At 39.6% G+C, this 115,343-nt stretch carries 114 protein-coding genes and 1 pseudogene (2 of these 115 cut by a window edge); 106 read left to right on the forward strand and 9 right to left on the reverse strand.

The annotated features are described in order from the left end of the window. The 57 genes and pseudogenes from HZR21_RS02930 to HZR21_RS03210 all read left to right on the forward strand — a co-directional run. Positions 1-98 carry the end of a bacteriocin-associated integral membrane family protein gene (locus HZR21_RS02930; RefSeq protein ID WP_180746242.1) on the forward strand. Its footprint begins 1,576 nt before the window's first position, so the window shows 98 of its 1,674 coding nt (coding positions 1,577-1,674); its start codon lies off the left edge, out of view; its stop codon occupies positions 96-98. 3 nt (positions 99-101) lie between these two features. Beyond that, positions 102-395, forward strand: coding sequence for a hypothetical protein (locus tag HZR21_RS02935; RefSeq protein WP_180746244.1), 294 nt, complete (start codon positions 102-104; stop codon positions 393-395). Further along, positions 392-1,003 carry an ATP-binding cassette domain-containing protein gene (locus tag HZR21_RS02940; RefSeq protein ID WP_180746246.1) on the forward strand — a complete coding sequence of 204 codons (612 nt, stop codon included), beginning with the start codon at positions 392-394 and terminating at the stop codon, positions 1,001-1,003. The genes HZR21_RS02935 and HZR21_RS02940 overlap by 4 nt, the downstream gene beginning before the upstream one ends. A 14-nt stretch (positions 1,004-1,017) precedes the next feature. Further along, positions 1,018-1,626, forward strand: coding sequence for a hypothetical protein (locus HZR21_RS02945; protein ID WP_180746248.1), 609 nt, complete (start codon positions 1,018-1,020; stop codon positions 1,624-1,626). A 420-nt stretch (positions 1,627-2,046) separates the two neighbouring features. Further along, positions 2,047-3,423: an anthranilate synthase component I gene (gene trpE, locus HZR21_RS02950; RefSeq protein WP_180746250.1), complete on the forward strand. Its 1,377-nt coding sequence runs from the start codon at positions 2,047-2,049 to the stop codon at positions 3,421-3,423. Then, positions 3,407-3,973, forward strand: a complete 567-nt coding sequence (locus HZR21_RS02955; RefSeq protein ID WP_180746252.1) for an aminodeoxychorismate/anthranilate synthase component II — start codon at positions 3,407-3,409, stop codon at positions 3,971-3,973. Before trpE ends, HZR21_RS02955 begins: the two co-directional genes overlap by 17 nt. After that, on the forward strand, positions 3,970-4,440 hold the full coding sequence (locus HZR21_RS02960) for a GIY-YIG nuclease family protein (protein ID WP_180746254.1): 471 nt from the start codon (positions 3,970-3,972) through the stop codon (positions 4,438-4,440). The genes HZR21_RS02955 and HZR21_RS02960 overlap by 4 nt, the downstream gene beginning before the upstream one ends. A 29-nt stretch (positions 4,441-4,469) precedes the next feature. Continuing rightward, positions 4,470-5,474, forward strand: coding sequence for an anthranilate phosphoribosyltransferase (gene trpD, locus HZR21_RS02965; protein WP_180746256.1), 1,005 nt, complete (start codon positions 4,470-4,472; stop codon positions 5,472-5,474). Then, positions 5,474-5,761, forward strand: a complete 288-nt coding sequence (locus HZR21_RS02970) for a chorismate mutase (protein ID WP_219605562.1) — start codon at positions 5,474-5,476, stop codon at positions 5,759-5,761. The genes trpD and HZR21_RS02970 overlap by 1 nt, the downstream gene beginning before the upstream one ends. A gap of 29 nt (positions 5,762-5,790) precedes the next feature. Further along, positions 5,791-6,561 carry an indole-3-glycerol phosphate synthase TrpC gene (gene trpC / locus HZR21_RS02975; RefSeq protein ID WP_180746260.1) on the forward strand — a complete coding sequence of 257 codons (771 nt, stop codon included), beginning with the start codon at positions 5,791-5,793 and terminating at the stop codon, positions 6,559-6,561. After that, positions 6,551-7,168 (forward strand): phosphoribosylanthranilate isomerase, encoded by a 618-nt coding sequence (locus HZR21_RS02980; protein WP_180746262.1) that lies wholly within the window; start codon positions 6,551-6,553, stop codon positions 7,166-7,168. Before trpC ends, HZR21_RS02980 begins: the two co-directional genes overlap by 11 nt. A gap of 37 nt (positions 7,169-7,205) precedes the next feature. Beyond that, positions 7,206-8,444, forward strand: a pseudogene (gene trpB / locus HZR21_RS02985) (tryptophan synthase subunit beta). Between the two features lie 90 nt (positions 8,445-8,534). Next, positions 8,535-9,308 (forward strand): tryptophan synthase subunit alpha, encoded by a 774-nt coding sequence (gene trpA / locus HZR21_RS02990; RefSeq protein ID WP_180746264.1) that lies wholly within the window; start codon positions 8,535-8,537, stop codon positions 9,306-9,308. A gap of 128 nt (positions 9,309-9,436) precedes the next feature. Beyond that, complete coding sequence (gene rpsA / locus HZR21_RS02995; RefSeq protein ID WP_003139086.1) at positions 9,437-10,678, forward strand: 30S ribosomal protein S1; 1,242 nt, start codon at positions 9,437-9,439, stop codon at positions 10,676-10,678. Between the two features lie 54 nt (positions 10,679-10,732). Then, positions 10,733-12,520 carry an excinuclease ABC subunit UvrC gene (gene uvrC, locus HZR21_RS03000; protein ID WP_180746266.1) on the forward strand — a complete coding sequence of 596 codons (1,788 nt, stop codon included), beginning with the start codon at positions 10,733-10,735 and terminating at the stop codon, positions 12,518-12,520. 119 nt (positions 12,521-12,639) lie between these two features. Further along, complete coding sequence (locus HZR21_RS03005; protein ID WP_180746268.1) at positions 12,640-13,338, forward strand: hypothetical protein; 699 nt, start codon at positions 12,640-12,642, stop codon at positions 13,336-13,338. Beyond that, entirely contained in the window at positions 13,335-14,753 is a 1,419-nt protein-coding gene (gene pepV, locus HZR21_RS03010; RefSeq protein WP_180746270.1) for a dipeptidase PepV, read from the forward strand. Before HZR21_RS03005 ends, pepV begins: the two co-directional genes overlap by 4 nt. 165 nt (positions 14,754-14,918) lie before the next feature. Further along, positions 14,919-16,262 carry an L-cystine transporter gene (locus tag HZR21_RS03015; protein WP_180746272.1) on the forward strand — a complete coding sequence of 448 codons (1,344 nt, stop codon included), beginning with the start codon at positions 14,919-14,921 and terminating at the stop codon, positions 16,260-16,262. A gap of 58 nt (positions 16,263-16,320) precedes the next feature. Continuing rightward, complete coding sequence (gene acpS, locus HZR21_RS03020; protein ID WP_003139078.1) at positions 16,321-16,686, forward strand: holo-ACP synthase; 366 nt, start codon at positions 16,321-16,323, stop codon at positions 16,684-16,686. Positions 16,687-16,689: 3 nt separating this feature from the next. Then, a complete protein-coding gene (alr, locus tag HZR21_RS03025; RefSeq protein WP_180746274.1) occupies positions 16,690-17,805 on the forward strand; it encodes an alanine racemase in 1,116 nt (371 codons plus the stop codon). Beyond that, the gene (locus tag HZR21_RS03030) at positions 17,798-18,145 is read left to right on the forward strand and encodes a type II toxin-antitoxin system PemK/MazF family toxin (RefSeq protein WP_031365832.1); all 348 of its coding nucleotides are present in this window, start codon (positions 17,798-17,800) and stop codon (positions 18,143-18,145) included. The genes alr and HZR21_RS03030 overlap by 8 nt, the downstream gene beginning before the upstream one ends. Positions 18,146-18,313: 168 nt before the next feature. Next, positions 18,314-18,736 (forward strand): transcriptional regulator Spx, encoded by a 423-nt coding sequence (gene spx, locus HZR21_RS03035; RefSeq protein WP_180746276.1) that lies wholly within the window; start codon positions 18,314-18,316, stop codon positions 18,734-18,736. Between the two features lie 163 nt (positions 18,737-18,899). Then, positions 18,900-19,748, forward strand: a complete 849-nt coding sequence (locus tag HZR21_RS03040; RefSeq protein WP_180746277.1) for a bifunctional methylenetetrahydrofolate dehydrogenase/methenyltetrahydrofolate cyclohydrolase — start codon at positions 18,900-18,902, stop codon at positions 19,746-19,748. 51 nt (positions 19,749-19,799) lie between these two features. Then, positions 19,800-21,128: an exodeoxyribonuclease VII large subunit gene (gene xseA / locus HZR21_RS03045; protein WP_180746279.1), complete on the forward strand. Its 1,329-nt coding sequence runs from the start codon at positions 19,800-19,802 to the stop codon at positions 21,126-21,128. Continuing rightward, the gene (locus tag HZR21_RS03050; protein WP_180746281.1) at positions 21,121-21,339 is read left to right on the forward strand and encodes an exodeoxyribonuclease VII small subunit; all 219 of its coding nucleotides are present in this window, start codon (positions 21,121-21,123) and stop codon (positions 21,337-21,339) included. Before xseA ends, HZR21_RS03050 begins: the two co-directional genes overlap by 8 nt. After that, complete coding sequence (locus HZR21_RS03055; protein WP_246307790.1) at positions 21,329-22,201, forward strand: polyprenyl synthetase family protein; 873 nt, start codon at positions 21,329-21,331, stop codon at positions 22,199-22,201. Before HZR21_RS03050 ends, HZR21_RS03055 begins: the two co-directional genes overlap by 11 nt. After that, entirely contained in the window at positions 22,194-23,015 is an 822-nt protein-coding gene (locus HZR21_RS03060) for a TlyA family RNA methyltransferase (RefSeq protein WP_180746283.1), read from the forward strand. Before HZR21_RS03055 ends, HZR21_RS03060 begins: the two co-directional genes overlap by 8 nt. Beyond that, positions 23,002-23,436, forward strand: a complete 435-nt coding sequence (locus HZR21_RS03065; RefSeq protein ID WP_180746285.1) for an arginine repressor — start codon at positions 23,002-23,004, stop codon at positions 23,434-23,436. Before HZR21_RS03060 ends, HZR21_RS03065 begins: the two co-directional genes overlap by 14 nt. 45 nt (positions 23,437-23,481) lie before the next feature. Next, positions 23,482-25,152 carry a DNA repair protein RecN gene (recN, locus tag HZR21_RS03070; RefSeq protein ID WP_180746287.1) on the forward strand — a complete coding sequence of 557 codons (1,671 nt, stop codon included), beginning with the start codon at positions 23,482-23,484 and terminating at the stop codon, positions 25,150-25,152. 4 nt (positions 25,153-25,156) lie between these two features. After that, a complete protein-coding gene (gene proB, locus HZR21_RS03075; protein WP_180746289.1) occupies positions 25,157-25,957 on the forward strand; it encodes a glutamate 5-kinase in 801 nt (266 codons plus the stop codon). Next, complete coding sequence (locus HZR21_RS03080) at positions 25,947-27,164, forward strand: peptidoglycan bridge formation glycyltransferase FemA/FemB family protein (protein WP_180746291.1); 1,218 nt, start codon at positions 25,947-25,949, stop codon at positions 27,162-27,164. The genes proB and HZR21_RS03080 overlap by 11 nt, the downstream gene beginning before the upstream one ends. 14 nt (positions 27,165-27,178) lie before the next feature. Beyond that, positions 27,179-28,393 carry a peptidoglycan bridge formation glycyltransferase FemA/FemB family protein gene (locus HZR21_RS03085; RefSeq protein ID WP_374940014.1) on the forward strand — a complete coding sequence of 405 codons (1,215 nt, stop codon included), beginning with the start codon at positions 27,179-27,181 and terminating at the stop codon, positions 28,391-28,393. Positions 28,394-28,407: 14 nt separating this feature from the next. After that, entirely contained in the window at positions 28,408-29,649 is a 1,242-nt protein-coding gene (locus HZR21_RS03090; protein WP_180746295.1) for a glutamate-5-semialdehyde dehydrogenase, read from the forward strand. A 233-nt stretch (positions 29,650-29,882) separates the two neighbouring features. Beyond that, positions 29,883-30,830, forward strand: a complete 948-nt coding sequence (rsmH, locus tag HZR21_RS03095) for a 16S rRNA (cytosine(1402)-N(4))-methyltransferase RsmH (protein WP_180746297.1) — start codon at positions 29,883-29,885, stop codon at positions 30,828-30,830. Positions 30,831-30,958: 128 nt separating this feature from the next. Next, entirely contained in the window at positions 30,959-31,339 is a 381-nt protein-coding gene (locus tag HZR21_RS03100; protein WP_180746299.1) for a septum formation initiator family protein, read from the forward strand. 12 nt (positions 31,340-31,351) lie between these two features. After that, a complete protein-coding gene (locus HZR21_RS03105) occupies positions 31,352-33,646 on the forward strand; it encodes a penicillin-binding transpeptidase domain-containing protein (RefSeq protein WP_180746301.1) in 2,295 nt (764 codons plus the stop codon). Positions 33,647-33,787: 141 nt separating this feature from the next. Then, positions 33,788-34,777, forward strand: a complete 990-nt coding sequence (gene mraY / locus HZR21_RS03110; protein ID WP_180746438.1) for a phospho-N-acetylmuramoyl-pentapeptide-transferase — start codon at positions 33,788-33,790, stop codon at positions 34,775-34,777. Positions 34,778-34,960: 183 nt separating this feature from the next. Beyond that, entirely contained in the window at positions 34,961-36,751 is a 1,791-nt protein-coding gene (spxB, locus tag HZR21_RS03115; protein WP_180746303.1) for a pyruvate oxidase, read from the forward strand. A gap of 81 nt (positions 36,752-36,832) precedes the next feature. Then, entirely contained in the window at positions 36,833-37,366 is a 534-nt protein-coding gene (locus HZR21_RS03120; RefSeq protein ID WP_180746305.1) for a hypothetical protein, read from the forward strand. Positions 37,367-37,403: 37 nt separating this feature from the next. Then, the gene (locus HZR21_RS03125) at positions 37,404-38,201 is read left to right on the forward strand and encodes an HAD family hydrolase (RefSeq protein ID WP_180746307.1); all 798 of its coding nucleotides are present in this window, start codon (positions 37,404-37,406) and stop codon (positions 38,199-38,201) included. Next, positions 38,201-39,505: an FAD-binding oxidoreductase gene (locus HZR21_RS03130; RefSeq protein WP_180746309.1), complete on the forward strand. Its 1,305-nt coding sequence runs from the start codon at positions 38,201-38,203 to the stop codon at positions 39,503-39,505. The genes HZR21_RS03125 and HZR21_RS03130 overlap by 1 nt, the downstream gene beginning before the upstream one ends. Positions 39,506-39,669: 164 nt before the next feature. Beyond that, on the forward strand, positions 39,670-40,017 hold the full coding sequence (gene rplS / locus HZR21_RS03135) for a 50S ribosomal protein L19 (RefSeq protein ID WP_003136991.1): 348 nt from the start codon (positions 39,670-39,672) through the stop codon (positions 40,015-40,017). Positions 40,018-40,356: 339 nt separating this feature from the next. Further along, positions 40,357-40,569: a hypothetical protein gene (locus HZR21_RS03140; protein ID WP_180746311.1), complete on the forward strand. Its 213-nt coding sequence runs from the start codon at positions 40,357-40,359 to the stop codon at positions 40,567-40,569. A 127-nt stretch (positions 40,570-40,696) separates the two neighbouring features. Beyond that, on the forward strand, positions 40,697-41,428 hold the full coding sequence (locus tag HZR21_RS03145; RefSeq protein WP_180746313.1) for an epoxyqueuosine reductase QueH: 732 nt from the start codon (positions 40,697-40,699) through the stop codon (positions 41,426-41,428). A gap of 257 nt (positions 41,429-41,685) precedes the next feature. Continuing rightward, positions 41,686-46,188, forward strand: coding sequence for a glutamate synthase large subunit (gltB, locus tag HZR21_RS03150; RefSeq protein ID WP_180746315.1), 4,503 nt, complete (start codon positions 41,686-41,688; stop codon positions 46,186-46,188). A 1-nt stretch (position 46,189) separates the two neighbouring features. Then, complete coding sequence (locus HZR21_RS03155) at positions 46,190-47,629, forward strand: glutamate synthase subunit beta (protein ID WP_180746317.1); 1,440 nt, start codon at positions 46,190-46,192, stop codon at positions 47,627-47,629. 110 nt (positions 47,630-47,739) lie between these two features. After that, entirely contained in the window at positions 47,740-48,426 is a 687-nt protein-coding gene (locus HZR21_RS03160; protein ID WP_180746319.1) for a hypothetical protein, read from the forward strand. Positions 48,427-48,681: 255 nt separating this feature from the next. Beyond that, positions 48,682-49,011 (forward strand): metal-sulfur cluster assembly factor, encoded by a 330-nt coding sequence (locus HZR21_RS03165; RefSeq protein WP_003136980.1) that lies wholly within the window; start codon positions 48,682-48,684, stop codon positions 49,009-49,011. 164 nt (positions 49,012-49,175) lie between these two features. Continuing rightward, on the forward strand, positions 49,176-49,457 hold the full coding sequence (locus tag HZR21_RS03170; RefSeq protein ID WP_180746322.1) for a putative quinol monooxygenase: 282 nt from the start codon (positions 49,176-49,178) through the stop codon (positions 49,455-49,457). Positions 49,458-49,643: 186 nt separating this feature from the next. After that, a complete protein-coding gene (locus HZR21_RS03175; RefSeq protein ID WP_180746324.1) occupies positions 49,644-49,817 on the forward strand; it encodes a hypothetical protein in 174 nt (57 codons plus the stop codon). A gap of 56 nt (positions 49,818-49,873) precedes the next feature. Further along, entirely contained in the window at positions 49,874-50,548 is a 675-nt protein-coding gene (gene liaF / locus HZR21_RS03180) for a cell wall-active antibiotics response protein LiaF (RefSeq protein ID WP_180746326.1), read from the forward strand. A 9-nt stretch (positions 50,549-50,557) separates the two neighbouring features. Further along, positions 50,558-51,502, forward strand: coding sequence for a sensor histidine kinase (locus HZR21_RS03185; RefSeq protein WP_180746328.1), 945 nt, complete (start codon positions 50,558-50,560; stop codon positions 51,500-51,502). Between the two features lie 13 nt (positions 51,503-51,515). Next, complete coding sequence (locus HZR21_RS03190; RefSeq protein ID WP_180746330.1) at positions 51,516-52,145, forward strand: response regulator; 630 nt, start codon at positions 51,516-51,518, stop codon at positions 52,143-52,145. A gap of 18 nt (positions 52,146-52,163) precedes the next feature. Further along, positions 52,164-52,964 (forward strand): Cof-type HAD-IIB family hydrolase, encoded by an 801-nt coding sequence (locus tag HZR21_RS03195; protein ID WP_180746332.1) that lies wholly within the window; start codon positions 52,164-52,166, stop codon positions 52,962-52,964. 35 nt (positions 52,965-52,999) lie between these two features. Then, positions 53,000-53,590, forward strand: a complete 591-nt coding sequence (locus HZR21_RS03200; protein ID WP_310592545.1) for a peptidylprolyl isomerase — start codon at positions 53,000-53,002, stop codon at positions 53,588-53,590. A 3-nt stretch (positions 53,591-53,593) separates the two neighbouring features. Further along, positions 53,594-53,986 carry a CvfD/Ygs/GSP13 family RNA-binding post-transcriptional regulator gene (locus tag HZR21_RS03205; protein ID WP_180746336.1) on the forward strand — a complete coding sequence of 131 codons (393 nt, stop codon included), beginning with the start codon at positions 53,594-53,596 and terminating at the stop codon, positions 53,984-53,986. Between the two features lie 150 nt (positions 53,987-54,136). Then, positions 54,137-54,745 carry a TVP38/TMEM64 family protein gene (locus HZR21_RS03210; RefSeq protein ID WP_003136969.1) on the forward strand — a complete coding sequence of 203 codons (609 nt, stop codon included), beginning with the start codon at positions 54,137-54,139 and terminating at the stop codon, positions 54,743-54,745. 23 nt (positions 54,746-54,768) lie between these two features. Here HZR21_RS03210 and HZR21_RS03215 read toward each other — a convergent pair whose 3' ends face one another. Then, positions 54,769-57,336 (reverse strand): YfhO family protein, encoded by a 2,568-nt coding sequence (locus HZR21_RS03215; RefSeq protein ID WP_180746338.1) that lies wholly within the window; start codon positions 57,334-57,336, stop codon positions 54,769-54,771. Between the two features lie 104 nt (positions 57,337-57,440). Between HZR21_RS03215 and HZR21_RS03220 the strand changes: the two genes are divergently transcribed. Next, positions 57,441-57,683: a hypothetical protein gene (locus HZR21_RS03220; protein WP_180746340.1), complete on the forward strand. Its 243-nt coding sequence runs from the start codon at positions 57,441-57,443 to the stop codon at positions 57,681-57,683. Between the two features lie 202 nt (positions 57,684-57,885). Further along, the gene (locus HZR21_RS03225; RefSeq protein WP_180746342.1) at positions 57,886-58,977 is read left to right on the forward strand and encodes a DUF871 domain-containing protein; all 1,092 of its coding nucleotides are present in this window, start codon (positions 57,886-57,888) and stop codon (positions 58,975-58,977) included. 68 nt (positions 58,978-59,045) lie between these two features. On the opposite strand, the gene HZR21_RS03230 is transcribed toward HZR21_RS03225, so the two are convergent. Both HZR21_RS03230 and HZR21_RS03235 read right to left on the reverse strand, forming a co-directional pair. After that, on the reverse strand, positions 59,046-59,687 hold the full coding sequence (locus HZR21_RS03230) for a response regulator transcription factor (protein ID WP_180746344.1): 642 nt from the start codon (positions 59,685-59,687) through the stop codon (positions 59,046-59,048). Positions 59,688-59,734: 47 nt separating this feature from the next. Beyond that, entirely contained in the window at positions 59,735-60,838 is a 1,104-nt protein-coding gene (locus HZR21_RS03235) for a sensor histidine kinase (protein WP_180746346.1), read from the reverse strand. A gap of 206 nt (positions 60,839-61,044) precedes the next feature. Here HZR21_RS03235 and HZR21_RS03240 point away from each other — a divergent pair, with 206 nt between their 5' ends. The 30 genes from HZR21_RS03240 to HZR21_RS03385 all read left to right on the forward strand — a co-directional run bounded on the left by HZR21_RS03240 (position 61,045) and on the right by HZR21_RS03385 (position 89,042). Then, on the forward strand, positions 61,045-61,974 hold the full coding sequence (locus tag HZR21_RS03240; RefSeq protein WP_180746348.1) for an ABC transporter ATP-binding protein: 930 nt from the start codon (positions 61,045-61,047) through the stop codon (positions 61,972-61,974). A gap of 75 nt (positions 61,975-62,049) precedes the next feature. Continuing rightward, on the forward strand, positions 62,050-63,183 hold the full coding sequence (locus tag HZR21_RS03245) for an ABC transporter permease (RefSeq protein WP_180746350.1): 1,134 nt from the start codon (positions 62,050-62,052) through the stop codon (positions 63,181-63,183). Then, the gene (locus HZR21_RS03250; protein WP_180746352.1) at positions 63,170-64,156 is read left to right on the forward strand and encodes an ABC transporter permease; all 987 of its coding nucleotides are present in this window, start codon (positions 63,170-63,172) and stop codon (positions 64,154-64,156) included. The genes HZR21_RS03245 and HZR21_RS03250 overlap by 14 nt, the downstream gene beginning before the upstream one ends. 29 nt (positions 64,157-64,185) lie before the next feature. Further along, positions 64,186-64,335: a hypothetical protein gene (locus tag HZR21_RS03255; RefSeq protein ID WP_180746354.1), complete on the forward strand. Its 150-nt coding sequence runs from the start codon at positions 64,186-64,188 to the stop codon at positions 64,333-64,335. 140 nt (positions 64,336-64,475) lie between these two features. Beyond that, the gene (locus HZR21_RS03260; RefSeq protein ID WP_180746356.1) at positions 64,476-65,336 is read left to right on the forward strand and encodes a transporter substrate-binding domain-containing protein; all 861 of its coding nucleotides are present in this window, start codon (positions 64,476-64,478) and stop codon (positions 65,334-65,336) included. 65 nt (positions 65,337-65,401) lie between these two features. Further along, the gene (locus HZR21_RS03265) at positions 65,402-66,304 is read left to right on the forward strand and encodes an amino acid ABC transporter permease (RefSeq protein WP_180746359.1); all 903 of its coding nucleotides are present in this window, start codon (positions 65,402-65,404) and stop codon (positions 66,302-66,304) included. Further along, entirely contained in the window at positions 66,301-67,062 is a 762-nt protein-coding gene (locus HZR21_RS03270; RefSeq protein ID WP_180746361.1) for an amino acid ABC transporter ATP-binding protein, read from the forward strand. The genes HZR21_RS03265 and HZR21_RS03270 overlap by 4 nt, the downstream gene beginning before the upstream one ends. Beyond that, on the forward strand, positions 67,062-67,286 hold the full coding sequence (locus HZR21_RS03275) for a DUF4059 family protein (RefSeq protein ID WP_003139600.1): 225 nt from the start codon (positions 67,062-67,064) through the stop codon (positions 67,284-67,286). The genes HZR21_RS03270 and HZR21_RS03275 overlap by 1 nt, the downstream gene beginning before the upstream one ends. 249 nt (positions 67,287-67,535) lie before the next feature. Then, entirely contained in the window at positions 67,536-68,459 is a 924-nt protein-coding gene (gene trxB / locus HZR21_RS03280; RefSeq protein ID WP_040526150.1) for a thioredoxin-disulfide reductase, read from the forward strand. Between the two features lie 196 nt (positions 68,460-68,655). After that, on the forward strand, positions 68,656-68,892 hold the full coding sequence (secG, locus tag HZR21_RS03285; protein WP_031365773.1) for a preprotein translocase subunit SecG: 237 nt from the start codon (positions 68,656-68,658) through the stop codon (positions 68,890-68,892). 207 nt (positions 68,893-69,099) lie between these two features. Then, positions 69,100-71,403 (forward strand): ribonuclease R, encoded by a 2,304-nt coding sequence (gene rnr, locus HZR21_RS03290; protein WP_180746363.1) that lies wholly within the window; start codon positions 69,100-69,102, stop codon positions 71,401-71,403. A 13-nt stretch (positions 71,404-71,416) separates the two neighbouring features. Then, positions 71,417-71,887, forward strand: coding sequence for an SsrA-binding protein SmpB (smpB, locus tag HZR21_RS03295; RefSeq protein WP_061774454.1), 471 nt, complete (start codon positions 71,417-71,419; stop codon positions 71,885-71,887). Between the two features lie 443 nt (positions 71,888-72,330). Then, positions 72,331-73,500 carry a nucleotide sugar dehydrogenase gene (locus HZR21_RS03300; protein ID WP_180746365.1) on the forward strand — a complete coding sequence of 390 codons (1,170 nt, stop codon included), beginning with the start codon at positions 72,331-72,333 and terminating at the stop codon, positions 73,498-73,500. Between the two features lie 36 nt (positions 73,501-73,536). Continuing rightward, entirely contained in the window at positions 73,537-74,730 is a 1,194-nt protein-coding gene (locus HZR21_RS03305; RefSeq protein WP_180746367.1) for a glycosyltransferase, read from the forward strand. Positions 74,731-74,996: 266 nt separating this feature from the next. After that, positions 74,997-76,064 (forward strand): FecCD family ABC transporter permease, encoded by a 1,068-nt coding sequence (locus tag HZR21_RS03310; RefSeq protein ID WP_180746369.1) that lies wholly within the window; start codon positions 74,997-74,999, stop codon positions 76,062-76,064. 2 nt (positions 76,065-76,066) lie between these two features. Then, positions 76,067-76,828 carry an ABC transporter ATP-binding protein gene (locus HZR21_RS03315; RefSeq protein ID WP_003137769.1) on the forward strand — a complete coding sequence of 254 codons (762 nt, stop codon included), beginning with the start codon at positions 76,067-76,069 and terminating at the stop codon, positions 76,826-76,828. A 109-nt stretch (positions 76,829-76,937) separates the two neighbouring features. After that, positions 76,938-77,978: an ABC transporter substrate-binding protein gene (locus tag HZR21_RS03320; RefSeq protein ID WP_003137771.1), complete on the forward strand. Its 1,041-nt coding sequence runs from the start codon at positions 76,938-76,940 to the stop codon at positions 77,976-77,978. A gap of 13 nt (positions 77,979-77,991) precedes the next feature. Further along, entirely contained in the window at positions 77,992-79,005 is a 1,014-nt protein-coding gene (locus HZR21_RS03325; protein WP_180746371.1) for an NAD(P)/FAD-dependent oxidoreductase, read from the forward strand. 252 nt (positions 79,006-79,257) lie between these two features. Further along, positions 79,258-80,133, forward strand: a complete 876-nt coding sequence (locus HZR21_RS03330) for a phosphate ABC transporter substrate-binding protein (protein WP_180746373.1) — start codon at positions 79,258-79,260, stop codon at positions 80,131-80,133. A gap of 178 nt (positions 80,134-80,311) precedes the next feature. Beyond that, the gene (locus HZR21_RS03335) at positions 80,312-81,172 is read left to right on the forward strand and encodes a phosphate ABC transporter substrate-binding protein PstS (protein WP_040525630.1); all 861 of its coding nucleotides are present in this window, start codon (positions 80,312-80,314) and stop codon (positions 81,170-81,172) included. Positions 81,173-81,255: 83 nt separating this feature from the next. Continuing rightward, the gene (gene pstC / locus HZR21_RS03340; protein ID WP_003137777.1) at positions 81,256-82,179 is read left to right on the forward strand and encodes a phosphate ABC transporter permease subunit PstC; all 924 of its coding nucleotides are present in this window, start codon (positions 81,256-81,258) and stop codon (positions 82,177-82,179) included. Further along, the gene (gene pstA, locus HZR21_RS03345) at positions 82,179-83,066 is read left to right on the forward strand and encodes a phosphate ABC transporter permease PstA (RefSeq protein WP_003137778.1); all 888 of its coding nucleotides are present in this window, start codon (positions 82,179-82,181) and stop codon (positions 83,064-83,066) included. Before pstC ends, pstA begins: the two co-directional genes overlap by 1 nt. 40 nt (positions 83,067-83,106) lie before the next feature. Next, on the forward strand, positions 83,107-83,910 hold the full coding sequence (gene pstB, locus HZR21_RS03350; protein WP_180746375.1) for a phosphate ABC transporter ATP-binding protein PstB: 804 nt from the start codon (positions 83,107-83,109) through the stop codon (positions 83,908-83,910). A gap of 80 nt (positions 83,911-83,990) precedes the next feature. Continuing rightward, positions 83,991-84,749, forward strand: coding sequence for a phosphate ABC transporter ATP-binding protein PstB (gene pstB, locus HZR21_RS03355; RefSeq protein ID WP_180746377.1), 759 nt, complete (start codon positions 83,991-83,993; stop codon positions 84,747-84,749). Positions 84,750-84,812: 63 nt separating this feature from the next. Continuing rightward, positions 84,813-85,466 (forward strand): phosphate signaling complex protein PhoU, encoded by a 654-nt coding sequence (phoU, locus tag HZR21_RS03360; RefSeq protein ID WP_180746379.1) that lies wholly within the window; start codon positions 84,813-84,815, stop codon positions 85,464-85,466. A 184-nt stretch (positions 85,467-85,650) separates the two neighbouring features. After that, positions 85,651-86,757 (forward strand): SLC13 family permease, encoded by a 1,107-nt coding sequence (locus tag HZR21_RS03365; RefSeq protein WP_180746381.1) that lies wholly within the window; start codon positions 85,651-85,653, stop codon positions 86,755-86,757. A gap of 100 nt (positions 86,758-86,857) precedes the next feature. Then, the gene (locus HZR21_RS03370) at positions 86,858-87,265 is read left to right on the forward strand and encodes a MarR family winged helix-turn-helix transcriptional regulator (protein ID WP_003137783.1); all 408 of its coding nucleotides are present in this window, start codon (positions 86,858-86,860) and stop codon (positions 87,263-87,265) included. A 13-nt stretch (positions 87,266-87,278) separates the two neighbouring features. Next, positions 87,279-87,914, forward strand: a complete 636-nt coding sequence (locus HZR21_RS03375) for a nitroreductase family protein (RefSeq protein ID WP_180746383.1) — start codon at positions 87,279-87,281, stop codon at positions 87,912-87,914. Between the two features lie 28 nt (positions 87,915-87,942). Continuing rightward, entirely contained in the window at positions 87,943-88,308 is a 366-nt protein-coding gene (locus HZR21_RS03380) for a DUF1304 domain-containing protein (protein ID WP_180746384.1), read from the forward strand. 137 nt (positions 88,309-88,445) lie between these two features. After that, positions 88,446-89,042 (forward strand): 3'-5' exonuclease, encoded by a 597-nt coding sequence (locus HZR21_RS03385; protein WP_180746386.1) that lies wholly within the window; start codon positions 88,446-88,448, stop codon positions 89,040-89,042. Here the strand turns inward: HZR21_RS03385 and HZR21_RS03390 are convergent. After that, positions 89,039-89,578 carry a TetR/AcrR family transcriptional regulator gene (locus HZR21_RS03390; protein WP_180746440.1) on the reverse strand — a complete coding sequence of 180 codons (540 nt, stop codon included), beginning with the start codon at positions 89,576-89,578 and terminating at the stop codon, positions 89,039-89,041. The two genes, HZR21_RS03385 and HZR21_RS03390, sit on opposite strands and share 4 nt — an antisense overlap. A gap of 225 nt (positions 89,579-89,803) precedes the next feature. Here HZR21_RS03390 and HZR21_RS03395 point away from each other — a divergent pair, with 225 nt between their 5' ends. Next, positions 89,804-92,173, forward strand: a complete 2,370-nt coding sequence (locus HZR21_RS03395; protein WP_180746388.1) for a YhgE/Pip domain-containing protein — start codon at positions 89,804-89,806, stop codon at positions 92,171-92,173. Between the two features lie 17 nt (positions 92,174-92,190). Here the strand turns inward: HZR21_RS03395 and HZR21_RS03400 are convergent, their stop codons facing one another. Beyond that, positions 92,191-93,003 (reverse strand): HAD family hydrolase, encoded by an 813-nt coding sequence (locus HZR21_RS03400; protein ID WP_180746390.1) that lies wholly within the window; start codon positions 93,001-93,003, stop codon positions 92,191-92,193. Positions 93,004-93,264: 261 nt separating this feature from the next. On the opposite strand from HZR21_RS03400, the gene HZR21_RS03405 reads away from it, so the two are divergent. The 5 genes from HZR21_RS03405 to HZR21_RS03425 all read left to right on the forward strand — a co-directional run bounded on the left by HZR21_RS03405 (position 93,265) and on the right by HZR21_RS03425 (position 99,822). Continuing rightward, complete coding sequence (locus tag HZR21_RS03405; protein WP_180746392.1) at positions 93,265-94,704, forward strand: NCS2 family permease; 1,440 nt, start codon at positions 93,265-93,267, stop codon at positions 94,702-94,704. Positions 94,705-94,846: 142 nt separating this feature from the next. Beyond that, the gene (gene ispG, locus HZR21_RS03410; RefSeq protein ID WP_003137796.1) at positions 94,847-95,983 is read left to right on the forward strand and encodes a flavodoxin-dependent (E)-4-hydroxy-3-methylbut-2-enyl-diphosphate synthase; all 1,137 of its coding nucleotides are present in this window, start codon (positions 94,847-94,849) and stop codon (positions 95,981-95,983) included. Between the two features lie 383 nt (positions 95,984-96,366). Then, the gene (gene purF / locus HZR21_RS03415; RefSeq protein WP_180746394.1) at positions 96,367-97,794 is read left to right on the forward strand and encodes an amidophosphoribosyltransferase; all 1,428 of its coding nucleotides are present in this window, start codon (positions 96,367-96,369) and stop codon (positions 97,792-97,794) included. Between the two features lie 127 nt (positions 97,795-97,921). Continuing rightward, the gene (locus HZR21_RS03420) at positions 97,922-98,908 is read left to right on the forward strand and encodes an aromatic acid exporter family protein (RefSeq protein ID WP_180746396.1); all 987 of its coding nucleotides are present in this window, start codon (positions 97,922-97,924) and stop codon (positions 98,906-98,908) included. 5 nt (positions 98,909-98,913) lie between these two features. After that, entirely contained in the window at positions 98,914-99,822 is a 909-nt protein-coding gene (locus tag HZR21_RS03425) for a DMT family transporter (RefSeq protein WP_180746398.1), read from the forward strand. A gap of 87 nt (positions 99,823-99,909) precedes the next feature. Here the strand turns inward: HZR21_RS03425 and queA are convergent, their stop codons facing one another. Next, a complete protein-coding gene (gene queA, locus HZR21_RS03430; protein WP_180746400.1) occupies positions 99,910-100,941 on the reverse strand; it encodes a tRNA preQ1(34) S-adenosylmethionine ribosyltransferase-isomerase QueA in 1,032 nt (343 codons plus the stop codon). Positions 100,942-101,049: 108 nt separating this feature from the next. Here queA and HZR21_RS03435 point away from each other — a divergent pair, with 108 nt between their 5' ends. Continuing rightward, positions 101,050-101,754 carry a glucosamine-6-phosphate deaminase gene (locus HZR21_RS03435; RefSeq protein WP_003137801.1) on the forward strand — a complete coding sequence of 235 codons (705 nt, stop codon included), beginning with the start codon at positions 101,050-101,052 and terminating at the stop codon, positions 101,752-101,754. 347 nt (positions 101,755-102,101) lie between these two features. Here the strand turns inward: HZR21_RS03435 and HZR21_RS03440 are convergent, their stop codons facing one another. From HZR21_RS03440 to HZR21_RS03450, 3 genes are all read right to left on the reverse strand, one after another. Then, entirely contained in the window at positions 102,102-102,842 is a 741-nt protein-coding gene (locus tag HZR21_RS03440; protein WP_180746402.1) for an amino acid ABC transporter ATP-binding protein, read from the reverse strand. Next, positions 102,842-104,977 (reverse strand): ABC transporter substrate-binding protein/permease, encoded by a 2,136-nt coding sequence (locus tag HZR21_RS03445; protein ID WP_180746404.1) that lies wholly within the window; start codon positions 104,975-104,977, stop codon positions 102,842-102,844. The genes HZR21_RS03440 and HZR21_RS03445 overlap by 1 nt, the downstream gene beginning before the upstream one ends. A gap of 205 nt (positions 104,978-105,182) precedes the next feature. Then, a complete protein-coding gene (locus HZR21_RS03450) occupies positions 105,183-106,271 on the reverse strand; it encodes a M24 family metallopeptidase (RefSeq protein WP_180746406.1) in 1,089 nt (362 codons plus the stop codon). 157 nt (positions 106,272-106,428) lie between these two features. On the opposite strand from HZR21_RS03450, the gene gdhA reads away from it, so the two are divergent. The 10 genes from gdhA to gltA form a co-directional block, all read left to right on the forward strand. Beyond that, positions 106,429-107,778 (forward strand): NADP-specific glutamate dehydrogenase, encoded by a 1,350-nt coding sequence (gene gdhA, locus HZR21_RS03455; protein ID WP_180746407.1) that lies wholly within the window; start codon positions 106,429-106,431, stop codon positions 107,776-107,778. Positions 107,779-108,076: 298 nt separating this feature from the next. Beyond that, a complete protein-coding gene (gene ccpA, locus HZR21_RS03460) occupies positions 108,077-109,075 on the forward strand; it encodes a catabolite control protein A (protein ID WP_180746409.1) in 999 nt (332 codons plus the stop codon). Positions 109,076-109,226: 151 nt separating this feature from the next. Then, positions 109,227-110,390 carry an MFS transporter gene (locus HZR21_RS03465; protein WP_180746411.1) on the forward strand — a complete coding sequence of 388 codons (1,164 nt, stop codon included), beginning with the start codon at positions 109,227-109,229 and terminating at the stop codon, positions 110,388-110,390. A 101-nt stretch (positions 110,391-110,491) separates the two neighbouring features. Further along, positions 110,492-110,761 (forward strand): autorepressor SdpR family transcription factor, encoded by a 270-nt coding sequence (locus HZR21_RS03470; protein ID WP_180746413.1) that lies wholly within the window; start codon positions 110,492-110,494, stop codon positions 110,759-110,761. A 42-nt stretch (positions 110,762-110,803) separates the two neighbouring features. Then, positions 110,804-111,433: an SdpI family protein gene (locus tag HZR21_RS03475; protein WP_180746415.1), complete on the forward strand. Its 630-nt coding sequence runs from the start codon at positions 110,804-110,806 to the stop codon at positions 111,431-111,433. 258 nt (positions 111,434-111,691) lie between these two features. Continuing rightward, the gene (locus HZR21_RS03480) at positions 111,692-112,003 is read left to right on the forward strand and encodes a PadR family transcriptional regulator (protein WP_003137818.1); all 312 of its coding nucleotides are present in this window, start codon (positions 111,692-111,694) and stop codon (positions 112,001-112,003) included. Then, positions 112,000-112,596 (forward strand): DUF1700 domain-containing protein, encoded by a 597-nt coding sequence (locus tag HZR21_RS03485; protein ID WP_180746417.1) that lies wholly within the window; start codon positions 112,000-112,002, stop codon positions 112,594-112,596. The genes HZR21_RS03480 and HZR21_RS03485 overlap by 4 nt, the downstream gene beginning before the upstream one ends. Continuing rightward, complete coding sequence (locus tag HZR21_RS03490; RefSeq protein ID WP_180746419.1) at positions 112,586-113,365, forward strand: DUF4097 family beta strand repeat-containing protein; 780 nt, start codon at positions 112,586-112,588, stop codon at positions 113,363-113,365. The genes HZR21_RS03485 and HZR21_RS03490 overlap by 11 nt, the downstream gene beginning before the upstream one ends. Before the next feature lie 322 nt (positions 113,366-113,687). Further along, positions 113,688-114,533 (forward strand): sulfide/dihydroorotate dehydrogenase-like FAD/NAD-binding protein, encoded by an 846-nt coding sequence (locus tag HZR21_RS03495; protein ID WP_180746421.1) that lies wholly within the window; start codon positions 113,688-113,690, stop codon positions 114,531-114,533. Next, positions 114,526-115,343, forward strand: the 5' portion of a protein-coding gene (gltA, locus tag HZR21_RS03500; RefSeq protein ID WP_180746423.1) for an NADPH-dependent glutamate synthase. It continues 607 nt past the right edge of the window; the window shows 818 of its 1,425 coding nt (coding positions 1-818); the start codon lies at positions 114,526-114,528; the stop codon falls past the right edge of the window. Before HZR21_RS03495 ends, gltA begins: the two co-directional genes overlap by 8 nt.

Consider the following 115,343-nt stretch of genomic DNA (forward strand, 5'->3'; position numbering starts at 1 on the left):
CGACAAACGTTTATCAACGTATGTCAACTTATGTGACTGAGTTGTTTAATAGTTTATTAGCGAATGCTATCTCACTTGTTCTATTGTTCATTTTTTAAATTATGATTTTTTACAAATTCATCAGTTTAGCTATTAGATTAAAAGCGAAACAAATTGCGATTACAGCCCTATATCGTCCGAAATCGAAAAAAATATTCCTCTCTATTTTAGCCTTGGCTATTGGGATAAATAACGTCTCAAGCATCGGTGTCTGGCTATTGACAAAAGAACTGGTATTTACCTTAATGATGCTGAGTTTTCTGATTCTTGAAATGTTGATATTAATGACAGTTTCAGCCATTAAATTAAAAAAATATAGGGTACAGATTTTGAAGGGAGAAGTTGAGGTTGTATGATTGAAGTCAAAAATTTAAAGAAAACGTTTGGTCAAAAAATAATTTATGACGGCATTGATTATCAGTTTGAGTTTGGTAAATCTTATGCGATTATAGGTGAATCAGGTGGTGGCAAAACCACTTTTCTCAATGCGCTTGCAAGGCTTGATAAGCCAACATCTGGGACGATTGAATTAAAAAATCAGGATATTTGGAAAATGAAAGAAACGGCTTATTTCCATCATCACCTAGGCTATATTTTTCAAAATTATGCCTTCATAGATGATGAGACCGTTTCGCAAAATTTAGGACTTGTTACTAAAAATAAAGCGAGACAATTTGAAGTTTTAGAACAAGTTGGTCTTGATGAAAGCTATCTGAAAGCAAAAATTTATGAATTATCTGGTGGGCAGGCGCAGAGGATTGCGATAGCAAGATTATTGCTGAAAGAATCGGACATCATCTTAGCTGATGAGCCGACAGGTGCCTTGGATGAAAAAACAGCCGAGGAAGTCGAGCATTTACTATTATCCTTGGTTAAACCAGAACGTGTCTTGATTGTTGCAACGCATGATGAGCGCTTGGCAAATAAAATGGACGCTATCATTGATATGGCGTCATTTAAATAAGAAGGTTGGAAAATATGAAAAAAATAATCGTTGCGCTTGTATCACTTGTTGCTATCTTTGCTTTGGGTTTTGCCTTCATGTCTTGGAAAAATCCAAGAAATCATCCAGAAAAAGTTTCAGGCAAGGCAGAAACGCTTGTCAATGAAACTTCTGGAGAGAAAAAAATAAAAATTAAGACAGCTGGCTACTATGATTTGACAGCGATTAAGTCAGATGATCTGGTAGCAGGCAGAGAATTTCCGCTAGTAGGTCAGACAAATGTTGGGCAATTCTTTAAAAAAAATCAAGAAGTCACTTTGAGTCCGAATAGTGAGGTTGAGATGGTGCCAAGTAAATTTGAGAAGATTGAAGTAGAAGATGGTGGCATCAAGTTACAAAATTCAGGTGCTTATCTAATCGGGAAACAATTTCCAGAAGGTGATTATGAGGTATCGTTTTCTGGTGTGGCGACAGATGCAAGTGGCGTGCAAATTATCATTGAAACATTAGGCGGTAAAGTTAAGCAAGAAGTTAGTCTATCAAATGATGCTGATAAAATCAATCTGATAGTCTCAAAAAATACTTTCTTAAGATTGAAAAAGGGATTAAATAAGGAGCTGATTCTTATTTTAAAAGAAAAATAGAATCGTTTGTTTTTCAATATTTTAGTATTTTTGTATTTTCGAACGAAGAAATGAAACTAAATCTTTTTTTCGCTTGACAACTTGTCAGAATAATCGTAAAATTAAAACAATAGCAGAAGAAGTAGCGAGATAATAGGACTTTCAGGGACTTGTCGGTGATTGCGAGACAAGAGTTCGATCACGTGAATGGGCTGCAATGTGTGAACTAATGTCAGATTAGTTCAATCTTGATTCGAAACGATAAGAATCACGTGGGTGCCCGATATCGCCCAATCCCTTGCTTGAGGGAGATGAGATGTAAAGAAATGCTATTTCAAATAGGTTTTTTCGCTACAAATTGAGGTGGCACCGCGTGTGATAACGTCCTCGACGAAAGTTAAGTCTTTCGTCGAGGACTTTTTGTATAGAAAGAGCAAGTTTATGACTTTAAGAAAAACGATTAACGCAGACATTATCACACCAATTCTAGCTTATTTGAGATTGGAGTTGAAACACAAGCTGATCTTGGAATCCATTCCACGTGAAAAGGAAAATTCACGCTACTCCATGATTGCTTACAACCCTGTGCATGAAATTAAGTTTGAAAATGGCGTGCTGACGGATAATGGTCAGGTCAAAACAGGTGATCCACTCGATTATCTGGGTGAGTTGACTATTAAAAATACTGAGGCTTCAAGCCTACCATTTACGGGCGGAGCCATTGGTTTTGTGAGTTATGACACCATTTCCTTCTATGAAAATATCGGGGAGATTCCTGAGGATGTGATTGGGACGCCGGATTTGCATTTTTTCCTATATGAGTCATATCTGATTTTCGACCATAAAAAGGAGCAGATTACGATCGTTGAATCGGATATATATAGTGGGCGCTCGGAACTTGATCAGGAATTGGCCATGGCCTTGGTGCTGTCAAACCTGACGCGACCGCATAAAAATGAATTTGAAACGGTTAAGCTCAATCCTTTATCATTTACAAGTAATACGGCAAAGGCAGAGTTTATGGGGATGGTTGAGCAGGCGCAGACTTATATCAAAAATGGCGATATGTTCCAGATCGTTCTCAGCCAGCGTTTGACGAGCCAGATTACGGGCAATCCCTTTGATTACTATCGCAATCTACGCCTGACCAATCCGTCAAATTACCTGTATTTCCTAGATTTTGGTGATTATCAAATCATGGGTGCCAGTCCTGAAAGTCTCGTATCTGTCAAAAATGGCGTGGTGACAACTAATCCGATTGCGGGAACACGACCGCGCGGTGCTGATGAAGCAGAAGATGATGCCTTATCCAAAGATTTGCTAGGGGATCAAAAAGAAGTCGCGGAGCATCGGATGCTAGTCGACCTAGGCCGTAATGACATCGGGAAGATTTCTAAAGTTGGTACGGTCAAAGTGACTAAATACATGGAGGTTGAGTATTTCCGCTATGTTATGCACCTGACCAGTGTTGTCAAAGGGGAGCTTTTAGATAGCGTTTCTAGCCTAGATGCCCTCAAGTCAACCTTGCCGGCAGGTACCGTATCAGGCGCACCGAAAATCCGCGCCATGCAACGGATTTACGAGTTAGAAAAAACAAAACGCGGCATTTATGCAGGTGCCATCGGCTATCTGTCAAGTAATTCGGATATGGATTTCGCCATCGCCCTGAGAACCATGGTCTTAAAAGATGGCAAAGCACACGCCCAAGCAGGCGCCGGCATCGTCTTTGACAGCGTCCCAGAAAACGAATATCAGGAAACCCTGAACAAGGCCAAAGCCATGACCAAGATTGGAGAAAGTAATGATTTTATTAGTTGATAACTACGATAGTTTTACCTATAATTTAGCCCAATACATCGGCGAATTTGCCGAAGTTAAGGTTTTGCGAAATGATGACCGAGACCTCTACGACGTGGCCGAGGCGGCAGATAAAATCGTCTTTTCACCAGGACCTGGTTGGCCTGCTGACGCTGGCAGGATGGAAGAGATGATTCGTGACTTTGCCGGCAAGAAACCAATCCTAGGTATCTGTCTCGGACATCAAGCCATTGCTGAAGTATTTGGTGGCAAATTAGATTTGGCGCAACGTATCATGCACGGCAAAACTTCCATGGCTGAAAGGTTGCAAGATACACCATTATTGGCAGACATTCCCCAAACGCATGAAATCATGCGCTATCATTCCATCGTGATTTCAGACATGCCAGCAGATTTTGACATCTTGTCGAAAACAACTGATGACCACGAAATTATGGCGATACAACATAAAACCCTACCGATTTTTGGGATGCAATATCATCCAGAAAGTATTGGCACGCCTGATGGGCTTAAGATGATTGAGAATTTTGTGGGAGGAGAAACGAAATGACAGTAATTATTTTTGATAATCCTGGTGAGCTTTCGCCTAAACAAAAAGGTAAAGATAAATTATTGAAAGACTTTAAAAAAGATCAAATCAATAAAAAATTGGATTATCTAATCAATAGAAAAGGTGTTTATCTTATCGATGTAGATGGTAAAAAATATGTCGGTTCTGCTTATGGAATGAAAGGTATATATGGTAGATGGAATCAGTATATTAATTACTTTAACCCAGATAGTGAATCAAAAAGAGATAGTAATAATTCTCAAAGGAGAATAGGCGAAAAATTACGAGATTTTCACCAAGGAAAAAATTTTCAAAAAATTTCCTTTGAAGTGCTTGAATATTTTGAAGAAAGTACATCTGATGAGGAAATTATAGATTTCGAAACTAAAAGTAAAAAAAATTATAAATCTTATCATATTCAAACCGGTAATAAAGATGCATCGGCTAATGGTTTGAATATGAACTAATTTTGAAGTGCATAGAAAGTATATAAATTATGAAAGAAAATCTAGTTAAACTCATGAACCGTGAGAATCTCTCACGTTACGAAGTCAATCAAATGGCAAATGCTATGTTTAATGGTGAGCTGACGGATTCACAACTTTCAGCAATTCTCATCGCCCTTGCGATGAAAGGCGAAACTGTTGATGAAATGGCGGGGATTGTCGATGTTGTCCGGGACAAAGCCTTGCATATTCCAACGACTGTGACAACTGCCATGGATAACTGTGGCACGGGCGGTGATTTGTCCTTTTCATTTAATGTGTCAACGACATCAGCTTTTGTCTTAGCCGCCGGTGGTGTGAAAATGGCAAAGCATGGCAATCGCTCGATTTCTTCAAAATCTGGTTCGGCTGATGTGCTAGAAGCACTCGGTATCAATCTTTATCACACGCCAGATGAGCTGGCTGAGATTTTTGATCAGACGGGGCTTGTCTTTCTTTTCGCCCAACACGTCCATCCCAATATGCGCTATGTCATGCCAGTTCGGCGTGAGCTGGAGGTTCGCACGGTGCTCAATCTCATCGGCCCTTTCACAAATCCAGTCGATCTCGATACCCAGTTACTCGGTACCTCTCGTCCCGACCTTCTAACAACGACGGCTGAAGTCCTGAAATCATTGGGACGGCGACGTGCTGTGGTCGTGAGTGGGCCAAATAATATGGATGAGGCGAGTCTGGATGGCGTGAATCGCTATGCGCTGCTGGATGAGACCGGTGAGATTACGGTGCATGAGTTCGATCATGAGAGTCTGGGCATGCCGCGCGTGACCCTGCAGGAGATTCGCGGTGGCGAGGGCAAGGAAAATGCGGTGATTCTCAAGTCCGTGCTCAATAACGAGCCGAGTCCTTTCTTGGAAGTGACGGTTTTGAATGCTGGTCTTGGTTTTTTTGCCAATGGTTGTGTGGAGTCAGTAGCGGAAGGCGTTGCCAAAGCGCGTGATGTGATTGCGAGCGGTGCCGCAATGGCTAAGTTAGTCGAAATGCGGGAGTTGAAATGATGGCTGAAAGTCTGAGTCAAGTTCGTGCTGAAATTGATAAAATCGACGATGCTCTGATTGGTTTGATTGCGAAACGTGGTGAGTTCGTCAAGCAAGCTGCGACTTTTAAAAAGACAATAGCGCAAGTAGCAGCGCCTGAACGCGTGCAGCAAGTGATTGATAAAGTGACCAAACTTGCGATTGAAAAGGGCGCTGATACACAGCTTGTCGAAAATCTCTATCGTCAAATGATAGCGGATTTTATTAGGATTGAACATCAGGCGTTTAAGGTTAATCTTAAAGATTAGTTTACCGTGCAGTAAAGGAAAAACAAGTAATGGAAAATTTTCTCGAAAAAATATTAGCAGAAAAGCAAATCGAAGTGGCAGAGATGGTTATGGAAAGGCCTGGAAAAGTCCGGAAAGTCAAGGGTTTTATCGAGCGACTGCGTGATAATTCTGAGACCTTGCAAGTGATTGGCGAAGTCAAACGTGCCTCACCGTCACTTGGTGCCATCAATATGACTGTCGATGTCTTAGAGCAAGCGACGAGTTATGCAGCGGCGGGTGTTTCAGCTATTTCAATTTTAACAGACCCTGTTTTTTTCAAGGGATCGATTGACGATTTGCGCTTGGTTGCCCAAAACGTTGATGTACCGGTGTTGAACAAGGATTTTATCATTGATAAAAAGCAGATTGCGCGTGCGGTCAACAGTGGGGCAACGATTGTCTTGTTGATCGTTGCTTGCCTGACTGAAAAAGACTTGCAAGACTTGTATGACTATGCCATTTCGCTCGGCTTAGAAGTCTTGGTTGAAGTGCACAATGCTGAAGAATTGGCTGTTGCGCACCGGATCAATGCTGAGTTGATTGGCGTTAATAATCGCAATCTTAAAACATTCGAAGTCAGTCTTCAGAATAGTCTTGACTTGGTCGCCTTACAAGAACCTGGTCGCTTTTATATCTCAGAGTCTGGGATTAAGTCACCAGTTGAGGCTGAAATCGTAGCTCATGATTTCCGTGCAGTCCTCGTTGGCGAAGCCTTGATGAAGGATGGGAACCCAAAAGCAGCGGCGAAAGGACTTCAGGTCAAGCGCCATGTGGATTAAAATTTGCGGTTTATCAACACACGCAGCTGTTGAAACGGCGGTGACCTCTGGTGCGACGCATATCGGGTTTGTATTCGCCGAAAGCAAGCGCCAAGTCACGCCAGAATACGCCAAATATTTGGCAAAAGATGTGCCGAAAACAGTCAAAAAAGTCGGCTTATTTGTGAATGAAGACTTGGCAGTTGTCCAAGAAGTGGTAGCCAAAGTCGGGCTCGACATGGTACAACTTCACGGGCAAGAAAAGGCGGACTATGCGGCGCAAGTCGGTGTACCCGTTATTAAGGTTTTTGGCATCAAAGATGGTAAAATACCAGCTGCCATAGCCGATTTTAAAGCACACACAATCCTATTAGATGCCCCACCAACGCAATTTGCGGGTGGCAGTGGTCAATCCTTTGATTGGGAAAAGGTCGATTTGACCACTTTAGACGGCTACCGATTTTTTGTAGCCGGAGGCTTGAATCCCGAGAACGTCAGTCGAGCCATTGCTATTTTCAATCCGACTGGGGTTGATGTCTCTAGTGGGGTTGAGAGTGATGGACAGAAAGATTTGGCTAAAATAGAACATTTTATCTCATCTGCACAAACTAAATGTCATAAACGATAAGCTATCTCAAGCATATTATAACGTATAAGGAGACACCATGACCTACCAAAACCCAGACCAAGCCGGTTTCTTCGGCACTTACGGCGGCACCTTTGTACCCGAAACATTGATGTACGCTGTCAAAGAACTCAAAGCTGCCTATGAGGCTAGTAAAACGGATGCAGCTTTCCAAGCCGAATTATCAGACCTCCTCAAAAACTATGTCGGTCGTGAAAATCCCCTTTACTTCGCGAAAAATCTGACTGAAAAATGTGGTGGCGCCAAAATCTACCTCAAACGTGAAGACCTCAACCATACAGGTGCTCACAAAATTAATAATGCCCTAGCACAAGTCATGCTCGCTAAAAAAATGGGTAAAAATAAAATCATCGCAGAAACAGGTGCCGGACAACATGGTGTCGCAACGGCAACTGCTGCCGCGCTTTTTGGCATGGACTGTAAAATCTACATGGGCGCTATCGACGTGCAACGCCAAGAACTAAACGTTTTCCGCATGCAACTTTTAGGTGCAGAAGTTGTGCCTGTAACTGATGGCTCTAGTGTCCTCAAAGATGCGGTCAATGCCGCCCTTCGTGCTTGGGTTGAAAGTGTTGAAGACACCCACTACATCTTAGGTACAGCTGCTGGTCCAGCTCCTTTCCCAGAAATGGTGCGTGATTTCCAAGCCATCATTGGACGAGAAGCGCGGGCGCAAATCCTCGAAAAAGAAGGCCAACTTCCTTCCGCTGTTGTGGCTTGTGTTGGCGGTGGGTCAAACGCAGCTGGACTTTTCTATCCTTTTGTCAATGATGCATCAGTTGCGATGATCGGGGTTGAAGCGGCTGGTCGTGGTCTTGATAGCGGTGAAACGGCTGCCTCTATCAATCGCGGCACAGATGGCGTTCTCCATGGCAACATCATGCGCCTGCTCCAAGATGAAAATGGTCAGGTGCAATAGGCTTATAGTATTTCAGCTGGTTTGGACTACCCAGGCCTTGGGCCTGAGCACTGTCACTGGAACGAAACAGGTCGAGCAGAGTACATCTCAGCTACTGATGATGAAGCATTAGCAGGGTTCAAAATGCTATGCGTTACTGAAGGTATCATCCCCGCGCTAGAAAGTTCACACGCCATTTCCCAGCTGCCAAGCTTGGCGAAACGATACAGCAAAGATGAGAGCATCATCGTCTGCCTCAGCGGCCGCGGTGACAAGGATGTCGCGCAGATCAAAGCCCGCGCTGAAAATCATGATACTGAAAGCGGTGCGACATCGTCGCAAACTTCTGTAGAAAATTAGGAATTTGCTGGTTCTGCGCTTGCGCAGGTTCATAAATTGTCTATTTTCTACAGAAGTTAGCTTGAAGTTCAAATAAAGGAGAATTTTAAGATGAAAACCTTACGACAACACTTAGAAACACTCAAATCAGCTGGCAAAACCCTGGTCGTGCCCTATATCATGGCGGGCGATCACGCAAATAGCATCGCGGGACTCCCTGAAACCATCGACTTTTTGGTGGCAAATGGTGCCAGCACCATTGAAGTCGGTATCCCTTTTTCAGATCCAGTAGCAGACGGCCCTGTGATTGAATTAGCGGGGATTCGCGCTTTGAAAAATGGGACGACTTTGACGAAGGTCATCGAAACCCTGAAAACCATCAAAACAGATGTACCACTGGTCATCATGTCCTATTTCAATCCAATCTATAAATATGGCATCGAAAAATTTGTCAACGACCTCAAAGACACACCAGTAAAAGGACTGATTTTGCCTGATGTCCCACGTGAACATGAAAATATGATTGCACCGTTTTTAACAGATACTGATATTGCTTTGGTACCACTTGTGACTTTGACCAGTATTCCAGAACGCCAAGCTGAATTAGTGAAAGATGCCCAAGGATTTATTTATGCTGTGACGGTCAATGGTGTCACAGGAGCTGGCCACGATTACCGAGCGGATTTGAATCAACACTTGGCAAAATTAGCTGAGATTTCTGATGCGCCTGTCTTAGCTGGTTTTGGTGTGTCATCCATCGCTCATGTTGAAAATTTCCGTAAAGCAGTCGACGGTGTCATTGTTGGCTCTTACATTGTGAAAGGATTACACGAAGGCAAAACAGCTGAAATTGCTGAATTTTTACAAAAATCAAGTCAAATATAAAATAAAAAGCGATTTCTATACAAAAATCACTTTCTTTTTAGGAATAATTATGGTAAGATAAACATTAGGACTGTATATATCGTAAAAGATGTGTGCCAGTCAAATTGTTGGAGGAAACTTTTTAAAAAATGAACGAATTTGAAGAACTATTGAACAGCGTCGGTGACGTTAAAGTCGGTGACGTCGTAAGCGGTGAAATCCTCACTGTCGAAGGCGACCAAGCTACTGTAGCTATCGTTGGTACAGGTGTTGAAGGTGTTTTGACACTTCGCGAACTCACTAACGAACGTGACGCTGATATAAATGACTTCGTCAAAGCTGGTGAAGTTAAGGAACTCTTGGTTGTTAAACAAATCGTGGGTAAAGAATCAGAAGGTGCTAATGTTTACTTGCTTTCTGAAAAACGTCTTGCTGCACGTAAAGCTTTTGCTGACCTTGAAGGTAAAGAAGGCGAAGTTGTCACTGTTAAAGTCTTAAAAGACGTTAAAGGTGGCTTGTCAGTAGACTTCAACGGTGTTCGTGGTTTCATCCCAGCATCTATGATTGACACTTACTTTGTACGCGATACTAAGAAATTTGTCGGTGAAGAATTTGATGCTAAAATCATCGAAGTTAACGCTGCTGAAAAACGTTTCATCTTGAGCCGTCGTGCGGTTATCGAAGAAGAATCTAAATCACAACGTGCTGAAGCATTTGCTAACTTGCACGAAGGTGATATCGTTGAAGGTACTGTTGCACGTACAACTGATTTTGGTGCTTTCATCAATCTTGGTGGTGTTGACGGACTTGTTCACGTGACTGAATTGGCTCACGGACGCGTTAAAAAACCTAGCGATGTCGTTAAAGTTGGCGAAACTGTTCAAGTTAAAGTCTTGAAAGTTGATGAAGAAGCTGGTCGTGTATCACTTTCTCTTAAAGCTACACAGCCTGGCCCTTGGGATGACATCGATGAAAAAGCACCAGTTGGTTCTGTTCTCGATGGTACTGTTAAACGTATCACTGACTTCGGTGCTTTCGTTGAAATCTTCCCAGGTGTTGAAGGTTTGGTTCACATTTCTCAAATCTCTTGGGAACGTGTTGAAAACGCTAAAGATGTCTTGTCAGTAGGTCAAGCCGTTCAAGTTAAAGTACTTGACGTGAAACCAGCTGAAGAACGTATCTCATTGTCTATCAAAGCATTGACTGAAGCGCCTGCACGTAAAGAACGTTCAAACGATTCAGGTAACGCTGCACAAGGTGGACAACGTCGTGATGCTAAACCACGTGCGCCACGTCGTAACACTAAACCAGAATACACATTACCAGAAACACAAGAAGGATTCTCACTTGCTGACTTCTTAGGTGATGATTTCGATATCAACAACTTTTAATTAAAGGTTGTGAAAACGTCCGAAAGGGCGTTTTTTTGATATAATAAAGATACTATGAATGAGACAATCAAGGCAAAACTAGCCATACTGCCAGACAATCCTGGCTGTTATTTGCATAAAGATAAAAATGGGACGATTATCTATGTCGGTAAAGCCAAAAATCTAAAAAATCGGGTACGCTCATATTTTCGTGGCTCACATGATACTAAGACTGAATTATTAGTATCAGAAATTGTTGATTTTGAATTTATTGTCACAGAGTCGAATATCGAGGCGTTACTCTTGGAAATTAATCTTATTCAAGAGAATATGCCTAAATATAATATCATGCTCAAGGATGATAAGTCCTACCCTTTTATTAAAATCACACGCGAGAAGTACCCACGTCTTTTGATTACGCGGCAAGTTAAAAAGGATCAGGCTCATTATTTTGGCCCTTATCCGGATGTTGGGGCGGCTAATGAAATCAAGCATCTGCTCGACCGAATTTTTCCTTTGCGTAAGTGTAATGTCTTGCCTAATCAAGTTTGTTTGTATTATCATATGCACCAGTGTCTGGCGCCATGTGTTTTTGATGTTGACCCTAAAGTTTATGAAGGAATGACTGAGGAAATCACTAAGTTTCTCAATGGTGGTGAGGACAAGATTGTCAAAGAGTTAGAGTCAAAAATGCATGAGGCTGCAGCTGGTTTTGAATTTGAAAAAGCTGCTGAATACCGTGATTTAGTTAAGAGCATCGGAACACTTAGAACTAAGCAGCGGGTTATGAATCATGATTTACAAGACCGAGATGTGTTTGGTTATGCGGTAGATAAGGGGTGGATGTGTGTGCAAGTTTTCTTTGTGCGTCAAGGAAAACTTATTCAACGCGATGTGAATTTATTTCCCTACTATAATGATGCAGATGAAGACTTTCTGACTTACGTTGGTCAATTTTATAAAGGGGCTGACCATTTTATTCCCAAGGAAATTTTTATTCCGTCGGATATTGACTTGGCATCAGTTCAAGCTTTGACGCAAACGAAAGTGATTCAACCGTCTCGTGGTGAAAAGAAACAGTTGGTAAATCTCGCAACGAAAAATGCACGTGTTAGCCTACAGCAAAAATTTGAATTGGCTGAGAAAAATATCGAAAAAACACACGGCGCGATTGAAAATCTAGGAACTATCATGAATATTCCGACGCCACGTCGGATTGAGAGTTTTGATAACTCTAACATCATGGGGACAAGTCCAGTTAGTGCTATGGTTGTCTTTGTTGACGGGAAACCTTCTAAAAAGGATTATCGTAAATTTAAAATCAAGACTGTCGTTGGACCGGATGATTATGCTAGTATGCGAGAAGTTATCTTGCGGCGTTATAGTCGTGCCATTAAAGAAGATGGTATTTTACCAGATTTAATCATCATGGATGGTGGTGTTGGTCAGATTAATGCAGCCAAGGAAATTCTTGATAGTTTAGGGCTCGATATTCCAATAGCAGGTTTGGCGAAAAATGATAAGCACCAAACGCAAGAGTTACTATTCGGAGACCCTTTGGAAGTTGTACCATTGAGTCGACAAAGTCAGGAATTCTTCTTGTTGCAGCGAATTCAAGATGAAGTTCACAGATTTGCCATTACCTTTCACCGACAAGTTCGCTCGAAAAATTCATTTTCTAGCAAATTGGATGGTATTGACGGCTTAGGGCCGAAACGTAAACAGAAATTGATGCGCACGTTTAAATCTCTGACTAACATCCAGGCAGCAACGCCTGAAGCGATTCATGAAGCAGGCATCCCTTATGAAGTCGCACGTCGTATCAAAGAAACCCTATCACCAACAGAAGGTGAGCAAGAATAGGCAGGTCATCAAATCGCAAAAATATGCATCAAAATCGCAATTTTGCTTGTTTTTTTGATAAAATAGTGATTACGGGAAACAAAGTTATAAGGATACGACGATATGAAAAGAGGTGACAGATGACAAACAAAGCCCAGCTCTGGACGGCAGATGATATGTATCGCTTTGCGCGAGAAAATAAACTTGGTTTTAACATTTGGGGCGCATGGTTGCAGAAATTACATTTTAAGGTTGTAGCAGAAAGTTTGTTAGATGATGAATACGCTGTTTCTAGTTTTATTGGTAGACATACAGACTACGATGATGACGAAGGCGAGGAAAACGAAGGTGCGCAAGCAGACCCGAAATTTTTTAACACGCAAGGTTATTATGCCTACATCATTACGAATGAGAATCGGCTAGTTTATGCTCGTTGGCGCCCCTTTTTTCACAAAGTATCCTCAATTCCGCTCAACTATATTAAAAATATCGAGCCGATCACTCACATTATTTGGGGGCATGTTCGAGTGGAGTCTTTAGGTGATAATTTTTCAGTCTTTTGGACGAAAAGTGTCGTTAGAAGAATTGCCAAACGAATCCAAGAAGGTGTGAGTGACATCAAAAATAGTCACATGTATGGTGGATATCAAACAAATGCACCTATGCAAGAACCACCACAACAACAGCCTATGCCTGAAAAAACGGCAGAGCCAAAAGTTGTCTATGACACATCCACAATGTATGAAAAATTGTCATCTGCTAAGCTTTCAATGGAAGAAGGTTTAATTACAGCAGAGGAATATGACGAGTATAAAGAAAGGTTATTAGGAAGAAAATGACACATATTGATTTTAAAGCAGAGGTTGCTGCACGAAAAGAAGACTTATTAGCAGACTTATTTTCACTTTTGAAAATTAACTCAGAACGTGATGATAGCCAAGTGACACCGGAAACACCGTTTGGACCGGGTCCAGTTGCTGCACTCCAACAATTTTTGAGTTTAGCTGAGCGTGACGGATATGCGACGAAAAACGTTGACAACTATGCTGGTCACTTTACTTATGGTGACGACCTACCTGAAGATGCAGAAGTTCTTGGTATTTTTGCACACATGGACGTTGTCCCCGCAGGAACTGGCTGGGATAGCAATCCTTATGAACCTGAAATCCGCGACGGGAAGATTTATGCCCGTGGCGCATCAGATGATAAAGGTCCTACAATGGCGTGTTACTATGGTTTAAAAATCTTAAAAGAATTGAATGTACCATTGACTAAAAAAATCCGCTTTATCGCAGGAACTGATGAAGAATCAGGTTGGGGTGACATGGATTACTATTTCGCACATGTAGGATTACCTGAGCCTGACTTTGGTTTCTCACCAGATGCGGAATTTCCAATTATCAATGGTGAAAAAGGTAATATCACTGAGTATCTACATATCTCGGGTGACAATTCAGGTGCTGTTCACTTGCATAGCTTTACAGGTGGTTTGCGTGAAAACATGGTACCAGAATCAGCAACTGCCGTGATTTCCGGTAATGTAGCAGATTTAAACACCAAACTTGAAGCATTTGTTAGTGCACATGCAGATAAAAATCTTAGATTTGAGACTGAAGTTAATTCAGATGGTCGAGTAACGGTTATTCTTCATGGTCGTTCAGCTCACGGTGCCATGCCAGAAAAAGGTGTTAATGGTGCCACTTACCTTGCTAAATTCCTTGATGAAATCGGCGTTGTGTCTCCATTCACTAAAATTGCGGGAACGATGTTAATTGAAGATCATGCTGGTGACAAAACAGGTGTTGCCTTCGAAGATCCTAAAATGGGTGCTTTGTCTATGAATGCGGGTGTCTTTAACTTTGACGATAAGTCATCTGACAATACCATTGCCTTGAATTTCCGTTACCCGCAAGGAACAGATTCTGATGCGATTTATCAAGTACTCGCAGCACTTGAAGGTGTTGAAAAAGTCACTAAATCAGCGCATGAGCACACACCGCACTATGTGCCAATGGATGATGAATTGGTGAGCACTTTGCTTTCCGTTTATGAAAAACAAACAGGTCTTAAAGGTCATGAGCAAATTATTGGTGGTGGGACTTTTGGTCGCTTACTTAAACGCGGCGTAGCCTTCGGTGCTATGTTCCCTGGTGACATTGACACGATGCACCAAGCCAATGAATTTATTCCAGTCGATGTCTTATTACGTGCGGCGGCAATTTATGCTGAGGCAATTTATGAATTAGCGAAATAAGATAGTTAAATGTAAAAAAACATCTCTGAATTGGAGGTGTTTTTTTATGATTGAGCTTGTGGCTATTGGTGTTTTGTATATCTTTATCACGGGCATAAATTTTTGATATGTCAAATGATAAAATAGCATGAGAAAATAGGTCTATATTAATTTAAAGGGGAATTCATGACTATCTTATCATTACTTATTATACTATCAGGTTTTATTGGTAGTTTACTATGGCTTTTTCGGTTGCAGTTAAAGCATATTAGCTTTAACAAGCGGGTGCTTTTTGGCTTATTTGGCGGTATTATTTTCGGTTTAGTGATTCGACTTTTGTTCGAAAAAGTTTCTAACTTTTCTACGAGTCTATCGTGGATTTCTTTGGTGGCGGATGCTTATGTGGCTCTGTTGCAAATGCTAGTCATGCCGCTTGTTTTTATCTCTATTGTTGGGGCTTTTACAAAGTTAGAGGTATCGAAAAATTTGGGTAAAATGGCGCGTAATGTTCTAGCTATTTTATTGGGAACAACTGCGATATCAGCTGCTGTTGGTTATTTATCAGCTATCGCTTTTGGTCTGAATGGTGCCGTTTTTTCTGAAGGAGCGGCTGAAAAAGAAAGAATTGCTGCGCTTTCAGAAAAACAACTCCAGGTTAAGGGGGTACCAATCACTGAGCAGTTGCTTAATTTGATTCCTCGTAATGTATTTGCAGATTTTGCTGGAACACGCCCGACAAGCACGATTGCCGTGGTTATCTTTGCTAGTTTTTTGGGAATTGCTTTTCTAGGCATTCAAAGAAAGTACGCAAAGGAATCTCAAACCTTTGCTGATTTGATTCAGTCGCTTGAAAAAATTATCTTGCGTGTGACGACTTTAGTCTTGAGACTCACACCTTTTGGTATATTTGCTTTAATGGCACGTGTTATGGCGACGAGTGATTTTGAGGCGCTTGTTAATCTTGGACGATTTATCATCGCAAGTTATGCGGCAATTATTGTGATGTTTGTCGTTCACTTTGTTCTTTTACTTTGGGTGAAAGTATCACCGAGTGAGTTTTTGAGTAAAGCGTGGTCAACGTTACTCTTTGCCTTTACCTCAAGGACGAGTGCGGGGACACTGACGATGAATGTTGAAACGCAAATTCAAAAATTTAGTGTGAACGAGGCAATTGCTAACTTTTCAGCAAGTTTTGGTTTATCAATTGGTCAAAATGGTTGTGCTGGTATCTATCCAGCCATGCTTGCAACGATTGTTGCACCGACGGTTGGGGTTAACATTTTCTCAATTGAATTTATCTTCTCACTTATTGCGATTGTGACGATTTCGTCGCTCGGTGTGGCGGGTGTAGGTGGTGGTGCAACGTTTGCATCCTTAATCGTTCTATCTTCTATGAATTTACCGATTGCTATTGTAGGGCTTGTCATTAGTGTTGAGCCTCTAATTGATATGGCAAGAACGGCACTTAATGTCAGTGATGCTATGGTAGCAGGAATTGTGACTGATAGATTAATAAAAAAACAAGCTTAAATCAGCATCAAAATGATTAAATCCCCAATCAAGGGGATTTTTTTGTTATAATTAGAATATGATTTATGGTAATGGTGTTGATAATATTGAACTTTCTCGGATTGAAAAGGCCTTAACTCGAAATCCAAAATTTGCGCAACGCGTGCTCACAGAAAATGAATTGGCAAAATTTATGTCGCTATCGGGGCAACGCCAAATCGAGTTTTTAGGTGGCCGTTGGGCAGCTAAAGAGGCCTACTCCAAAGCCTATGGTACCGGTATTGGCGGTCAACTATCCTTTCAAGATATGACCATTTTACCAGATGAGTTAGGTGCACCAAAGTTTATTCAGCATCCTTTTTCTGAACAAGGAATGGCGCATGTATCCATTAGTCATAGTCATTTGGAAGCTATTGCTTTCGTCATTTTAGAAAGTCGTGAATAAAAAATGAAACCAAGTACACATCGGCCAACGCAAGCAATCATTAATCTTGCAGCGATTCAGGCTAATATAGAGAACTTCAAGAAGTATACAGGCAATCACACCAATATTTGGGCAGTTGTTAAAGCCAATGGTTACGGACATGGTGCCAATGATGTGGCGCAAAGCGCCAATGACTTAGTGTCAGGCTTTTGTGTCTCTAACCTTGATGAGGCAATTGAACTTAGAAGTCATGGCATTGTCAAACCGATTTTAGTCTTGAGTGGCATTGTGCCAGAAGACATCCATATTGCTGTTAACTTACGTATTGCTGTAACTGTTCCTTCATTGGATTGGCTTAAACTCGTCGTACAACATCTTGAAGATGTCGAAACTGAGCATTTGAAATACCATATCAAGGTAGATTCTGGTATGGGAAGGATTGGTGTGACGACAGCTCGAGAAGCAAATGAGATTATTGCACTAGCAGACCAGTCCGGCATGGTATTTGATGGTATCTTTACACATTTTGCCACAGCAGATGAAGTTGCACAAGAAAAATTTGAGTCACAATGGACGAAATTTGAATCGATTGTATCAGATTTAAGTCGTCGCCCACAGTATGTTCACTCTAGTAATTCGGCTGCTGGTATTTGGCATAAGGAAACAATTCAAGATATTGAACGCTTAGGAGATGCTATGTATGGCTTAAATCCAAGTGGTCAAACGCTTGAAATGACTTATGAAATAACGCCAGCGCTTGAGTTAAAATCAGAATTGACACATATCAAGACCATTGAAAAAGGGGCGACGGTTGGTTATGGTGCGGCATTCGTCGCAGAAAAACCAACAATTGTAGGTACCGTACCAATTGGTTATGCGGATGGTTGGACGCGTGATATGACTGGGTTCTACGTTTTAGTCAATGGAAAAAAATGTCCGATTATCGGTCGGATTTCTATGGACCAGATGACAATTGCTTTAAATGAAACATTACCAATTGGAACAAAAGTAACTTTGATTGGACAAGATGGAGATGAAAAAATAACAGTAGACGATATTGCAGTACATCGTGGGACTATTAATTATGAAGTTGTTTGTTTGTTAAGTGATAGGATAAAACGGATATATATAAATGGGTAGAGAAATATTAAGGGGAGATGTCTTTTTTGCCGATTTGTCACCAGTGACAGGAAGTGAACAAGGGGGAGTTAGGCCTGTTTTGGTGATTCAAAACGATGCAGGTAATACTTTTGCACCAACGACAATCGTTGCGGCTATTACAGCGAAAAAGACAAAAAGAGCTTTACCGACTCATGTTGCGATTTGTAAAGAGGCGGCAGGAGTTGGCTCAGATTCAGTTATACTGTGTGAGCAAATGAGAACAATTGATAAGTGCCGTTTACGAGAAAAAACGGGACATCTCAGTAGTGAGATTATGGCACAGGTCGATGTTGCAATCAAAAAAAGCTTATCTTGCTAAAAGATAAGCTTTTTTGTTATATAATTGTAACAAAAAATAACATTAAAATATAGTTAAAACCATTTAGAAAAGCATTTAGTTACGATATAATAATTTTATAAACGAATTAAATAACAAATTTGTTTAAGTTTTCGTAATTTTTTAATATTATTTAAAGATAAGAGGGTTATGATTAAAATATACACAGTTGCCCACAGTTCGTCTTGTGATAAGGCTAAAGCGTGGTTGAACGAACACAATTTAGAATATGAAGAAATTAATTTGATGAAAGCAGAGCTGACAGATGAAGAAATTCTGCACCTCCTAACATTAACTGAGAACGGAACTGAAGAGATTATCTCTAAACGTGGTAAGGCTTATAAAAAATTAAATGTTGATTTGGAAGATTTATCCATGAGTCGCTTGATTGAAGTGATTGAAAAAAATAGAAGCTTATTGAGACGACCATTAATCGTTGATGAAAAAAGACTTCAAGTTGGCTATAATGAAGATGACATCAGAAAATTTTTACCACGTTCTGTTCGAAAGATTGCCTTTCAAACAGCAGAAAGTAGCATAAAGCGTGACTTGCTGTTGCAAGGCATCATTTGAACTGACACATAGTAATACCGAACATTTTACATATTCAGCACCAAAAACAGCAGAGAAACAGCGGTAAATTCGCTGTTTTTTTGTTAAAATAGTGTCATACCTCGTTTTTTTGCTAACAATAAAAGTGATAACGCTAAGGTAAAAAAGAAAGACGGAGAACAACATGACCTTAATTGACGGCAAAGCATTAGCCGATAAAATGGCAATTGAATTGAAAACAAAAGTTGATGACTTAAAGTCTGCCGGTGTCACACCAGGTCTGGTCGTGATTTTAGTTGGCGAAAACCCAGCAAGTCAAGTCTATGTCAGAAATAAAGAGCGTCGCGCCTCTGCAGCAGGCTTTCATTCGGAAGTCATTCGTTTGCCAGAAGAAACGACAGAAATAGCACTACTCAACTTGATTGCACAACTCAATCAAGACGATAGATGGCATGGCATACTAGTGCAACTCCCCTTGCCAGCACATATTTCCGAAGAAAAAATCCTACTCGCTATTGACCCAGATAAGGACGTTGACGGTTTTCACCCAACCAACATGGGACGCCTCTGGTCAGGTAATCCTGTCATGATCCCCTCAACACCAGCGGGCATCATGGTCATGCTAGAGACTTATGGTGTTGAGGTGGCAGGCAAGAACGCGTTAGTGATTGGACGCTCTAATATTGTAGGGAAACCAATGGCACAGATGTTGCTAGACAGACACGCAACGGTTACAATCGCCCACTCGAGAACAAAAAATCTACCAACAATAGCCAAACAAGCGGATATTTTAGTGGTAGCAATTGGGCGTGGCAATTTTGTCACGGCAGATTTCGTCAAACCAGGAGCTGTTGTCATCGACGTCGGTATGAACCGAGATGAAAATGGCAAGTTAATCGGTGACGTCAAATTTGATGAGGTTGAACCAATTGCTAGCCTCATTACACCAGTACCAGGTGGTGTTGGCCCAATGACAATCACCATGTTAATGGAGCAAACCTATGAGGCAGCCAAACGGACTTTGGACAAATAAGCACTAAATTCAGACGGGGAAAATTTCCCGTTTTTTTGGTACAATAGTATCATGACAGAATATTTGAGTGTGTCAACATTAACTAAATATTTAAAGACTAAATTTGACCGTGACCCTTATTTGGAGCGGGTTTTTCTGACGGGCGAAATTTCCAATTTTAGACGCCGTCCCAAACACCAATACTTTGCAATCAAGGATGAGAAATCCGTGATTCAAGCGACCATGTGGGCGGGCGCTTTCTCTAAGCTCAACTTTGAACTAGAAGAAGGCATGAAAGTCAACCTTGTTGGCCGCGTGCAGCTCTATGAACCGGGTGGCTCTTACTCGATTATCATCGAAAAAATGATGCCTGACGGTATTGGCGCCCTTGCGGTTCAGCTCGAGCAACTCAAGAAAAAATTATCCGCCGAAGGTCTCTTCAATCCTGACTTCAAGCAAGCTATCCCAGCCTTTTCGCGAAAAATCGGTGTCGTTACAAGCCCTAGTGGTGCAGTCATTCGTGACATTATTACTACCGTCAATCGCCGCTTTCCGATGACAGAAATCTTGTTATTTCCTGCTAAAGTACAGGGCAATGGTGCAGCCGAAGAAGTTGCCAGTCGCATACGCGAAGCCAATGAACGTTTAGACTTGGATGTCCTAATCATCGGTCGAGGTGGTGGGTCAATTGAGGACCTATGGGCTTTTAATGAAGAAATCGTTGTACGTGCGATTTTTGAATCAAGAATTCCAGTCATTTCCTCAGTTGGACATGAAACGGATACGACATTAGCGGATTATGTTGCGGATAGACGGGCTGCAACTCCTACCGCCGCAGCAGAGCTTGCAACACCAAACACGAAATTAGATATTTTACAGTATTTGACAAACAGTGAAATGCGACTTAGCACCAGTGTACAACGCAGTGTCAATCAAGGACAAGAAAGTCTCATTAGACTTCAAAATTCAGTGATTTTTCGGCAGCCTGAACGTTTATATGATGGTTATCTGCAAAAATTAGACCAGTTAACAAGTACATTAACCCAGAACTTACAACAGCATTATCAAAAAAAACAGCAAGCCCAAGCACTTTTGACAAGCCGCTTGACAAGTTTACGATTGTCGCAAAAAATCACAGAATCCAGTCGATATTTAGACCGTGAAATAGCGAGTTTAAAAATTAATTTTACTAACTTTTTTGAGCAACAAAAAACACGAGCAGAAAAAGCTTATGATAGTTTGAGCTTGATTGACCCAGAAAAAATTGTCAAACGCGGTTTTGCAATTGCAAGAACGGCAGAACAAAAAGTAGTTAAGTCTACTCAAGATGTTAAAATAGGTGATTATCTAAGCTTAGAGGTTTCAGATGGTCAGATAAATGTAGAGGTGAAAAATGGTTAAAGCAGTAACTTTTGAAGAAAATTTAGCAGCATTAGAAGATATCGTCAAGCGCTTAGAAAATGGTGATGTTCCTTTGGAAGAGGCAATCGCGGAATTTCAAAAAGGCATGAAGTTATCTAAAGCCCTACAAAAAACCTTGAAAGATGCTGAGGCAACCTTGGTAAAAGTGATGGCAGATGACGGGACAGAGCAAGTATTCGATGGACAATAAAGCACTTTTGACAGCATTGACAAGTATTTTTGATGACTTTTATGATGCGGATGATTTAGTAGCCCACCTGACGCAGAGTATTCAATACTCGATTCAAGCAGGTGGCAAGCGGATTCGACCCTTGTTTCTACTTGAAACCTTGCAGGCCTTTGGCGTGAGCATCACGACAGAACATCTCAAAGTAGCTGGTGCTGTGGAGCTGATCCATACTAGTTCGCTCATTCACGATGACTTACCGGCCATGGATAATGACGATTTTCGTCGTGGCAAACCGACCAATCACAAAGTTTTCGGAGAGGCACAGGCGATTTTGGCAGGAGATGCCCTCTTACTTGACCCCTATCTTTTACTGGCAAATGCCGACCTACCTTCAGGAGTCGTTGTTGCATTAGTAAAAGAATTAGCGCTAGCCTCAGGCAGTCACGGGATGGTTGCAGGTCAAGTCTTGGATATGGATGGAGAGACGCAAGCCCTCACTTTTGAGGAGCTGAAACAAATTCATGCTCTGAAAACAGGTAAAATGCTAACGTTTCCTTTCGTTGCCGCAGGCCTTATCGCGCAGCAGTCAGATGAAGTCATCTTATCACTCCGCAATCTAGGGGAAAAAGTCGGTCAAGCCTTCCAAATCCGAGATGACATTTTAGATGTCACTGCAACATTTGACCAAATCGGGAAAACACCTGGTAAAGATGAAGTTGCAGATAAGTCGACCTATGTTAAATTATTAGGTTTAGCAGGTGCCAAGGCAGAATTGTCAGCCAATCTGGCGGCAGCTGAAAGTATTTTGGCGGAGCTTTCGCACACAACGCAGCTAGTACCTGACAACATTTTGAAACAAATTGAAAGATTAAAAATTGACTAAAGAACGAGTAGATGTCCTAGCCTATAATCAAGGACTATTTGACACACGCGAACAGGCAAAACGTGGTGTCATGGCAGGTATTGTCATCAATGCCCTCAACGGAGAGCGCTTTGATAAGCCAGGTGAGAAAGTTTCCGATGATTTAGAGTTGATGATTAAGGGTGAAAAGTTACCTTATGTCAGCCGAGGTGGTTTGAAACTGGCGAGAGCGCTTGACATATTTAAAATTTCGGTTTTAGATCAAACTGCTATTGATATTGGTTCATCAACAGGTGGTTTTACTGATGTTATGTTACAAAACGGGGCTAAGTTAGTCTATGCTGTTGATGTTGGAACGAATCAGCTAGCCTGGAAAATTCGACAAGACGACCGTGTTGTTGTCATGGAGCAGTTTAATTTTCGCTATGCCAAACCAGAGGACTTTAACCATGACTTGCCGACTTTTGCATCAATTGATGTTTCTTTTATCAGTCTGGCTTTGATTTTACCAGCTTTATTCGATATTTTACTTGAAGGTGGTCATGTTGTCGCGTTGATTAAGCCACAATTTGAGGCAGGGCGTGAACAAATCGGTAAAAATGGCATTATTAAAGATGCCAAAATTCATGAAACAGTGATTGAAACGGTTGTCAATATGGCAAATGGTCTAGGCTTTTCGACTATTGGCTTGACGAGTTCACCTATAAAAGGTGGTCATGGCAATATTGAATTTCTATTGCATTTGACAAAAAATGCAGAAGTGATCGATCAAGTGACGCCACAGATTAAAACGGTTGTTGCAGATGCACATGGAGAATTAGATGAAAAAAAGTGAACGGATTGATTTAATCAAAAAAATATTGGTTGAGCAAGACATCATGACACAAGATGACTTAGTAAACGCCCTTTTAGATTTAAATATTGAAGTCACACAGGCTACTGTTTCACGTGATATGCGAGAACTGCGTTTGGTAAAAGTACCGGCTAAAACTGGTGGTTATCTTTATGCCTTGCCTGAAAGCAATCGGCTCAATACAGATGCAGAGTTTTTTAAATCAGTTGTTGAAGAAATAAAAAAACAGGGTAATCAATTGGCGATTAGAACAAGTCCAGGGTCAGCTATGCTACTTAAACATCGCTTGTTGACACGCTTTGAACCGTTGATTTTTACAGTGCTGTCAGATGATGATACGATTTTATTAATCGCCACTACGGATGCAACTGCTGAAAAAATCTACACAAGTTTATCAAATTGATGGTGTGATAAAGGAAAGCCTTGGCACCTTGATGGAGGGAAATTGATGTTACAAGAAATATCTATCAAAAATTTTGCCATTATCGATACAATTGCCATGCAGTTCGACCAAGGCATGTCGATTTTGACAGGCGAAACAGGTGCTGGGAAATCGATTATTATTGATGCCATGAACCTGTTATTAGGCTCGCGGGCACAGACGTCATTTGTCCGACATGGTGCTGATAAAGCGGAAATAGAAGGTTTATTTTTCTATCAGCAAGATAACCCTGAAATTGCCCAGCAACTTGAGAAACTTGGCTTTGAGAATACAGGCGAGCTGATTTTACGTCGGGAGATTTTTGCCAATGGTAGGTCTTCTTGTCGGATTAATGGTGTTTTAACACCTTTGTCAAATCTTCAAGCGATTAGTAGCTTTTTGGTTGATATTCATGGTCAACATGACCACCAGGAGCTGATGAGTCCTACTCATCATTTAGCGATGCTAGATGAGTTTGGTGATAAAAAATTCTTAAAAATCAAACAAGACTATGCGCAGAAGTTTTCAGATTATAAAACATTACGCCAAAAATTGCTCACACTTAAAAAAAATCAAGCTGAATTTGCGCAACGTATTGATATTTTGAGGTTTCAAATTGATGAAATCACCTCAGCAGAGATTGATATCAAAACAGACGAGGATATCTACCAGAGACGCGAGCAACTCACGCATGCTAACCACATTGCAGAACACTTGAATGCAGCTTTATATTCATTAGATGATGATGCGTCAGATTATTCAAGTCTTTCTATGGTAAGAAATGCTATGAATGAGCTGGAGTCAGCGAGTCAGTTTGATGCCCCAAGTTATGCCAAATTGTCTGAAAAAATTGCAGATGCCTACTATCTATTAGAAGATGCTGCGGCAGATTTAGAAAAGCGAATTGACGATTTGGAATTCAATCCGTCAGAGTTGGCTATGATTGAAGACCGAATTTCTGTTTTGACAACCCTCAAGAAAAAATACGGTCCTGAATTAACAGACGTACTAGCTTATTTAGCAAATTGTCAAAAGGAACTAGACGCACTAACTGGGGATGAGAATTCTTCAGAAAATCTGGAAACATCATTTAAAGCGGCTGAAAAATCACTATTAATCAGTGCACAGGCCCTTTCAGATGCCAGAGCAACCATTGCTGAAAGACTTGCTAAAGATGTCAAAGGCGAATTGGCAGATCTCTACATGGCTAAGGCAGATTTTAAAGTTCAGTTTGAGCCTGCGAAGTTTTCAGTAAATGGTAATCAGCACGTCGAGTTTTTCATTCAAACTAATCCGGGTGAAGGTTTCAAGCCTCTTGCTAAGACAGCATCGGGTGGGGAAATGAGTCGGATTATGCTTGCGATTAAGTCAAGTTTTGCTAGACGTGAAAATAAAACAGCGATTGTTTTTGATGAAGTTGATACTGGTGTTTCAGGACGTGTCGCCCAAGCGATCGCTAATAAAATATATAAAATTTCTCAAAGTGGTCAGGTCTTGTGTATCTCGCATTTACCGCAAGTTGTTGCGATTGCGGATACCCAATACCATATAGAGAAAATTCAATTGACTGATAGTACCACATCAACAGTTAGAAAATTAACATTTGAAGAACGGGAAATCGAAATTGCTAAAATGCTTGCTGGCGATGATTTAACACCTGAAGCATTAGCACAAGCCAAAAAATTACTGGAAAAATAAGAAGATGAATCGAGAAAAACTAAAAACTGCTAAAAGAATCGTTGTTAAAATTGGGACCTCAAGTCTGATTTTGTCAAATGGTCAAATCAATTTAAAAAATATGGATGACTTGGCTTTTACCCTGTCAAGTTTGAGGCACGAAGGCTATGACATTATTTTGGTGACATCTGGTGCCATTGGTGTTGGCTTAAATGTCTTAGGTCTAGATAAACGACCCTCAGAAATTGCACAACAGCAAGCTTTGGCATCAATTGGGCAGGTTGAGTTAATGAGTCTTTACAATCATATTTTTGCACGCTACCAACAAAAAGTGTCGCAGCTTTTGTTGACCAATGATGTGATTGAGTATCCTGAGAGTCATCAAAATGCGTCTATGTCTCTACAAGCGATTTTAAGTCTCGGTATTATTCCAATTATTAATGAAAATGATGCAGTCAGTGTCGATGAGATGGATCATAAGACGAAATTTGGTGATAATGATAGATTAGGTGCCATTGTGACGAACTTGGCTGATGCAGATTTGTTAATCATGCTGTCTGATATTGATGGTCTATATGACAAAAATCCCAATATTTTTGACGATGCCAAACTCATTGACACTGTCTCTGAAATTACAGACGAGTTGATGAAAGTAGCAGGTGGTGCTGGTAGTCGTTTTGGTACAGGTGGCATGACTAGCAAATTAGAGGCAGCCAAGCTGATTTTTGATAATGATAAACAAATGGTGTTGACGAATGGTGCTCGAATTCGTGAGATTCGGGATATCATTGCCGGCAAAAAGAAGGGGACATATTTTGGACAGTAGTCAATTTACAGTCATCACAGCAGCCAAATTTGCGGATTTTGTGGCGACACGTGATGACATTCATTTCCAACAAACTAAGGCATTTGGTGATTTACAAGCTGCTTTAGGACATCAGCCATTTTATTTGGCAGTAAAAACAGACCAAACAATCGTGGCTGCTATGCTTGTGACACTTGCAAAAGTTAGGTTTGGGTATTTGGCAGAGGCACATGGTAATCCTTACTTTTCAACAGTAGCAAACGATAATCAAGTGCTCATTTCAGGTGCCAAAGCTTTACTTAAAAAGCAAGGTGTCTTGAAACTCATCATCCATTCTAATCAGATGATTGAAAAGTATGATGATAACTGGGAAAAAATAGGTGAGTTTAACCAAGGGTTAGATGCTTTTTATCAAGATTTAGGCTTTTCACAAGGTCATTTGAGCGATTTTGAAAAAGGCTTTAACTACAATTATAGTAAAGCCTTGACGGGTTTTGAAAATTTTGCTAAACTTGAAAAATCATATAAAAAAAATGGTCTTCAAACAATTAAAAAGGCGCGTAAACTAGGCATTCAAGTCTATGAGGCGAGCTATGATGAATTGGCTGATTTTAAAAAAGTAGTCGATGAAGCAGGGGAGCGTAGGAATTTCTCAACTCGAGAATTGTCTTACTATCAGGCTGTCTATCGCGCTTTTGGTGAACGTGTTAAGTTTGTCTTGGCTAAGCTTAATTTCCAAAAGGAATTGGTAGCGAATCAGTTGGAGCTGGTTGGTATTTATCAGGAAATCGAGCAGGCTGAGGCACAAAATAAGAAAAAAAGTCTTGATACACTTCATCAGAGAGCATCACGACTTGAAAAATTCCAAGCGGAACTTCAAAAGTTGGCGGAGATGCATGGCGACCAAGATGTTATCTTAGCTGCGTCACAATTCTTTATCATGCCCAATGATATCCTCTATATGTTTAGTGGGATGTATGATGCGTATAGAGAATTTTCTGCCCCTTTCTTGATTCAAGATTACATGTTACAATTTGCTTTTGAGCATCACATTGAGCACTACCATTTTATGGGAGTCAATGCGCCTGATAATCCAGATCAGGGTGTTTTGAAATTCAAACAAAACTTTAAGGGCTACATTTGGCAGTCCTCAGGTAACTATGAGTTAGTTGTAAAACCAATCTTAAACAAGATGACAGAAATTTTAAAAGCTGTCATAAAACGTTAGAAAGCAGTCGTCATATCATGAAATTTAATACAGCAGTCGATGCGAAAGCACACGATGAATTTGTTAAACAAAGCCCACTCAATCATTTATTACAATCCAGCACATGGGCTGAAGTCAAAGATAATTGGGCATCTCAAATTGTTGGGGTGACAGATGATGCTGGAAATCTCATTGCAACTTCTCTGGTCTTGATTAAAAAATTACCACTTGGCTTTACCATGTTTTACACACCACGTGGGCCAATCATGGATTATGAAAATGCTGAGTTGGTGTCTTTCTTTTTCGACCAATTGAAGAGAATGGCTAAAAAGCAGAGAGCACTATTTATAAAAATAGATCCTGCAATCCTTTACAGGACATCAAAGTTTGGTCAAAAAGAAGCCACCGACATTTTCCCAGAGGCTGTCACAATGTTGGAAAATATTAAAGCAGCTGGTGCTGAACATCTTGGCTTTAATCAAGTTATGAGTGAGACGATTCAACCACGTTATCAAGCCAATGAGCCGTTGGTCAGCGACATGACGACGATTTATCCAAAACACGCTAAGCGGATTATGAAAGATGCGATTAACCGTGGTGTGACTGGTCGTCGTGTAGGTATGGACAGTTTAGATGAGTTTAGTACGGTTGTCAGTATGACTGAGAGTCGTAAGGGTGTAGCGCTTAGAAATCGCGATTACTTTGAGCAGCTTATGACCTTGTATGGAGAGGATGCTTACTTGCATTTGGCAGAAGTCAATCTCAAAGAAAAGTATGCTGAGTTGCAGGCGCAACTAGCACAGATTGAAAAAGATATTGCTGAAACGCCAGAAAATCAGAAAAAACGTTTCAATCGATTGAATGATCAAAAAAGATCGGTCGAAAAATACCTGAAAGAGTTTGCAGACTATGATACAGCGTCTGATGCCTCAACTGTCATTGCGGGGATTTTGTCTATTAAATTCGGAGATACGATGGAGATGCTTTATGCTGGGATGAATGATGCTTTTAAAAAATTCTATCCGCAATATCTTTTGTATCCACAAGCTTTTGATGATGCCTTTGCTGCTGGTGCCAAATGGGCAAATATGGGTGGTGTAGAAGGCGATCTCAATGATGGTCTATCTAAATTCAAGAGTAATTTTAACCCCGATATTCAAGAGTTGGTTGGTGAATTTAATATCCCAGTCAATGGTTTGCTCTATTCTTTAAGTAATCTTGCCTACAAATTCCGTAAAAAAATGAAATAAAGTGAGGAAAACAGATGATTGAGACGCTTGGTAAACATGCTAAAACCGCTGCCTTCGAGTTGGCAAAATATGCTACTCTTGAAAAAAATCAATTTCTCCAACAACTAGCGCAAGTCCTTGTTGACAATACCGATAGCATCATCGCTGAAAATGCCAAAGATTTAGCCCTTGCAGAGGCTAATGGGATTAATCGGATTATGTTGGATCGCCTTCGTTTGACGCCGGAGCGAATCGTTGACATCGCTGAAGGTGTTCGCCAAGTGGCTGCATTGCCTGATCCAGTAGGGCAAGTGATTAACGGCTATACCAATATTGATGGTTTAAGAATCCTTCAAAAACGAGTACCTTTAGGTGTCGTTGGGATGATTTTTGAAAGTCGTCCAAATGTTGGAGTAGACGCTTTTGCCCTATGTTTCAAAACAAATAATGCGGTTATCTTGCGCGGTGGCAAAGATGCTATTCACTCTAACCAGGCGCTCGTTCAAGTCATCAAAACGGCATTAACAGCTGCAGGTATCACGGAACATGCGGTAGGACTCGTGACGGACACAAGCCATGAAGTAGCAAGAGAAATGATGCAGGCTACTCAATATTTGGATGTACTGATTCCACGAGGTGGTGCAGGACTTATCAAGACAGTCAAGGAACAATCTCGCGTCCCAATTATTGAGACTGGAACTGGTAATGTCAGTATATATGTTGATGAATTTGCTAATTTAGATATGGCAACAAAAATTGTCATCAACGCTAAAACGCAACGACCAAGTGTCTGTAATGCAGCTGAAAGTTTGGTTGTCCATGAAAAAATTGCAGCTGAATTTTTACCAAAACTTCAGGTTGCGATTAATGCGGTACAGGAGATTGACTTTAAAGTTGATGAGTTAGCTGCTACCTTGATGACGGGCGAACCTGCAACGGAAGCGGACTTCGGAACTGAATATTTAGATTACAAGATGTCAGTTAAGGTTGTCTCAAACATTGATCAAGCGATTGCGCATATTAATCGGTACAGTACTAAACATTCAGAGAGTATCATTACTGATAATTTGGTACATGCCGATCAATTCCAAGCACAAATTGACTCAGCTGCGGTTTATGTCAATGCCTCTACAAGGTTTACAGACGGTTTTGTTTTTGGTTTAGGTGCCGAAATTGGCATTTCAACTCAAAAACTACATGCCCGAGGTCCAATGGGACTTGAAGCACTCACGTCTTATAAATATTTAATTAATGGAAATGGTCAAACAAGAGGCTAACGGTTAGGCTGCCATTGACAGAATGTTTTATGGCACTGATAAACACAAATCTGATGAAGTGATTTAGATATTCGTCACGATTTCATGACTAAAATATGACAATTCAGTAAAAATCTAGATATTGCTAGATTTTTTTGGTATAATAAGATTTGTTTAGGAGATGCGTCAATGCGTCAACTGATTTTGAAGTCATAACATCAAAATCAGCTCTAAACACTAGAAAGTGAGTATACATGTCAGACCAGACAACTTTTAAGCATGATACCGTTCTGCTACACGAAACCGTTGATATGCTTGAAGTCAAGCCTGATGGCATCTACATTGACGCCACACTAGGTGGTGCAGGCCATAGCGAGTATTTGCTGAGCCAACTCACTACAGGGCACCTGTATGCTTTTGACCAGGATGAAACTGCCCACCAAAATGCTAAAATAAAACTAAAAACACAGCTTGAAGCTGGACGTGTGACGTTGATTAAAAATAATTTTCAACATCTTAAGGCGGCACTTGCAGAATATGGTGTCACTGAATTTGATGGGATTCTCTATGACTTGGGAGTCTCAAGTCCTCAGTTCGATGACAGTCAACGCGGTTTCTCTTATAAAAAAGAGGCTAGATTAGACATGCGTATGGATCAATCACAGGCATTGACCGCGCACGATGTTGTCAATACTTATGCCTTTAACGATTTGATGCGGATTTTTAGCCGTTATGGTGAAGAAAAATTCTCTAAACAAATTGCGCGTAAAATTGAAAAAGCAAGAGAAATTGCACCAATAGATACGACATTGCAGTTAGCAGATATCATTAAATCTGCTTTACCTCAAAAAGAATTGAAGAAAAAAGGTCATCCGGCTAAACGAATCTTTCAAGCTATTCGCATTGAAGTGAACGATGAACTGGGTGCGGCTGCTGAATCAATTGAAACAGCAATTCATATGCTTAAAAAAGATGGCAGAATATCTGTTATTACTTTCCATTCTTTAGAAGATAAGCTAACAAAGTCACTCTTTAAAGAATATGCAACGGTTGATATCCCTCGGGGGTTACCTATGGTACCTGATGATATGAAACCTCTTTTAACGGTAGTTAACCGTAAACCAATTCTCGCATCTGAGGATGAATTGGCTTATAATAATCGTGCACATTCCGCTAAATTGAGGGTTGCACAAAAAAATTAGTGATATTTTCATCAAGTGTCTGAGAAGATTTTGAGTGGTCTGATATTGGTGAATGACCTATCTTTTTTCAATGAGGTGTAAGCTAAGTTTTAAACGTTCAGACAGATAAATTTTAGAAAGGTAAAATCATGGCAGCTAAACCAAAAGAATATTTTGATATTAAAATCGCCAACCAAAATGGTAGCTATAATATTTCTGCGGATTCAATTGCGCCAGAGCTTTTGACGCGAAAATTTAAAAAACTGTCAAATGTTGAAAAAGTATTTTACCTTTCAGTGATTGTGACAGCGATTGTACTTGCGATTGGCATGGTGTTCGTCAGAACTAAAATTATTGAAGTTGAGCAAAACACTTTGACAATTCAAGCAGAAGTTTCAACAAAAGAAGACCAACTCAAGGCTTATGATCAACAAATCAATGAGTTGATGGGTGATGATAGAGTTATGAAACAAGCAAGAGACAGTGGTCTTAAACAGAATAATGACAATGTGATAAAGGCAACGAAATAAATGATAAATTTTTTGAAAAAACTTGTACTCTTTCCATTTAGAAAAGTAGCAAAAAATGCCGCTAAAACGCATTTAAGCCCACAAGCCAACCGTAAACGGATTGCGCAGGACATCTTGATTCTCGCTATCTTTGTGTTTACGGTTTTTATCGTTAGATTTTCTTGGATTATCGTGACAGATTCTAGTAATGGTGTGAAATTATCCACACGCGCTAAAGCGAATTATTCAGAAACGACGACAATTTATGCGAAACGTGGCACGATTTTTGACCGAAATGGGACACCAATTGCGACGGATTCAAGTGACTATTCTATTTACGTGATCCTTGATACGACTTATGTGTCAGGTGAAGGTAAGAAACTCTATGCTGCACCAAAAGATTTTCCAGTGATTGCACAATTGTTCAAGGAAAAATTAGGCATAGATGAAAAATATACCTTAGAACAACTTCAGCGTAAAGGCGCGAGTCAAGTTGAGTTTGGGACTGCAGGTAAGCACATCTCATTCACGAAAAAAGAAGAAATTGAAAATGCAGCCAAGGAAAAAGGGCTTGCTGGTATTGGCTTTACTTCTCATTTAGCACGTTCTTACCCGAATGGTAATTTTGCATCAAACTTTATCGGACTTGCGGGTCTTAAAGATGGGGATGATGATACTAAAGGACTTGTCGGTCAATTTGGTTTAGAAGCCTCATTAAATGGCATTTTATCAGGTAAAAATGGCGTTGAAACCTTAGAAAAAGACAAAAATGGTCAAGCACTTCAAGGTGTCGCTAAGTCAGTGACACCATCTAAAGATGGTCAAGATGTTTATACGACAATTGAGGGTAATTTACAAGGTTATTTAGAAACCTTGGTTGATACAACCGGTATCAAAGATGCTGGTGCGCAAAATGTTGTGGCTACCCTCGTCAAGGCTAATACGGGTGAAATTTTAGCGACAACGCAACGTCCAACCTTCAATCCAGCTACTCAAACTGTTATTGGTCCTAAAGATGATAAAAAATCTGATAAAGAAAATCTTTTTGGACAGAATAACCTGCTTTATCAAGCGGCCTATGAACCAGGGTCGACCTTTAAACTATTTACTGTGGCGGCTGGGATTGAAACTAAAACTTTTAATCCTAATGCATCCTATGTTTCATCACCTTTAGAAGTCGCAGATACTATAGTTAGTGACTGGGATGTTAAAGATTTTCCTGATGGTCGTGGCATGAACTTTGCTCAAGGATTTGCGCATTCCTCAAACGTAGGGATGTCTAAACTTCAAATTGCTATGGGTGATAAATCTTGGGATGACTACTTGAAACGCTTTAGATTTGGTGTGCCAACCCGTATGGGTGTAGGTGGTGAAAGTTTCGGTAATCTACCTGATGAAAATGTCGTCTCACAAGTCAATTCATCCTTTGGTCAAGGGATTGGTGTGACAGAAGTTCAGATGTTACGGGGATATACCGCCTTCGCAAATGGTGGTAAGATGTTAGAGCCACACTTTATTTCTAAAATTGCGGATATTGATGCAGGCACTGAACGCGTGAGTCAGCCAGAAATTGTAGGGAAACCAATTGAGAAATCAACGGCAGATGATGTACTTAAATATATGGTAAATGTTGGTACAGACCCTACTTTTGGTACAGCCTATGACTGGAAAAATAACCAACCTTATTTCCGTGTAGACGGTAAAGACGTCTCAATCAAGACAGGTACAGCCCAAGTTGCGAAAACGACAGGTGGTTACTATGAGGGAACAACATCTTACCTCTATTCCGCAGTTGCTATGGTACCGTCAGAAAATCCAGATTTCATTTTCTATATGACGGTGACATTACCAGAACATTGGACCCTATCTTATATCTCAGATGTTGCTAATCCATTATTGGAGCGCGCTTATGAGCTAAAATCAACGATTGATGAAACATCAATGGCAACAACAAACAATGAAAATGTTAAAGAAGCCAAAGTCACTTTGAAAGATTATAAAGGTGAAAATCCTGGAAGCACACTGGATCAGTTGCGCCAACAAATCTTACAACCAGTCGTTGTGGGCAGTGGTTCTGTCATTACCAAACAATCAGTTGAGGCAGGGACTAAACTTGGTGCCAATGCCCGTGTCTTATTATTGACAGATGGTGACGTGGATATGCCAGATATCTATGATTGGTCTAAGGAAGATGTTGAAACCTTAGCTAAATGGACTGGTATGACAGTCACTTATAATGGCTCTGAGACTGGAAAAGTAACAGAACAAAGTATTAAGATGAATTCGAGCTTGAAAAAAGGTCAAAAATTAACAGTGACACTTAATTAACTCGTGACAAAAATGGATGCGCTAGAGAGAATGAGTTACCTTCCTTTCAAGCTAACGTTTTTGTTTTGTCAAATTCAAGACAAGCATCATCTATAAATGATGCATCATTTAATTCTCTAGAAAATTACGGAAATGAATATGATTTTAAATTCTATTATTGCTGGACTTGTGGCGTTTATCGTGACAGTTCTTACAATTCCCGCCTTTATACGCTTTTACCATAAAGCAAAAATTGGTGGACAACAAATGCACGAAGATGTTAAACAACATGCTGCAAAAGCGGGGACACCTACTATGGGTGGCTTTGTTTTTGTTGTGGTAAGTTTGATCGTTTCGCTCGTATTTGCGCTTATTTTTGTTAAACTGACTGCTGCCTTTATGGTCATTTGGTTTGTCTTTACTATCTATGCTGTTGTCGGTTTCCTAGATGACTTCTTGAAAATTTTTAAACAAATTAATCAGGGATTGACAAGCTGGCAAAAACTGATAGCTCAAATCGCAACGGGTATTATTGCCTACCTTGTTTATACACACGAAACTGCGGCTAATTTTTTAAATATTTTTGGTTTTCGCGTTAATCTTGGTGTTTTCTTTGTTGTCTTTCTTGTCTTTTGGTTAGTTGGTTTTTCAAATGCTGTCAATCTAACGGATGGTATTGACGGTTTGGCATCTATTTCAGTCGTGATTTCTCTTCTTGCCTATGCAGTGATTGCAGTACACCAAAGTCGTTTTGATGTTTTAATTTTAATCGTTGCTGTTATTGGTAGCTTACTTGGCTTTTTCATCTTCAACCATAAACCAGCTAAGATTTTTATGGGGGATGTCGGGAGTTTAGCACTTGGTGGTTTACTCGGTATTATCTCGATTATTTTAAATGTTGAGTGGACTTTGCTTTTGATAGGGATTGTCTATGTATTTGAGACTGTTAGTGTGATGATGCAGGTGACTTACTTTAAAATGACACATGGTAAACGCATCTTCCGAATGACGCCTGTTCATCATCATTTTGAACTTGGTGGGATTTCGGGGCATGGTAAACCTTGGTCAGAGTGGCGTGTTGATTTCTTTTTCTGGAGTATTTCCTTGATAGGGTCAATTTTGGCGCTTGTTATCTATTTTATTGAAAATTAAGTTTGACGATATGATATTAGAAAAGGTTCGGATTTCCGGACCTTTTTTCTTTATCTCATAAATAAGAAGGTGTATAATAAAAGTGTAGAAAAGTTAAGCGCTTTCACATTTTTGGATGTCGTGTTGACTTAGATAATGAGTTGTTAGTTTTGATTAGTAACTCAGTAAGAAGGAGCTAGGATAATGGATAAAATTAACGCAGGTGTTGCAGCTGTAAAAGTTTTGGAAGAATGGGGTGTGAAACATATCTATGGGATTCCTGGTGGCTCTATCAATTCTTTGATGGATGCTTTATTGCATGAAAAGGATAAGATTAACTATATTCAAGTGCGTCATGAAGAAGTTGGCGCACTAGCAGCAGCTATGCATGCTAAATATACGGGTCATATTGGTGTTGCTTTTGGTTCAGCTGGACCTGGTGGTACGTACTTGCTGAATGGTTTGTATGATGCGCGTGAGGATCATGTACCTGTCTTAGCAATTGTCGGACAATTTGCGACTAATGGGATGAATATGGATACCTTCCAAGAAATGAACGAAAATCCAATTTATGCAGACGTTGCCATTTATAATCGAACAATTACAACCGCAGAACAAATCCCTCATGTCATTGATGAGGCTATTCGCCAAGCCTACGCCAAAAATGGTGTCGCTGTTGTGCAATTACCAGTCAATCTAGGGACCTTTGATATTCTAGCCAAACCGTTTTATTCTGCAGCAAATGCGCACCGAACATTTCCGAATCCTACCCTCCATTTCGGAGATATAGAGGCGGCAGCTAAGATACTAGATGCGTCTGAAAAAACGATTATCTACGCTGGTATTGGTACACGAGGTGCAGGTCAAGATGTCGTTGATTTATCCCGTAAAATTAAAGCACCAGTAGCAGTGACAGGCATCAATTTTGATGAATTTGATGCTGATTTTGAAGCCTTGCTAGGTTCTGCCAATCGCGTGGCAACTAAGCCAGCCAATGAAGCTTTTCCAAATGCTGATACGGTCGTTTTTGTTGGCAATAATTATCCCTTTGCAGAAGTCACGAATCTTTTTGAAAATGTCAAAAATTTCATCCAGATTGACATCAATCCAGCCAATCTCGGCAAACGAAACTATAATGATGTGACGATTTTAGGAGATGCTGGTGAAGCCATTCGTGAGCTGACAAAACTTGTCCAAGAAAAACCAGAAACAGGCTGGTGGCGTGCCAATCTCGCTAACATTAAAAATTGGAATGCTTACGTTCACAAACTTGAGACTAAAACAGAAGGTGACTTGCAACTTTATCAAGTCTATCATCAAATCAATACCCACGCCGAAGATGATGCCATTTTCTCAATCGATGTGGGTGATGTGACGCAAACTTCAGTTCGCCATTTGCACCTTAATCCTAAACAAATGTGGCGGACATCTAACCTCTTTGCGACCATGGGTATTGGCATTCCGGGTGCTTTGACTGCCAAACTTGATTTTCCAACACGTCAAGTCTGGAACTTAGCGGGTGATGGTGGCTTTAACATGGTCATGCAAGACCTAGCCACAGAAGTACAGTACAAGCTACCGATTATCAACGTTGTTTTCAGCAACAACCAGTTTGGTTTTATTAAAGATGAGCAAGAAGAAACAAACTCTGGCTACATCGGTGTTGAATTCATGGGGGTAGATTTTGCGAAAATTGCGGAAGGCATGGGGGCAAAAGGTTACACTTTAACAAATATAGGGGATGCGAAATCTGTCTTTGATGCAGCGTTAGCAGATATTGCCAAAGGTGAGACTGTCCTGATAGATGCCAAAATCTCTGGCGACAGACCAATTCCAGTTGAAGCGCTTGTTTTAGATGAAAAAATTCATGATAAGGGTGCAATTGCAGCTTATCGTGAACGGTATGAAGCAGAGGACTTAGTGTCATTGGCAGTCTACTTGAAGGCAGAGGGTATTGAGCCTGAGTACAAGGCAATTGATTTAGGTGGTTTCTGATAAAAATACAAGTTTATGATATAATAATCTCGTTGGTAACAATGGGGTTATTTTTATTTGAAACAAGAGAGAAGGGAAACAATGAAGAAAAAAAGTTTTATTTATCAGACTTGGTGGATTGGCTTGATACCTATGCTAGTTGGCTTTATTTTTATGATTGTAGCGACGGTTATACAACTTGTCCCAATGGATGGTGTTGACATTAATAGTGTTTATACTGAAAATGCATCGGCAATCCGTGACTTTCGTTTCATTTTTTTAGCGGCTTTTGGTGGTACTGGTCTCTTTATTTTCATGATAGGACTACTTCTTATTGGTTACCCTAAGTACCAAAAAGTTAAAAATCAACGGTTAAAAGAACAAGGCATTAAAATTAGTGCTGAGGTGATTGATTTTCAGGGAACAGCGCTCACCGTTAATAACAATAGGTTGACGAGACTAACGTGCACAGCTAAAATCAATGGTACAGATTACATTTTTAAAAGTCAGCCCCTGCGCCTAAATCCTGTCCCATTTTTAAAAAATGATTTGGTCGATGTTTATTATGATTTAGGGAATATGAAGCGCTATTTTGTCGATGTGGACGGTAGTGTACGTGATGTTGTAGAGCTTTGAATTAAGTCGGTAGTATAGTAAGTTCAATGGAGATAAGATGACGGTTAAAACAATTTTTTTCGATTTAGATGACACTTTATTGTCAGATGAGCAGGCGGTTCAATTAGCGATTGATAGGACGACTGCTTTTTTGGTAAGTAAATACCCAAGGGTTCAGGCACAAGAGTTTGAGGCAGCCCTTAAAAATCGCGCAGTAACGCTTTTTGATACTTATGCGATTTATGATTTTACGGTACAGATTGGTATCAGCCCTTTTGAAGCTTTATGGGGAGAGTTTACAGATGAGACCTTACGGTTCCCTGAGTTATCTGAAGTCGTCAGGGCTTATCGTCAGCAAGTTTGGACCATGGCATTGGCGGACGTGGGGATTTCGGATAACCGATTGGCCAAGTTAATTTCTTTGATGTTTATCGTCATTAGAACTGAAAATTCGGTGCCTTTTGAGGATACTTACACTGCATTGGATGCTTTGTATGAGCGTTATCAATTAGTCCTTTTGACTAATGGTGCGCCTTCTTTGCAGAAACTGAAATTAGATAAAGCGCCGAAACTAGGAAAATACTTCAAGAAAATTATTATTTCTGGGGATTTCGGTCAGGGAAAACCAGCACCAGAACTTTTTAATTTTGCTTTATATCGTGCACAAGCGGATAAGTCAACAAGTCTCATGGTAGGTGACCAGTTATTTACCGATATTTTAGGCGCTAACGCAGTTGGCATGAAATCGGTCTGGATCAATCGCAAAGAGGCCTCTCAAAGTGAAGTAGCACAACCAGATTACACGGTAAAAAGTTTGACAGAAGTTGTTGGGCTACTTGAGAAAGAGGATATTTGATGGAGATTTCAGAAAATTATTTGACTAACCGTGTGACTGGAGAAATTGGTCAAGCGACTGCGATTTATTTTCCAACATCTCAAGATGATGTAGTTGAGTTGATGCAAGCAGTCAGAAAAAATCATCAGAAATTGATTACAATTGGCGGACATACGGGACTTTCGGGTGCGACCTTCCCTGACAATAACCAGGTTTTAATGAGTCTTGAAAAAATGAATCGTATCCTTAAATTAGATACTGAAACAATGACCTTAACTGTTGAGGCGGGCGTGACCATTGCAGAAATTTCGGAATTTCTGGCAGAGACTCCTTACTTTTATGCACCTGACCCGGGGAGTAAAGAAGCGAGTATTGGTGGGAATGCAGCGACCAATGCAGGTGGGATGCGAGCTGTTAAATATGGTGTAACTCGAGATAATATTCGAGCAATGCGCGTGATATTGGCTGATAGTCGTGAACTTCAAGTCGGTTCTATCAACCGAAAAGACAGCTCAGGCTATGACCTTAAAGATATTTTTATTGGCAGCGAAGGCACGCTAGGTGTCATTACTGAACTTGATTTGAAAATTCAGCCCAAACCGAAATTCAGTCGAGATATTTTGTTGGGCTTTGAAAGTTTAACGCAGTTATCTCCTAAAGTTTTCGAAATTCTAGCATCAGGTCTTGTGCCAGCAACCTTAGAATTTTTCGAGCGAGACAGCATGTCTTATTCTGAACGCGCTTTAAAGCTAGATTTCCCTGATTTATCGGGTCAAGCGTTCCTACTCATTACCTTAGATGGTAATGCTGAACAGCAACTAGAAAATGAGCTGGACTATTTAGCAAGTCTAAGTGACGAGGCTCTGATTTTGAAGGATGAGCAGACACGTAATGCTGTCTGGCAACTCCGGGGGGCAATTGCCTCCTCAGTAGAACTTGAGAGTATCCAAGAACCACTGGATGTGGTTGTTCCCGTCAATAAAATAGCACCGACGATTATAGCGCTGAAGCAAATGGCAATAGCAGCGGATCTATCCGCTATCTTTTTCGGTCATGCAGGCGATGGTAATATCCATGCCAACATTATCAAAAACGATTTGACGGATGAGGAATGGACGGAAAAACTCGAAGCCTATCTGGATGAGCTATATGCCTATGTAGCAAAAGTCGGTGGCAAGCCTTCAGCAGAACATGGTATCGGGTTGTTGAAAAAGCCTTATTTTCAGAAATATATCGGAACTAGTGAGTTGGTGGCTATGAAGGCGATTAAGCGTGCTTTTGACCCAGAGAATATTTTGAATCCGGGTAAGATTTTTGACTTGTGATAGGTTGATAAACTAATTTCAGAAAAATGCTTGAATAATCAAGGTATTCTGGTATAATGGATAGGTGCGTAATGGACGCATACAAACCGCTCATCCGCTGAGGCGTGTGCCAAGGGCACGAATACTTAGGTAAGTCTTAAGATGAGTAGAATAGGAGAATAATAATGAATCCATTAATCGAAGCTATCAATGAAGGTCAACTTCGCAGTGACATCCCTGCTTTCCGTCCTGGTGACTCTGTGCGTGTTCACGCTAAAGTTGTCGAAGGAACTCGGGAACGTGTCCAAATTTTCGAAGGTGTTGTAATTGCCCGTAAAGGTCAAGGCATCTCAGAAACTTATACAGTTCGTAAAATTTCAAACGGTGTTGGTGTAGAACGTATCTTCCCAATCCACACACCACGTGTTGAACAAATCGAAGTGGTACGTTACGGTAAAGTCCGTCGTGCGAAACTTTACTACTTGCGTGCCCTTCAAGGTAAAGCAGCTCGTATTAAAGAAATCCGTCGTTAATTTGTCGGTCAGGAACCCTTATTTGATAAGGGTTTTTTTGATGTCTTGGAATTTTGATTTTATGTCACTCAGATAGTTCAGCTTATCAAAAGGATCAGTTTTTCACCGATTTTAAAAAATCTGTTAAATGAAGATTCTTTCATGTATGAAATTCAAAAGTAGTTTTAAAATGTTTTTTTTTGTATACTAGTCTGTTTGTATTAACAAAATGACGATAATTTTTGGGCTCCTTATTTGATTAAGGGGTTTTCTTATATTCTATTTAGTAATAAAGAATTATTAGCCAAAATAAGAATGAACTTTTCAATCATGCTATAATTAAATAAAAAAGGAGTATTTATGCAAGATTTAGAAAATAGAATTAGACAGTTAGAAATAGAAAAATTAGGTTTGCAATTTATAGTAGAACTATTATTAAATAAATTGGATATCTCAACTGATGAGATGAGGTCATTTGCTCAAAAATGTTTGACTGAACTGTCAAAGGAAGAAAAAGAAAGTGATATGTATTTATATTTATCAGGACTGATAAAGGGTGAAGATATAGACTAGTCCGAAAACCAAATTAGTGATGAAGTGAAAAGTAACTCAAGTTAATTCATTAAATAATCTAAAATCCACACCAAAACTATGGTAAAATAGTCTCTAGAAATCACCAAATAACGAGAGAGCAGAAAAAATGATTGATTCAGAGCAGTTACTAGACAAAACAAAAAATCAAAAAGTCAACTACGACAAGATTTTGCGCCAGATGATTCAAACCTGGCAGACAGAGAAAGTACGTCCAAAACTCATCATCCATTCCTGCTGTGCGCCTTGTAGTACCTATACACTGGAATTTCTGAGCAACTATGCCGACGTGACAATCTACTTCGCCAACTCAAATATCCACCCAGAGGCCGAGTACAGACGCCGCGCCCTCGTCCAAAAAGCCTTCGTCCACGATTTCAATCAGCGCACCAATCAAAATGTCGCCTTCCTCGAAGAAGATTACCGACCAAATGATTTTATCCGAATGGTCATGGCGCGTGAACTACAAGATGAGCCTGAAAAAGGTTTAAGGTGCAGCGCATGTTTTCAATTCCGATTGGATTTAGTGGCAGAAAAAGCAGTCGCCTTAGGTTATGATTATTTCGGTAGCGCCCTCACCTTGTCACCACAAAAAGACAGCCAACTGATCAACGAAATTGGACTAGATGCTCAGAAAATTTACACCGTCAAATACTTGCCGAGTGATTTTAAGAAGAATAAAGGCTATGAACGATCTGTCCAAATGTGCCGAGAATATGACATTTATCGCCAATGTTACTGTGGTTGCGTTTTTGCAGCAAAACAACAAGGCATTGATTTAAAAGCTGTGAATCAGAACGCCAAAGCCTTTCTTAAAACTAAGCAAGAAGTTAATGGCTAACGAATTGATTTTCTTACTTTAAGCTAGAAATCGTCTGACGTGTGACAGTATTCCAGAAAAATAAATCAACTGAAAGAGAACGTTTCAAAATGATGCGTTTTCTTTTTATCCCTTTATCAGTGCTATCAAAAATAATGAATTTTCTGAAAATTCACTTGTCATTTTCAATTTTTTTTGGTAGAATATTCCTATATCTTTTGTCAGATAATTTTACAAAAGTAAAAGATGTTTGACATTATCTGCGAGAGGATGATTGAATGGATAAATTACAAGCTAGACGGCAAACTTTGTGGGATCAGTCTTTTGAGTCTGATGCCTGCGGTATGGGCTTTATTGCCCAAATAGATGGTAAACCGACTCACGAGCTAGTTGATTATGCGATGACAATCTTAGAACGCATGAATCACCGTGGCGGTACAGGAGCAGAACCTGATACTGGTGATGGTGCCGGTGCACTTTTTGCCATGCCACATGAATTTTTTACAAAAATTGCAACAGAAAATAATATCACTTTACCAAACTCAGGTGACTACGCCGTGGGTCAGTTTTTCTTACCTAAAGCATCGGATAAAAAAGCAGCCCTTTGCAAATCAATTCGTAATGAAATGCAAGCTGATGGCTACCAAATCTTAATGACACGTGATGTGCCTTTTAATTTTGATAACTGCGGTCCAGGTGCGCAAGCTATCATGCCTTCTTTTGTTCAATTCATCATTTCAAAACCAACTGATAGCAAAAGCGGTCGCGATTTTGAAGATAGACTCTATCGCCTCCGTCGTAAACTTGAGAAAACATTTGCGACGTCTGAGATGTTCATCAGCTCACTTTCAAGTAAAACAATCGTTTATAAAGGCATGCTCCATGCTTTCCAAGTCCGGACGTTCTACCCTGACTTGTCAGACCCTGCCTTCAAATCAACGATAGCCTTGACACACTCACGTTTCTCAACTAATACCTTCCCGTCATGGGACCGTGCGCAACCTTTTCGTTTCCTCGCCCACAACGGTGAAATCAACACCTTGCGTGGCGCTGAAAACTGGATGACCTCGCACAAAATCGAGATATATAATGAAGAAAACTCCGATTCGGCCAAGCTCGAAAACTGTATGGAGTACCTCTACCGCAATGGTCGTGAGATGCCTCATGCGCTTTTGATGATGATACCAGAGGCTTGGGGCAAAGAAGCTGGCTTATCGCCAGAATTAACATCGTTTTACGAGTATACCTCTTCCTTTATGGCACCGTGGGACGGTCCAGCAGCGCTAGTCTTTACAGATGGTGATACCGTAGGTGCCCGTCTTGACCGTAATGGTTTGCGTCCAAGTCGTTACAGCATCACCAAAGATAACTTTATCGTCTGTTCATCAGAGTCTGGTGTCGTAGACTTCGAACCTAGTCGTGTTGTCGAAAAAGGCGTGCTTGGCCCTGGTAACATGATGCTCGTTGATACTGTTAACGGTAAGATCCTCCGTAATGAAGAAGTTAAAAAACATTATGCCGCGCAATTCCCTTATGAAAAATGGTTAGACAACAATTTGCTTCATATTGATGACCTAACAGAAAAAGTAGCCTTTGATGCTATTTCTGAAGAAGAGCGTCAAACTATGCACAAACTCTTTGGCTATACAGAAGAAGTGATCAGAACCGTGATTGTCCCTATGGCAGAAAATGGTCAAGAGCCAGTCATTGCTATGGGGTATGACAGCCCGCTTGCTGTCCTATCACAAAAAAATCAATCTCTATTTACTTACTTCAAACAACAGTTTGCCCAAGTTACCAATCCACCGATTGATGCCATTCGTGAAAAAATCGTTGTCGGAACAGAAGTCTATCTGGGTCGCGATGGTGATTTGCGTGTAGATCATGACGAAAACTGTGTGAAACTCAAACTCGATAGTCCAGTTTTAACGACTGAAGACTTCGAAAAAATAGCAGCACTATCAGATCAAAAACACCAAGCCCAAACGATTTCAACTTTATATGACGTGACGAAAGATACACCAAACCGTTTGGAACATGCCTTAGTCGATATGTTTAAAGTGGTCGAAGCAGCAGTTGATAAAGGTGCTAGCATCATTATCCTAAGTGATCGTGATCAAAAAGAAGGCTTGATGCCAATGCCAATCTTGCTTGCGACGTCTGGTTTATACAACTACATGGTCGAAAAAGGAAAAGGCAGCCAGTTCTCAATCGTAGTGGATACAGCGGAAGTGAATGAAGTCCATCATTTTGCGACAATCGTTGGGTATGGTGCGAGTGCGATTCACCCGTATGGCGCTTATGAAACCTTGAAAGACTACAGTATGTCTGATAAGGCTGAGTCTTTCCGTCAAGCAGCTGAAAAAGGTATTATCAAGGTCATGAGCCGGATGGGAATTTCGACTGTCTCTGGTTACAAAGGTGCACAGCTCTTTGAAACAGTTGGTCTTTCCGATGCTGTTGTTGACAAATATTTCCGTGGCACAGTAACACGGATTAGTGGTTTGACGCTGAATCAAATCGAAGCTGAGTACCTAGAGCGCTACGAATTTGCCTATGGTCACCGCAGTCACGAAACCTTGCCATCTGGTGGGTCATTCCAGTTTAAAGCGGATGGCGAACACCATATCTTTAATCCATTGACGATTTACAACTTCCAAAAAGCGGTTCGTCAAGGCGATTATGACTTGTATAAGGCGTATTCAGCTGAGCTTGATTTGGAAGCTGACGAAACGCCATCAAATCTCCGTCATATTTGGGAATTAAAAGGGGAGCGTACACCAGTTGCTTTATCAGAAGTTGAACCGGTTGAAAATATCGTCAAACGCTTCAAAGTAGGGGCTATGAGTTTTGGGTCGCTTTCAAAAGAAGCCCATGAAACGATTGCTGCTGCCATGAACTCGATTGGCGCTAAGTCTAACTCAGGCGAGGGTGGTGAAAACCGTGCACGTTTCTATAAACAAGCGGACGGCACCAACCTCAACTCTAAAATCAAACAAGTTGCCTCAGGTCGTTTTGGTGTTAATGCTGAATACCTGATGAGCGCCGAAGAATTACAAATTAAATTAGCCCAAGGTGCTAAACCAGGAGAAGGTGGTCAGTTACCAGGTGGTAAAGCCTTTCCATGGGTTGCAGAAATCCGCGGTTCAACGCCAGGTGTGACCTTGATTTCTCCTCCACCTCACCATGATATCTACTCAATCGAAGATTTGGCACAATTGATTTATGACCTCAAGGCCATTAATCCTTATGCGAAAATCAACGTGAAACTCGTTTCATCTACAGGTGTTGGGACGATCGCGACTGGTTGTGTCAAAGCTGGTGCAGATAAAGTCGTCATCTCTGGTTATGATGGCGGAACGGGTGCCTCACCAAGGAACTCAGCGCGTGATGCTGGATTGCCGTGGGAGATGGGACTTGCTGAAGCACATCAAACCTTGACGATGAATAACTTGCGTCAACGGATGACCCTTGAAACGGATGGGAAGTTGATGACAGGTCGTGACATCGCAGTTGCTGCTCTATTAGGTGCTGAGGAATATTCATTTGCCTCACTTGCCTTGGTGGCTGTTGGCTGTGTCATGATGCGTGTTTGTTCATTGAATACCTGTCCAGTTGGTGTCGCAACCCAAAATCCTGAGCTACGTGCCCATTTTGCTGGCAAGCCAGAACACGTTGTCAATGGCATGAAATTTCTAGCACAAGAACTCCGTGAAATCATGGCTGACCTTGGTTTCCGTTCAGTAGATGAAATGATTGGTCATGCCGAAGTCTTGAAACCTAAGTTTATCGCAAAAGGCAAAGCTAAGTCGCTTGATTTCAGTCGCATCATTGGAACAACCATGCCGATTGAACGTAAAGTGGTCGATCCATTTATTGAAGAACGTCAATGGCAAGAACTTGACGGCTTTGCCAAAGCTGCCATTGATAGTGGCACTGGTGTGACCGTTAAAGAAACGATTAACAATGTGACACGGACAGCAGGAGCTCGTATGGCCGGCTGGATTGCAGAACGCTACGGTAACTATGCACTTGAACCAGGCTTGCTGAAATATGAATATACGGGTATCGCTGGTCAATCCTTTGCTTCTTTTGCAACACAAGGGATGGAAATCACTTTGATTGGTGAAGCCAATGACTACATCGCCAAATCACTATCAGGTGGTCGTGTCATTGTGAAACCACCAGTTGATGCAGGCTTCAATGTTGAAGCTTCTCCGATTGTCGGAAATGTGTCCTTGTTTGGTGCAGTTCGTGGGGAAGCCTACTTCCGTGGCCGTGCAGGTGAGCGTTTCTGCGTTCGGAACTCAGGAGCTAAAGTCGTTGTCGAAGGTGTTGGCGAACACGGTTGTGAGTACATGACAGGTGGTTTAGCCGTAATCCTTGGCAGTACAGGTCAAAACTTCGCTGCTGGTATGAGCGGCGGTGTTGCCTACGTCTATGACGCAAAGGGCGATTTTGCAGAAAAAGTTAACATGGAAATGGTTGACTTATATAAAGTCGGTCAAACACGTGGTGATGAAGTCCTGAAAGAAATGGTTGAAAATCATGCAACCTATACTGATTCTGAAAAAGCAAAAGCCTTGCTCGCGGATTGGGACAATGCTGTTGATAAATTTGTAAAAGTTTATCCGAGAGAATTCCATGAAATTAAGGAAATCGAATACCATTTGGCACAAACAGGCTTGACCGGAAGCGAACTTGAAATGGAAACATTTGAGAAAGCAATGCGGACACCTGCAGCTGAAAAAGCTGAACTAATTAAAGTAGGGGGCAAATAATATGGCAGATCCATTTGGCTTTATGAAATATAAACGTAAGGATAATCCTTACCGTTCTGTTGCTGAGCGTGTCTTGGACTTTGAAGAATTACAAGTCCCACTTGAAGTGGATGAACGACAAGAACAAGCAGCCCGCTGTATGGGATGTGGGATACCTTTCTGTCACGCTGGTGAATTTTATGGTGGCGGTCGCGCAGTTTCAGGCTGTCCAAACGACAACTTGATTCCTGAGTGGAATGACCTTGTCTACCGTGGTGAATTTAAAAAAGCGTTTGACCGTTTGTCACGGACAAATCCACTGCCAGAAATGACAGGTCGTGTCTGTCCTGCCCCATGTGAAAAAGGCTGTACAGAAGCTCTCAATGGTGACGGTGTTGCCATTCATGATAATGAACGCTTCATCATCGATAATGCCTTTGAACAAGGTTGGGTAGCAGACAGTGGTCGTCCAAAAGAACGGACCGACTTCAGAATTGCCGTTGTTGGCTCTGGCCCTGCAGGACTTTCTGCAGCTTGGCAGTTGAACCAACTGGGACATAATGTGACAGTATTCGAACGCTCAGATCGCTTTGGTGGCTTGCTCATGTATGGTATTCCTAACATGAAGCTTGACAAAGACATCGTCCAACGCCGAATCGACATCATGGCAGAAATTGGGATTGAATTTGTTGCCAATACAGAAATTGGTCGAGACATTTCATTTGAAGCTTTAGAAGCAGACTTTGACCGCGTGATCTTGGCAACAGGTGCAAGCGTTCCACGCGATTTACCAGTACCAGGTCGTGAACTCAATGGCGTGAAATTTGCGGTTGATTTCTTAACAGACATCACAAAAATTGTCCTTGCCAATGGCGACAAAAAAATGCGTAAATCTCTTGAAGGTAAAAACGTTGTCGTTATCGGTGGTGGTGATACAGGTAATGACTGTATCGGCACAGCGATCCGTCTTGGTGCTGCAAGTGTGACCCAACTTGAGATCACACCTCAGCTCCCAGTTCAACGGACGGATGCCAATCCATGGCCTGAATATCCAATGGTTGACCGTAAAGGTTATGGCCAGGAAGAAGCTATTGCTGCTGGTAATATCAACTTGACCCGCTATGCAACATCAACAACTGAATTTATCGGTGCAGAACGTGGCCAATTAATTGCGATTAATACCGTTCAAGTCGGTCCAGGCTTCAAGCCAGTCGAGGGCACAGAAGAAACCTTGAAAGCTGATTTAGTCCTCCTTGCTATGGGCTTCACTGGCGCGGAGCAATCTATCTTCCAAGGCTTCGGCATCACGCAAATCTTTGATGACAATACGACAAATAACGAAAAAGTCTATGTATCAGGTGACGCCAAACGTGGCCCATCCCTCGTTATCTGGGGCATTCGTGAAGGCCGTAAAACAGCCGAAAAAATTGATGAAACCTTGCGCGTTATGGTGACACAATAATCATATATGAAAATGGTAACAGGATTCTGGTACCATTTTTTTGATGGCATTGAAAAGATACCCTATTTATGATAGACTATTGCTATCATTATGCGTAAAGGAATAAGAGTGTGCTAGTTAATCACGAAAAAGAAGATTTGGAATGTGCTCCGATAAATGCCTCGTCAGCAGATACCTTGCCTGACGCACATCCGCTATATGGTCGGATCAATGAACAGTTGATCGAAGCAGGCGATCAGTTGGCTCGTGAAGTGATTAAAGGGTTGGTGAGTTACCATGATGGGATGGCGGGACATTCAGATTTGATTGCGCAAACACGATCACCGCAAGTCTTTAAATTACTCGGAACAATGGATGAAAGTGAAGTTTTTAAACTGTCCTTTATCGAAACAATGACTTTATATGGTTACACAATCTATGAAGATCGTGATACCTATATTAGTATTGATGGTACACATCTAGATCATGGGCTTAAACGCTTGTTTAATCGGCTCAAAGATATGCTTCATAAAGAAAGACGATATGATGCGCAAGCCATTGAGCAAGAGATTGAGGCATTGGCAGGTGACCAGCGACTAGATGATCTCATGACTGTCATTTCAAATATTAATCGTTATAGATATCGTAAAAATTTCATCGCTAAGCTATATTCAGTAGCACCTGATCTTGATCAAACAGTCATTCAAACGCTTGTGGTTAAAACGCTGAGGAATAAGTATCGCCGTCTGTTTCTCTGTCGGAATGCGTCACATTTTGATAAGTGTTTGAATTATTTCTTCTCTAAAGATAAAGTATGATTTTTTTTAGTCAAACTGGTGAAATGGAAATTTGACAGAATACTCGACATCGCGCTATAATAAAGGGCGGTAGAGTATCCAAAAAACACTAAAGCACCTCATCTGGTAGGATTGGGTGCTTTTTCATTCTCATCATGACACTTGTCAGGGATAAAAATCCTGAGTAGATAGCCAACTAGTCAAACATGTTTGTCAAAGTCATTAAAATTTGATAAAATAGACATACTAAGTGTAAGGAAAGGTTTGTGACCAATTATGGCAAATTATACCCCAGAAGAAGTAGAAAAAATTAAAGATAGAATCCTCTCAGCACTTGAGAGCGTGATTGACCCTGAGTTAGGGGTTGATATTATTAACCTTGGCCTTGTCTATGCGATTGAATTTGAAGATAGCGGCCGAACTGAGATCCAAATGACCCTGACAACAATGGGTTGTCCGCTTGCTGATCTTTTGACAGATCAAATCCACGACGCCATGAAAGAAGTGCCAGAAGTCACTGAAACTGAAGTGAAGTTGGTCTGGTATCCTGCATGGTCTGTTGATAAAATGTCTCGCTATGCGCGGATTGCTTTGGGGATTAGATAAGTTTAGAGAATAAAGAATCCTGTTTGTATCAATATTGACACATACAAGATTTTTTTGAATTTAAGAGTTAAATTTTTTTACAATTTAAGAGTGATGAGATATAATTGACTGATCAACTGTTGACTAATCAAATAATTAAGACAACAGAAATAAAGGGGATAACCATGAAAATAGTCAATGCTAAATTTACTATTAAGCTAGAAAAAAGAGAAAACTTTCTAGAAGATATTTTAAATTTAATCCAAGCCAGCCAAACTGATGCCGGATGTCTTGCTTACGATTTATTCGAATCACATACTGAACCAAATGTCTTTATGATGATTGAAAAATGGTCAGATGCGCAAGCACTAGAAAATCATAATAAGAACCAAACACTTTTAGCATTTGCTACAAAAGTGCCTGAGTATCTGTCACAAAAACCAGAAATTAGCGTCATGGACGACTAAAATTCTGTAACATTTAGCCTTCAGTCAAAATAGACTGAAGGCTTTTGATGTACTCTTGAGAGAAAGTCCTCTGTTATATTTTTGACATCAGAGTAATAGAATATTATAATATAAGATGTAAAACGCTTACATTTGAATTAAGATGATTTTCATATAAATTAACACAGTAATGAAGTAGGAGTTTTCATGTTAGATATTATTATTTTCCTGTTGCAGATAGTATTAGGGATAACGATGATTTACCGGGGTGTCACTAACAGAATAGAACCGATGGATGTAAAAATATTTAAAAATCCAAAACATATGTATGTTGCTGTCGGCATATTTGTGCTTGTTCTAGCATTTTGGGGGTTTATATAATCTCAAATCAGTCCAATGGCTGATTTTTTTGACGTTTAAAATGGTAAAATAGGAGTATGAATAAATTTAAGCTTTTTATCATCATAGAAATTTTGTTGCTAGTGCTCTTGGGGATTTCTCTAGTTAGAAATCCATTCTTTCTGATTGTTCTTGGGATTGGTCTATTTTTAGGCTATCTCTCTAGTCGCGTAAACTCATGGACTGTACAAAAAATCCTACAACAAATTGCCATTGGGTTTGGTGTTGTTGCTTTGATTATGTTTGTAGCAAATGGCTATACTTGGTTAGCTTTGCTCTTTCCAGTTATTGCTGCGATTCTTTTTTGGAAATCGTCAGGCACGACCTACACCTCAGTGAACGACCCTAGGGCTTTCAAATCAGAAGAGACAAGCTTTGAGCGTCGTGCTATTTTTGATAACCAATCTGAAAATACTGTGTCTCGCTTGTCAGGTAATGATGTCATTGATTTAGGCTGTACGACTTTTCAATCCACAGGGAATGATTTGACGATTAAAAAAGCCTCAGGTAGTACAAAGATTATTGTACCTGATGATGTTGCTGTCATGCTTGATGTTACGGCACTTTCAGGCGTCGTCAAGATTTTCGATGACATTACCAAGGTTAATACAGAGCATGTCAGATATATGACCGATGAATTTGGCACATCTGATAAACGTATTCGGATTACTGTTCATGTTGGGCGTGGTAATGTTGAAGTTGTCAAAGGATAGGCAGGCAATATGATTTTAAAACGTAATATTGTCGCGAGTTTCATCACTTGGTTCCTTATTACCTTGGGCGCAATTATTGCGCTCTTGAGTTTGTTGAATATCAACTTATTTGATGTCAAAACGTCTTGGCTCACCCTAACTGTCTCGGCGGTTTTAACGCTAGTCTATGCTAGTTTCTTCTTGTTGCAATATGGCGAGGAGAAGTCACGTTTGACGCAGGATATTGATAAAATCCTAAATAACGAAAAACCAGAACTCGATATCTTACAAGGCTTATCTAAGCGTATGCAGGAGATGTCTCTGGAGTTGCAAAATCTCTCTGTCACCCAAAATATAGAACAGGCAGTCATTGTTGAGGCGGAACGCATTCGGATTTCGCGAGAATTGCATGATTCAGTCAGTCAAGAATTATTTGCGGCGACGATGATTTTATCGTCTGTGGTCGATAATCCGAATCTGACTTCAAAACAAATTACGAGTCAAGCAACTTTGACACTGAAAATTTTGCATGAAGCACAAGATGAGATGCGGGCATTGCTATTGCATTTACGTCCGTCAGAGTTGGCAGATAAGACCTTGACTGAAGGTTTAAATGCACTAATAGATGAACTCCAAGCGAAAATATCAGCGAAAATATCAGCTAATATTGCTGAAATTAAGGCCGATAAAAATATCGAAAACAACATTTTCCGAATGACGCAAGAATTGCTGTCGAATACGCTACGCCATGCCAAAGCACAAAATATCCATATTTCCTTTAGTCAAACGGCTGGGACTTTGGTACTTGTGGTTAAGGATGATGGTGTTGGGTTTGATCCGACAGTTGGTAAGACGGCTAGTCAGGGTTTGAAAAACATCAGAGAGCGGACACTTTCTTTGGGTGGAACAGTTGAGTTGAATTCTGCGCCCGGAGCTGGTACTATCGTTAAAATCGTAATCCCCAAGGTAAAATAAGTTAGGAATGAAGATGGAAAAAATAACAGTCATGCTTGTCGATGATCACCAAATGGTGCGTTTAGGACTATCAAGCTATCTGAATATGCAGGAAGATTTAACAGTCGTGGCAGAGGCAGTCAATGGTTTAGATGGTGTTCAGAAGGCTAAGCAACATCGACCAGATGTGATTTTGATGGACTTGGTCATGGAAGAAATGGATGGAATCGCTGCCTCAAAAGCAATTTTATCTGAAAATCCAGAGACGAAAATTTTAATTTTAACAAGTTTTTTGGATGATGAAAAGATATTCCCAGCGCTTGAAGCAGGTGTCAAAGGTTATATCTTGAAAACTTCTCAAGCGCATGAAATTGCGGCATCTGTTCGCAAAATTGCTGAAGGGCAAGATGTTCTTTCGGACAGTGTGAGAGCTAAGATTTATGAAAAGCGACATGCGCAACCAGAGTTACATGAAGATTTGACGGCACGTGAATCGGAGGTTCTAAAAGAAATTGCTAAGGGTTTGTCTAATCAAGAAATTGCTGATGAACTTTATATTTCACTAAAAACTGTAAAAACGCATGTGTCTAATATTTTATCAAAGTTACAAGTAGAGGATCGAACACAAGCTGCAATATATGCCATTAAGCACAAAATTGCTTGAAAATGATATAATAAAAATATGGAAAAATTACTAAACAGAGCGAAAGATATTAAAATTATTTTTTTTGATATTGATGATACGCTACGTGTGAAAGATACTGGTTATATGCCAGCGTCTATGCCACAAGTCTTTGCTGCACTTCGTGAAAAAGGGATTTTAACAGGAATTGCTACAGGCCGTAATTTATCTGGTGTCGTACCTGAAATTCGTGCGCTTAATCCGGATATTTTTGTGACAGCCAACGGTGCCTATGTTGTTGATTGTAAAGGTCAGGTCATTTACGATAAACCTTTACCAGAAATTGTTGTGACGAACCTCGTTACTTGGTTAGAGGGTTCTGATGTTGATCATGTATTCTACGGTTCAGATCAGGTTGTTGCCTCTAAATGGACGAATTTGATGAGTAACGCCATAACCCCTGTCTATGGTAAATTACCAGTTGATCCAGATTTTTATCAGACTCACGCTGTTTATCAAATGTTAACTTTATCTGAGCATGACGAACAGCTTGTCCTACCTGAAAATTTGGCAGATCAGGTCCGAATGGTTCGCTGGCATCAGCATTCATCTGATATTGTTCCGATGACAGGTAGTAAAGCTGAAGGTGTTCGTCGCGTTCTTGATAAATTAGGACTCAGTGTTGACAATGTCATGAACTTTGGTGACGAACTCAATGACGTTGAACTATTCGATCTTGGTGGGCTTTCCATTGCTATGAAAGTTTCCCACCCGAAAATTTTGGAAATGGCAGATTACATTACTGACACCGTTGAAAATGACGGTATAGAAAAGGCTTTGAAAGCTCTGAATATCTTATAAATATAATAAATTAAAAGAGGAAAAATAACATGACAATTACTTACCCACAAACAGATTTAGAAAACTATACTGGTACAGTCGCAACAATTCACACTAATCTTGGAGACTTAACCGTTAAATTATTTGACGATGTTGCACCTAAAACAGTTAAAAATTTCGTTGAATTGGCCGAAAAAGGCTATTACAATGGTGTGATTTTCCACCGTATCATCCGTGATTTCATGATTCAAGGTGGCGACCCAACAGGTACAGGCATGGGTGGTGAATCAATCTATGGTGAAAAATTTGAAGATGAGTTTTCTGAAAATGTCTTCAATATCCGTGGTGCGCTTTCAATGGCCAATGCTGGTCCGAATACGAATGGCAGCCAATTTTTCATCGTTCAAAATGAAAACTTACCTTACGATAAATCTGCTCTTGTCAAAGGTGGATGGCCAGAAGAAATTGCTGAAATCTATACAGCTGGTGGGACACCTCATTTGGATGGCCGTCATACTGTTTTTGGTCAATTAGCAAATGCTGAAAGTTTTGAAACACTTGACCGTATTGCAAAAGAACCAACAGGTTTCCAAGATAAACCAGAAAATGATGTTGAAATCATCAACATTGATGTAGAGAAAAAATAAACCATGAGTGATAAACCTATAAAAATTGGGGATATTATTAAAGCTGAAATTACAGGCTTGCAAAAATACGGGGCCTTTGTCAAGTTTGGCAAACATCGTGGCTTGATTCATATCTCAGAAATTAAATCAGGGTATGTTGCAGATATTCATGATGTGATCGAAGTTGGACAAACATGTCAAGCACAAGTGATTGATGTTGATGAATTTAACGGAAAAATTTCGTTGAGTTTGAGAACTCTTGAAAAACAGCCGCAAACACATCACGTGCAACGGAGATTTCATTTTAATAATCCGGCCAATAAAATCGGATTTAAGCCCTTTACAGAGCAATTACCCGATTGGACAAAGGAACAAATGACTTATTTAAAAAGTCGTAAAGAAGATATCACTGCTTAGTCTCTCAAAATGATAATAAGCGACAATTCGCCTTTAGTGGCAACCAAAACGGTGGCTTGTACCATTTTGGCTTAATAACTTGATACAAGTAATTAAAATAGAGACAATAAGGACTTTTGTATAAGGTAAACAGGATGGGAAAAGAAGGATATGAATGAAAAGGTTTTAAAAATCGTCCAGAAAATTTTTAATGTTATCTCGATTCTTGGGATTATTGCTTGTTTAATTGGCGGTTATTACCTTTATCGTATCGATATTTTACGCGACCCTCAGGCGCTATCAGAGTTAGTCATGGCGCACTACATCTTAGGCCCTTTCATTTTCATTGGTCTACAAATTATTCAAGTCGTAATTCCGATTATCCCCGGAGGTATTACGACCGCGGCGGGCGTTATGATTTTTGGCCCTTATACAGGATTTTTGTATAACTATGTTGGTATTGTCATCGGCTCAATTATCCTTTTTCATATGGGACGTGTTTATGGCTCTGTCCTCGTCAAAACTTTTATCAAGGAAAAACACTATAATAAGTACATGAGATGGGTAGATAAAGGACAAAAGAAATACGATATTTTGTTTTTTATCGCTATTCTGCTGCCAGTTGCACCAGATGATGCCTTGGTATTAATCTCAAGTCAAACCAAAATGACCTGGAAATACTTCTTATTTACGATTTTTATTGGTAAACCCTTGCCAATCTACCTTTATTCTTACATCCTTATCCATGGTAGTGGTTTTCTGGCTAATCTACTTACCTAATCAAAAACACATCAGTCAAGTTTTTATTGACGGATGTGTTTTTTGTTATAACGGTTATAAAAGATGAAGCTAATCAAAGCGAGAACAAAGCAGAGAGCACCAAGTTTAAGTCCTTGTGGGACAAACTTAAGCTTGACTGTATGCATTCCCTTAGTTACCGGAACGGTCATGAAACCAGTTTGAGCTTGCTTGATTTTAACTGGCTTGTCATCTATTGTGGCAGACCATCCCTTGTCAAAAGGTAGTGTCAGAAATAAATCACCGTTGGTATTGGCAGTGACAGTGGTTACCAGACCATTCTTAATGGCTTTTGCCGTGACTTGATTCGTTTTGAGCTTATGTATGGTTGATGTATAAGTGCTGATAGGCATGGTCCAGAATTCTGTTGTGTCAAAATTAACATAACGATTTTCTGGGAAAGTTAGTGTGATATTGACGGATGTCTCCTGTTCGAAATAACCAAGATTGATAAAGGCGCCTGTATCGTTGGTATTGATATAAAAGATGCGACCATTGATGTTGACTTTGACATATTCAGCATCGGAATTTTGATAAGTCACATCAGATAATTTAAGATAGGCTTGACCACCTGCTGGTGCTGTTACCGTATAGGAGAGGGTGATGTCATCACTCCCTTTTTTTGTCAGCGTTACGCGACCTTTACCTCCAGTAATCGTACCTGTTGTTGATTCTCTATCCACATAAAATTGTTTAAAAAATGTGGTATCAGTTCCTGCTAATTGATTAACAAACTTGGTCTGATTCTCAAGGATATTTTTATCTGATAATTTGACATCTTTATAGCCCTTTTCAACAAAAATAGCTGGTGGTAAGGCATAAGAGTTCTGGGTCAGATTGGGAACATCTGCATGAGCGAGGTTAAAACCATATTTATCGGGTTGACTTGTATTGAGATTATAACGGATATTGAAAATCGAATCCATCAGCAAGGTATTTAAGGGATAGCGAAGATTGAGATTGGTACCTGTTGATTGAAAACCGAGTAGATTGAGTGTGGCTGAGGACTTACGGTTTCTTACAGAAGAGAACTGTCCCAGAGATTTATAGCCGTATTTCATACCATCATTAGCTGTATCTGGCTTGGTTTTATCCATCCGATAAAAGTCAGTATCGGATGCAATCTCTTTTGCTGCTGGAAGAATTTTCTTAGTTTGCTCATCATAAGAAGTACGAGAGGCGTAGTGCCATTCCTCAGAGACGCCATTGAGCTGATAATAGCCATTAATGCCTAGTTCGAAAATCATAAAAACACTAATTAAAATTGGAAAGGCATTTGGCAGGAGCCATTTTTTTCTATCAGCAATGAGGATAATGAGATAAGCTAGGGCGAATAATAAGGTTAAGGAGATATTAAGGTTTTTCACATAGCTATAATGTCGGCTGAGGACTGTTGCAGTAAAGCCTGTTGTTAAAACAAAGATAGTGAATCCAAGCCAACGTAGTCGAATTTCCGATAGTCGTGTAAGTGTCTCAGCAGCCATGAGAATGATTAAGAGGCTAAAGACAAAACTGTAACGATGGAGGAACATATTCGGTGTGTGCATGCCTTGCCAAAAGAGATCAAGTGGGCGCAGATAGAATGAGGCGATGATGAAGCCGAGTAGAGCAGTATAGGCAAACTTTGTACGCAGACGGATAGATTTGGTGACAAAGAGTAGGCTTGCGAGAAGGAGTGGGAGCAGACCGATGTAGATTGTTGGTACGGCGCCGTACTGGGTGGTGTCATAGCTTGCAACAAAGTTTTTAGCGAAGACATCAAAATACCAGGATTTTTCTGTAAATAGTTCTGTGATTTTGGTAAAACATTCACCGTTAGCTTTTAGATCCAGATACATAGGTAGAATCATGATGAGGCTGGTGCAGCCTGCTAGGAGTGAAGTGATGGCGAAATCAAGGCATTTACGGAGAGACCAGCTGTCAAAGCTAAGTCTGACTAAGAAATAGCCGATGAGAAAGAGTGCCATCATAAAACCAAAATAGTAGTTTTGAATGAAAAGTAGGGTTAGACTGATGTAATATAGTCGCCGTTTGCCGTTCGCCATCATGCTGTGGAGGCCGCAGATGATGAGGGGCATCCAGATGAAGGCATCGAGCCACATGATGATTTCGGACTGATTGACGATGAAGCTCATGAGGGCGTAGGCACTTGATAAGCTGATAATGAGCCAATTTGATAGGGAGCGATACATATTTTTGAAAGCGACAAAGCCAGATAAGCCGATCAACCCGAATTTAAGTAGGGTTAGCAGATAGAGGCCATCAGGCATATTTGATGCGTTAAAAAAATAGGTCAGTGGCATGAGTAGACTGCCTAGATAGTAGGATGAAAAACTTAAAAAATTAAGTCCTAGGCCACTGGTGAAGGTGTAAAAGAAACCTGAACCGTGATGTAAAATATCTGAAAATAGGGCATGAAAGGCAACGTACTGGTGGTAAGCATCGCCTGCTAAAACTGTCTTATCACTTCCCCAATAAATACCAAGGAGGGCAAAATTGATACCGATTGCAAGGAGGGGGATAAGGAAACTGATGAGTAGCGCTAATTTATTTTTCTTGATAAATGCTAACATACGTTTATTGTACCATCTTTTGAAAAAATATAGGGTGGTAGATTATAAGAAAAGTGATGTGCAATGTTGTCATTTGTCGTAAATTTTGGTAGAATTAATCTAATATGAGAAATTCGAAACCTATTCAAAATCAACCTATTAGTAAGGCCGCTGTCGCTGGTCTTATTTTGGCGATTATTCCAATCACAGCCCTGCCAGGACTGATTTTTAGCTTGACTGCTTTTGAACATATTGATGCGCATGATTTGAAAGGCCATCGATTTGCCAAACTTGGTACAATTATTTCAATTCTTTGGATGCTTGTTTTTATTGTTACTGGATTTTTCCTCTTCAGGTATTTTGGTTAAGGTAGGTCAACCAGAAAAATACAACATTTTGAATATAACCTTTGGTTAAATCAATCGTTTATACTTTAAAAAAATTGGCATAGACCAATTTTTTTGTTATAATGACACTATAAAACGTTTTCATTTTAGATTGAAAAAGTTTTAAAACATATTTTATGAGATTTAATAAGCAATGGCGCTAGGCGCCTAATGGAGGAAACACATGAGAAAACTTGGCATTTCTATTTATCCAGAACGCAGCACATTTGAAAAGGATAAAGCTTATCTTGATTTAGCGCATCAATATGGTTTTAAGCGCGTCTTTACAAGCCTACTCGAAATCAATGGTGATAAGGATGAAGTTCTTGCAGTTTTTAAAAAGCCTGTTGACTATGCCAATTCACTTGGCATGGAAGTGATGGTGGACATTAACCCTGCGCTTTTTGAACAGCTTGGTGTGTCATACGATGACTTATCATTTTTCAATGATATGGGAGCTGATGGTATCCGTTTAGACCTTGGTTTTACGGGCGCTGAAGAAGCGAAAATGACACGTAATCCTTATGGTATCAAGGTTGAAATCAACATGAGTCAAGGGACTAACTATGTGGATAATATTATGAGCTATTCACCAAACCCTGAACTTCTATTGGGTAGCCATAATTTCTATCCAATGCGTTATTCTGGTTTGGCTTTGGACCACTTTATTTATTGCACCAAGAAATTTAATCAATATAACTTAAATACCATGGCGTTTGTTAATTCACATGATGCGACATTTGGTCCTTGGCCTTTCAGCGATGGTCTTGTCAGTCTTGAACGTCACCGTGATTTGGATATTGCGACACAAGTTAAGCATATGAAGTTATTGGGTGGTATCAATGATATTACAATAGCAAATGCTTACGCAAGTGAAGCAGAAATCAAAGCAATGAGCGAGGCTTTCTTTGCTGCTGAACCTGCTTTGAAAATTGTACCAAGTGCATCAATTACAGACAATGAACGTATCGTCCTGTTTGAGAGCGAGCATAGTTATCGTGGTGACCGAAGTGAATATATCTTACGCTCAACCATGACACGTGTGTGGCATAAAGACAAAGAATTCCCAGCACATGATACGAGGGATATTAAACGTGGTGATATCTTGATTGGCAATGTCGAATTTGGCCAATACAAGGGTGAAACACAAATTGCGCTTAAAGATATGCCAAATCAAGGTCAAATCAATGTTGTCGGTCGTATTTCTGATGATGAATTGTTCTTGCTCGACTATATCAAACCTTGGAGCGGTTTCACGTTTGAAGAAGTGAAATAAGCTTGAAGGTATCAAAAAAACAGGTAACGTTTATTGTTATCTGTTTTTTGCTTGTCTTTTTTCTAGATTCAGCTACCATTTTTAGTCGTCAGATAAAATATAGCTAATTGTGTGCGGTCACGCAAATTTAATTTGTCAAGGATGGTACTTAAATAGTTGCGAATTGTGCCTTCACTTAGGAACATTTGAACCGAGATTTCCTTATTACTGAGTCCATCTGCGACGAGGCCGATTAATTGATATTCTTTGGCAGTCAGACTGTAATCTTCATAATTAAATTTCGCTTGTGGGTCAGGCTGTTTTGTGTGTAGAAGTCCTGGTATTTTAGCAATTATTTCTGTACCAAAGACGGTTTGAGATTTGCTGACAGCATTTAAGGCGGGGACGATGCTGCTATAATCCTGTTTGATAAGATAGCCTTTAACACCGTATTTGAGTGCCTGAATAATATACTCGTCGTCTGAGAAAGTGATCAAAAGTAAGATTTTAGCATCTGGGTATTGAGATAGAATCGTTTTTGCAGCATCTAATCCGGTCATTTCTGTCATTCGAATATCCATGAGTAAGATATCCGGTTTGAGTGTTTCAAAGAGTTGAATTGCCTCGCTGCCATCGTGGCCAACGCCTACAACGTCAATTTTGTCGACTTCTAAAATCATTTTTAAAGCGCTAGTGATGAGGGCATCATCATCCACGATTAAGACACGCATATAGGGTACTTCTTTCTGTATTTATTTGTATTCAATCTTAAATTCTGTTAATGTTTGGGTATTTTGATATAGATTCTAAAGCCATTTTGGCTGTAAAAAGTGATGCTGCCTTTTAATTTTTTTACGCGCTCAGCCATATTTATCAAGCCGATACCAGGTGTGTCGCTATTAAGTGGGTTAGTAGGCATATCAGGTGAGAGCCTTGTTCCATTATCTTCAATGATGACCTGGTAGAGTGCCTCAGATTCAGAGACGGTTAATCGAACAAGCGTGGCATCACTATGTTTGATGGTATTATTGAGTGCCTCTTTGACAATGGCAATGACATTATATTTAACATCACGTGGGATGGTTTTTGCCATGTGATATGAAAAATCGACGGAACAAAAAGTAAAATTTGTGATAAGCTCTTCAAGTGTTTTTTCAAGGTCTACAGCATCATCGTGCAAATCATGGACACTTTTTCGGATACTGTCCATCGCCTCCCCTAGGGAACTATCAAGGCTATCAAAAGGCTCACGGAGATTGCTAATGTGATTTGTCATCCTCATCGCACCCGTAATTAAAATGGCGCGAGATAATAGATGACCGACATTATCATGAATCTCACGTGCGATACGATTCCGTTCTTTTAGGGTTGCGGCATAAATCTCATAGTCTTGTTTGTCTCTCAAGGTACGGTTTTTATCCTGTAATAAAAGCGTGAGTTCAGTACTATCATCTCGCGTTTTTTGAAGACTATTTGTCAGCGTGTCTATTTGGCGTGTTTTTTCAGCAGCATAGGCTGCTAAGATTAGACCAGTAGCTAGGAAAGTACCTATTGGAAAAAGTGGTAAGATAGCGCTATGGTAGACCAAATACATCATCAGCAGCAAACTGATAACAAGTAACAATTTATTTTGTCGTGATATTAAATGATAGATGATAAGTGGTAAAAAAAGTAGACATAGTGGACAGAAGAAGGAAAAAGCGAGAAATAGACCAGTGAAAATCAAATGTCGCCATAAATCAGTTGTTTCTGTTAGTGTCATTAAAGCAAGGTATATGATGGCAATAAGCAGCGCAATGACAAGCGAAGTATCTACTTTAATTGTACAAGCCAAAGCTAGACTGTAAATCATCAAGATGACCTGGTCGTTTACACGTCGCATGTCTATTCTCCATTCTTAATTAATTTTGAGTTTTTATTGGTTACTCCATTTTACACTGTATTTGTTCTAAAATCTAGTGATTTCTAAGATGATGCAATAGGTGATGACATTTGTCACTTAATTTACTGACATCTAACACTTACTTTGCCTTGGATGATTAGTTATAATAAAAGTATAAATAAATGATTTTTTAGGAGGTAATTCTCATGATTCATATTGAAAATTTAGTAAAACGATACGGTGATGTTTTAGCGCTTGACCACTTAAATTTGGCTATCAAAGAAGGTGAGATATTCGGCTTGCTTGGCCCCAATGGATCGGGCAAAACGACTGCGATTAACTGTTTGTTAGCCTTGCTGAAATATGATAAGGGCGACATCACTATTTTTGAAAAACCGATGCGTGTTGACAGTTATGACATAAAACAAGAGATTGGGATTGTCATGCAGAATGTCGCTGTTTTTGAGCAGATGACAGTTTATGAAAATATTGACTATTTTTGTGGCTTGTATGTGAAAGATAAGACAAGACGTCAAAAAATGGTTCAAGAGGCGATTGAGTTTGTTGGACTGTCAGATTATGTCAAAATGTTTCCTAAAAAATTATCAGGCGGCTTATTACGTCGCTTGAATATTGCTTGTGGTATTGCGCATAAACCCAAACTCATTATTTTAGATGAGCCGACGGTAGCTGTCGATCCTCAAAGTCGCAACAATATTTTAGAAGGTATTCAAGAGTTGAATCGTCAAGGGACAACGGTGATTTATACTTCTCACTATATGGAAGAGGTGGAACAAATCTGCACAAGGATTGCCATTATTGACCATGGTCGTGTGATTGCTGAAGGCTCAAGTGAAGAGTTGAAGAGCTTACTTAAGGTCGGTGAAACGATTAGCATAGACGATATTGTTTTAGAAGAATCTGATTTAGCAGCAATTCATAGCTTACCGCATGTCTTAGATTTGAGTTATCAGGGACGAACTTTAATGATTCGCTGCACGGGTTCCCAGCACAATTTGGTGCGAATTCTTGCACATTTACAGGCACAAGAGATTGCATTTGGTCGCGTTTTGTCGGAATTGCCAACCTTAAATGATGTCTTTTTAGAAATTACTGGAAAGCAACTTCGGGATTGATGACTGGTGTATGATAATGAGAGATGAAATAGATATGAAACAAGTAAAAATAAAGCGTAGGAGGGAGGAACAAGCATGAGACATTTATTGATCTATCGCTTAAAACAAACTTTGGGAGAACGGACAATTCTTTTTTGGACGATTGCTTTTCCGATGATTTTAGGTACTTTTTTCTTCATGGCTTTTGGGAATTTAGCTAAGAATGAAGAAGTTGCAACCGAAATTCCGATTGCCATGGTTGTAAGCAATCAGTCAGCTCAGACCGAAACACAAAAAGCTTTCCTAACTGAGATGCAAAAAGAAAAATTGATTACGATTAAGTCTTATCCAACAGAAAAAGTAGCCAAGGAAAAATTAGAGGATGGCAAAATTAGCGGTTTATTTTATCTTGGACAAGATTTAAGTCTGACGGTGACAAAATCTAGCTTGAGTACCAGTATTTTAAAGGTTGTTTTGGACAGCTACAATAAAAATGTCGCCATGATTTCCGATATTGCTAAAGCACATCCTGAAAACCTCCCAGCAGCCATTGCTGCAATGTCTGATTTGAAACCAGCTGTTAAAGCTGTGGCGCCTAATGGTAAAACAACGTCGAGCTTTATGCAATACTTTTTTGCACTAATTGCTTACGCTTGTTTATCAGGTATCTTTTTAGGCGTGAACAATAGCTTTGAAACTCAAGCCAATCTTTCAGCCTTGGGTGCAAGAAGAAGTATTTCGCCAACGCCAAAACTTACTTTAATTTTAGTTGATTTCATGACGATTTTGACGGTTGATTTTATCAGTGTCTTGCTATTAACGCTTTATATTACGAAAGGATTTGGCATTAGTTTAGGCGATAATATGTTAGGAATTATTGTGACGGTACTGATGGGCTGTGTGATTGGTGTTTCCTTAGGTATCGTATTAGGTGCCTCTAATCACGCCTCAAGAAATCTAAAAATGGGATTGACCGTTGCTTTGACTTTGGTACCGTCATTTTTTGCGGGTTTGATGTTTGAAAATATGGGGATTATTGTCGAAGAGTACTTCCCTCTACTCAATCGTATTAATCCTGCCGCACTTTTGGCTGATGCCTTTTATTGTTTGAGTGTCTATGATAATCCAGCTCGCTATGCTAGAGATATGTGGATCTTGGCGATAATGAGTGTCGTCTGTATTGCCTTAGCTTTTAGTCTATTAAGGAGGGAGCGTTATGACAGTATTTAAAGGATTTCTACTTTTACTCAAACGAGATGCCAAATCTGTTAGTCTCTATCTTGTTATTTTCATAGCTATAGCTGTTATGACCCAATTATCAATGGGGGATAATCAATCAACATCTACCTTCAAAAGCATGAGCACACGCATTGCGATAGAGGATAAAGATCAGAGTGAACTTTCTAAAAATCTGGTGAACTATCTTGAAAAAACACAAAGTGTTAAAAATGATTTGACTATCAGTACTCCTGATATGATTCAAGAAAATCTCTATTATAGTAATGTTTACAGTGTCATCAAAATTCCGAAAGGCTTTGAAAAAGACTATTTTGACAAGCAAACACCCTTAACCCTGATAAATAAACCAGGATTTGATAGTACCTATGTGACTAGTCAAGTAGACCAATTTCTAAGAAGTGTTAAAGTCATTCATGAAAGTGGTGATACTGTGGCGCAAGCCGTTCAAAAAGTTCAGCGCTATGACAGCCAAAAGTCCAGAGTCACGCTGATTGCCCAAAATAAAAGTGGTGGCGAAATGCCCTATCATAATTATCTTTTCCAATATCTGCCTTATATTTTGATTTCTATGACCAGCTATTCGCTCGGCATCATCTTAATCATCTATGCGGAACCAGATAAGAAAAGAAGAATGCTTTGCGCTCCAGTTTCTTATCGGTCTATGAATTTACAGCTCATGCTAGGTGCAGCAGTCATCGGTACTGGTCTCTGGTTGACTTGTGGGGTTGCACTACCGATTATTTTAAGTGCCAAGGCATTTTTGGCAGACCCTAACCTCCCCTATTATTTGCTCAATGTCGGTTTGATGATCTTGGTTTCGTTGGCACTTTCATTCTTGATGAGTAAACTTATCCAAAGGGTCAATATCATCTCAAGCGTCACCAATGTTCTTACCTTGGGGATGGGGTTTCTCTGTGGGGTGTTTGTCCCACTATCTGTTTTAAGTCCTGCTATTAAAAAATAACGCAATTTTTACCGGTTTATTGGTATGAAGTGACGAATGAACTCATTGGTTATCAGACGACTTTCAATGCCTCGCAAAAAATGGCACTTTATAAAGGCTTTGGTATTCAACTATTGTTCGTCATTGCATTGCTGAGTCTAGGCATGCTAATTGGCAAGTTGAGAGAGCAGAAAATTTAGCCAAAATGCTAAGATAAGAAATAAAATCCTCCGGGGTTTTATTTTTTTTATGGCGGCCATAATCTTTCATGATGATGCAGACAAATGAAGTATGATAAAATAAAAATATCTTAATGAATAGAAAAAAGGGGATTTTTTTGATGAAAAAATATAAAAAAATAATCGTGTCAGGTTTAATTTTAAGTGCAGCAGTTGCCCTTGCAGCTTGTGGGAAATCGTCATCAACTGCGACATCTGAGACATCAAAAAATGATAAAGTTACGACTATTACAGTTGCAACCGATGCAGATACGAAACCCTTCACTTTTTCTGAGAATGATCAACCGACAGGTTATGACATTGAAGTGGCGCGTGCGGTATTTAAAGAATTACCAGAATATAAACTCAAAGTAGAAGTGACTGACTTTGATAGTGTGATTGCAGGTGTAGACTCAGGTCGCTATCAGTTTGCGGCTAATGATATTGGTTGGCGAGAAGAACGAGCTGAAAAGTATTACTTCTCAGCCCCCTTGTCTAAATCGAATAATGCAGTTGCTGTGAAGTCAGATGTTAAAGTCAAAACCTTGGGTGATTTAGCTGGGAAATCTACAGAAGTACTTCCATCAGCAAATTACACCACCATTTTATCCAAATATAATGAGGCAAATCCGGATAAACAAGTTAAACTTAATTATGTCGATGGTAGCTATCCAACAGCTAGCCGATTAGCAGATGTTGACTCTGGAAAGATAGATTTTCTTTTATACGATGCGATTTCGCTTAAAACAATTATCAAGGATAAGGGGTTGGACGATTTGAAGGTGGTTAATATCGCCTCAGAATCAACAGATTCTCACGATGGTTTTGAGTATTTCTTATTTACCAAGGATGCACAAGGCAAGGAATTGAAAACTAAGGTTGACAAGGTCTTGAAAAAGCTAGAGGCAAATGGTACACTCAAAGAGTTATCAGAAAAATATTTTGGTGGTGATTTTGTGCCATCAGCTGATGCCTATAAATAATCTGAATTATAAAAAAGGGTGTCATCGTCATCAGCCCGAAAAAGTATAGAAAGTTTTGATATACCATGAAAAAAGCAAGCAAAATAGCCTTCGGGATATTGGCAGTCTTTGTGTTAACAATTGTGATTGTAAGTGTCACGGTCAAAGGGCAGTACACGTTTACTGAGTTCTGGACCATGTTTTTTGACAAGATTTTTAACTGGAATGCCTTTATTAGTGCCTTTAAGCCTATCATCAGTCGGGTTCCAACATCCTTTATTATCACCTTGATTGCCATGGCGATAGGCCTTGTTTTAGGCTTACTTTTAGCCTTAATCAAGCTAAATCGAATTCCTGTTTTAGACCAAATCCGTGCGCTCGCAGTTAGTTTTATTCGCGGGACGCCGATTTATGTGCAACTTTTATTGACTTATACTGGCATTCCTTTGATTCTCAAAGCGATTAACCTTAATTATGGCATGGCTTATAATATCAATGATATTTCGCCGATGCTTTTTGTCATTTTAACCTTTGCTTTTAATGAGGCAGCTTATAATTCTGAAACGATACGTGCAGCGATTGAGTCTGTCGATGTTGGTCAGATTGAGGCAGCAAAATCACTCGGTATGACTAATTTTCAAGTTTTTAAACGCGTGACATTGCCAGAAGCAGCAACAGTTGCTGTTGCACCCCTCGGGAATGCGCTCATGGGCTTACTCAAAGGGACATCTCTTGCCTTTGTTGCAGGTGTCATTGAAATGACCGCTGAAGCTAAAATCATCGGTGGTTCAAGTTTCCGCGTTTTCGAAAGTTACCTCGCCGTCGCACTCGTTTACTGGGCCATTAACCTCGTCTTTGAAAATTTGATTAGATTATTAGAGCGAAAATTACAGATTACACCGAAACAAAAAAATAAACGCCACTTAATCCCAACAGGAAATCCCTTTGAACAAGGTTCTGTGGACAATGGTGGAGGAGATGCCGTATGACCATCAAACTTTCAAATCTATATAAAAAATTTGGTGACACTGTCGTCTTGGATGATGTGTCATTAGAAATTGAGCCAGGTGATGTAATTGCACTGATTGGGGCGTCTGGAGCTGGTAAATCGACTTTTTTGCGCTCGATTAATTATCTAGAAGCGCCGGATTCAGGTCATGTTGATATTGACGATTTGCATCTCGATTTTGCGAATATCAGTAAAGAGGATATTCTTAAACTTCGACGTAAAACGGCCATGGTCTTTCAACAGTTCAATCTATTTGAGCGTCGAACAGCACTTGAAAATGTCATGGAAGGCTTAATACAAGTCAAAAAACTAGATAAAGCAACTGCAGCGGAACAAGCCGCGCAAGAACTCATCAAGGTTGGTCTATCAGATCGGATGGCTTATTATCCGAAATTTTTATCAGGTGGTCAAAAGCAACGTGTCGGGATTGCGAGAGCACTAGCTATGAAACCAGAGTTGTTACTCTTAGATGAACCAACATCTGCTCTTGATCCAGAATTGGTTAGTGAAGTGCAGGAGTCAATCATTCAAGCCGCTAAATCAGGTCAGACCATGATTATCGTTAGTCACGAGATGGATTTTGTTTATAATGTAGCGAGTAAAGTGATTTTTTTAGAACAGGGGAAAATCATAGAATCTGGCACGCCTGAAGACGTCTTTTACGCGCCAAAACATCCAAGAACGAAAGAATTTCTTGCGCGCCACACTAAAAATCTCGTAATAGGGAGTTTTCTTTAATGCAAGCTATTTTAGCCATTTATCTTAAATCTTTGTTGATCTCAGCTGTCGTTGTGTTAATTCTCAGTGGCCTCTATATGTTAGGCACCATTTCCCGAAATTATGATAAGCCTTTAAGTGTTCGACAAAATAAAATTTTTGATGTCTTGTTGATTGATATCTTAACAATTCCAATCTTGAGTTTTGCTGTTTTGGCTATCTTGATTATTTTGAAGTCTAGATGATTGATTACAGCAATGTTTGTTTTATCTGGGATACGTATGATCTCTAAAAGTTGGAGTTTAATTCTAACCTTTAACGGTCATTTTTCATGAGGCAATTATTCTTATGTAGGTTATAAAAGTCGTACAATATTTTCATCGGTTAATAAAACGATATACTTGCATATTCAACGTGAGAAATATAGAATGTAATTACCATTTATATTCCTGAAATAATTATTCAAGGAATATCAATAAAAAGTGAGGGAAAAAATGACTTTATATGATACAATCGTCATCGGTGCCGGTCCTGGTGGGATGACAGCAGCGATGTATGCAGCTCGTAGTGAACTCAAAGTATTACTACTTGAACGTGGCGCACCTGGTGGCCAAATGAACAATACAGCTGAAGTAGAAAATTATCCAGGCTTTGATACGATTATGGGGCCTGAATTATCAATGAAAATGTATGAACCACTTGAAGGATTAGGTGTCGAAAATGCTTACGGCATTGTCCAAAATGTGACTGTCAATTCTGAAGGCGTCAAACAAGTCATCACTGAAGATGAAGTTTACGAGGCTAGAACTGTCATTATCGCGACAGGTGCGCAACATCGTCACCTCAATGTTCCTGGTGAAGAAGAGTACGGTGCACGCGGTGTATCTTACTGTGCGGTCTGTGACGGTGCTTTCTTCCGTAACCAAGATATTTTGGTTGTTGGAGGTGGAGATTCAGCCGTAGAAGAAGCGCTATTTCTCACGCGTTTTGGTAGCTCTGTGACGATCTTACATCGTCGTGATGAACTCCGCGCCCAAAAAATCATCCAAGAACGTGCTTATTCAAATGAAAAAATTTCATTCATCTGGGATTCAGCCGTAGAAGAAGTTTTAGGCAATGACATGAAGATTACAGGCGTTCGGATTAAAAATCTTAAAACGGGTGAAATCAGTGAAAAAGAATTTGGTGGCCTGTTTGTCTATATCGGTATTGATCCAATGACAGATACAGTGAAAGATCTGGGGATTACGGATGAGATTGGCTGGATTATAACTGATCAAGGCATGCAAACTAAAGTACCAGGAATCTTCGCAGTGGGAGATGTCCGCCAAAAAGATCTACGTCAAATCACGACAGCAGTCGGAGAAGGTGCACTTGCTGGTCAAGGTGTTTACAAATACATCACGGATAATGCTTGATATAAATGACGAGATAATTTAAAAGAATCGAAAGGTTCTTTTTTTATTTTAAGCAAAGATATGTTTTTTATGTTATAATGACTATATGATGGCTATTTCTAGCATCAGGATTTTAAAGGATGACAGTCATCCGACCTGATTGGGACAGAAATAACCAAATGTTGAATGTAGAAAGTCGGAGAAGATGATAAAAGTTATTTACGATATTTTAATTGCAGTCTTACTTATATTGTCAGCAGTTTTAATTGTGTCAATTATGATTCAACCCTCTAAACAAGACAGCGCTGCAAGTGCCTTTACAGGCGGTGGTGATGAACTATTTGAGCGACGTAAAGCACGAGGCTTTGAAGCCGTGATGCAACGTTTTACTGGTGTGATGATTGGACTTTGGCTGCTTGTTGGTTTTGCACTAGTTGTTTTATCTACCAGATAATGACGGGAATCTCTAAACTTTGTGCTTGAAGGCCGTTTTTCGAGACAGGACAGATGAGGCGATTCTTGCTTTATCTATTGCACCATTGTCAAAACGGTTGAGTCGTGAAGTGTCAGGTACCCTAAAAAAAGGCTGGGATAAACTCTCAGCTTTTTGTGTTATCACAACGAAATATACTGAGTCCTACTCAAAAAATAGAAAGAATATATGAAATTAAGTAAAAAAGTAACTGATTTTTTGGCAAATATGCCATCAAAATCAATCTCGCCAAAAATGTTAGCAACCAATCTAGGTTTAGCTGATAATGCGAGCGATTATAAGCATTTGCTCAAAACAATTGCCCAATTAGAAGAAAACAAAGCTATTGAAGTAACAGCAGCAGGCAATCTTGCCTTGCCGCAACCAGAGGCAGAAGTCCTAGAAGGTACTTTCTCAGCTAACCCTCGTGGTTTTGGTTTCGTTAGAATTGGTGAAAATGAGCCAGATGTTTTTGTTAAGCGTGGTAACACCAAATTTGCCATGAATGAAGACACTGTTGAAGTGAAGATTACGTCACCAGCTAATGCACTCAAAGGCAACGAGGCAGAAGGTAAAGTTGTCGCGATTAAATCTCGTGCTGTGACGAGTTTAGTCGGTGAATTTTACGCTTTTGACCCTGAAGAAAAGAAAAATAGCGGCTCGCTCTTAGGCTACGTTATTAATAAAAATAAGAAAATTCCATTCAGAACGAATATCTCTAAAAAAGGCTTGCACCCAGAAGTCGGTGATATTGTTCGTGTGGATGTTACGCACTATCCTGACCGGGACTTCCCAGAAGTTCTCCAAGGTATCGTAACTGAGATTATCGGTAAAGCAACAGATACAGGGATTGACGTCTTAGAAGTTTTGGAATCACTTGGTATTCCATCTCCATTCCCAGAAGACGTCATCGCTGAAGCTAATGCTGTGCCAGATGAAATTGATGAAAAAGATATCATTGGTCGAGTTGACTACCGTAATGAAATCACCTTCACCATTGATGGTGCAGATGCTAAAGACCTTGACGATGCCGTCCATATCAAAGCACTAGATAACGGTAACATTGAGCTTGGTGTGCATATCGCTGATGTCAGCTACTATGTGACAGAAGGGTCAGCTCTTGATCGTGAGGCGCTCAACCGCGGTACATCAACTTACGTGACAGACCGTGTTGTACCGATGCTACCAGAACGTTTGTCAAATGGTATCTGTTCCCTTAATCCACGTGTGAACCGTTTTACGCAGTCATGTGTTATGGAAATTAATTCAGACGGCCATGTTGTTAACTATCAAATTTCTCAGTCTGTGATTAAAACAACGGAACGTATGACTTACTCTGATGTCAACGAAATGCTCGCTGGCAATCAAGAGTTTTTGGATAAATTTGCTGTAATTGCTGAATCAGTCGAGCAAATGGCGAAACTTCATGAGATTTTGCTTGCCATGCGTGCTCGCCGTGGCTCAATTGACTTTGAAACGCAAGAAGCGAAAATCATCGTTGACAAACTTGGTAAACCAATCGAGATTCAAGTCCGCAAACGTGGGACAGCTGAGATGATGATTGAGTCCTTCATGCTGATTGCTAATGAAACGGTAGCGCGTAGCTTTGCGATACGTGAACTGCCGTTTATCTACCGTGTTCATGAGCATCCAAAAGCAGACAAATTAACCCGTTTTATTGATTTTGCATCAGTATTTGGTATTCCTTTGAAAGGGACACCTGAAAAAATGCAGTCAAAAGACTTGCAAGATTTCATGCTGAAAATTAAAGGTCAACCAGGTGAAATGGTACTCTCAACTATGCTTTTGCGCTCAATGCAACAAGCGCGTTATGATGAAGATAACCTCGGTCATTTCGGTCTAGCTGCGGAATACTATACGCATTTCACTTCTCCGATTCGCCGTTACCCAGACTTACTTGTGCATCGCTTGATTCGTGCTGAAAGCCATCCGACGACTGAAGTCATCGAGCATTTCGAAGAAATCATCCCTGAAGTGGCTAAGCTCACATCGTCTCGCGAACGCCGCGCCATTGATGCTGAACGTGCCGTTGAAGCCATGAAAAAAGCAGAGTACATGGAAAGTTATGTTGGTACTGAGTACGACGTGACAATTTCATCTGTCACACGTTTTGGTTTCTTCGTGTCACTTCCTAATACCATTGAAGGCTTGGTGCACATGTCGACGCTGGGTGATGATTTCTACAACTTTAACGAGCGGGATTTGACCCTCAAAGGAGAGCGTACTGGTAAAGTGTTCCGCATGGGACAGCCTGTTAAAGTCAAATTGGTAAAGGCCGATAAAATCACTGGCGACATCGACTTTGAACATGTCGACAGCGATTTAGACGTCGTTGAAGCTGTTGAAAAACGTAGTAGAGACAGCCGTGGCGGACGTGATTCACGTGATAAACGTCCTGATTGGAAGAAAAATAAAGATAAAGACAAGAAACCTTTTCATAAAAAAGGCGGAAAACCTACTAGAAAAAAATAGGAGGTGTTTGTAAATGGCAAAAGATAAAGTCAAAGATAATGTTGTCGCTCAAAATAAAAAGGCGCATTATGACTATGAGATTACCGAAACATTTGAGGCTGGCATTGTGCTGACTGGTACAGAAATCAAGTCAGTTAGACAAGCTCGAATCAATATCAGAGATGGTTTTGCACGTGTGAGAAATGGCGAAGTTTGGCTGAGTAATGTTCACATTTCACCTTTCGACGAAGGTAATATCTGGAATGTTGACCCGACGCGCAGTCGCAAACTCTTATTGCATAAAAAGCAAATCGCTAAAATTGAAGCTGAAATTTCACAAGCTGGTATGAGTTTTGTGCCTTTACGAGTCTACATTAAAGATGGTTTTGCTAAAGTCCTCATGGGTCTTGCCAAAGGTAAGAAAAATTATGACAAACGCGAGACGATCAAACGCAAGGAACAAAACCGTGACATCGCCAAACAACTGAAAGCCTTTAACCGTTGAGCAATCAACGGTTTTTTTGATGTTCTTTTGATGTACTAAAGTAGAATATGTCCTGTTAGTACAAGCTCATTGTCCTGAAATTACATATGCAATTAAAGTTCATGCTGTTATAATTTAATTATAGCTATGGGATATAAAGTGAGTAAGAAAATAATTTAAGCGCAAAATTATTAGATTTATCGACTGATTGCTATATCTGATTAGCTAGAAGTTACATAAGCAAGTTTCTATCGTCGTCTATGAGGTAGACGATTTTTTTATGCCTCAAAATATCTTGAAATTAGCATCGCATCTATTATTTTGTGAATTTGTTCCTCTTTTTTTGACTTAATACTTCTAAAAAACAAGGAACTTGTCGAAAGATATTATCATATAATGAGCTGTACTGCTTATTTTTATTAATTATAGAAAAGAAAAAAACAAGATTGCGAATCAATGGGAAAATGAGGATATCGGTATTTGGGTTAGGTTATGTTGGTCTAGCGAATTCATTGTTATTAGGTCAGCATGAAGAGGTGGTGGGCTATGATATTGATAGTCACAAGATAACATTATTGGAACAAGGTTGCTCGCCTTTAATAGATGATTACATCGAGTCATTTATTAAAGAGAAACGTTCTAATGTGAGCTATACTAGTGATTTTGAGCAGGCGGTTTTACATGGAGAGTATTTGGTGATTGCAACACCAACAGACTATGATGAATCAACAGATTATTTTAATACATCGTCTATTGAAGAGGTGATTGAAAAAGCAATTCAAATCAAAGCTGATGCGAAGTTCATTATCAAATCTACGATTCCAATCGGCTATGTTGCGACCCTAAAAAAACAATTTCCAAGTGTTCAAACTATTATTTTTTGTCCTGAGTTTTTGAGGGAAGGAACAGCACTGTATGACAATCTTTATCCGTCTAGGATCATCATTGGTGATACAACTGATGCAGCAAAAGAAATAGGTGCTTTATTTTTGAGAAATGTCTGGGATAAGGAAGTGGCTGTGCTATACACGGGTGAAACCGAGGCGGAAGCAATCAAGTTATTTGCCAATACTTACTTAGCCCTTCGTGTCGCTTATTTTAATGAATTGGATACTTTTGCGCAGATAAATGGACTTGAATCTAGACAAATCATTGAAGGAATGGGATTAGATGAGCGCATCGGTTCTCACTATAACAACCCAAGTTTTGGTTATGGTGGCTATTGTTTGCCTAAGGATACCAAGCAGTTAAAACAAAATTATCGTCAAGTCCCTGAGAGATTAATTTCAGCGATTGTTGCATCAAATGATGTTCGAAAAGATTTTGTTGCTGATAAGATTGTGGCGAAAAATCCTAAAACAGTCGGTATTTATCGTTTAAAGATGAAGCATGGTAGCGATAACTTTAGATATAGTGCGATTCAAGATGTTATGACGAGACTAAAATCTAAGGGTGTTGAAATTGTTATTTACGAACCAACTTTGAGTGTGCCAAATTTTAAGGGAAGTCAACTTGTGCATAGTTTAGAAGACTTTAAAAAAGCGGCTGAGATTATAGTTGCCAATCGATGGGATGAAAGTCTGCGCGACGTTGCACATAAAGTGCACACGCACGATGTATTTGTGAGAGATTAAAATATAAAGTCTATCAACTGGATTAATGGAGAGAAGATGTTAAACTTTTTAAGTATATTTTTATTGGTTTATGGTGTGCTTGCTATTTCGCACATTGTATTTCAGATTATTTTATGTCATAGTGACCATAGAAAACAGAACAAGGAAGCATTTAAGGATTTTCATAGTCAATATCAAGCTAGTGTTTCGGTGATAGTGCCTGCCTATAACGAAGTACCACAAATTTTGAAGAATTGTATTGATTCTATTGTGGCACAAAAGATAGCTAACATAGAGATTATTGTTGTGGATGACGGCTCAAAAAATCGTGAAGAATTGATTGAAAAAGTCTATGACACTTATCAATCGAATCAAAATGTTAAAATTTTATTGCCTGAGAAAAACAGAGGCAAGCGTCACTGTCAAAAACTTGGATTTGATATTGCTAAGGGAGATATTATTGTCACAGTGGATTCAGATACCTTACTACATGATGAGGATGCTGTTGAAAAATTAATTCAGCGTTTTGCGAATAAGAAAGTTGGGGCTGTCACTGGTGATGTTCGAGTCGAAAACAAAAATAAAAATATCTTAACACGTCTGATTACGTATCGCTATTGGTCTGCTTTTCACCAAGAGCGAGCGGCTCAAAGCCGCTTTCACGTTGTCATGTGTTGTTCTGGACCATTTTCAGCCTATCGTAAAGAAATAATTGAGGAAGTCAAAGAGAAGTACATTACACAATATTTCTTAGGCGAAAATTGTACCTATGGGGATGACCGTCATTTGACAAATTTGGTTCTTGAGTCAGGCTATGAAGTTGCTTTCCAAAGTGATAGTCAAGTTTATACTTTTGTTCCTGAAACAATTGGTGGGTATATCAAACAGCAAGTGAGATGGAATAAAAGTTTCTATCGTGAGATGCTCTGGACGATTAAGTTTGCACATCAGCATCATTTTTATATGATTTATGATTTGGTCATGCAATTTATCTTACCGTTTATGTTGGTTGTGTCTTTAATCGCTATGATTGGCCAAACAATTTTTTATCAGGATTTCGGACATTTATATCAGTATCTGATTGTTTTGGTTCTGATTGCTATTTTCCGTTCACTGTATGGTATTTATAGAACTAAAGATATTGGATTTTTACTCTTTGTTGTCTATGGTTTTATGCACGTGCTACTTTTATTACCTGTTAGATTCTATGCACTATTAACATTAAAATCGACAAAATGGGGAACGCGATAAATCTCATCTATAACACTATTTTAAAGACACTATTTTAAAAAACAACTTGCTTACGCAAGCTGTTTTTTTGTCATTAAATAAATCGAATTGACAAAATAGTATGACAAAAAAAGTAAAAACATATTTACATTTTGTCGAAAGTCGGGTATACTGAAATAGTTATAAAAAATAATGAGACTGAAAAGCTAGAGATAATATTGCGTATAAATTTGTCATCTGGGATTTGACTAGAGTAGCTTGAAGTCCAAATATATAAGGGGGAAGAAATGTTTACCATCAACAAGAAACGGAAAATACCGATGATTGTATGGGTTGTACTGTTTCTGATGATGATTATCATATCTGTTATCGTTTCGGTCAGCAATGGTCAGGCTGAGATTTCATTTTGGGATGTCGGTCGTATTTTAGTCAACAAGATAAGTCACGGTACAATTGGTGAGATTAAGGATTTACCAATCTCTTCTATCAACATCATCTGGTTTATCCGGATGCCAAGGATTCTATTGGCAATTTTTGTAGGTTTGGGTTTGGCCTTATGTGGTACAGTCATGCAAGCAGTCGTTCAAAATCCGCTGGCTGACCCTTATATCTTAGGGATTTCATCCGGTTCATCTCTTGGCACAACTTTTGCTATTTTGATTGGCTTTGGGTCTGGCTCGATTTTATCTCAGTTTGGCGTTGGCATTGGTGCTTTCGCCGGCGCTATGCTTGCGACTTTATCCGTTCTGATGTTGTCCAATATTGGTGGTCGAATGACAAGTGTCAAGTTGATTTTATCGGGTTCAGTCATTAGCAGCCTATTTGGTTCTATCTCGAACTTAATTGTTTATCTAGCAGGTAACTCTGAAGGGATTAAAACAATTCAGTTCTGGCTGATGGGAAGTCTCGCATCAGCAACTTGGTCTAAATTAGGCATGGTGATTGTGCCCGTTTTACTGGTTTTGGCTTTCTTCTTGACGCAGTCAAGAATCTTAAATGTGATGCTTTTGGGAGATGAGGCAGCGATTACACTAGGCGTTTCACTCGGTAAATACCGCCGAGTCTATATGGCTATGACCTCGCTGATAACAGGACTCATCGTCGCAAATTCAGGTATGATAGGCTTTGTCGGTCTCATCGTGCCACACATTGTACGCGGCTTATTTGGTAGTGACCATAAGGTGACACTGCCGTTAACAGCCGTTTGTGGTGCCTTGTTTATTATTTGGGCGGATTTGATTTCTCGGATTTTGATTCATAATGTGGAACTTCCGATTGGGATTATTACAGCCATGATTGGTGCACCGCTATTTATCTACATTATCATTAAAAAAGGGTACAGTTTTGGGGGCTAAAAATGAAATTATCTATTCAAAATCTTGAGATAGAAGTGGCGCATCAGTCGATTGTGCGTCAGGTTTCCTTAGAGGTACCAGATAAAAAAACGGTCGGTCTCATTGGTGCCAATGGTTCAGGCAAATCGACATTGTTAAGAAGTATTTACAAGAGTATCGCCCCGACACAAGGGACGATTTATATAGATGATATTGATGTTTTGAATTCGCCTAATAAAAAGGTAGCAAAACATCTGGGTGTGGTAGGCCAGTTTAATGAACTGAACTTTGACTTGACAGTTGAGCAGATGGTTCTGTTAGGTAGAACACCTCATAAAAAAATGATGGAGGCAGATAATCTCTATGATTACCAACGCGTACAGGAGGCGCTTTTAAGAACGAATCTGATGAACTACAAAGACAGGAGTTATATCTCCTTGTCTGGTGGGGAAAAGCAGCGGGTGATCCTAGCCAGAACCATTGCCCAAGAGCCTCAAGTTATGATATTGGATGAGCCAACCAACCATCTGGATATTCGCTATCAATTAGAGATTTTGACGGCGGTTCAAAATCTTAATATCACAACCTTTGTTGCACTCCATGACTTGGAGCTGACAGCATCATATTGTGATTACATCTATGCGTTGAAAAATGGTGAAGTCATTGCGCAAGGGACGCCTGAGGCAGTCCTGACAGAAGAATTAATCGCTGAGATTTATCAAGTCAAGTGTCAAATTTATGAAAATCCAATTACGCATCGACTGGGGTTTCATTATTCAATATAGTATAAAGGACTTTGAACGGCAGTAGTTCGCGAATGACTCTGCTTGGACGGAGCGAAAGCCGAGGTCAAGTTTCAAGTCTTCACAAAGTGAAGGCGCAGAAAGGAAGAAAATGAAAAAAATTATAACGGCAACTATTTTAGGTTTATCAGCTTTGACATTAGCTGCTTGTGCTCAAAAAACGACAGAAAAATCAACATCAACGGCAAGTCAATCAGATAAGACGACTTATCCACTGACGATTAAAAACTATCGAAAGAGTGTGGGAAGTGATTCGAAAGCAGACCCAACTTGGCCTGAAAGTACGCAAACATTTACGCATGCACCTAAAAAAGTACTAGCCAATACCCGCCCGATGGCTGAACTTTTACTTCATCTCGGACTTGAAAAATCAATCGCAGGTGTAGGGGCAGTTTTTGGTGAGAAAGATGCGAGCGTTGAAGCCGAATTTGACAAGCTTAAAAATCTAGGTGATAACTATATCCCACAGGAAACAGCTTTATCAGTTGACCCAGACATGGTTTTTGGTCGTGGTGGCTTGTTTGAGAAATCTGAGTGGGGCGTTGGGACAGTTGAGTCATTGAATGAAATGAACATTCCAACTTACATTATGAAGACATCCATCAAAGGTGGCACATTTGATTCGATTTATGGCGATATAGACAATCTTGGTAAAATTTTTAATGTGAAGCCTGCTGCAGATAAATTTAAAGGTGAGTTAAAAGCACGTGAAACGGCTTTGAAAGACAGTCTAAAAGATGTCAAGAAAACACAGACCTTTGCTTACATCCATTCAAATGACCCAGCTGACATCAGTGGTTACTCATTAACTGGTGATACATTCTCTGTTAGTTTGTTCAAAATGTTGAAACTCAAACAAGCCTATGATGTGCCAACAGGTACGGTAAGTATTGAAAAAATCATAGAATCTGACCCAGATATTATCATCATTCCAAAATGGGATGACACAGATAATGCTGAAAAAACTGTAAAAGGTCTTTATAGTAGTGATAAAGTTTCAAACTTAAAAGCGATTAAAAATAAAAAAGTTTACATTTTGAACTATAACTATATGTTTGGTTATAGCTATCAATCGCTCGCAGGATTTGAAGAATTTGCCAAAGTCGTATATCCTGAACTTGCCAAAAAATAGACGAGGTAACCAAATGACAGAAACAAATTATGATGTTGTGACTGTAGGTGGCGGACCATCTGGCCTTTATAGTAGTTTTTCGTGTGGTATCCGTGGTTTAAAAGTTAAGTTACTTGAAGCACGCGCAACACTGGGGGGCAGAATTCCCTTATATCAGGAAAATATCATCTGGGATTTAGGAGGCGCTCAAGGCAAGTTAGCGAGTGATATCGCAAACAATCTACTAGACGCTGCTCAACAATTCTCACCGGATATTGCTTATAATCAACAAGTAAAGCACATCAAAAAAGAAGAAACCGGCTTTACCTTAACGACTCAAAGTGAGCAAGAATACCAAGCAAAAACGGTTATTTTGGCATCATCTTTAGGGATTATTCAGCCTAGAAAGCTGAAAATACCTGATGCCTATGAAAATCTCCATTATCCTGTTAGTGAAGTGATTAACTTCAAGGAGTATACGGGTCAAACTGTCCTTCTCTATGGCAATCCTGAATCCCTGTCTAGCTATGCCATTCTACTCCAACAAGTCGCTAAAGCGGTAATTTTAGTCACGAAAAAAACAGACTTTCCAAATACCGAACATTTTGCGGCAAATGTTACTGCCTTAACGCAAGTTGAGGTAAGCGATTTTACATCGGAAGGAGACCTCATCTCTTCCGTTACCTTATCCGATGGACAGATTATTCCTGTTTCGCAAGTCTTGATTCATCTGGGGATGAAACGGGAAACCAACACAATCACGTTTGAGAATTTTGAATTAGAAACAGTTGACCAACATGGTCATGACTTCATTAAAAATGAAGCAGATACGACAACAAGTATTGAAGGTCTATATGTTGTTGGTGATTTAGGTAGCTATCCTGATAAAAATTATATGCTAGCGTCTTGTATGACAGAAGGCTCAAATGCAGCTAGTCAAGCTGCTCGTTATCTGGATAATACAGCAGAGGCACAACTCATTGTTTCAACACATAATGACGTTTTTAAGACTAAAAACATAGACATGGTTTCGCAATACTTTTCTTGATATTAAAGGACGCCGTTAAGCGTCTTTTTTTACCATTCTTTTACATGATTTTTACAAAAAATCGGCGGAACTTTTACACAAGATTTGGTGGTTCAGCGGTATAATTATTTTTGTAAGGCAATGGTGCCTACAAAAAATAAAAAATAATGACAAACACTAAAAAGAGAAATTAGTTAGCCTAAGCCTATCCAAGTTTGGGCGATGAGCGATTTTGATTTTAGTGGGCGTTAGGTCTTGTAAAGGGAAAAAATCATGAAAAAATCAGTTTTGATCGCAGCAGCAGCTGTTTCACTTTTTGCACTCGCAGCTTGCGGACAAAAATCTTCAGGCACAGCATCTTCTTCATCATCAACAGCTAAGGCAGAAAAAATCACTGTCGCAGGCTCAACAGCCTTGCAGCCTTTGGTAGAAGCTAATGTTGAGAGCTTTACACAAGAGAACACTAACCTACAAATCACTGTTCAAGGTGGTGGCTCAGGTCTTGGTTTATCACAAGTCTCTAGTGGCGCGATTCAGATTGGGAATTCTGACCTTTTCGCGGAAGAAAAAGATGCGAGCTTAGCAGAAAAAGTTAAAGATCATAAAGTTGCTGTTGTAGGTTTTGCGCCAATTGTTAATAAAGACATTAAACTTGAAGGTTTGACAACTGCTCAACTTAAAGATATCTTCTCAGGCAAAGTAAAGAACTGGAAAGAAGTCGGCGGACAAGATCAAGCCATTACAGTTATCAACCGTGCTGAAGGTTCAGGTACACGCTTTAACTTTGAAAAATATGGTCTTGAAAACACACAAGTTGTTAAAGCAAGCGAACAAGATTCATCAGGCGCAGTTGTACAAATGGTCTCACAAACACCAGGTGCGATTAGCTACGTTGCCTTCTCAAATATCAAAGACAGCGTTAAAGCACTTGAACTTGATGGTGTGAAACCAACTGAAAAAAATGTTGCAACAAATGATTGGAAAATCTGGTCTTACGAGCACATGTATACAGAAAAAGGTAACACAACAGATGGTCAAGAAAAATTCATCACTGCTGTAAAAAAAAATAAAGCACTCCTTGAAAAATTAGGTTACCTCTCTATCGAAGATATGAAAGTAACCCGCGATCAAGATGGTAAAATCAAATAAGATAAATCGTTAACATTTCAAATCGTTCAATGTTCAAAATCAATACGGTATCAACGACGCAAGTTTGAGTAGTCAAATTTGCTGGTACATAGCAAAACCTCCAAAGTTTTTACACAAAATTTACATTTATCCGCGGCATAAATGTTAAAATAGAAGTATTGAACGATTTGGAGGAGTTATGAGGAGAAAGATAGTACTTTTGGCCTCAGCCTTGGTAGTCCTTGCGACATTATCAGGTTGTGCCAAGTGGATAGACAAAGGTGAATCAATTACGGCTGTAGGATCTAGTGCCTTACAGCCTTTAGTTGAGTCTGCAGCTGAAACATTTGCCCAAGAAAATCCAGGAAAATTTATTAATGTTCAGGGTGGTGGTTCAGGAACTGGCTTGTCACAAGTCCAGTCTGGCGCCGTTCAAATTGGGAACTCGGATTTATTCGCTGAAGAAAAAGATGGGATTGATGCTAAAAAATTGGTCGATCATAAGGTTGCAGTCGTAGGGATTGCACCGATTGTCAATAAAAAAGTAGGCATTAAGGCTTTAACAACAGATCAGCTACGTCAAATTTTTACTGGTGAAATTAGTAACTGGAAAGAAGTTGGCGGCAAAGATCAGAAAATTGTCTTGATCAATAGAGCTACAGGTTCTGGTACACGTTCAACATTTGAACGTTGGATTATGGATGGTAAACCAGCCAAAAACTCTCAAGAGCAAGATTCATCTGGTATGGTTAAATCTATTGTTGCGCAAACCCCAGGTGCGATTAGCTACCTTGCTTTTTCAAATATAGATACATCAGTGACAAAAATTTCACTTGATGGGTACGATCCGACAACGGCTAATGTTGCTGATAACAATTGGCCGATTTGGGCGTATGAACATATGTATACCAAAGGGCAACCTAATAGCCTGACAAAATCATTTTTAGATTACGTCTTGTCTGACGCAGTTCAAGACAGTCTTGTTCAAAAAATGGGGTATATTTCTGTTAATCAGATGCACGTGGAACGTGATGCTGATGGTCGTGTCACGACAAAATAATATTGCCTAACGCTTAAATGAGGGGGATGTAATGAGGTTTGCATGCCGAATCCCCCTAACACTTAATATAGAAATTAAATCGAATGAAAAAAGAAAATATTCAAGAAAAGTTACTTTCTAAATCAAAAAATTCCCAACTAGAGAAATTTGGCAAGACAATTACCTTCTTTTGTATTGCTGTTATTGTCTTTGTTGTTGCTATGATTTTCTTCTTTGTCGCACAAAAAGGGTTCTCAACCTTTTTTGTTGACAAGATTAATCCATTCAAATTCTTGTTTGGGACGACTTGGAATCCGTCAGAGCTTGGTCCTGATGGTAAACCTTTAGTTGGTGCGCTACCGATGATTGCTGGGTCACTCATCGTAACAGTTTTGTCAGCGATTTTAGCAACACCTTTTGCCATTGGTGCTGCTGTCTTTATGACAGAAATCTCACCAAATCGTGGTGCTAAATTATTGCAACCAGTTATTGAGTTATTGGTTGGGATTCCGTCTGTTGTTTATGGTTTTATCGGCTTGACAGTCGTTGTACCAGCTATTCGCGGTGTCTTTGGTGGGACTGGTTTTGGTCTTCTATCAGGTATCTTCGTCCTTTTTGTTATGATTTTACCAACCGTCACCTCCATGACAGTGGATGCCATGAAAGCTGTACCTAGCTTTTATAAAGAAGCCTCACTCGGCTTAGGAGCAACACGGTGGCAGACAATTTGGCGTGTATTGCTACGTGCAGCAACACCTGGGATTCTAACCGCTGTTGTATTTGGTATGGCTCGAGCTTTTGGTGAAGCCTTGGCCATTCAGATGGTTGTTGGTAATGCCGCAATTTTGCCAACAAGTTTAACATCACCTGCGTCAACGCTGACTTCTGTCTTGACGCAAGGTATCGGAAATACAATCATGGGCACTGTTCAAAATAATGTCCTATGGTCACTCGCGCTAATTCTATTACTCATGTCTTTATTATTTAACATTGGAATGCGCGCTATTGCGAAGAGAGGAAGCTTATAATGAATCCTAAAAAAGTTGATAAAATGGCAACAAGTGTCCTCTATATTATTTCTGGCATTATCGTCGTCATTCTGGCCTCTTTATTGCTATATATTCTCGTTCGAGGGTTGCCGCATATTTCTTGGCATTTCTTGACAAGTCCCTCAAAAGCCTATGAAGCAGGTGGCGGGATTGGTATTCAGCTCTTTAACAGTATCTTCTTACTTGTGATTACGATGATTATTTCATTTCCATTGTCACTTGGTGCTGGCATCTATCTTTCTGAATATGCCAACCAAAAATCTTGGGTAACTAACTTGGTTAGAACATCGATTGAAATCTTGAGCTCACTTCCTTCAGTAGTCGTTGGTTTGTTTGGTTTCTTGATCTTCGTTGTTCAATTTGGCTATGGTTTCTCAATTATCTCAGGTGCTTTAGCCTTGACTGTCTTTAACCTCCCTTTGATGACGCGTAATGTCGAAGAATCGCTAAAAGCGGTGCATCATACGCAACGTGAAGGCGGCTTAGCTCTGGGCTTGTCGCGGTGGGAAACAGTATTACACGTGATTGTACCAGAAGCCTTGCCTGGTATCGTGACAGGCGTTGTCTTGTCATCTGGTCGTATCTTCGGGGAAGCAGCAGCGCTCATCTATACAGCTGGTCAATCTGCCCCTGCCCTTGACTGGTCAAACTGGAATCCAATGTCAGTTAGCTCACCAATTTCTATTTTCCGTCAAGCAGAAACTTTGGCTGTCCATATCTGGAAAGTCAACGGTGAAGGCACTGTACCAGATGGTGCAGCAGTCTCTGCAGGTGCAAGTGCTGTCCTCATTATCTTTGTTCTTTTGTTTAATTTCGGTGCACGCTTTATCGGCAAGAAAATTCATAGCAAATTGACAGCATCGTAAAACAGGAAAATGAAACAGGAAGAAAGGAAATGACGATATAATGGCAACTTATGATTGGCAAGAACGTCATATCATTGGTCTTGATGGCCATGAAATTGCCCTTGAAACAAAAGATTTACATGTCTACTACGGTAGCAATGAATCGATCAAGGGAATTGATATGAAGTTTGAAAAAAATAAAATTACTGCTTTGATTGGACCTTCTGGTTCTGGTAAATCAACTTATCTGCGTAGTTTGAATCGAATGAATGATACGATTGCGATTGCAAAAGTAACAGGTGAGATTAACTATCAGGGTGTTGATGTGAACAAAGAAAACGTCAATGTTTATGAAATGCGTAAGCATGTTGGCATGGTTTTCCAACGTCCCAATCCTTTTTCAAAATCAATTTATCGTAATATTACCTTTGCGCTTGAGCGTCAAGGTATTAAAGATAAGAAAACACTAGATGAGATTGTTGAAACGTCTCTAAAACAAGCGGCACTTTGGGATCAGGTGAAGGACGACTTAGATAAGTCAGCCCTGGCACTTTCGGGTGGTCAGCAACAGCGTTTGTGTATCGCGCGTGCGATTGCGGTTAAGCCAGATATTTTATTGATGGATGAACCAGCATCAGCACTAGACCCAATTTCAACGATGCAGCTAGAAGAAACGATGATGGCACTCAAAGAAAATTATACAATCATTATCGTGACGCATAATATGCAACAAGCAGCGCGTGCAAGTGATTATACTGGATTTTTCTATTCAGGTGATTTAATCGAGTACGATAAGACGGCAAAAATCTTTACGCGTCCTGAGCTTAAATCTACTGGGGATTATGTATCAGGACATTTCGGTTAAAATGTTGGGACGCATGGTTGAAGGCTTTAAGATGTCAAGATACTAATAGTGCGCCTAACCAATAAGATTAAGGAAACATTATGACAGAACCTATTTTACAAGTGAAAAATTTATCGCTTTTCTATGGCAAAAAGCAATCATTATTTGATATCAACATGGATTTTTATCCGGGTGAGATCACTGCCTTGATTGGACCGTCAGGATCAGGAAAATCGACGCTTTTGCGCTCAATTAATCGGATGAATGATTTAGTTCCCTCAGCTAAAGTGACGGGTAAAATCATGTATAAAGATGGCGATATTTATAGCTCAAAAACAGATATGGTTGAGCTGCGTAAGGAAATCGGCATGGTTTTCCAACAGCCTAACCCGTTTCCGTTTTCTATCTATGAAAATGTGATTTACGGCTTGCGGCTTAAAGGTGTGAAGGACAAGGCGATTTTAGATGAAGCAGTTGAGGAATCATTGAAGGCTGCTAATATTTGGGATGAGGTCAAGGATAAGCTGCATTGTTCAGCGCTTGGTCTCTCAGGTGGTCAGCAGCAGCGTGTTTGTATTGCTCGGGTTCTAGCTGTCAATCCTGATATTCTCTTGCTAGATGAGCCGACATCCGCACTCGATCCAATTTCTTCTGGTAAAATTGAGACCATGCTGTTAGACTTAAAAGAGAGATATACGATTTTAATCGTGACACACTCAATGCAACAAGCTAGTCGAATTTCTGATCGGACAGCCTTTTTCTTAAATGGTGAACTGATCGAGTACGATAAAACTAAGAAAATTTTCTTGGATCCAAAAGAACAGTCAACATCGGACTATGTGACGGGTAAATTTGGTTGAGCGTTGTATCATTATACGCTGACTTTAAAACTTGTCTAAAAGACCTATTAAGAAAGGAATGATATGTTAAGAACACAATTTGAAGAAGAACTTAATAAACTGCACAACCAGTTTTATTCGATGGGCACGCAAGTGTCTGCTCAAGTCAACCGTTCTGTCCGTGCTTTCGTTAGTCATGATCGTGATTTGGCAGAAGAAGTGATTGAAGCTGACCAACAAATCAATGATCAAGAAACAAAATTGGAAACTAAGTCATTAGAAATGATCGCTTTACAACAACCCGTTTCTCATGATTTGCGGACGATTATTACTGTTTTGAAAGCCTCTTCAGACTTAGAACGTATGGGTGACCATGCAGTTTCTATCGCCAAAGCAACGATTAGCCTGAAAGGTGAAGAACGTATTCATGTCGTTGAAGAAGATATTTCACTCATGGGTGAACGTGTTAAATCAATCGTGGATGCGGCACTTAACGCTTACATTCAAGGTGATGCTGAACGTGCGCGAGAAATTGCACTCTGGGATGACACAGTTGACCAAATGTACGGCGAAATTCAAAATAAGACATTATCAGCTATGGAAGAAAACAAAGAAACGATTACAACAGGTAAAGATTACTTGTTGACAATCATGTACTTGAAACGGATCAGCGACTACGCTAAAAATCTGTGCGAGTGGATTGTTTATCTGAAAACTGGTAAGATTGTTGAATTATAAAATTCAAAAGAATAACACAATTGTTTTGTACTCAGAGCAGTTGTGTTTTTTTGTATTGTTTTTTATCAGTTGTCAATTTTTGATGTAATTGTATGATTTATTAGGCCGTAAAAGCTGTTTTCGACTTTAGTTTATGATAAAATAACAGATAGCTCAATCAGCGATTAAGGGGTAAGGATAGGACATGGTAGCGAATTTACATCGAATTATTAGGGATAAAACATTTTTAGTGACCTTGTTTTTAGCAGTTCTGGCTTTAAGCCTAGGCACTGTTCATCTAAGCGATATTGATTTGAAAACGATTCTCGCTTTGCTCAGTCTCATGGTCACGATTGCGATTTATGAGAAGTTGCATCTGCTCAGGTATATCGCAAATGTCATTATCGAAAAATGTCAGTCGATTAGGGCGATTGTTATGGTGATTTTGCTCTTTTCCTTTTTTGGTGCCATGCTGTTTACCAATGATGTGGCGATTTTGACACTGATTCCGATTGTTTTTAATATCAGAAAGCAGGTCAAACTACCGACGATTGGGGTGGTGAGTTTGATGACGGTTTACGCCAATCTTGGTAGTGCTATGACGCCCTTTGGTAATCCTCAAAATCTTTATTTGGTATCTTATTTTCATTTGGATATCTTGGCTTTTTTGAAGCTGTCGCTACCGATTGGCTTCATCAGTTTGGCGACGTTGTTTATCGTTTTGTTTGGCTTTTCAAAAGCTAAAATAGGAGTTGTTAAAACACCACATATTGACATCTATCTCAAGCAAGTGGTTGTTTTAGGTGTCACAACTTTTGTTGTCCTATTGGGTGTCTTGTCAGTTATCTCAATTTGGTTTGCTTTGGTTGCTAGTTTGGCCTGTGCTATCTGGATTAAGGGAGAGATTGTAGCAGAAGTGGACTACGGCATTATTTTGACCTTTATCAACTTCTTTATCATCGTCGGTGCGGTCAGTCGAATTCCCTTGATTCATGATTTTCTGTCGACTTATATGACGCATAACAGTTCAGTCTTTGCGTCTTCGGTTGGCATGAGTCAAGTCATTAGTAATGTCCCTGCTGCAGTGCTCCTGTCTAAGTTTACAGATCACGTGGCGCCTCTCTATATAGGTGTTACCGTTGGTGGTCTTGGGACTTTCATCGCCTCTCTGGCCAATCTCCTTGCGCTCAGACAGTATCAGGCATTTGCTCATGATGGTACGGTCAAAAAATTTGTGCGTCAATTTACCTTGATTAATGTGATCTACCTTGTTGTGTTTTTCGGTATCGGATTTGTTTTAGTGACAATTTAATTTTTCGAGTTAAATGTCTTTACAAAAAATAGGGCACATGGTAATATTGACTTATCAACTGTTGACCGGTCAATAATAGTTGGAGAAGGGAGAGATAGCCTTGACACTTGTCAATAAAAGTAAGCTACTCTATCAATTAAAGTTAGCCAATCAGGAATTGGTTAGCCGATTTGAAAAGAGTACTGGTTTTAGTATTACGCGATATGAAATGCTCTTATTTATCAATGCGCAGGGACCTTGTTCGCAAACGCAATTGCAACATGAGTTGGGAATCGATCGCGCGGCTGTGACTCGTCATCTCAAACGACTACAGGATTTATCCTATGTCACACGTAAACGAAATGATCTCAACAATCGTGAAGTTTATGTTCAGATTACTGATCTTGCTCAAAAAGAACTGGCTAACTGTGAGCAGCACCATGAGTCCTTGGAAAAGGACTTGTACTTTGGGCTTAGTGATGAAGAAGAAGCGCAACTCTTAACCTTATTAAATAAAATAACTAAATGAAAGAAGCTATATAATGACAACTTTAAAAAATAATGATTTTTCAGATATCGCCTACAACAGAAAATCAATCCGTGTTTACGATGAGACGGTTAAAATTTCTCAGGAAGAAATGTTGGAAATGATTGAGGAGGCTACACTTGCACCTTCTTCAGTGAATATGCAACCTTGGCGTTTTGTTATCGTTGAAAGCGATGAAGAAAAAGCTAATTTAAAACCACTCATTCGTTTCAACACACGTCAAAATGATACATCATCTGCTATGATTTTGATTTTTGGTGATATGTTATGTTATGAATTTGGTGAAGAAATCTATGACAAAGCTGTTGCAGAAGGCAAAATGTCACAAGAAGTGCGCGACCAACAAATTGGTGCAATCATTCCTTACTACAAAAACTTCACGAAAGCGCAAATGAACGATGTTGTTAAAATCGACTCTAGTTTGGCTGCTATGCAATTGATGTTGAGCGCGCGTGCACATGGTTATGACACTAATCCAATTGGTGGTTTTGAAGCAGATCAATTGGCGGCAGCATTTGGTTTGGATCCTGAACGTTTTGTACCAGTTATGGTGCTTTCTATCGGGAAAGCAGCAGAGGTCGGTTATGATTCAGTTCGCTTAGCTGCTGATAAATTTACAACATTTAAATAAACATATCATCTAAAAGGGGAAAATTAAAATGACTATTTTATCTACTATACTCGCTACTTTGGTTGCGCTTGAATTCTTTTACATTATGTATATTGAAACAATCGCAACAACTTCAGACGCAACAAGTCGTATTTTCAACATCGCCAAAAATGATTTGAAAAACGAGACAATTAATGTTCTCTTGAAAAACCAAGGTGTTTACAATGGTTTGATTGGCTTGGGACTGCTTTACAGTGTCTATCTATCATCAGCATCACTTGAAATAACACGCCTCATCTTGATTTACATCATTCTTGTTGCACTCTATGGTAGCGTGACTAGCAATAAAAAAATCATTTTGACCCAAGGTGGTCTAGCGATTCTCGCTTTGATTGCAACATTTCTAAATTTTTAAGCAACATTTTTTCTAAAAGCACTGAGGTGCTTTTTTTGATTTCCCCAATTTCTCCTGAAATATGGTAGAATATGGAGGAAAAAAGTTGCGTTTACGCAGACAGTCAAACCAAAAATAACTGAGAACATGAGGTAAAAATGGAAAGTATAGAAAAGTATGTCGCATTTGACTTGGAATTTAATACAGTAGATGATATTGAACATCTGATTCAAGTATCGGCAGTTCGATTTGACAATGGTAATGAAACGGCAGATTTCGATGCTTTTGTTTATTCGGATGTGCCACTTAACTCTTTTGTTGTCGGGTTGACAGGCATTACGCAAGAAAAGGTTTTGACGGCAGATAAGGCAGAAACCGTCTTAGCAGACTTGAAAACTTTTATTGGGGACTTACCTGTTATTGGCTATAATGCCAATAAATCTGACCTACCGATACTACTTACGAATGGTCTCGATTTGACCTACGCTTATGCTTTAGACGTCTATGAAATTGCTGATAGCATGCGCGACAATAAACTGCATGGGATGAAGAACTTCCAGTTAAAATCTATAGCTGAATTTTTCAATGTCGCTGAGAAAAATGCGCACAATGCCTTAGCCGATGCTAGAATGACGGCGCGTGTTTATGAGGCTATGAAAGATACACAAGAAGCTGAAAAACTGTTAAGTAAGCAAAACGAAAAAGAGATTAACGATGACGATAATCCCTTTGCTGGTTTGGCTGGTTTATTTTAAAAATGGCCCACAATCGCAATTAAGGTGTCCGTAATTTCTTTCGGACTTTCTTTTTTTCCACGCTTAATCCACAATTGGACCATTCCGAAAATAGCATGGGCAGAATAGGTAGTTTGGTAGTCAATCCTAATCTGATCAAGTTTTTTCGGCCCTAAATGTGTTGGAATGACTGTTTTTAATAAGGCTTTCAATTTTTGACGGAGGAAGATATGAATTTCTCGAGTGCCATTTTCAGAAAGTAAAGCGGATAGAACAGATTCTTGATAAAGAAAATCAAAAATTTCAAAGATGGCATTGTGTACATCCGTACCGTTTTGATCAAAAATTGTTTCAACTTTAGTGAAAAAAACACTCTGATATTGATCAATCATCTCATACTTATCTTGATAATGAGTGTAAAAGCTAGAGCGACTAATTCCTGCACGTTTGACTAATTCTGTTGTTGTAATTTGGTCAAACGTTTTTTCTTTGAGTAAGTCGCTCATTGCCATTTCAATGGATCGACGGGTTTTAGTAATTCGAATATCAGTCATGATGAAAGCCTTTTCTATAAATTTTTTAAAACAATAATGAACAGAGTGTCCATTTTCTTGTATCAAATACTTGATATCTCATCTACAAGTATTATAATAAAAAATATAAATAAAGACAAGGTGTCCAAAAAAAACAAGATACTGAAAGTGGTACGATGGAGTCGTAAACTTTTTTAAAAAATATCTTTTTAAAGAAGTTAGCTAGAAGTTCAATTAAAGGAGATAGTAATGATCAAAAAAGAATGGCAAGCCATCCGAAAAAATAAGTTTTTTATTGTCATTATTGTTGCGTTAGCAACAATACCAGCACTTTATAATCTGATATTCCTCAGTTCAATGTGGGATCCGTACGGTAAAATATCCGACTTACCTGTTGCTGTAGTCAATGAAGACAAATCGGCAACGATTAACGGTAAAACAGTTAATCTGGGCGACGACCTAGTCGATGAATTGGGGAAAAGTCGTGATTTGGATTATCATTTTGTAAGTAATAGAACCGCACAAAAAGGGCTCAAAGATGATAAGTATTATATGCAAATCACAATTCCTAGTGATTTCTCAAAAAATGCAGGTAGTCTCGTAAGTAACGATCCGACTGATGCCGTGATTCATTATCAAACATCTGTCGGTCATAACTTTATCGCAAGCAAAATGAGCGAATCTGCTATGGAAAAGCTAAAAGAAAAAGTTTCCGAAAACATCACCAAAACCTACACGAAAACGATTTTTGAAAATCTGACAACTTTGTCTGATGGTGTAACGAAGGCTGCAGATGGTAGCGATCAGTTAGTCAATGGTAGTGGTGAATTAAAATCGGGTGCTAACCAAATCGCGACAAACTTAGATAAACTCTCATCATCAAGCTTGACTTTTAAAGACGGTGCAGAGACCTTGAACGTTGGTCTAGGCCAATATACAGCTGGTGTGACAACGCTCTCTAATGGTGCCAATGATTTATCCCAAGCCGTTACCAAATACACCAACGGCGCTACTCAAGTTGCTGAAGGCAATAGTAAATTGAATGCGGCATCTGGTCAGTTATCAGAAAAACTCAATGATATTGACCAATTGGTAAAAGGCAGTTCAGACTTGAGTAATGGCTTGAGTGAACTGTCTAAAGGGATGACATTAGCACCAGACGTTCAAGCCAATATAGCCGCATTACAAGAGCAGTTATCACCACTTAATGAAGGCATTCAAGCTTATAATCAAAGTGTTCAAAATTCAGCGATTCCAGAAAGTTTAACACAAGACCTAATTAATATAGGTGCAACGCTCCAAAAAATGCAAGCAGACCAAGCAACAAAATTAACAACACTTAAGGAAACGGATGCTTATAAAGGTGCATCTGAAGTTGATAAACAAACACTTGAGGGATTGATAACGATTGATAAAAATGAGTTCAATCTTTTATCAACTGCTGCAAATGATTTACAAACACAGCTTACAGCTTTAAAAGCTGCGCAAGATGTCAATAAAGCAACCATTGCGAAAATTGCTGGCGGAAGTAATATTGCTTTACCAGGAGCACATCAAGCGATTGCACAACTGTCAACAGGTTTAACGACTGCCAAAAATGCTGTAGATACGCAAATTTTACCAGGCGCGCAACAGATCAGCGCCGGGACTGCCTTGCTCAAAAACCAATTAACAGCAGGTGTCTCACAATTTAGTACAGCAACTGCGCAATTAAATACAGGTGCTCAAAACTTAGTCAGCAACAACGCTCAGCTTACAGCTGGTGCTGCTAAACTTGCGACTGGTGCTAACCAATTGAACCAAAATTCAGCTAAATTACTAGAAGGTTCAGGACAGTTAGCAACTGGTGCAGGCCAAATTTCAAATGGTTCAACTCAGTTAGCAACTGGTGCTAATACTTTAACGACTGGTATCGGAACGCTCCAAAATGGTGCAAGTACATTAGCAACTGGCCTGGGTGAAGCCAAAACAAAACTCGCTACTAATCAAACTAAGCAAACCAACGCTGAAAAGATTGCTAAACCACTTAAATTGACGCACACAGATAAAGATAACTCGCCTGAAAATGGTGTCGGTATGGCACCATACATGATGTCTGTTGCCTTGTTTGTCGGTGCAGTAGCGACAAACATGATTATCTCAGGTACGCTATCAGGTGAAAAAGCTAAACATCGTCGTGATTATCTATTAGGTCGATTGGCTGTCAATGGCGTAATTGCTGTTGGTGAAGGTATCCTAGTTTATCTTGCGGTTCATGTTCTAGGGCTATCTGCTAATCATGAATTTGCCATGTTTGGTTTCACGATTCTGGTTGCCTTTACCTTTATGTTCATCGTGACATTCTTTAATACTTGGTTAGGAAAACCGGGTGCCTTCCTCATGCTGATTTTGCTCTTGTTACAACTAGCAGCCAGTGCAGGAACTTATCCACTTGCCTTGACAAGTACATTCTTCCAAAAAATTAATCCTTGGATGCCAATGACTTATGCTGTCACAGGATTCAGACAAGTGATTTCACTAACAGGACAAATTGGACAAGAAACAGGAATTCTCCTTGTTTTGTCAATTATTTCTCTCGTCCTTCTTGCTCTAGTCGGCAACAAAAAAGCTAAATCTTAATCAGATTTAGCTTTTTTTTATAGTAGCAGACTTTCAAGTGTTCTTGCGACACCATCTTCATCATTACTGTAAACAATTTGCTTATCAGCATGTGCAAGGAGTGTATCACTAGCATTTTTCATGGCATAACCAGTTCCAGCCAATTTAAGCATTTCAATGTCATTGTGTTCATCACCAAAAGCAATTAAGTCTGAGGTGTCTTGACCATTGAGTTTGAGTAAATGTTTAAGTGCTGAGGCTTTGCTGACACCTTTAGGAACGACTTCTAAAATACCATTTTGACCACCCCAGGCGCTGACGCTGACTTGACTACTAAAATAATCATCTATGTGGTTGGCTAACTGTAATTTATCTGTAAAACGTGTCTGAAGTAGAATGGCGTTAGGATCGTCGTCCAGTTTCTCCATCCGCATCTGATGATAAGGTTCGAAGTTGCTGATACCGAAAAGGCTAGGACTAGCATGTTCAAAAGAATTAATGAAGAATTTACGGCGAAATTCTGCGGCTAGGAAATCAAGTTTAAAGGCTTGTTGCTTTTTAATTAGGTCAAAGACGAGAGATCTGTTAATGTGCTTAGACACAGCATGCTCCCAGTTTTTACCAGGAACGGTGGTCATGGCACCATTGAAATTAATCATCGGTGTTTCAAGATTTAAATCGTTATAGATTTGAATCGCCATACGATAGGGACGACCTGTTGCGATAACTATCTGGTGGCCTTCTTTTCTGACTGATTGGAAGATGTTTTTTGTATAGTCTGATATGGTGACACCATCGGATTGCAAGGTTGTGCCATCAAGGTCAATGGCAATTAATTTTTTGTTTGACATGTATTGATTTTGCGTGAGTTAACACGAAGTTGAACTCAAGCCTTTCTAGTGTTGATTTTAGTGCTCTTTATTTAGTATAACATTTTTCAGAACGAACGCCAGTTTTTAGGAATCTTTGTCAGAATTAGATGTTATCTTATAAAAATCCGAACATTTAATCAGGAAAGTCAGTTAATTCTGTGTGTTTCCCTTGAAAGTCCTGATAGCTTACATTAGAATAGGTTAGTATTAATAATTTATTTTTTATGGAAGAAGGATATTATGGATAAGTTTTTTAAACTTAAAGAGAGCGGCACAACAGTCAGTCGCGAGATTATGGCAGGATTGACAACGTTCTTTGCTATGAGCTATATTTTATTTGTCAATCCAGATATGTTATCGAAAACTGGCATGCCTTATCAAGCTGTTTTCTTAGCGACAATCATTGCCTCTGTTATCGGGACTTTGATTATGGGACTTTTTGCTAACGTCCCTTATGCACAAGCGCCAGGTATGGGGCTGAATGCTTTCTTTACGTTTACAGTAGTTTTTGGCCTTGGTTATTCTTGGCAAGAAGCACTTGCGATGGTATTCATTTGTGGGATTATCAATATTTTAATCACAGTGACTAAAATTCGTAAAATGATTATCAAAGCAATTCCTGAGAGCATCCAACACGCTATTGGTGGTGGTATCGGGGTCTTCATTGCTTATATCGGAATTAAAAATGCTGGTCTATTGAAATTTACACTTGACCCAGGAACTTATACTGTTGTTGGTAAGGGTGCGGATAAAGGTACGGCAACAATTGAAGGTGCTGCATCTGCTGTTCCGTCGTTGGTTAACTTTAACCAACCAGCTGTTCTTGTCGCTTTAATTGGTATTGCTATTACTGTGATTTTGGTTGTTAAAAATGTTAAAGGAGCGATTTTAATTTCAATCGTTGCCACAACTATTTTGGCAATTTTCGCTGGTGTGGTTGATTTAAGCGCAATTGACTTTAAAGCAAACTCCCTTGGTTCAGCTTTTAATGAATTAGGTGAAACTTTTGGTGCTGCTTTTAGTCACAAAGGAATGGGAACGTTATTCTCTGATTCTGCTAAAATTCCACAAGTCTTGATGACAATTCTAGCTTTCTCATTGTCTGACACTTTTGATACTATTGGGACATTCATCGGAACAGGTCGTCGTTCAGGTATCTTCTCAGAAGAAGATGAAGCGTCTCTTGAAAATGGTTCTGGTTTCTCATCTAAAATGGATAAAGCCTTGTTTGCAGATGCGACAGCAACTTCTATTGGTGCGATTTTTGGAACATCTAATACAACGACTTATGTTGAATCGGCAGCAGGTATTGGTGCCGGTGGTCGTACTGGTTTGACATCAGTTGTTACAGCTATCTGTTTCCTCTTGTCATCAGTTTTACTACCATTTATCTCAATCGTGCCGAGTGCAGCAACAGCACCAGTTTTAATCATCGTTGGTGTCATGATGCTTGGCTCATTTAAAGAAATCAACTGGACTGATTTGGAAGAAGCGATTCCTGCTTTCTTCGCATCAATCTTTATGGGTCTTGCTTACAGCATCTCATACGGTATCGCTGCAGGTTTCATCTTCTTCGCTATCACAAAAGTTGTAACAGGTAAAGCCAAAGAAGTTAGCCCAATCATCTGGGTGGTCAACTTCCTGTTTATCCTTAACTTTATTATCTTGGCAATCATCTGATATCCTTTTGGTAGAGCTGAGTATTTCGCTAAGCCTTACCAAATTGTGACAAAATCTTAAAGCGTTCGTAAACTATTACGACGTTTTTTTGATATAATTTAGAAGGTAACGTTTTTAGTTAAGAAAGAAAGTAGGTCAGATTTTGACTTTAACACATAGAAGAAAGACTCGTGCTGTCAAAGTTGGTGATGGTCCAAATGCTGTCATCATTGGTGGTCGTAACAAAGTGATTTTGCAATCCATGTGTACGACTAAGACACAGGATGTCGCAGCAACTGTTGAGCAAATCAATCAGCTTGAAGAAGCGGGCTGTCAATTAGTACGTGTTGCTGTGCCAGATATGGAAGCGGCGATTGCGATTAAAGAGATTAAAGCTCAGATTAATATTCCTTTAGTGGCAGATATTCACTTTGACTATCGTTTGGCTTTGCAAGCTATCGAGTCAGGTGTTGATAAAATTCGGATTAATCCTGGGAATATTGGTCGTAAAGACCGTGTGGCTAAAGTTGTAGAGGCTTGTAAAGCACATAATATTCCGATTCGTATTGGGGTCAATGCAGGCTCACTTGAAAAGAAATTTTTGCAAAAATATGGCTATCCAACTGCCCAAGGGATGTTGGAATCAGCGATTGAGCACGTTGAAATCCTAGAAGAATTGGATTTTCATGACATCATCATTTCGATGAAAGCATCCAATGTTGAATTGGCACTTGAAGCTTATAAATTAGCTGCTGAACGCTTTGATTATCCCCTTCATTTAGGGATTACAGAGGCTGGTCCTTTGTTTTCTGGCTCTGTTAAATCAGCAGCTGGTATGGGTGCGCTTTTGTCACTTGGTATCGGTGATACCATGCGGATTTCTTTGTCGGCTGATCCGCGTGAAGAGATCAAGGTTGGTCGTGAAGTCATTAAATCATTTGGTTTGATTGATAATGCGGCAACACTTGTCTCTTGCCCAACTTGTGGTCGGATTGAAATTGATTTAATTCCAATCGCACAAGAACTTGAAGAATATATCGCCAATATTAAGGCACCTATTACCGTTGCGATTCTTGGTTGTGGTGTTAATGGTCCAGGTGAAGCGCGTGAAGCTGATATCGGTCTTGCGGGTGGTGCAGGTAAAGGTATGCTCTTTAAAAAAGGTAAAATCATCAAGACAGTGGACGAGGCTGTCATGTTAGAAGAATTTAAAGCTGAAATTGACGCCATGTACAAACATTACCAAGAAACGGGTAAGTTACATGACGATGAAACAGTTGACGCTGGAGAAGATAATTAAATCTTAGATTATCAAAGTGGTTGGAACAATTGTTCTCAATCACTGAAAGAGAGAAGCAAATTAGGCAATCAAAGTGATTGAGCTAGTTTGCTTTTTTTCTTTCGGTTATTGTTTTACGGAATTTGCATTGATTTTTAGGAAACATGCGAATTTCGTACAGAAATAACAGTTTTTCCAAGCGTATTTTGTGCCATGTCAACTGCTAAATCAGAAAACATGTAAAAACCGAACAATTACTCTGTATTGTCTCTTAAATCAAAGATTTTTACTGTATTTTGCTTAACAATAAGTGTAAAATAAAGGTCATGAGATGTTTCTAAAGTCCTGTTATAGCAATTGACAGATATTTAGAAATCACAGAAAAATTTAAAGAATGGTGCAAAATGACTTACGAAGTAAAATCACTTAACGAAGAATGTGGTCTATTTGGTGTTTGGGGGCATCCCGAAGCTGCCAGGCTAACTTATTTTGGCTTGCATGCTTTACAACATCGAGGCCAGGAAGGCGCAGGCATCATCTCAAATGATAAAGGGAAACTCAAGGGTCATCGTGACCTTGGACTCTTATCAGAAGTCTTTAGAGATGAAAAGCATCTTGAGAAATTGACAGGCCACGCAGCAATCGGCCATGTCCGTTATGCAACAGCAGGTTCAGCGTCAATTGATAATGTGCAACCATTTTTATTCAATTTTTACGACGGTCAGCTCGGACTTTGTCATAATGGTAATTTGACTAATACGCGAACATTAAAACGTGAATTAGAATCTAAAGGTGCGATTTTCCACAGCAACTCAGATACGGAAATTCTCATGCATTTAATTCGTTGTGGTTTTTCGACTAACCTCATGGACAATGTTAAATCTGCGCTTAACACGGTTAAAGGTGGCTTTGCTTATCTTTTAATGACAGACGATAAAATCATCGCAGCACTTGACCCTAATGGGTTCAGACCACTTTCAATTGGTCAGCTGACGAATGGTGCCTATGTTATTGCCAGTGAAACTTGTGCTTTGGATGTTGTGGGTGCAACCTTTGTTCAGGATGTCCTACCTGGTCAAGTCGTGACCATTGACGATAAAGGTGTTCATGTTGATACCTATACGACCGATGTTGACATGAAAATTTGTAGCATGGAGTTCATCTATTTTGCACGCCCTGATAGCAATATCAATGGCGTCAATATCCATACAGCTCGAAAAAATATGGGGCGTCTCTTAGCTAAGGAAAATCCACATATTGAAGCAGATATCGTCGTCGGTGTGCCTAATTCATCGCTTTCTGCAGCCTCAGGTTTTGCAGAAGAGTCAGGACTGCCTTACGAAATGGGCTTGGTCAAAAACCAGTACATCCAACGCACCTTCATCCAACCCACACAGGAATTACGTGAGCAAGGCGTTCGGATGAAACTCTCAGGCGTTCGCAGTGTTGTCGCCGGCAAGCGCGTTGTCATGGTAGATGACTCTATCGTGCGTGGTACGACCTCAAAACGAATCGTCAAACTCCTTAAAGAAGCAGGCGCAGCAGAAGTCCACGTCGTCATTGCAAGCCCACCCCTTGCTTATCCATGTTTCTATGGCATTGACATTCAAACGCGTCAGGAACTCATCGCAGCTAACCACACTGTACCAGAAATCAATGAAATCATCGGCTCAGATAGCCTCCATTTCTTGTCAATAGACGGCTTGAAAGACGCTATTGGCCTAGGTGACCAAATCTGTACCTCTTATTTCGACGGCATTTACCCAACCCCACTCTATGATTACGAACACGATTATAACATCGGGTTGAAAGAAAAAGTATCCTTTTATTAATTTGGAAAATGTAGTCTGAGTTCATGCTCAGACTGCATTTTTAACATCTGGAGACTTCCAGACTCAGAAAAACTATCGCTGAGTGCAATTCTAGCAACTCATAAAAAGGGATATGTTATAATAAACTATGAAGATTTTACCGAAAGATTTTAAGATAGGTCCACGAACGGTCAAGACAGTCATTGCGGCTAGTCTGGCCATTATCATTGCAAACGCCTTACATTTAGAATATGCTACAGCCGCAGGTATCATTGCGATATTAAGTGTTGGTAATACAAAAAAATCAACCTATCAAAGTGGTAAGAATCGCTTACTTAATTTTTTAGCTGCCATGATTATATCGGTTGTGTTGTTCTCAATTTTAGGTCATCATGTCTTGGTATTTGGTCTTTTTCTACTGATTTTTATACCCTATTCTGCTGCTTGTGGCATGTCAGAAGGGATTGCACCCAATGCAGTCCTAGTGACACATCTTTTGATAGCTACCCAAATCACACCTCAGCTTTTGCTTAATGAATTCTTGCTTAATTTTATCGCTATATCCTTAGCATTTATCGTTAATCTCAGAATGCCTAATCTTCAGGAAGAATTATCGGAACGAGAAAAACGAGTGGAGCATCATTTTAGAGATTTGTTTAAGCGCTTGAGTTTTATTATGAACAAACAATCTGAGCAAGCACATTTTTTACATAAAGTAGAGGATTTAGAGCAGTATATTTCTGAAAGTTTAGCTTTAGCAAGAACACATATGGATAATCGATTTGGCGATGGTGGTGCAGGGACTAGTTATGATTACTTTGCCATGCGTGCCACACAAGTTGAAATTTTCCATGAAATCGCTGAAATTTTACTTCAAATCGAAGTTACTGTCCAAAAAGATCAGTTGACAGCCTTGAACCAACTCTTTAAGGAGATTGGCAAAAGTTATGCTAAAGATAACGATGGAAAAGCGCTGATGCAACAAGTAAAAGAAACACTGGACATCTATCGAGCTAGCGACCTACCCAAAACCCGTGAAGAGTTTGAAGCACGTGCAAGACTTTTTCAGATTTTACAGCTGATTCAGACCTTCATTCAAATTAAACGAGACTACATCCTAGAAAGTGAAACATAAGTGCGATGAACAAAAAACAAATCGAATCTTGTTTACTATTAATGTTGACGGCATTTATTTGGGGTATCGCCTTTGTCGCTCAAAAAGTCGGGACGACCGATGTCGGACCACTGACTTTTAGTGCCAGCCGCTATTTTCTAGGTGGCCTTGCCGTCTTACCCTGCGCCTATTTCTTTGCCGACAAAAACATGACTAAGGCCAAACTCAAAACGTCTCTACTGGCAGGCAGTTTTTGCGGTATCCTCCTGTTTATCGCCAGTTTCCTCCAACAAATCGGCATTCAATATACGACAGTTGGTAAGGCTGGTTTTATCACAACACTTTATATCATCATCATTCCCTTGATTGGTTTAGCCTTCAAGAAAAAGGTCAGCCTGCGCATCTGGGTGAGTATTGTCATTGCACTTCTAGGTATGTATTTACTTTGTCTGGCAGGCGGTAACTTTACCGTCCAAACAGGAGATTTCTATGTCTTCTTTTGTGCCATAGGCTTTGCCTGCCAAATCCTTTTTATAGACTATTATTTACCAAAAGTCGAGCCGATTTACTTCGCCATGACCCAGTTCTTCGTTGCAGCGCTCATCTCCCTCATTTTACTGCCCTTTTTTGAACCCCTTGAGTTGTCAGGGATCATCTCAGCCAGAGTCTCAATCCTCTACGCTGGCTTAATTTCAGCAGGCATTGGCTACACCTTGCAAATCATCGCCCAAAAGCACGTCAAACCCGTCGTAGCGTCCATGATTATGAGCCTAGAAGCCGTCTTTTCACTTCTCGCAGGCTTTATCATCCTAGGCGATCGCTTATCTAGTCGGGAACTCATCGGCTGTGCGCTCGTCTTTACCGCCATTATCTTAGCTCAATTGCCGACCAAGTCGGCCAATGCCAAGGCAGATATCATGCCAGAAATACTTTAAAATCAAGACAAGAAAAAAATCCTCTATCTCAATTACTGCGACAGTAGACTGAGATAGGGGATTTTTATCATAGGTGTCAAAACTGCCTTATTTGACAAACATAGCGTCACCAAAGCTAAAGAAGCGATAATGTTCATCAATGGCGTGTTGATAAGCGTCTAAGACAAATTCACGGCCAGCAAAAGCAGAAACAAGCATGACTAAGGTAGACTTAGGCAAGTGGAAGTTGGTTGAAAAGGCATCAACGACTTGGAATTTGTAGCCTGGCTTAATGAAGATATTCGTCCAGTCGCTATCGGCTTGGACTTTGCCACCGAATTTTTGGGCAACGGATTCAAGTGTTCGAATTGATGTTGTTCCAACGGCAATCACACGTTTACCAGCAGCTTTTGTGGCATTAATAACATCAGCAGTTTCTTCAGGTAGGATATAAAACTCACTGTGCATATCATGTTCTTCAATGTTGTCAACACTGACAGGACGGAAAGTACCGAGACCAACATGCAAGGTCACCCAAGCGATGTTCACACCTTTTGTCTTAATCTGAGCCAAGAGTTCATCTGTAAAATGAAGGCCAGCCGTTGGTGCAGCTGCAGAACCATTTTCTTTAGCATAAACGGTCTGGTAACGGCCTTGATCCTTGAGTTTTTCATGGATATAAGGTGGCAGCGGCATTTCGCCTAGACTTTCTAGGACTTCTAGAAAGATGCCATCGTAGTTAAAAGTGACAATGCGACCACCGTGGTCTAGGGTATCGTCAATAACCGTTGCTGTCAATCGACCATCACCAAATGAAATCACAGTCCCATTTTTTAACTTCTTAGCGGGTTTGGCGAGCACTTCCCAGGTATCGGCCACTGTATTTTTCAGGAGCAGGAGTTCAATATGGCCGCCTGTATCGGCTTTCTGTCCATGGAGGCGGGCGGGAAGCACGCGTGTATTATTCAGCACCAGTGTATCACCAGTCTCTAGCTCATCGATGATGTCATAAAAGTGTTTATCTGCCATCGTATGCGTCGCCTTGTCAATGACGAGCAAGCGACTTTCAGAGCGTTTTTCAAGCGGTGTTTGGGCAATCAGTTCTTCGGGTAAGTCGAAATTAAAATCTTCTATATTCATAAAATAAATTATATCACTTTTAAGATGTAAATGCTTGACAAATTAACCCAATAGCGTTATAATTGGTCTATACCAATAATTTGAAATGCTTGGCATAAAGGAGAGACCATGAAAATCATTAAAGTTAAAGATCAACTCGAAGGGGCTAAAGTCGGCCTTGACATCTTGAAAGAACAAATCGCAGCTGGCGCAAAAACATTTGGCTTGGCAACAGGTTCAACACCCGTTGAATTCTACAACCAAATCATCAACAGTGACATTGATTTTTCAGATAAAACTTCTATCAACCTTGATGAGTATGTCGGCCTTGACGGTTCTGATGAACAATCTTACCGTTACTTTATGAGCCAACATTTATTCAATGAAAAACCATTTAAAGAAAACTTCTTACCTGATGGTAAAGCAGCAGATTTAGAAGCTGAAACAAAACACTATGATGCTATTATCGAAGCACATCCAATTGATTTCCAAATTTTGGGTATCGGTCACAATGGTCACATCGGATTCAACGAACCTGGTACACCATTTGATACAACAACACACGTGGTAGACTTGACTGAAAGCACAATCAAAGCCAACGCACGTTACTTCGAGTGTGAAGCTGATGTGCCTAAAAAAGCAGTATCTATGGGTATCGCAAGCATCATGAAATCTAAAACAATTGTTCTCATGGCTTGGGGCGAAGGCAAATCTGAGGCTATTCAAGCAATGGTTGAAGGTGAAGTGACTGAAAGCATGCCAGCATCAATCCTTCAAAAACATGATGATGTTATCGTGATTGTGGACGAAGAAGCTGCTAAGTTATTGAAATAACAGTTGATTGAAAGAGGCTGTGATAAACGTCCTCAGACACCAAAAGAGACAAGTAAACGGTCAGGTTTACTTGCCTCTTTTTTTATATTATTCGCCGAAGTAATATGAGTTTCGCACAAAAACAACTTATTTTTACCGATTTCGTATTGTTTTGCCAAAAGAATACCGATTTCGCACAAAAATGGTAATTTTCTTACCGATTTCGCATTGTTTTGCCAAAAGAATACCAATTTCGTATTATGTCAGTGAATAACAATGTTGTTTTACAATTTTGCGGAAGATGACACTAAAATAGGCTATGAACGATTTCTATTAACGTTAGAATTCATTCATAGCCTATTTATTAATTAAACATTCAAAACTTTATTCAAAAAGTCTTTCAAGCGTGGATGTTGCGGATTTTCAAAGACTTGATCAGGTGTGCTGTCTTCCAAGATTTCACCGCCATCTGTGAAGATAACTCGGTTTGCCACCTTACGTGCAAAGCCCATTTCATGTGTTACGATGAGCATGGTCATACCTTCTTTAGCAAGTTCTTGCATAACTTCAAGGACATCACCAACCATTTCTGGGTCAAGTGCTGAGGTTGGCTCATCAAAGAGCATAAGATCTGGATCCATAGCAAGTGCGCGTGCAATTGCCACACGTTGTTTCTGACCACCAGATAAGCTCTCAGGCATGGCATCAGCTTTATCAGAAAGACCAACTTTTTTAAGCAAATCAAGGGCTTTTGTATGCGCCTCATCTTTGCTCAATTTCTTGAGCTCAAGTGGTGCATAAGTAATATTTTCAAGTACCGTCATGTTTGGGAAGAGGTTGAATTGTTGGAACACCATACCGACTTCTTGACGGACTTGATTAAGATTTGTTTTTTTATTTGTCAAATCATAGCCATCTACAATAACAGTGCCAGATGTAATTTCTTCTAACCCGTTCAATGTTCTCAGGAAAGTTGACTTACCAGAACCAGAAGGACCGATGATACAAACAACATCGCCTTCATTAAATCGCGTCGTGATACCTTTTAAGACTTCATTACTGCCAAATGATTTATGCAAATCAGTGATATCAATTTTCAATTTTGCCATTATTTCATATTCCTTTCAAGTCGACGTGCAAAGATGGTTAAAGATAGAATAACGACGAGATAGATCAATGCAATCAAACCGTAAACTTTAAATGATTGGAAGTTACGGGCAACGATGATTTTACCAGTTTGAAGTAATTCAATCAAACCAATAGCTGAGATAATCGTTGTATCTTTCAGCGAGATGATGAATTGGTTAACCAAACTAGGAATAGTAATCTTAACTGCTTGTGGGAGAATGACGCGGCGCATCGTTTTAACATATGAAATACCAAGCGAACGTGAGGCCTCCATCTGACCAATAGGAACAGAATTAACACCACCACGGACGATTTCAGCAATATAAGCTGAGGCATTTAACGTGAGCGCAATGACACCCGCCACATAATCATTAAGTGGACTAGAATGTCCAGTAATCGATTCAATTAAGTTTGGTACACCGTAGAAGATAAAGATAGCAAGTACCATAAGCGGTACACCACGAACAAGATCGACATAGACTCTTGTAAACCCTTTTAAGAATTTACTTGGTGAAACGCTAAAGAGACCGAAAATAACACCAATGATCAAGGCTAGAACAAAGGAAACAATAGTTAACGAAAGTGTATAACCAAGCCCTTTGGCTAATTGTTGCCAGTTGTTTTTAATAATACCGATCATAGTAGATTCATCAACTTTATTGTCATCAGAATCTGTGTTACCCATATACTTTTCGATGATTGTGTCATATTCACCGTTGGCTTTGAGTTTAGCGAGGCCAGCATTAAACATGGCAAGCAATTCAGGATTTGTCCCTTTTTTAACAGCAAAACCGTATTCCCCGATTTTTTCAGGTTCAAGAGGTGTTGCAAACTTCTTACCTTGTAAAATTGCATATTTAACGACAGGTTCATCGTCCATAAAGGCATCAATAGAGCCAGTATTTAAACTTTCATACATGGTATCAGCAGCATCGAAAACTTTAAGCTTATAACCGTACTTATCTTTATTTTTATCTAAAAAGGTTTGTGAGGCTGTTCCGTTTTTGACACCGACTGTTTTACCTTTCAAATCTTTGTAAGATTTGATGTCAGTAGTCGTACTTTTAACAGCAATGGTTGCATTAGCAGTAAAATAAGGATCAGAGAAGTCAAAAACTTTTTTACGTTCATCGGTAATTGACATGCCAGCAATCATGCCATCAGCATGACCAGATTGTGTTTGGTCAACTGCAGTTTGAAAACCGACGAAGTCCATGGTGATATTGAATTTTTGATTTTTGGCAATTGCCTTCATTAAATCAACATCAATCCCAACATAATTTTTTGAAGAGTTTTGGAATTCAAAAGGTGCAAAAAGAGAATCTGAAACAATGCGATAATCTGATTTAACTGGTTGAATATCGGATTCATTATCAGTAGCGATATATTTATTGAGGATAGCATCGTAGCCACCATTCGCTCTGAGTTCTTTCAAGGCTTTATTAAAGCCAGTAATCAAATCAGCATGCGTGCCTTTTTTGACAGCAAAACCGTAGTCCCCGATTTTTTCACCAGACATATTGATTTCAAAATCTTGTCCTTGATTAATGGCGTATTTGAGTACAGGCTCATCGTCCATAATGGCATCAACAGCACCAACTTTTAAGCTTTCATATAACTGAGAGCCTTCATCATAAGTTTTAATCGTATAGCCGTATTTAGCTTTGTTTTTCGATAGGAAATCTTGTGATGCTGTGCCATTTTTCACGCCAACTGATTTACCTTTCAGCTGATTATAGGCAGTGATTTTATTGCCCTTTTTAGAAGCAATGACAACTGATGACGCATAATAAGAATCAGAAAAATCGAAAACTTTCTTCCGCTCATCTGTGATAGACATCCCAGCGATAACACCATCTGTCTGACCTGCGTTCAGCTGATCTAGGGCAGCTTGGAAACCTGGGAAGGATTGGTCAAGTTGCCAACCATTCATCTCAGAGATTTTTTGTATCAAGTCAACATCAATTCCGACGTATTTTTTATTTGCATCTTGGAACTCGAAGGGCGCGTAGGTCGAGTCACTGGCTATTTTTACCACTTTATCTTCGGCTTTAACAATAGTTGCCGAGAATAAGGTGATGAAAACCGTGAGTAGCATCAATAATTTCTTTTTCATGTTTGGTTCCCTTTCAAAATATTCAAACTATATTCTTTATAATTCTATCATAAAAATGCGAGAAAATAAAGAACCGTTTTTTGATATGTTAGTTTTCCTGACATCTTAATTGTTATCAAACGTTGATAAGCTTTGCGAATCAGCTGCAACCATTGCACAAAGAGAAAACGAAAAGCACCAGTTATATCAGGTGCTTGACGATCGTTTAAAAAATTAACAAGTCCTTTGATGTTTGGGTAAAACTTTTAGCGCCAGTTTCTGTTACATAGAGACAATCTTCGATACGCACGCCCACTTGATTCGGGATATAGATACCAGGCTCAATTGAGAAACACATCCCCTTTTCAATAGTAATATCTTCGCTACCGCCGATTGAAGGAAATTCATGCACATCCATGCCGATACCGTGTCCAGTTCGGTGTGTGAAATATTCGCCATAACCAGCTTTAGTGATGACATCGCGCGCCACCTTATCAACCTCAAAAGCCGTCACACCAGGTTTTACAAAGTCAAAAGCTGCTTGCTGCGCCTCTCGTGTAATCTCATAAATCTTCCGATCAAAATCACTTGGCTGACCGATCGAAATTGTCCGACTCGCATCAGAAGCATAGCCATTAGACATGACACCTAAGTCAAAAAGCAAGAGTTTATTTTGTTGAATTGTCACAGCCTCTGGCACACCGTGAGGATTAGCCGCACGCGCCCCAGTCAAGACCATGGTATCAAAACTCATCTCAGAAATGCCCTGACGTTTCATTTCAAACTCAATCTTTGCAACAACATCCATCTCAGTCAGCCCCGATTCAGAGGCCGCAAACCGAAAACCGATGTCAAAACATCTGTCCGCATATTCGCCCGCGACGATCATTTTTTGGATCTCATCTTCGGATTTGATCAGACGCATCCGGTTGATCAATGGTGTCAGGTTATTAAAAGAGATGCCGTCAAAGACGGATTTGAGACCGTCAGACTTACTTAGAATCAGATGATCATACTCGACTGCAATTATTTTAATTTGGCGTCCCACCAAGTGAGACTTGATTTTAGCCCAAGGATTTTCACTGTCAGCGTAACCGATGACATCAAAATTAACATGAGCCTTAGCTTTTTCAACCTCAAGCTCAGGTGTGAACAAAAGCGGTTCGCGATCAGGAAAAATCATCAAACCTAAAATACGTTCGTGAGGATCCATCGCAAAGCCTGTTAAATAGTTAACAGTCGTTGGATTGGTGATAAAAGTCATATCCCAATTTTCTTTGCCGAGATATGTGGCAATTTCAGTTAGTTTTGTCATATCTCTATTTTGCCACTTTGTGACATAAATTACCATACAAAAATAGGTCATAGTTATCTAATAAAGTTTGAAAATTGGAATAAATAGAATGGTTTTTACGCGAATCATATGATATAATGAACTTGTCAATCATGTTTTACAAATCGAAGGAGGCCTTATGTCACAAACAACACCAAAACTAGCAGCATTGCAAGCGAAAATTCATGCTAAAGATCCACATCAGCCAGAGTTTTTGCAAGCTATTGATGAGTTTTTTGCCAACCTTACACCCTTTTTGGAGCAACATCCAGAAATTTTAGAACATAATTTAGTAGAAATGATTACTGAGCCTGAGCGTGCCATTCAATTTCGTGTGCCGTGGCAAGATGATGCCGGTAAGTGGCAAGTCAACCGAGGGTTCCGTGTTCAATTTAATTCAGCAATCGGCCCTTATAAAGGCGGTTTGAGATTTCATCCTTCAGTCAACTTATCTATCCTTAAATTTTTAGGATTTGAACAAATCTTTAAAAATGCCTTAACTGGTCTACCAATTGGTGGCGGTAAAGGTGGTTCGGATTTCGATCCTAAAGGTAAGTCTGATGCAGAAATCATGCGCTTTTGTCAGAGTTTCATGACAGAATTACATCGTCATATTGGTCCTAATTTAGATGTCCCCGCTGGAGATATTGGGGTAGGTGGTCGTGAGATTGGTTACATGTATGGTCAATATAAACGCTTGCGTGGTAACGATCAAGGCGTTTTGACAGGTAAAGGTCTGACTTTCGGTGGTTCTTTAGCACGGACAGAAGCGACTGGTTATGGCCTTGTCTACTTTGTTAAACATCTTTTAGCTGACCAAGGTGATAGCTTTGAAGGTAAGAAAGTCATGGTTTCAGGTAGTGGTAATGTCGCTATCTATGCGATTGAAAAAGTCCATGAATTGGGTGGTCTCGTTGTTAGCGTTTCAGATTCTTCTGGCTATATTTATGATCCTGCTGGGATTGATTTGGTACTTTTGAAAGAGATTAAAGAAGTCAAACGTGCACGTTTGACAGAATATGTTAAGGCTAGACCTGAATCTGAATATATTGCAGACCAATCTGTTTGGACACTTCAAGTCGCTGCAGATATTGCGCTACCATGTGCGACTCAAAATGAAATTTTACCTGAACATGTTGCTGGTTTAATCGAAAACGGTGTTAAGATTGTGGCTGAAGGTGCGAATATGCCAACAACGCTTGAGGCAGTTGACTTATTACAAACTGCTAAAGTTGTTTACTGTCCTGGTAAAGCCGCAAATGCAGGGGGTGTTGCTGTATCTGCTTTGGAAATGAGTCAAAATTCAGCACGTTTGTCATGGACATTTGAAACTGTCGATCAAGAATTAGATAAAATCATGAAAATGATTTATGAAAATTGTCGTGATACAGCTCAAGAATTTGGCTTGGCTGATAATTTACTAGCAGGTGCTAATATTGCTGGTTTCAGAAAAGTTTCTGAAGCAATGTTGGCTCAAGGTCTCGTTTAATCAACAAAGTATAATCAATTAACAAACACGCAGTGCAAGTAGGTGTTAGGGTGATTTTGTTTGAATCACGAAGGCACTCTCGCAAAGCGTGTTTTTTTGTTTTTTTAAGTACTAGCACGCACGAATAGTAAGTGATTAGGTGTTAAAGTAGTTATTTTAATTAAAAATTACATTTTTTTGAAAAAAAGGTGCAAAAGTTCTTGAAAACCTTTTCATAAAGTGATAAAATATATAGGAATGAAATGAAAATATTATTTTCATGAAAAAAGACACAACACAAAATAAGGAGTATGTCATAATGGAAAGCGAAACAATTACAATATACGATGTCGCGCGTGAGGCAGGAGTCTCGATGGCAACAGTCAGCCGCGTTGTTAACGGCAATCAGAATGTGAAAGAAACTACACGTCGTAAGGTTTTAGACGTTATCGAACGTCTGGACTATCGCCCAAATGCAGTGGCTCGTGGTCTAGCCTCTAAAAAAACAACAACGGTTGGTGTGGTGATACCCGACATTGCCAACAGTTATTTTGCGAGCTTGGCGCGTGGTATTGATGATATTGCGACCATGTATAAGTATAATATCGTCATTGCGAATTCAGATGGTGATGATGGTAAGGAAATTAATGTTGTTAATACGTTGCTTGCCAAGCAGGTTGATGGTCTTGTTTTCCTAGCGCATAACTTATCTGATAAAATTCGTGCTGAATTTTCGCGTACGCGTACGCCAATCGTTTTGGCTGGAGCTGTTGACCCAGAAGACCAAATTCCGTCTGTTAATATCGACTATACGGTTGCGACTAAGGAAGTGACCTTGGAGCTTGCGAAAAACAATCAAAAAATTGCGCTCGTTGCGGGTCCGATGGTCAATGCGATTAATGGTAAGGAACGTTTGCTCGGCTACCAAGAGGCTTTAGCTGAATCTGGTTTGACTTTCTCTGAAGGTCTAGTGTTTGAGACAACTTATAGCTATCCTGCTGGGTTGAAATTGGCAGAACGGGTGAAGGCATCAGGCGCGACTGCAGCTGTTGTAACGGATGATGAGGTAGCCGTTGGCTTGTTGAATGGTTTGGTTAACAGTGGTGTTAAAGTACCAGAAGAGTTTGAAATCATCACGGCTAATAATTCAGTTATCACGGAATTCACACGTCCAACGCTTTCTTCTATTGAACAACCTTTATATGATTTAGGTGCTGTATCAATGCGTCTTTTGACAAAAATGATGAACAAAGAAGAAGTGGAAGGTAAGCGCGTGATTTTACCACATGGTTTTGTGAAACGTGGTTCAAGTAAATAAAGCAACATTAAAAATGTAGATTAAGGTCTATATTTTTTTGTTTTCTGTTAGCATACTAAAAATTGAAAGAAAAATTAAGGCGACTCATGTTATAATAGTGGAAAGCGCTTTATTACGTTTCTTAATTTGCCATAGATTAACAGAGGTTACCATGTCTAAAAAAGTCACACTTTCGACACTCGTCGTTTTAAATTTTATCATCTACATTTCCCTAGGTTTACCGGATTCTATACTTGGGAGTGCTTGGCCAAGTATGCGCCAGAGTTATGAGATGGGAGCCAGTCAAGTCAGCTACTTGACAACAATTATGCTGTTGTTTTCGTTTTTCTCTAGCATGCTTTACACTAAAATTGCCAAGTATTTAACAGTTGCGCAAGTTATCTTGACCAGTATGCTTTGTGTGATCATTGGTTTAATATTAATGATTATAACGTCAAATCCGATTGTTCTTTTTCTTGCCACACCTTTTATGGGTATCGGCCAAGGTGCAATCGATGTGACGGTCAATCACTTTGCGGCCAAACACTTACCTAGCTCTCTCATGAGTCTCCTCCATGGTTTTTATGGCGTAGGTGTCAGCATGAGTGCTGCCATTCTTACCTTCTTCTTGTCCACTTTTTCAAGTTGGCGTTTTGCGATTGGTGCTATTGCCTTGCTTGAAATTCTGATTTTACTATTGATTTTTGTTTATCGCCGTCATTTCGCCGAAAGAGACGATAGCCAGGAGAGCACCTCACACAAAACTAACGCAGAAACGAATCAAAAATTTAAACTCAGCTATTTGATTAATCCTATTTTTTACTTCTTTTATGCCATAGAAGCAGTCATGGGAATTTTCCTAGCGACCTACTATGTCGAAAATTTCCAAGTCAATAATGCTCAGGCAGCATTTTTCACCACACTATTTTGGCTAGGCTTAATGGTCGGCCGATTCGTTACAGGTGCCCTAACGCGCTTTATGCAGGATAAAACAATTATCTACAGCCACTTAGGGTTGTTATTACTGATGAGCATTACTCTCTTTCTACCACCAGGTCTTTATACAATGGGGACAGTTTTCTTGTTAGGATTGGCGATGTCGCCACTTTATCCATTGATGATGATGTTACCCAATCAAATGTATCCTGAGCTAATAGCTCAAAGGGTTATCTCTTATAATGTCGGATTTTGTATGCTAGGGATACTCGTTTTTCCACTGTTATTTAGCGCCTTATTTAAGATTTTGAGTTTTAGTATTTTTCCTACCCTAATCCTGATGTTAACAGTAATTTTATCAGTTTTAGTCGTCTTAATTTTTAAACAAGTGAAAAAATAGCAAGTTAAAGCTATTTTTTTTGATAATCTATTTTGACTTTTTACGAAATAGTAGTATAATCTATTTAGAGATAAAACGAAATAGAAAAGGAGTGAAAGCTGATGAGTTTACAAGTGACCCTCAAAGCGATTTCGAATCCAGTTCGCCGAGATATTTTGACATTATTAAAATCAGGTCGATTATCTGCCGGTGAGATCAGTGAGCAATTTGCCTTGAGCAGTGCCACGATTTCAAATCATTTGAAACAGCTAAAGGATGCTGATTTGATTCGTGAAAGTAAGTATAAAAATTTTATCTATTATGAACTCAATCTCAGCGTATTTGAAGAAACTATGCTCTGGTTGAAAAGTTTTACAGGAGAAGACATTTAGTGGAGATAATTCGTGAAGTGGATTCTCAGATAGGAGAGACAAATGAAACTTAAAAAAATGTTATGGCCGACACTAGTTGGTTTACTGCCAATTGTTATGGGGTTAGCTGTTTATTCAAAATTGCCGGAGAAAATGCCGATTCACTGGGGACTAGATGGTGAACCGAATGGTTATGCGACGAAATTGGTGGGGGTTCTTCTTATTCCTCTTATCATGATTGTGACAAATATCATCGTTCAATTTAGTTTACAAATAGCAAACACTACAAATGAAAAACTGGCAAGGGTGATGACTTGGTTACTTCCCGCGCTTTCTTTAGTAATCCAGTTTTTGGTATTGGCTGAGTCACTCGGTTATCATTTAGATGTTGCCTTGATTACTATGGTGATTGTTGGGATTATCTTTATTCTCTTAGGAAATTATATCCCTAAAACATCACAAAATAGAGTTGTTGGTTTCCGTTTTCCTAAGACCATGAGCAATCCAGATAACTGGCAAAAAACTAACCGAATAGGCGCTATCATGTTAGTCATATCAGGTCTTATCATGATTATAGGAGGAATTGTTAGTACTTGGTATCCAATGGTTGCTGTTTTAACATTTGGTGTGAGTCTAATATTGATTGTCTTAGTACCGTTATGTTATTCAATCAGACTAGCTCGTAAATCATGATTGAATGGCGTGCTAGTATCAAAATAGAGATTGGGACAAAAGTCTCTAACAAATATTCTTTCTGGAAAATTAGGCAAATAAAAAAAGTAGACTCAGACAATCAATTTGATTATCTGAGTCTGCTTTTCTCTTTTAATGACTGAGAGCTTTTGTCTCAGTCTCTATTTTTTTGTTTTTAGGGTATGTTTATACTTGACATTATACTATTTATGGTATAGTATAATGGTATATAGTAAATAGTATAGGAGGGTATATCATATGACGATTCAAATACCAACTGCCTTACTGGATGGGAGTGTTCTTGCAATTCTTGACAGTCAAGATATGTATGGCTATCTGTTAACAAAAGAAATTCAAAAACACGTGAATGTATCAGAATCTACCATGTACCCAGTTCTGCGCCGTCTACAAAAAAATGGTGACTTAATCACCTACGATGAGGCATTTGAGGGACGAATGAGGCGGTATTATCAGATTACACCATTGGGCCAAAAGCACTTGGTTGAGATTAAGCGGGAGTGGCAAGACTTTTCGGCAGGAATTAGTGAGATTTTAGGAGGTGCAGCATGAATTATTTACAGGATTTACAGGCAAATTTGAAGGCTCTTCCTGAGTCTGAAATTAGTGATGCCATGCTTTATTACGAACAGTATTTCTATGAAGGTCAGCTGACAGACGGTCAGGCAGTGTCTGAGTTTGGGACGCCTAAAAATTTGGCGCGTCGATTGGTTGCGGATTACTACATGGATGAGGCGCGTAATGTGCCAGAAGAAAATCAAAAATCACCGCTTGGTCTGGCTAAGATTATCATCCTAGCTCTACTCGCATCACCAATTTTGATTCCTGTTGCAATTACTGTTATCGCACTGATTTTCGCTATTGTAGTAACCTTTGCGGCACTTGCTTTTTCACTTGTTGTGACCCTCGGTGCATTTGGTTTTGCAGCTGTTATATGTGTTATCGGTGGTATTCTAGTTTTGACCCAATCTGTCCTAGGCGGTCTGTTTTATATTGCAGCTGGGATTGCCGTAATTGGTGCTTTCATCTTACTTTGGCCCCTCGTCATGTCCATGGTTAAAGGCTTAAAGCATTGGGTGTTTGTGATGATTCGATGGATAGGAAAGAAAACTGTAGGGAGAAGGGGTGTGCAAGATGACGCATAAAAGAAAAAAGATTATTGGCGCACTGTTACTCACTTTGGGAACATTAGCAGCAGCAGTGATCTGGCAGTTTGAAAAACCAGGTAGTCTTGTCTGGGATAATGGCTTTAAATATCAAACTGACAAAAGAATGTCGGTTAGGACTTATAAGCACGACCTTCCAACAGATGAATCGAAGATTAAATCACTTGAGATTGAGGTTAAAAACGCAGATGTCGAATTTGTTAAAGGTGATAAATTTGGCGTGACCTCATACATTTTATCGGGTAAAAATGACACTAAAGTTAGCTTTAATGATGGTCGATTAAGTGTTACAGATAATGGAGACGGAGACGGGACCGCAAGTTTAGGTTTTGGTGTTGTCTATAGGTCAAATAAAATTATCATTACGATACCAGAGGCAGAGCAGTTATCTACTATTGTTGCTAAAAGTACTAACGGTGATTTCGATTTTGAAAACATTGTCATAAAAAATGCGACACTAACAGCCACAAACGGAGATATTAAGTTTGAACGTTCTGAGGTTGATAATTTGACTGTAACCAATCAAAATGGTGAGATTGCCTTGAAACAAACTAACATCACGATTGGCGGAAAAATTACGAATCAAAATGGTGATATTGAAATAAAAAAATCTCGCTTACCTGAATTTTATGCTGAAACAAAATGGGGTGAGAAAGATATTAAGAAGAACCATGATTTGAATCAATCTGATCAAAGTCAGGCTAAGTTAATTATCATGAGCCAAAATGGAGATGTTGCAATCGAATGACGATATAAAATGTTTAGTCCGGTTATAGGTCGGTCTAAACATTTTTTATGTAGGCATTTTGTCTTTTATCAGAAAAACATTAGTGGAAAATTACGAAAATTCAGAAAAATATGGCAAAAACTATCTATTTTTTGACTTGATTTGGTATAATCTTTTTATAAAGAGTTGGTCAAGTTTGTTTTTGTATATGTAAGCGGATACAATTAAAGGCTATGCCTATATATGTCCTGGACACGGGGAAAAGTATTGGTATGAGCTTGATGAAATTAAGCTCATAAAACATGATATTAAAGCTGCTTGAAGTTCAAATAAGGAAGAAAATATGTATAAAATTGTAAGAAAAGAAATTTTAAATCCTTCTGTGAAGTTGATGGAAATTGAAGCCCCTTATGTTGCTAAAAAGGCAGAACCAGGGCAGTTCATCATTTTTAGAATTGATGAAGCAGGTGAGCGTATTCCCTTGACTATCGCAGATTTTAATCGGGAAAAAGGAACGGTCACCATTATCTTTCAGGAAGTGGGTAAAACGACTAAAAGACTGGGTCAGTTGGCCGAAGGTGATGAGATTCTTGATTTTGTTGGGCCACTTGGTGTTGCCTCACATTTTGAGGGCTTAAAAAAAGTGGCTGTCATTGGCGGAGGGCTTGGTACTGCTATCGCATATCCTCAGGCAAAAAAACTACATAGCCTTGGCATAGAGGTCGATACGATAATCGGATTTAGGACACAAGACCTGATTATCCTTGAAGATGAGATGGCGGTAGTCAGTGATAGATTAATTGTCGCGACAGATGATGGTTCCAACGGTCATCAGGGATTTGTTACTGATATGCTAGATAAATGTATTGCTGACGGTGCAGATTACGATCTTGTGATTGCTATTGGTCCAATTATCATGATGAAAATGGTTAGCCAGTTGACGAAAAAATATGGCATTAAGACCATTGTGAGTATGAATCCAGTCATGGTAGATGGCACTGGTATGTGTGGCGGATGTCGCATCACTGTTGATGGAGAAATCAAATTTGCCTGTGTAGATGGTCCAGATTTTGATGGGCATCTAGTTGATTTTGACGAGGCGATGAGACGGCAGATGATGTATCAGTTTGAGGAATCAGAACAAAAAGAAACACATCATTGTCAAGGAAAGGAGGCGAGCAATGCCTAAACAATCACTACGTAACATGTCAAAAACAAAAGTTGTCATGCCTGAACAAGCACCTAATGTTAGAAACCAAAACTTTTTAGAAGTTTCTTTGGGATATACTGAAGAAATGGCGATAGAAGAGGCAAAAAGATGTCTTCAATGTAAAGCCAAACCTTGCGTTGGTGGTTGTCCGATCAATGTTTGGATTCCTGAATTTATCAAGCTAGTCGCAGCAGGAGACTTTAAAGGTGCTTATGATAAAATTAAAGAAACCAATAATCTACCAGCTGTCTGTGGCAGAGTCTGTCCTCAGGAAAGCCAGTGCGAAAAATTCTGTGTTCGCGCTAGAAGAGGAGAGGCAGTTGGTATTGGCAGGTTGGAACGTTTTGTAGCGGATTGGAATCTTGCTAATCGTCAGGTTCAACCTGAACCGGTTCCGTCAAATGGCAAAAAAGTTGCTGTTATTGGCTCAGGCCCTGCTGGATTATCCTGTGCAGCTGATCTAGCTAAGTTAGGTTATCAAGTGACGATATTTGAGGCCTTCCATGTGCCTGGTGGTGTCTTGATGTATGGTATTCCAGAATTCAGGTTACCAAAAGACTTGGTTCAAAAAGAGATTGATGCGGTTAAGCAGTTAGGTGTGACGATTAAAACTAATATGGTTATCGGCAAGGTTCTGTCTTTAGATGAGTTAACAGCAGAAGGGTATGAGGTTATCTTTATTGGGTCAGGGGCAGGTCTTCCTAGTTTTATGAATATCCCCGGTGAGAACCTCAATGGTGTATATTCTGCTAATGAATTTCTGACGCGTATTAATCTCATGAAAGCCTA

It is taken from the genome of Pseudolactococcus laudensis (genome assembly GCF_013449735.1).
Lineage (GTDB): Bacteria > Bacillota > Bacilli > Lactobacillales > Streptococcaceae > Pseudolactococcus > Pseudolactococcus laudensis.

Excerpts from the sequence above, each read along its gene's own strand:
- HZR21_RS03405 (WP_180746392.1), top strand. The coding sequence starts at position 93,265 with ATGGATAAGTTTTTTAAACTTAAAGAGAGCGGCACAACAGTCAGTCGC.
- rpsA (WP_003139086.1), top strand. The coding sequence starts at position 9,437 with ATGAACGAATTTGAAGAACTATTGAACAGCGTCGGTGACGTTAAAGTC.
- HZR21_RS03100 (WP_180746299.1), top strand. The coding sequence starts at position 30,959 with ATGGCAGCTAAACCAAAAGAATATTTTGATATTAAAATCGCCAACCAA.
- HZR21_RS03275 (WP_003139600.1), top strand. The coding sequence starts at position 67,062 with ATGCAAGCTATTTTAGCCATTTATCTTAAATCTTTGTTGATCTCAGCT.
- smpB (WP_061774454.1), top strand. The coding sequence starts at position 71,417 with ATGGCAAAAGATAAAGTCAAAGATAATGTTGTCGCTCAAAATAAAAAG.
- HZR21_RS03420 (WP_180746396.1), top strand. The coding sequence starts at position 97,922 with ATGAAGATTTTACCGAAAGATTTTAAGATAGGTCCACGAACGGTCAAG.
- alr (WP_180746274.1), top strand. The coding sequence starts at position 16,690 with ATGAAACCAAGTACACATCGGCCAACGCAAGCAATCATTAATCTTGCA.
- xseA (WP_180746279.1), top strand. The coding sequence starts at position 19,800 with ATGACAGAATATTTGAGTGTGTCAACATTAACTAAATATTTAAAGACT.
- HZR21_RS02955 (WP_180746252.1), top strand. The coding sequence starts at position 3,407 with ATGATTTTATTAGTTGATAACTACGATAGTTTTACCTATAATTTAGCC.
- recN (WP_180746287.1), top strand. The coding sequence starts at position 23,482 with ATGTTACAAGAAATATCTATCAAAAATTTTGCCATTATCGATACAATT.
- pstB (WP_180746377.1), top strand. The coding sequence starts at position 83,991 with ATGACAGAACCTATTTTACAAGTGAAAAATTTATCGCTTTTCTATGGC.
- HZR21_RS03090 (WP_180746295.1), top strand. The coding sequence starts at position 28,408 with ATGATTGAGACGCTTGGTAAACATGCTAAAACCGCTGCCTTCGAGTTG.
- pstB (WP_180746375.1), top strand. The coding sequence starts at position 83,107 with ATGGCAACTTATGATTGGCAAGAACGTCATATCATTGGTCTTGATGGC.
- HZR21_RS03365 (WP_180746381.1), top strand. The coding sequence starts at position 85,651 with ATGGTAGCGAATTTACATCGAATTATTAGGGATAAAACATTTTTAGTG.
- HZR21_RS02940 (WP_180746246.1), top strand. The coding sequence starts at position 392 with ATGATTGAAGTCAAAAATTTAAAGAAAACGTTTGGTCAAAAAATAATT.
- HZR21_RS02945 (WP_180746248.1), top strand. The coding sequence starts at position 1,018 with ATGAAAAAAATAATCGTTGCGCTTGTATCACTTGTTGCTATCTTTGCT.
- HZR21_RS03265 (WP_180746359.1), top strand. The coding sequence starts at position 65,402 with ATGAAAAAAGCAAGCAAAATAGCCTTCGGGATATTGGCAGTCTTTGTG.
- HZR21_RS03250 (WP_180746352.1), top strand. The coding sequence starts at position 63,170 with ATGACAGTATTTAAAGGATTTCTACTTTTACTCAAACGAGATGCCAAA.
- HZR21_RS03395 (WP_180746388.1), top strand. The coding sequence starts at position 89,804 with ATGATCAAAAAAGAATGGCAAGCCATCCGAAAAAATAAGTTTTTTATT.
- gdhA (WP_180746407.1), top strand. The coding sequence starts at position 106,429 with ATGTCACAAACAACACCAAAACTAGCAGCATTGCAAGCGAAAATTCAT.
- spxB (WP_180746303.1), top strand. The coding sequence starts at position 34,961 with ATGGATAAAATTAACGCAGGTGTTGCAGCTGTAAAAGTTTTGGAAGAA.
- trpE (WP_180746250.1), top strand. The coding sequence starts at position 2,047 with ATGACTTTAAGAAAAACGATTAACGCAGACATTATCACACCAATTCTA.
- HZR21_RS02960 (WP_180746254.1), top strand. The coding sequence starts at position 3,970 with ATGACAGTAATTATTTTTGATAATCCTGGTGAGCTTTCGCCTAAACAA.
- HZR21_RS03005 (WP_180746268.1), top strand. The coding sequence starts at position 12,640 with ATGACAAACAAAGCCCAGCTCTGGACGGCAGATGATATGTATCGCTTT.
- HZR21_RS03450 (WP_180746406.1), bottom strand. The coding sequence starts at position 106,271 with ATGACAAAACTAACTGAAATTGCCACATATCTCGGCAAAGAAAATTGG.
- trpD (WP_180746256.1), top strand. The coding sequence starts at position 4,470 with ATGAAAGAAAATCTAGTTAAACTCATGAACCGTGAGAATCTCTCACGT.
- HZR21_RS03130 (WP_180746309.1), top strand. The coding sequence starts at position 38,201 with ATGGAGATTTCAGAAAATTATTTGACTAACCGTGTGACTGGAGAAATT.
- acpS (WP_003139078.1), top strand. The coding sequence starts at position 16,321 with ATGATTTATGGTAATGGTGTTGATAATATTGAACTTTCTCGGATTGAA.
- HZR21_RS03175 (WP_180746324.1), top strand. The coding sequence starts at position 49,644 with ATGTTAGATATTATTATTTTCCTGTTGCAGATAGTATTAGGGATAACG.
- HZR21_RS03310 (WP_180746369.1), top strand. The coding sequence starts at position 74,997 with ATGTTTACCATCAACAAGAAACGGAAAATACCGATGATTGTATGGGTT.
- trpA (WP_180746264.1), top strand. The coding sequence starts at position 8,535 with ATGAAAACCTTACGACAACACTTAGAAACACTCAAATCAGCTGGCAAA.
- HZR21_RS02980 (WP_180746262.1), top strand. The coding sequence starts at position 6,551 with ATGTGGATTAAAATTTGCGGTTTATCAACACACGCAGCTGTTGAAACG.
- HZR21_RS03320 (WP_003137771.1), top strand. The coding sequence starts at position 76,938 with ATGAAAAAAATTATAACGGCAACTATTTTAGGTTTATCAGCTTTGACA.
- HZR21_RS03385 (WP_180746386.1), top strand. The coding sequence starts at position 88,446 with ATGGAAAGTATAGAAAAGTATGTCGCATTTGACTTGGAATTTAATACA.
- HZR21_RS03485 (WP_180746417.1), top strand. The coding sequence starts at position 112,000 with ATGAATTATTTACAGGATTTACAGGCAAATTTGAAGGCTCTTCCTGAG.
- HZR21_RS03015 (WP_180746272.1), top strand. The coding sequence starts at position 14,919 with ATGACTATCTTATCATTACTTATTATACTATCAGGTTTTATTGGTAGT.
- HZR21_RS03475 (WP_180746415.1), top strand. The coding sequence starts at position 110,804 with ATGAAACTTAAAAAAATGTTATGGCCGACACTAGTTGGTTTACTGCCA.
- HZR21_RS03210 (WP_003136969.1), top strand. The coding sequence starts at position 54,137 with ATGAATGAAAAGGTTTTAAAAATCGTCCAGAAAATTTTTAATGTTATC.
- HZR21_RS03185 (WP_180746328.1), top strand. The coding sequence starts at position 50,558 with ATGATTTTAAAACGTAATATTGTCGCGAGTTTCATCACTTGGTTCCTT.
- HZR21_RS03325 (WP_180746371.1), top strand. The coding sequence starts at position 77,992 with ATGACAGAAACAAATTATGATGTTGTGACTGTAGGTGGCGGACCATCT.
- rsmH (WP_180746297.1), top strand. The coding sequence starts at position 29,883 with ATGTCAGACCAGACAACTTTTAAGCATGATACCGTTCTGCTACACGAA.
- HZR21_RS03205 (WP_180746336.1), top strand. The coding sequence starts at position 53,594 with ATGAGTGATAAACCTATAAAAATTGGGGATATTATTAAAGCTGAAATT.
- gltB (WP_180746315.1), top strand. The coding sequence starts at position 41,686 with ATGGATAAATTACAAGCTAGACGGCAAACTTTGTGGGATCAGTCTTTT.
- HZR21_RS03400 (WP_180746390.1), bottom strand. The coding sequence starts at position 93,003 with ATGTCAAACAAAAAATTAATTGCCATTGACCTTGATGGCACAACCTTG.
- HZR21_RS03055 (WP_246307790.1), top strand. The coding sequence starts at position 21,329 with ATGGACAATAAAGCACTTTTGACAGCATTGACAAGTATTTTTGATGAC.
- uvrC (WP_180746266.1), top strand. The coding sequence starts at position 10,733 with ATGAATGAGACAATCAAGGCAAAACTAGCCATACTGCCAGACAATCCT.
- HZR21_RS03435 (WP_003137801.1), top strand. The coding sequence starts at position 101,050 with ATGAAAATCATTAAAGTTAAAGATCAACTCGAAGGGGCTAAAGTCGGC.
- rplS (WP_003136991.1), top strand. The coding sequence starts at position 39,670 with ATGAATCCATTAATCGAAGCTATCAATGAAGGTCAACTTCGCAGTGAC.
- HZR21_RS03300 (WP_180746365.1), top strand. The coding sequence starts at position 72,331 with ATGAGGATATCGGTATTTGGGTTAGGTTATGTTGGTCTAGCGAATTCA.
- HZR21_RS03230 (WP_180746344.1), bottom strand. The coding sequence starts at position 59,687 with ATGCGTGTCTTAATCGTGGATGATGATGCCCTCATCACTAGCGCTTTA.
- rnr (WP_180746363.1), top strand. The coding sequence starts at position 69,100 with ATGAAATTAAGTAAAAAAGTAACTGATTTTTTGGCAAATATGCCATCA.
- HZR21_RS03315 (WP_003137769.1), top strand. The coding sequence starts at position 76,067 with ATGAAATTATCTATTCAAAATCTTGAGATAGAAGTGGCGCATCAGTCG.
- HZR21_RS03240 (WP_180746348.1), top strand. The coding sequence starts at position 61,045 with ATGATTCATATTGAAAATTTAGTAAAACGATACGGTGATGTTTTAGCG.
- liaF (WP_180746326.1), top strand. The coding sequence starts at position 49,874 with ATGAATAAATTTAAGCTTTTTATCATCATAGAAATTTTGTTGCTAGTG.
- ccpA (WP_180746409.1), top strand. The coding sequence starts at position 108,077 with ATGGAAAGCGAAACAATTACAATATACGATGTCGCGCGTGAGGCAGGA.
- HZR21_RS03220 (WP_180746340.1), top strand. The coding sequence starts at position 57,441 with ATGAGAAATTCGAAACCTATTCAAAATCAACCTATTAGTAAGGCCGCT.
- HZR21_RS03040 (WP_180746277.1), top strand. The coding sequence starts at position 18,900 with ATGACCTTAATTGACGGCAAAGCATTAGCCGATAAAATGGCAATTGAA.
- HZR21_RS03155 (WP_180746317.1), top strand. The coding sequence starts at position 46,190 with ATGGCAGATCCATTTGGCTTTATGAAATATAAACGTAAGGATAATCCT.
- purF (WP_180746394.1), top strand. The coding sequence starts at position 96,367 with ATGACTTACGAAGTAAAATCACTTAACGAAGAATGTGGTCTATTTGGT.
- HZR21_RS03215 (WP_180746338.1), bottom strand. The coding sequence starts at position 57,336 with ATGTTAGCATTTATCAAGAAAAATAAATTAGCGCTACTCATCAGTTTC.
- pepV (WP_180746270.1), top strand. The coding sequence starts at position 13,335 with ATGACACATATTGATTTTAAAGCAGAGGTTGCTGCACGAAAAGAAGAC.
- HZR21_RS03165 (WP_003136980.1), top strand. The coding sequence starts at position 48,682 with ATGGCAAATTATACCCCAGAAGAAGTAGAAAAAATTAAAGATAGAATC.
- spx (WP_180746276.1), top strand. The coding sequence starts at position 18,314 with ATGATTAAAATATACACAGTTGCCCACAGTTCGTCTTGTGATAAGGCT.
- trxB (WP_040526150.1), top strand. The coding sequence starts at position 67,536 with ATGACTTTATATGATACAATCGTCATCGGTGCCGGTCCTGGTGGGATG.
- HZR21_RS03190 (WP_180746330.1), top strand. The coding sequence starts at position 51,516 with ATGGAAAAAATAACAGTCATGCTTGTCGATGATCACCAAATGGTGCGT.
- proB (WP_180746289.1), top strand. The coding sequence starts at position 25,157 with ATGAATCGAGAAAAACTAAAAACTGCTAAAAGAATCGTTGTTAAAATT.
- pstC (WP_003137777.1), top strand. The coding sequence starts at position 81,256 with ATGAAAAAAGAAAATATTCAAGAAAAGTTACTTTCTAAATCAAAAAAT.
- HZR21_RS03495 (WP_180746421.1), top strand. The coding sequence starts at position 113,688 with ATGTATAAAATTGTAAGAAAAGAAATTTTAAATCCTTCTGTGAAGTTG.
- HZR21_RS03380 (WP_180746384.1), top strand. The coding sequence starts at position 87,943 with ATGACTATTTTATCTACTATACTCGCTACTTTGGTTGCGCTTGAATTC.
- HZR21_RS03260 (WP_180746356.1), top strand. The coding sequence starts at position 64,476 with ATGAAAAAATATAAAAAAATAATCGTGTCAGGTTTAATTTTAAGTGCA.
- pstA (WP_003137778.1), top strand. The coding sequence starts at position 82,179 with ATGAATCCTAAAAAAGTTGATAAAATGGCAACAAGTGTCCTCTATATT.
- HZR21_RS03140 (WP_180746311.1), top strand. The coding sequence starts at position 40,357 with ATGCAAGATTTAGAAAATAGAATTAGACAGTTAGAAATAGAAAAATTA.
- HZR21_RS03375 (WP_180746383.1), top strand. The coding sequence starts at position 87,279 with ATGACAACTTTAAAAAATAATGATTTTTCAGATATCGCCTACAACAGA.
- HZR21_RS03465 (WP_180746411.1), top strand. The coding sequence starts at position 109,227 with ATGTCTAAAAAAGTCACACTTTCGACACTCGTCGTTTTAAATTTTATC.
- HZR21_RS03270 (WP_180746361.1), top strand. The coding sequence starts at position 66,301 with ATGACCATCAAACTTTCAAATCTATATAAAAAATTTGGTGACACTGTC.
- HZR21_RS03120 (WP_180746305.1), top strand. The coding sequence starts at position 36,833 with ATGAAGAAAAAAAGTTTTATTTATCAGACTTGGTGGATTGGCTTGATA.
- HZR21_RS03425 (WP_180746398.1), top strand. The coding sequence starts at position 98,914 with ATGAACAAAAAACAAATCGAATCTTGTTTACTATTAATGTTGACGGCA.
- HZR21_RS03490 (WP_180746419.1), top strand. The coding sequence starts at position 112,586 with ATGACGCATAAAAGAAAAAAGATTATTGGCGCACTGTTACTCACTTTG.
- HZR21_RS03245 (WP_180746350.1), top strand. The coding sequence starts at position 62,050 with ATGAGACATTTATTGATCTATCGCTTAAAACAAACTTTGGGAGAACGG.
- HZR21_RS03440 (WP_180746402.1), bottom strand. The coding sequence starts at position 102,842 with ATGGCAAAATTGAAAATTGATATCACTGATTTGCATAAATCATTTGGC.
- HZR21_RS03050 (WP_180746281.1), top strand. The coding sequence starts at position 21,121 with ATGGTTAAAGCAGTAACTTTTGAAGAAAATTTAGCAGCATTAGAAGAT.
- trpC (WP_180746260.1), top strand. The coding sequence starts at position 5,791 with ATGGAAAATTTTCTCGAAAAAATATTAGCAGAAAAGCAAATCGAAGTG.
- HZR21_RS03480 (WP_003137818.1), top strand. The coding sequence starts at position 111,692 with ATGACGATTCAAATACCAACTGCCTTACTGGATGGGAGTGTTCTTGCA.
- HZR21_RS03065 (WP_180746285.1), top strand. The coding sequence starts at position 23,002 with ATGAAAAAAAGTGAACGGATTGATTTAATCAAAAAAATATTGGTTGAG.
- HZR21_RS03030 (WP_031365832.1), top strand. The coding sequence starts at position 17,798 with ATGGGTAGAGAAATATTAAGGGGAGATGTCTTTTTTGCCGATTTGTCA.
- HZR21_RS03145 (WP_180746313.1), top strand. The coding sequence starts at position 40,697 with ATGATTGATTCAGAGCAGTTACTAGACAAAACAAAAAATCAAAAAGTC.
- HZR21_RS03335 (WP_040525630.1), top strand. The coding sequence starts at position 80,312 with ATGAGGAGAAAGATAGTACTTTTGGCCTCAGCCTTGGTAGTCCTTGCG.
- HZR21_RS03125 (WP_180746307.1), top strand. The coding sequence starts at position 37,404 with ATGACGGTTAAAACAATTTTTTTCGATTTAGATGACACTTTATTGTCA.
- HZR21_RS03305 (WP_180746367.1), top strand. The coding sequence starts at position 73,537 with ATGTTAAACTTTTTAAGTATATTTTTATTGGTTTATGGTGTGCTTGCT.
- phoU (WP_180746379.1), top strand. The coding sequence starts at position 84,813 with ATGTTAAGAACACAATTTGAAGAAGAACTTAATAAACTGCACAACCAG.
- HZR21_RS02970 (WP_219605562.1), top strand. The coding sequence starts at position 5,474 with ATGGCTGAAAGTCTGAGTCAAGTTCGTGCTGAAATTGATAAAATCGAC.
- HZR21_RS03170 (WP_180746322.1), top strand. The coding sequence starts at position 49,176 with ATGAAAATAGTCAATGCTAAATTTACTATTAAGCTAGAAAAAAGAGAA.
- HZR21_RS03235 (WP_180746346.1), bottom strand. The coding sequence starts at position 60,838 with ATGCGACGTGTAAACGACCAGGTCATCTTGATGATTTACAGTCTAGCT.
- HZR21_RS03445 (WP_180746404.1), bottom strand. The coding sequence starts at position 104,977 with ATGAAAAAGAAATTATTGATGCTACTCACGGTTTTCATCACCTTATTC.
- HZR21_RS02935 (WP_180746244.1), top strand. The coding sequence starts at position 102 with ATGATTTTTTACAAATTCATCAGTTTAGCTATTAGATTAAAAGCGAAA.
- HZR21_RS03330 (WP_180746373.1), top strand. The coding sequence starts at position 79,258 with ATGAAAAAATCAGTTTTGATCGCAGCAGCAGCTGTTTCACTTTTTGCA.
- HZR21_RS03225 (WP_180746342.1), top strand. The coding sequence starts at position 57,886 with ATGAGAAAACTTGGCATTTCTATTTATCCAGAACGCAGCACATTTGAA.
- HZR21_RS03470 (WP_180746413.1), top strand. The coding sequence starts at position 110,492 with ATGAGTTTACAAGTGACCCTCAAAGCGATTTCGAATCCAGTTCGCCGA.
- HZR21_RS03195 (WP_180746332.1), top strand. The coding sequence starts at position 52,164 with ATGGAAAAATTACTAAACAGAGCGAAAGATATTAAAATTATTTTTTTT.
- queA (WP_180746400.1), bottom strand. The coding sequence starts at position 100,941 with ATGAATATAGAAGATTTTAATTTCGACTTACCCGAAGAACTGATTGCC.